This window comes from Pseudomonas sp. AC083, from assembly GCF_979253165.1.
The window spans coordinates 1-114337 of the sequence record NZ_CEEDDH010000013.1; the positions used below are offsets into that span (position 1 = coordinate 1).

Annotated in this window: 99 protein-coding genes and 10 tRNA genes (1 of these 109 cut by a window edge); 77 read left to right on the top strand and 32 right to left on the bottom strand. The window is 60.1% G+C overall.

Annotated elements, in window-relative coordinates:
- Positions 1-171: 171 nt before the first annotated feature.
- The 5 genes from AC0IXA_RS18390 to pvdM all read right to left on the bottom strand — a co-directional run bounded on the left by AC0IXA_RS18390 (position 172) and on the right by pvdM (position 8101).
- Complete coding sequence (locus AC0IXA_RS18390) at positions 172-2655, bottom strand: TonB-dependent siderophore receptor (protein WP_471814251.1); 2484 nt, start codon at positions 2653-2655, stop codon at positions 172-174.
- A 115-nt stretch (positions 2656-2770) separates the two neighbouring features.
- Entirely contained in the window at positions 2771-4420 is a 1650-nt protein-coding gene (locus tag AC0IXA_RS18395) for a cyclic peptide export ABC transporter (protein ID WP_024012358.1), read from the bottom strand.
- A 109-nt stretch (positions 4421-4529) separates the two neighbouring features.
- A complete protein-coding gene (gene pvdO, locus AC0IXA_RS18400) occupies positions 4530-5417 on the bottom strand; it encodes a dihydropyoverdine dehydrogenase (protein ID WP_076567034.1) in 888 nt (295 codons plus the stop codon).
- 36 nt (positions 5418-5453) lie between these two features.
- Positions 5454-6740: a pyoverdine-tailoring periplasmic protein PvdN gene (pvdN, locus tag AC0IXA_RS18405; protein WP_471814253.1), complete on the bottom strand. Its 1287-nt coding sequence runs from the start codon at positions 6738-6740 to the stop codon at positions 5454-5456.
- Positions 6737-8101: a pyoverdine-tailoring dipeptidase-like protein PvdM gene (gene pvdM, locus AC0IXA_RS18410; RefSeq protein WP_460154254.1), complete on the bottom strand. Its 1365-nt coding sequence runs from the start codon at positions 8099-8101 to the stop codon at positions 6737-6739. Before pvdM ends, pvdN begins: the two co-directional genes overlap by 4 nt.
- A 207-nt stretch (positions 8102-8308) precedes the next feature.
- Here pvdM and pvdP point away from each other — a divergent pair, with 207 nt between their 5' ends.
- Complete coding sequence (pvdP, locus tag AC0IXA_RS18415; protein ID WP_471814256.1) at positions 8309-9934, top strand: pyoverdine maturation tyrosinase PvdP; 1626 nt, start codon at positions 8309-8311, stop codon at positions 9932-9934.
- A gap of 231 nt (positions 9935-10165) precedes the next feature.
- Here the strand turns inward: pvdP and AC0IXA_RS18420 are convergent, their stop codons facing one another.
- The 3 genes from AC0IXA_RS18420 to AC0IXA_RS18430 are packed head-to-tail and all read right to left on the bottom strand — an operon-like array spanning position 10166 to position 14702.
- Positions 10166-11560, bottom strand: a complete 1395-nt coding sequence (locus AC0IXA_RS18420; RefSeq protein ID WP_471814258.1) for an efflux transporter outer membrane subunit — start codon at positions 11558-11560, stop codon at positions 10166-10168.
- Positions 11561-11567: 7 nt separating this feature from the next.
- Positions 11568-13538: a MacB family efflux pump subunit gene (locus tag AC0IXA_RS18425; RefSeq protein ID WP_471814260.1), complete on the bottom strand. Its 1971-nt coding sequence runs from the start codon at positions 13536-13538 to the stop codon at positions 11568-11570.
- The gene (locus tag AC0IXA_RS18430; RefSeq protein ID WP_471814262.1) at positions 13539-14702 is read right to left on the bottom strand and encodes an efflux RND transporter periplasmic adaptor subunit; all 1164 of its coding nucleotides are present in this window, start codon (positions 14700-14702) and stop codon (positions 13539-13541) included.
- Positions 14703-14982: 280 nt separating this feature from the next.
- Between AC0IXA_RS18430 and AC0IXA_RS18435 the strand changes: the two genes are divergently transcribed.
- From AC0IXA_RS18435 to AC0IXA_RS18480, 10 genes are all read left to right on the top strand, one after another.
- Complete coding sequence (locus AC0IXA_RS18435; RefSeq protein ID WP_016773904.1) at positions 14983-15465, top strand: sigma-70 family RNA polymerase sigma factor; 483 nt, start codon at positions 14983-14985, stop codon at positions 15463-15465.
- A 132-nt stretch (positions 15466-15597) separates the two neighbouring features.
- Positions 15598-16935 carry a lysine N(6)-hydroxylase/L-ornithine N(5)-oxygenase family protein gene (locus AC0IXA_RS18440; RefSeq protein WP_016773905.1) on the top strand — a complete coding sequence of 446 codons (1338 nt, stop codon included), beginning with the start codon at positions 15598-15600 and terminating at the stop codon, positions 16933-16935.
- A gap of 559 nt (positions 16936-17494) precedes the next feature.
- A complete protein-coding gene (gene mgtA / locus AC0IXA_RS18445; RefSeq protein WP_471814265.1) occupies positions 17495-20194 on the top strand; it encodes a magnesium-translocating P-type ATPase in 2700 nt (899 codons plus the stop codon).
- A gap of 230 nt (positions 20195-20424) precedes the next feature.
- Complete coding sequence (locus AC0IXA_RS18450) at positions 20425-20859, top strand: ANTAR domain-containing protein (protein WP_024012368.1); 435 nt, start codon at positions 20425-20427, stop codon at positions 20857-20859.
- A 125-nt stretch (positions 20860-20984) separates the two neighbouring features.
- Positions 20985-21617 (top strand): response regulator transcription factor, encoded by a 633-nt coding sequence (locus AC0IXA_RS18455; protein ID WP_024012369.1) that lies wholly within the window; start codon positions 20985-20987, stop codon positions 21615-21617.
- 10 nt (positions 21618-21627) lie between these two features.
- The gene (locus AC0IXA_RS18460) at positions 21628-24834 is read left to right on the top strand and encodes a transporter substrate-binding domain-containing protein (protein WP_471814267.1); all 3207 of its coding nucleotides are present in this window, start codon (positions 21628-21630) and stop codon (positions 24832-24834) included.
- A 158-nt stretch (positions 24835-24992) separates the two neighbouring features.
- Positions 24993-25859, top strand: coding sequence for a pirin family protein (locus AC0IXA_RS18465; protein ID WP_313872762.1), 867 nt, complete (start codon positions 24993-24995; stop codon positions 25857-25859).
- Between the two features lie 330 nt (positions 25860-26189).
- Complete coding sequence (locus tag AC0IXA_RS18470; RefSeq protein WP_024012372.1) at positions 26190-27632, top strand: mechanosensitive ion channel family protein; 1443 nt, start codon at positions 26190-26192, stop codon at positions 27630-27632.
- A gap of 83 nt (positions 27633-27715) precedes the next feature.
- Positions 27716-28510, top strand: a complete 795-nt coding sequence (gene xth / locus AC0IXA_RS18475) for an exodeoxyribonuclease III (protein WP_263469576.1) — start codon at positions 27716-27718, stop codon at positions 28508-28510.
- Between the two features lie 100 nt (positions 28511-28610).
- Positions 28611-29444, top strand: coding sequence for an arylamine N-acetyltransferase family protein (locus AC0IXA_RS18480; protein ID WP_471814270.1), 834 nt, complete (start codon positions 28611-28613; stop codon positions 29442-29444).
- Here the strand turns inward: AC0IXA_RS18480 and AC0IXA_RS18485 are convergent.
- Positions 29441-29776 (bottom strand): BrnA antitoxin family protein, encoded by a 336-nt coding sequence (locus AC0IXA_RS18485; RefSeq protein ID WP_016773914.1) that lies wholly within the window; start codon positions 29774-29776, stop codon positions 29441-29443. The two genes, AC0IXA_RS18480 and AC0IXA_RS18485, sit on opposite strands and share 4 nt — an antisense overlap.
- Before the next feature lie 3 nt (positions 29777-29779).
- On the bottom strand, positions 29780-30064 hold the full coding sequence (locus tag AC0IXA_RS18490; RefSeq protein ID WP_341637941.1) for a BrnT family toxin: 285 nt from the start codon (positions 30062-30064) through the stop codon (positions 29780-29782).
- A 253-nt stretch (positions 30065-30317) separates the two neighbouring features.
- Between AC0IXA_RS18490 and AC0IXA_RS18495 the strand changes: the two genes are divergently transcribed.
- Positions 30318-31841: a nucleobase:cation symporter-2 family protein gene (locus tag AC0IXA_RS18495; protein ID WP_024012376.1), complete on the top strand. Its 1524-nt coding sequence runs from the start codon at positions 30318-30320 to the stop codon at positions 31839-31841.
- Between the two features lie 114 nt (positions 31842-31955).
- Here AC0IXA_RS18495 and AC0IXA_RS18500 read toward each other — a convergent pair.
- Positions 31956-32031: transfer RNA gene (locus AC0IXA_RS18500), tRNA-Asn, on the bottom strand.
- Positions 32032-32250: 219 nt separating this feature from the next.
- On the opposite strand from AC0IXA_RS18500, the gene AC0IXA_RS18505 reads away from it, so the two are divergent.
- Positions 32251-32481, top strand: coding sequence for a hypothetical protein (locus AC0IXA_RS18505; RefSeq protein ID WP_122700510.1), 231 nt, complete (start codon positions 32251-32253; stop codon positions 32479-32481).
- Here the strand turns inward: AC0IXA_RS18505 and AC0IXA_RS18510 are convergent.
- A complete protein-coding gene (locus tag AC0IXA_RS18510) occupies positions 32478-32678 on the bottom strand; it encodes a hypothetical protein (RefSeq protein ID WP_016773917.1) in 201 nt (66 codons plus the stop codon). The genes AC0IXA_RS18505 and AC0IXA_RS18510 overlap by 4 nt on opposite strands.
- A gap of 228 nt (positions 32679-32906) precedes the next feature.
- Positions 32907-34103, bottom strand: a complete 1197-nt coding sequence (locus tag AC0IXA_RS18515) for an amino acid aminotransferase (RefSeq protein ID WP_471814272.1) — start codon at positions 34101-34103, stop codon at positions 32907-32909.
- 337 nt (positions 34104-34440) lie between these two features.
- On the opposite strand from AC0IXA_RS18515, the gene uvrB reads away from it, so the two are divergent.
- The 11 genes from uvrB (at position 34441) to AC0IXA_RS18570 (ending at position 42630) form a co-directional block, all read left to right on the top strand.
- Entirely contained in the window at positions 34441-36456 is a 2016-nt protein-coding gene (gene uvrB / locus AC0IXA_RS18520; RefSeq protein WP_024012378.1) for an excinuclease ABC subunit UvrB, read from the top strand.
- Positions 36457-36672: 216 nt separating this feature from the next.
- On the top strand, positions 36673-38154 hold the full coding sequence (gene gltX, locus AC0IXA_RS18525) for a glutamate--tRNA ligase (protein WP_016773920.1): 1482 nt from the start codon (positions 36673-36675) through the stop codon (positions 38152-38154).
- 188 nt (positions 38155-38342) lie between these two features.
- Positions 38343-38418: transfer RNA gene (locus AC0IXA_RS18530), tRNA-Ala, on the top strand.
- Between the two features lie 79 nt (positions 38419-38497).
- A tRNA-Glu gene (locus tag AC0IXA_RS18535) sits at positions 38498-38573 on the top strand.
- A gap of 53 nt (positions 38574-38626) precedes the next feature.
- Positions 38627-38702 (top strand) — tRNA-Ala (locus AC0IXA_RS18540).
- An 80-nt stretch (positions 38703-38782) separates the two neighbouring features.
- Positions 38783-38858, top strand: a tRNA-Glu gene (locus AC0IXA_RS18545).
- A 182-nt stretch (positions 38859-39040) separates the two neighbouring features.
- Entirely contained in the window at positions 39041-39580 is a 540-nt protein-coding gene (locus tag AC0IXA_RS18550) for a TetR/AcrR family transcriptional regulator (protein ID WP_016773921.1), read from the top strand.
- 30 nt (positions 39581-39610) lie between these two features.
- On the top strand, positions 39611-40444 hold the full coding sequence (locus AC0IXA_RS18555) for an alpha/beta fold hydrolase (protein ID WP_016773922.1): 834 nt from the start codon (positions 39611-39613) through the stop codon (positions 40442-40444).
- 46 nt (positions 40445-40490) lie between these two features.
- Entirely contained in the window at positions 40491-40934 is a 444-nt protein-coding gene (locus AC0IXA_RS18560; RefSeq protein WP_471814273.1) for an acyl-CoA thioesterase, read from the top strand.
- A gap of 174 nt (positions 40935-41108) precedes the next feature.
- Positions 41109-42068, top strand: a complete 960-nt coding sequence (locus AC0IXA_RS18565) for a tRNA dihydrouridine synthase (RefSeq protein ID WP_471814275.1) — start codon at positions 41109-41111, stop codon at positions 42066-42068.
- A gap of 118 nt (positions 42069-42186) precedes the next feature.
- A complete protein-coding gene (locus tag AC0IXA_RS18570) occupies positions 42187-42630 on the top strand; it encodes an Hsp20 family protein (protein WP_039762036.1) in 444 nt (147 codons plus the stop codon).
- A 52-nt stretch (positions 42631-42682) separates the two neighbouring features.
- On the opposite strand, the gene AC0IXA_RS18575 is transcribed toward AC0IXA_RS18570, so the two are convergent.
- Both AC0IXA_RS18575 and AC0IXA_RS18580 read right to left on the bottom strand, forming a co-directional pair.
- Complete coding sequence (locus AC0IXA_RS18575) at positions 42683-45961, bottom strand: PAS domain S-box protein (RefSeq protein ID WP_471814277.1); 3279 nt, start codon at positions 45959-45961, stop codon at positions 42683-42685.
- Between the two features lie 63 nt (positions 45962-46024).
- Positions 46025-46915 (bottom strand): LysR family transcriptional regulator, encoded by an 891-nt coding sequence (locus AC0IXA_RS18580; protein WP_024012384.1) that lies wholly within the window; start codon positions 46913-46915, stop codon positions 46025-46027.
- A 139-nt stretch (positions 46916-47054) separates the two neighbouring features.
- Here AC0IXA_RS18580 and leuC point away from each other — a divergent pair, with 139 nt between their 5' ends.
- From leuC to AC0IXA_RS18695, 23 genes are all read left to right on the top strand, one after another.
- Positions 47055-48473, top strand: coding sequence for a 3-isopropylmalate dehydratase large subunit (leuC, locus tag AC0IXA_RS18585; protein WP_016773930.1), 1419 nt, complete (start codon positions 47055-47057; stop codon positions 48471-48473).
- An 11-nt stretch (positions 48474-48484) separates the two neighbouring features.
- A complete protein-coding gene (leuD, locus tag AC0IXA_RS18590; RefSeq protein WP_024012386.1) occupies positions 48485-49129 on the top strand; it encodes a 3-isopropylmalate dehydratase small subunit in 645 nt (214 codons plus the stop codon).
- Positions 49130-49224: 95 nt separating this feature from the next.
- Entirely contained in the window at positions 49225-49992 is a 768-nt protein-coding gene (locus tag AC0IXA_RS18595; RefSeq protein WP_471814279.1) for a class I SAM-dependent methyltransferase, read from the top strand.
- A 55-nt stretch (positions 49993-50047) separates the two neighbouring features.
- A complete protein-coding gene (gene leuB, locus AC0IXA_RS18600; RefSeq protein ID WP_016773933.1) occupies positions 50048-51130 on the top strand; it encodes a 3-isopropylmalate dehydrogenase in 1083 nt (360 codons plus the stop codon).
- Positions 51131-51196: 66 nt separating this feature from the next.
- A complete protein-coding gene (gene asd / locus AC0IXA_RS18605) occupies positions 51197-52309 on the top strand; it encodes an aspartate-semialdehyde dehydrogenase (protein ID WP_186532610.1) in 1113 nt (370 codons plus the stop codon).
- 247 nt (positions 52310-52556) lie between these two features.
- Positions 52557-53567 (top strand): aspartate-semialdehyde dehydrogenase, encoded by a 1011-nt coding sequence (locus AC0IXA_RS18610; RefSeq protein ID WP_471814281.1) that lies wholly within the window; start codon positions 52557-52559, stop codon positions 53565-53567.
- Positions 53568-53776: 209 nt separating this feature from the next.
- The gene (locus tag AC0IXA_RS18615) at positions 53777-56443 is read left to right on the top strand and encodes a motility hub landmark protein FimV (RefSeq protein WP_471814283.1); all 2667 of its coding nucleotides are present in this window, start codon (positions 53777-53779) and stop codon (positions 56441-56443) included.
- Positions 56444-56709: 266 nt separating this feature from the next.
- The gene (truA, locus tag AC0IXA_RS18620) at positions 56710-57534 is read left to right on the top strand and encodes a tRNA pseudouridine(38-40) synthase TruA (RefSeq protein WP_016773937.1); all 825 of its coding nucleotides are present in this window, start codon (positions 56710-56712) and stop codon (positions 57532-57534) included.
- A 64-nt stretch (positions 57535-57598) separates the two neighbouring features.
- Positions 57599-58231, top strand: a complete 633-nt coding sequence (locus AC0IXA_RS18625) for a phosphoribosylanthranilate isomerase (RefSeq protein ID WP_471814284.1) — start codon at positions 57599-57601, stop codon at positions 58229-58231.
- 199 nt (positions 58232-58430) lie between these two features.
- On the top strand, positions 58431-59351 hold the full coding sequence (gene accD, locus AC0IXA_RS18630) for an acetyl-CoA carboxylase, carboxyltransferase subunit beta (RefSeq protein ID WP_016773939.1): 921 nt from the start codon (positions 58431-58433) through the stop codon (positions 59349-59351).
- A complete protein-coding gene (folC, locus tag AC0IXA_RS18635; protein ID WP_471814286.1) occupies positions 59348-60655 on the top strand; it encodes a bifunctional tetrahydrofolate synthase/dihydrofolate synthase in 1308 nt (435 codons plus the stop codon). The genes accD and folC overlap by 4 nt, the downstream gene beginning before the upstream one ends.
- Positions 60639-61301, top strand: a complete 663-nt coding sequence (locus AC0IXA_RS18640) for an SPOR domain-containing protein (protein WP_024012393.1) — start codon at positions 60639-60641, stop codon at positions 61299-61301. The genes folC and AC0IXA_RS18640 overlap by 17 nt, the downstream gene beginning before the upstream one ends.
- 98 nt (positions 61302-61399) lie before the next feature.
- Positions 61400-61960 carry a CvpA family protein gene (locus AC0IXA_RS18645; RefSeq protein ID WP_016773942.1) on the top strand — a complete coding sequence of 187 codons (561 nt, stop codon included), beginning with the start codon at positions 61400-61402 and terminating at the stop codon, positions 61958-61960.
- Between the two features lie 41 nt (positions 61961-62001).
- The gene (gene purF, locus AC0IXA_RS18650; protein WP_016773943.1) at positions 62002-63507 is read left to right on the top strand and encodes an amidophosphoribosyltransferase; all 1506 of its coding nucleotides are present in this window, start codon (positions 62002-62004) and stop codon (positions 63505-63507) included.
- A 69-nt stretch (positions 63508-63576) separates the two neighbouring features.
- Positions 63577-64788 (top strand): O-succinylhomoserine sulfhydrylase, encoded by a 1212-nt coding sequence (locus tag AC0IXA_RS18655; protein WP_471814288.1) that lies wholly within the window; start codon positions 63577-63579, stop codon positions 64786-64788.
- On the top strand, positions 64785-65561 hold the full coding sequence (locus AC0IXA_RS18660; RefSeq protein ID WP_071171659.1) for an SDR family oxidoreductase: 777 nt from the start codon (positions 64785-64787) through the stop codon (positions 65559-65561). The genes AC0IXA_RS18655 and AC0IXA_RS18660 overlap by 4 nt, the downstream gene beginning before the upstream one ends.
- 183 nt (positions 65562-65744) lie before the next feature.
- Positions 65745-65820: transfer RNA gene (locus tag AC0IXA_RS18665), tRNA-Val, on the top strand.
- A 55-nt stretch (positions 65821-65875) separates the two neighbouring features.
- Positions 65876-65952: transfer RNA gene (locus AC0IXA_RS18670), tRNA-Asp, on the top strand.
- A gap of 93 nt (positions 65953-66045) precedes the next feature.
- Positions 66046-66122 (top strand) — tRNA-Asp (locus AC0IXA_RS18675).
- A gap of 477 nt (positions 66123-66599) precedes the next feature.
- Positions 66600-69431, top strand: a complete 2832-nt coding sequence (locus AC0IXA_RS18680) for a xanthine dehydrogenase family protein molybdopterin-binding subunit (RefSeq protein WP_471814291.1) — start codon at positions 66600-66602, stop codon at positions 69429-69431.
- Positions 69424-69963, top strand: coding sequence for a (2Fe-2S)-binding protein (locus AC0IXA_RS18685; RefSeq protein ID WP_016773947.1), 540 nt, complete (start codon positions 69424-69426; stop codon positions 69961-69963). Before AC0IXA_RS18680 ends, AC0IXA_RS18685 begins: the two co-directional genes overlap by 8 nt.
- A gap of 2 nt (positions 69964-69965) precedes the next feature.
- Positions 69966-71201 carry a c-type cytochrome gene (locus AC0IXA_RS18690; RefSeq protein ID WP_471814292.1) on the top strand — a complete coding sequence of 412 codons (1236 nt, stop codon included), beginning with the start codon at positions 69966-69968 and terminating at the stop codon, positions 71199-71201.
- A gap of 1 nt (position 71202) precedes the next feature.
- On the top strand, positions 71203-72174 hold the full coding sequence (locus AC0IXA_RS18695; RefSeq protein ID WP_471814294.1) for an XdhC family protein: 972 nt from the start codon (positions 71203-71205) through the stop codon (positions 72172-72174).
- Between the two features lie 132 nt (positions 72175-72306).
- Here the strand turns inward: AC0IXA_RS18695 and AC0IXA_RS18700 are convergent, their stop codons facing one another.
- Positions 72307-73590 (bottom strand): NAD(P)/FAD-dependent oxidoreductase, encoded by a 1284-nt coding sequence (locus AC0IXA_RS18700; protein WP_125926745.1) that lies wholly within the window; start codon positions 73588-73590, stop codon positions 72307-72309.
- Between the two features lie 183 nt (positions 73591-73773).
- Between AC0IXA_RS18700 and AC0IXA_RS18705 the strand changes: the two genes are divergently transcribed.
- Both AC0IXA_RS18705 and AC0IXA_RS18710 read left to right on the top strand, forming a co-directional pair.
- Positions 73774-73850 (top strand) — tRNA-Val (locus AC0IXA_RS18705).
- Positions 73851-74314: 464 nt separating this feature from the next.
- Positions 74315-74770: a DUF2214 family protein gene (locus AC0IXA_RS18710; RefSeq protein WP_471814296.1), complete on the top strand. Its 456-nt coding sequence runs from the start codon at positions 74315-74317 to the stop codon at positions 74768-74770.
- Between the two features lie 216 nt (positions 74771-74986).
- On the opposite strand, the gene csrA is transcribed toward AC0IXA_RS18710, so the two are convergent.
- A complete protein-coding gene (gene csrA / locus AC0IXA_RS18715) occupies positions 74987-75181 on the bottom strand; it encodes a carbon storage regulator CsrA (RefSeq protein ID WP_003179932.1) in 195 nt (64 codons plus the stop codon).
- 250 nt (positions 75182-75431) lie between these two features.
- Between csrA and AC0IXA_RS18720 the strand changes: the two genes are divergently transcribed.
- Positions 75432-75797 carry an SPOR domain-containing protein gene (locus AC0IXA_RS18720; protein WP_024012401.1) on the top strand — a complete coding sequence of 122 codons (366 nt, stop codon included), beginning with the start codon at positions 75432-75434 and terminating at the stop codon, positions 75795-75797.
- 82 nt (positions 75798-75879) lie between these two features.
- On the opposite strand, the gene AC0IXA_RS18725 is transcribed toward AC0IXA_RS18720, so the two are convergent.
- The 3 genes from AC0IXA_RS18725 to AC0IXA_RS18735 all read right to left on the bottom strand — a co-directional run bounded on the left by AC0IXA_RS18725 (position 75880) and on the right by AC0IXA_RS18735 (position 78129).
- Positions 75880-76569 (bottom strand): endonuclease, encoded by a 690-nt coding sequence (locus tag AC0IXA_RS18725; RefSeq protein ID WP_024012402.1) that lies wholly within the window; start codon positions 76567-76569, stop codon positions 75880-75882.
- 4 nt (positions 76570-76573) lie between these two features.
- On the bottom strand, positions 76574-76843 hold the full coding sequence (locus AC0IXA_RS18730; RefSeq protein ID WP_122610297.1) for a DUF1654 domain-containing protein: 270 nt from the start codon (positions 76841-76843) through the stop codon (positions 76574-76576).
- Positions 76844-77040: 197 nt separating this feature from the next.
- Positions 77041-78129: an asparaginase gene (locus AC0IXA_RS18735; protein ID WP_122747214.1), complete on the bottom strand. Its 1089-nt coding sequence runs from the start codon at positions 78127-78129 to the stop codon at positions 77041-77043.
- 336 nt (positions 78130-78465) lie between these two features.
- Between AC0IXA_RS18735 and AC0IXA_RS18740 the strand changes: the two genes are divergently transcribed.
- The 8 genes from AC0IXA_RS18740 to AC0IXA_RS18775 all read left to right on the top strand — a co-directional run bounded on the left by AC0IXA_RS18740 (position 78466) and on the right by AC0IXA_RS18775 (position 86079).
- Positions 78466-78915: a hypothetical protein gene (locus tag AC0IXA_RS18740; protein ID WP_016774037.1), complete on the top strand. Its 450-nt coding sequence runs from the start codon at positions 78466-78468 to the stop codon at positions 78913-78915.
- A gap of 198 nt (positions 78916-79113) precedes the next feature.
- On the top strand, positions 79114-80070 hold the full coding sequence (locus AC0IXA_RS18745; protein WP_471814300.1) for a substrate-binding domain-containing protein: 957 nt from the start codon (positions 79114-79116) through the stop codon (positions 80068-80070).
- A 55-nt stretch (positions 80071-80125) separates the two neighbouring features.
- Positions 80126-81679: a sugar ABC transporter ATP-binding protein gene (locus AC0IXA_RS18750; RefSeq protein ID WP_471814302.1), complete on the top strand. Its 1554-nt coding sequence runs from the start codon at positions 80126-80128 to the stop codon at positions 81677-81679.
- Entirely contained in the window at positions 81676-82653 is a 978-nt protein-coding gene (locus AC0IXA_RS18755; RefSeq protein ID WP_016774040.1) for an ABC transporter permease, read from the top strand. Before AC0IXA_RS18750 ends, AC0IXA_RS18755 begins: the two co-directional genes overlap by 4 nt.
- Before the next feature lie 3 nt (positions 82654-82656).
- Positions 82657-83676: a LacI family DNA-binding transcriptional regulator gene (locus AC0IXA_RS18760; RefSeq protein ID WP_471814303.1), complete on the top strand. Its 1020-nt coding sequence runs from the start codon at positions 82657-82659 to the stop codon at positions 83674-83676.
- Positions 83677-83700: 24 nt separating this feature from the next.
- On the top strand, positions 83701-84618 hold the full coding sequence (rbsK, locus tag AC0IXA_RS18765; RefSeq protein WP_471814304.1) for a ribokinase: 918 nt from the start codon (positions 83701-83703) through the stop codon (positions 84616-84618).
- On the top strand, positions 84615-85019 hold the full coding sequence (rbsD, locus tag AC0IXA_RS18770; RefSeq protein WP_471814305.1) for a D-ribose pyranase: 405 nt from the start codon (positions 84615-84617) through the stop codon (positions 85017-85019). Before rbsK ends, rbsD begins: the two co-directional genes overlap by 4 nt.
- A gap of 31 nt (positions 85020-85050) precedes the next feature.
- Positions 85051-86079: a nucleoside hydrolase gene (locus AC0IXA_RS18775; RefSeq protein WP_016774044.1), complete on the top strand. Its 1029-nt coding sequence runs from the start codon at positions 85051-85053 to the stop codon at positions 86077-86079.
- 34 nt (positions 86080-86113) lie between these two features.
- Here the strand turns inward: AC0IXA_RS18775 and AC0IXA_RS18780 are convergent, their stop codons facing one another.
- Positions 86114-86314, bottom strand: coding sequence for a hypothetical protein (locus tag AC0IXA_RS18780; protein ID WP_016774045.1), 201 nt, complete (start codon positions 86312-86314; stop codon positions 86114-86116).
- 130 nt (positions 86315-86444) lie between these two features.
- Between AC0IXA_RS18780 and AC0IXA_RS18785 the strand changes: the two genes are divergently transcribed.
- Complete coding sequence (locus AC0IXA_RS18785; protein WP_016774046.1) at positions 86445-86747, top strand: hypothetical protein; 303 nt, start codon at positions 86445-86447, stop codon at positions 86745-86747.
- A gap of 166 nt (positions 86748-86913) precedes the next feature.
- A complete protein-coding gene (locus AC0IXA_RS18790) occupies positions 86914-87231 on the top strand; it encodes an I78 family peptidase inhibitor (RefSeq protein WP_471814306.1) in 318 nt (105 codons plus the stop codon).
- A gap of 65 nt (positions 87232-87296) precedes the next feature.
- On the opposite strand, the gene AC0IXA_RS18795 is transcribed toward AC0IXA_RS18790, so the two are convergent.
- Together AC0IXA_RS18795 and AC0IXA_RS18800 are read right to left on the bottom strand one after the other, a co-directional pair.
- Complete coding sequence (locus AC0IXA_RS18795; RefSeq protein WP_003179963.1) at positions 87297-87509, bottom strand: cold-shock protein; 213 nt, start codon at positions 87507-87509, stop codon at positions 87297-87299.
- A 290-nt stretch (positions 87510-87799) separates the two neighbouring features.
- Positions 87800-88102, bottom strand: a complete 303-nt coding sequence (locus tag AC0IXA_RS18800) for a hypothetical protein (protein ID WP_016774048.1) — start codon at positions 88100-88102, stop codon at positions 87800-87802.
- A 370-nt stretch (positions 88103-88472) separates the two neighbouring features.
- Between AC0IXA_RS18800 and thrS the strand changes: the two genes are divergently transcribed.
- The 9 genes from thrS to AC0IXA_RS18845 all read left to right on the top strand — a co-directional run bounded on the left by thrS (position 88473) and on the right by AC0IXA_RS18845 (position 95925).
- Positions 88473-90395 carry a threonine--tRNA ligase gene (gene thrS, locus AC0IXA_RS18805; protein WP_024012407.1) on the top strand — a complete coding sequence of 641 codons (1923 nt, stop codon included), beginning with the start codon at positions 88473-88475 and terminating at the stop codon, positions 90393-90395.
- The gene (gene infC / locus AC0IXA_RS18810) at positions 90395-90946 is read left to right on the top strand and encodes a translation initiation factor IF-3 (protein WP_169432615.1); all 552 of its coding nucleotides are present in this window, start codon (positions 90395-90397) and stop codon (positions 90944-90946) included. The genes thrS and infC overlap by 1 nt, the downstream gene beginning before the upstream one ends.
- A gap of 60 nt (positions 90947-91006) precedes the next feature.
- A complete protein-coding gene (gene rpmI / locus AC0IXA_RS18815) occupies positions 91007-91201 on the top strand; it encodes a 50S ribosomal protein L35 (RefSeq protein ID WP_002553160.1) in 195 nt (64 codons plus the stop codon).
- Between the two features lie 27 nt (positions 91202-91228).
- The gene (rplT, locus tag AC0IXA_RS18820; protein ID WP_002553161.1) at positions 91229-91585 is read left to right on the top strand and encodes a 50S ribosomal protein L20; all 357 of its coding nucleotides are present in this window, start codon (positions 91229-91231) and stop codon (positions 91583-91585) included.
- Between the two features lie 109 nt (positions 91586-91694).
- Positions 91695-92711 (top strand): phenylalanine--tRNA ligase subunit alpha, encoded by a 1017-nt coding sequence (pheS, locus tag AC0IXA_RS18825; protein ID WP_003226365.1) that lies wholly within the window; start codon positions 91695-91697, stop codon positions 92709-92711.
- Between the two features lie 26 nt (positions 92712-92737).
- A complete protein-coding gene (gene pheT, locus AC0IXA_RS18830) occupies positions 92738-95116 on the top strand; it encodes a phenylalanine--tRNA ligase subunit beta (protein WP_471814307.1) in 2379 nt (792 codons plus the stop codon).
- Positions 95117-95119: 3 nt separating this feature from the next.
- Entirely contained in the window at positions 95120-95422 is a 303-nt protein-coding gene (gene ihfA / locus AC0IXA_RS18835) for an integration host factor subunit alpha (RefSeq protein WP_002553164.1), read from the top strand.
- Positions 95403-95759 carry a MerR family transcriptional regulator gene (locus AC0IXA_RS18840; protein WP_003179985.1) on the top strand — a complete coding sequence of 119 codons (357 nt, stop codon included), beginning with the start codon at positions 95403-95405 and terminating at the stop codon, positions 95757-95759. The genes ihfA and AC0IXA_RS18840 overlap by 20 nt, the downstream gene beginning before the upstream one ends.
- A gap of 89 nt (positions 95760-95848) precedes the next feature.
- Positions 95849-95925: transfer RNA gene (locus AC0IXA_RS18845), tRNA-Pro, on the top strand.
- Positions 95926-96773: 848 nt separating this feature from the next.
- Here the strand turns inward: AC0IXA_RS18845 and rtcR are convergent.
- On the bottom strand, positions 96774-98378 hold the full coding sequence (rtcR, locus tag AC0IXA_RS18850) for an RNA repair transcriptional activator RtcR (protein ID WP_471814308.1): 1605 nt from the start codon (positions 98376-98378) through the stop codon (positions 96774-96776).
- Positions 98379-98572: 194 nt separating this feature from the next.
- Between rtcR and AC0IXA_RS18855 the strand changes: the two genes are divergently transcribed.
- From AC0IXA_RS18855 to AC0IXA_RS18865, 3 genes are all read left to right on the top strand, one after another.
- Positions 98573-99799: an RtcB family protein gene (locus AC0IXA_RS18855; protein WP_471814309.1), complete on the top strand. Its 1227-nt coding sequence runs from the start codon at positions 98573-98575 to the stop codon at positions 99797-99799.
- A gap of 161 nt (positions 99800-99960) precedes the next feature.
- A complete protein-coding gene (rtcA, locus tag AC0IXA_RS18860) occupies positions 99961-100986 on the top strand; it encodes an RNA 3'-terminal phosphate cyclase (protein ID WP_471814310.1) in 1026 nt (341 codons plus the stop codon).
- Between the two features lie 173 nt (positions 100987-101159).
- Complete coding sequence (locus tag AC0IXA_RS18865; protein ID WP_130902651.1) at positions 101160-101447, top strand: hypothetical protein; 288 nt, start codon at positions 101160-101162, stop codon at positions 101445-101447.
- An 80-nt stretch (positions 101448-101527) separates the two neighbouring features.
- Here AC0IXA_RS18865 and AC0IXA_RS18870 read toward each other — a convergent pair whose 3' ends face one another.
- Together AC0IXA_RS18870 and AC0IXA_RS18875 are read right to left on the bottom strand one after the other, a co-directional pair.
- A complete protein-coding gene (locus tag AC0IXA_RS18870; RefSeq protein WP_016774063.1) occupies positions 101528-101743 on the bottom strand; it encodes a hypothetical protein in 216 nt (71 codons plus the stop codon).
- A 127-nt stretch (positions 101744-101870) separates the two neighbouring features.
- Positions 101871-102146 (bottom strand): hypothetical protein, encoded by a 276-nt coding sequence (locus tag AC0IXA_RS18875; RefSeq protein WP_024012416.1) that lies wholly within the window; start codon positions 102144-102146, stop codon positions 101871-101873.
- A 186-nt stretch (positions 102147-102332) separates the two neighbouring features.
- Here AC0IXA_RS18875 and AC0IXA_RS18880 point away from each other — a divergent pair, with 186 nt between their 5' ends.
- Positions 102333-102662 carry a hypothetical protein gene (locus AC0IXA_RS18880; protein WP_041478568.1) on the top strand — a complete coding sequence of 110 codons (330 nt, stop codon included), beginning with the start codon at positions 102333-102335 and terminating at the stop codon, positions 102660-102662.
- A gap of 30 nt (positions 102663-102692) precedes the next feature.
- Here the strand turns inward: AC0IXA_RS18880 and AC0IXA_RS18885 are convergent, their stop codons facing one another.
- From AC0IXA_RS18885 to AC0IXA_RS18895, 3 genes are all read right to left on the bottom strand, one after another.
- A complete protein-coding gene (locus AC0IXA_RS18885) occupies positions 102693-103637 on the bottom strand; it encodes an alpha/beta hydrolase (RefSeq protein ID WP_471814311.1) in 945 nt (314 codons plus the stop codon).
- Between the two features lie 114 nt (positions 103638-103751).
- The gene (locus tag AC0IXA_RS18890) at positions 103752-104750 is read right to left on the bottom strand and encodes an NAD(P)H-quinone oxidoreductase (RefSeq protein WP_471814312.1); all 999 of its coding nucleotides are present in this window, start codon (positions 104748-104750) and stop codon (positions 103752-103754) included.
- Between the two features lie 61 nt (positions 104751-104811).
- Complete coding sequence (locus AC0IXA_RS18895) at positions 104812-106011, bottom strand: YbfB/YjiJ family MFS transporter (RefSeq protein WP_471814313.1); 1200 nt, start codon at positions 106009-106011, stop codon at positions 104812-104814.
- Positions 106012-106122: 111 nt separating this feature from the next.
- On the opposite strand from AC0IXA_RS18895, the gene AC0IXA_RS18900 reads away from it, so the two are divergent.
- Both AC0IXA_RS18900 and AC0IXA_RS18905 read left to right on the top strand, forming a co-directional pair.
- Positions 106123-106998 (top strand): LysR family transcriptional regulator, encoded by an 876-nt coding sequence (locus AC0IXA_RS18900; RefSeq protein WP_471814314.1) that lies wholly within the window; start codon positions 106123-106125, stop codon positions 106996-106998.
- Positions 106999-107179: 181 nt separating this feature from the next.
- Positions 107180-107686, top strand: coding sequence for a hypothetical protein (locus AC0IXA_RS18905; protein WP_241664185.1), 507 nt, complete (start codon positions 107180-107182; stop codon positions 107684-107686).
- A 41-nt stretch (positions 107687-107727) separates the two neighbouring features.
- Here the strand turns inward: AC0IXA_RS18905 and AC0IXA_RS18910 are convergent, their stop codons facing one another.
- Complete coding sequence (locus tag AC0IXA_RS18910) at positions 107728-108450, bottom strand: pirin family protein (protein WP_341637910.1); 723 nt, start codon at positions 108448-108450, stop codon at positions 107728-107730.
- Between the two features lie 220 nt (positions 108451-108670).
- Between AC0IXA_RS18910 and AC0IXA_RS18915 the strand changes: the two genes are divergently transcribed.
- Together AC0IXA_RS18915 and AC0IXA_RS18920 are read left to right on the top strand one after the other, a co-directional pair.
- Positions 108671-109621 carry a GlxA family transcriptional regulator gene (locus tag AC0IXA_RS18915; protein WP_471814315.1) on the top strand — a complete coding sequence of 317 codons (951 nt, stop codon included), beginning with the start codon at positions 108671-108673 and terminating at the stop codon, positions 109619-109621.
- A 90-nt stretch (positions 109622-109711) separates the two neighbouring features.
- Positions 109712-111184, top strand: a complete 1473-nt coding sequence (locus tag AC0IXA_RS18920) for an ATP-binding protein (protein ID WP_471814316.1) — start codon at positions 109712-109714, stop codon at positions 111182-111184.
- Here AC0IXA_RS18920 and AC0IXA_RS18925 read toward each other — a convergent pair.
- A complete protein-coding gene (locus AC0IXA_RS18925; protein WP_471814317.1) occupies positions 111149-114073 on the bottom strand; it encodes an ATP-binding protein in 2925 nt (974 codons plus the stop codon). The two genes, AC0IXA_RS18920 and AC0IXA_RS18925, sit on opposite strands and share 36 nt — an antisense overlap.
- 134 nt (positions 114074-114207) lie before the next feature.
- Positions 114208-114337: the final stretch of a helix-turn-helix domain-containing protein gene (locus AC0IXA_RS18930; RefSeq protein WP_471814318.1), read on the bottom strand. The gene runs 302 nt beyond the window's last position; the window shows 130 of its 432 coding nt (coding positions 303-432); the start codon falls outside the window, past its right edge — the gene reads right to left on this strand; it ends in the stop codon at positions 114208-114210.

Here is a 114337-nt window from a genome sequence, read left to right on the forward strand (position 1 = left end):
GGCAAAGCCTTTTGGTTCCTTTTTGCTGGGCCGGCACTCCGGCGTTTGAAAAAGGGACTCGCTGTAAGAGCGAAACCGCCAGCGGCAGCACCCGCAACAACGGATATGCCCCCAATTCCAATAACAAAAAAGCCCCGCCAAAGCGGGGCTTCCAAACAAACATCAGACCAATCAGAAATCAGCCTTCACCGACATCACAAAATTGCGCGGATCCCCGTAGAAGTTACCGAACCCCTCGGTACCAATGGTCGCGTAATAACGCTTGTCGAACAGGTTGTTGCCGTTCAACGCCACCGACCAGGTGTCATCGATCCGATAACCAATGCGACCGTTCCAGACGGCATAACCCGCGCCATCGACATTGTCCCCGCCCAGAGGCGAAACGCGGTAGGTGCCCGTCTGTGCATTGACACCCGCACCAATCGTCACACGATCCAGCGGCCCGCTCAGGGCGTAATCACCCCAGACGCGCAACAGGTGACGCGGCACGTAGGAGTTGTAGACCGCGCCATCCTGAGTAGCATCGGCGTCTTCCAGCACTTTGGTCTGGGTGTAGGTATAACCGGCCAGCAATTGCAGGCGGTCGATCACTTCACCGCTGACTTCAGCTTCAAAGCCCTGGGCGCGGACCTTGCCCGAGTTGATCTGGCAGGAGCTGTCTTCGCACCGCAGGTCATCCTGGGCCGCGTCTTTCTGGATGGTGCGGAACAGGTTGAACGTGGTGTTCAAGCGACCGTCGTACCACTCACCCTTGATCCCCAATTCGTAGCTCTGGCCAATCAGCGGCTTGAGCGTGCTGCCGTCGATGGTTTTGTACGAGCCTTGCGGGGTGAAGATGTCGGTGTAGCTGGCATAGGCGGTCAGGTTGTCGTTGAGGTCGTAGAGCAGGCCGGCGAATGGCGTGACCTGGCCGGTTTCGGTGGACTGGGTGTTGACCTCGGTGCCTTCGCCACGGAAGTACTGCACCGAGTCGGTGTCGGATTTGTACCAGCTGACCCGGCTGCCGAGTACCAGGGTCATCGGGTCGGCGAGTTTCAGGCGGGCGATCGAGTAAGTGCCGTATTGCTTGATGTGCATGTCCACCGGGCCGCCACGGGAGGCGTTGGCCAGGTAGTAGCTTTCATCCGGCTGCGGGATGTTGTGGTTCGGGTTGAACACGTTCTGGCGCTGTGGCAATGCCGCCACCGCGTAGAAGTCGTCCTTGTGCGAACGGCTGGCGTTGGCGCCGACGATCAGTTCGTGCTGCTGGCCGAAGGCGTCGAATTTGCCGTCGACGTAAGCATCGAAACCGTAGTCGCGCTGATCGTAGTCATAGGTACTGCCGAGCATCAGCGTATTGGTGGCTGTGGCGCCCAACGGCACTGTGCCGCTCGGGAAGGAATATTCCATGTCCTGAGTGTTGCGCGAGTAGACACCGGCGACTTTCAGCGACCAGTCATCGTTGAACTGGTGTTTGACGTCGGCGAAGTAGGTGGCGCGTTTGCTGCGCTGGTTGTTCCACGAGGTGTTCAGGCAGGTGGAGCGTTTCAAGTGCAGGTCGGAGCCGTCGGCGTAGCGCGGCAGGCCGCCCCAGCACGGGGTGGCGTCGACATCTTCATAGGCCATGCCCAGACCGAGGGTGGTGTCGGGGCTGAGGTCGAAGTCCAGGGCGCCGTAGTAGATCTGGTCGCGGCGTTCAGCCACATCGTAGAAATACTGACGGGTCTGCTGGGTCACCACGGCGCGGCCACGCACGGTGCCGGCGTCGTTCAGCGGGCCGCCGGTGTCGACCTGGCCGCGATAGTTGTCCCAGGTGCCGGCCGACAGCGACAGCTGTGTGTGCGGGGTGTCCTGGCCGCGCTTGCGCACGAAGTTGACGCCGCCGGCGGTGCCGCCCGCGCCCTTCATCATGCCGGCCGCGCCGCGAAGGATTTCCACGCGGTCATAGATGGCCATGTCGCTGTTGAAGCTGTCCGCCTGCACGTAGCTGCTGCCGATGTCCAGCGGCACGCCGTCGTACTGGTACTGGCCGGTCATGCGGAAACCGCGCGAGTAGAAATATTTGCCGCCCATTGGCGAGTCGTAGACGGTGATGCCCGGGGTCTTCTCCATCACCTGTTCGATGGTGTTGAGGTTCTGGTCGTCGAGCATCTTGCGGGTCATCACCGTGACCGACTGCGGCGTTTCCTTCAGCGAGTGCACGCCTTTGCCGATGGTCACGCCGCCGGTGGTGTAGGAGTTGCTGCCTTCGGTGGTGGCGCCGAGGCGGTTGGCGTTGACGTTGGTCGGCGCCAGTTCCATCGCACTGCCGCCGGTGGCCGGGCCGAGCACGGTGACGGTGTTGCCGTCACGCTGATAGCGAATGCCGGTGCCGCTGAGCATGGCTTTCAGCGACTCGTCATCCTGGTAGCGGCCGTTGAGGGCGCTGGAGCGCAGGCCTTGCAGGCTTTCCGGGCTGTAGACGATTTGCAGGCTGGTCTGCTGACCGAGGGTTTGCAGGGCCTGGGCCAGCGGTTGGGCCGGGATGTTCAGGGTCCATTCCTGGGCCTGGACATACGGCGCTGCCGCGAGGGTCAGTGCCAGACCCAGGCCGCTACCGGCCAGGCGTGTGCGGGTCGCGCCGTGCATCAGCAGGGCTCGAGTCAGAGGGCGAAGCATGAAACGGGATGCGGACATGAGGTTAAGACCTTGGCAGGTATAGTTGTTAATGGTTCTTATTCATCTCATTAAGACGAGGAAGCCGCGGCAAACCGGAAAAGTTTTTTCTCCGGCCCGGTCGCGGCTGCCTCGATCAAGCGGTTTGCAGTTCGCTTCTGACCTTGCCGGCCTCCATGCGCACCAGTTGATCGGCGACGTCGAAGTAACGGTCGTCGTGGGAAATCACGATGATGGTTTTGCCCAGACGCTTGAGGTCGGGCAGCAGCTCGGTATAGAAGATCCGCCGGAAGGTCGGGTCCTGATCCGCCGCCCATTCATCGAACACCAGCACCGGACGCTCTTCGAGCCAGGCGTTGACCAGTGCCAGGCGTTTGCGCTGGCCTGTGGACAGGTCGGTGGTGCTGAACGCGCCGTCGCGCACGCTGACCTTGTGCGCGATCTCCAGACGCTCGAGGTAGCGGGTGGCATCCTGCGGCACTTCACGATCGCCCTGGATCAGGTCATCGAACAGATAGTAGTCGGCGAAGATCGTCGTGAAGTTCTGCCGGTAATCGTCGCGGTTGACCGCAGTGATCGGCTTGTCGTTAACGCGAATTTCGCCCTCGGTCGGCGCGTACAGGCCCAGGAGCAATTTGATCAGCGTGGTTTTGCCGCAGCCGTTCTCACCGACGATAAACACAATGTCGCCCTGTTCGATGCGCAGGTTCACCGGGCCGAGGCGGAACGGTTCGCTGCCTTCCACGGGAGGGAAGGCGTAGCGCACGTTGCGCAGTTCCAGGCTGTTGACGGCGGCTGGCTTGCTGCCCTGATCCTGCAGCAACAGGTGCGGCTCCGGGGAGGAGAACTGTTCGCTGAGTTCTGCAATGCGGCGGAAGGCAATCTGCGCGCGGCTGATGATCGGCAGGGTGCTGATCAGGTGTTCCAGCGGCCCCTTCATGTACAGCAGCACCAGAACGAAACCGCTCATCACCGCTTTGTCGGCACTCGGCCACAACGATTGCAGGGCCAGGGCCATGCCGATGACCACGAAAAACAGCATCGAGCCAAACGACTTGGCGATGACGAAGGTGTTGATCGATCTGATCTGGGTGTCGCAGATTTTCTCGGCGGTTTTCTGAATGCCGGCGACGAACATGCGCTGGCGGCGCGGGCGGTGAATACGCAGTTCCTTGGCACCTTCGGCAATCGCGTTGTAATGCTTTTGCAGTTCGTCTTCGGAGTCGCGGGCGGCGTAGAAGCCGCGCATGCCTTTGGCCCGGGCGATGGCCTGGATGGTGGTGCCGATGGCGATGGCCACCAGCATCATCAGAAACATCGGCCACGACAGCATGGCCAGGTAGCCGAGGCAGCCAAGGGTCACGGTCATCGAAATCGCCAGCGGCGCGAAAGCGAAGGCGAAGTCGCTGATGGTGTCGACGTCGTGGGTCAGCACCGGAATCAGGCGATGGCTGCGATAGCGTTCGATCTGGTCGATCGGCGCCGACAGGACTTTCTCCCCCAGCTCTTTGCGCAGTTTGGCGATGATGTGCTGGCCGACGTAGTTGGTGCCGATGTCCGACAGGATCGTGGTCAGCAGGGCCAGGGCACAGAGGCCGGCGAAGATCATCACCACGGTGCGGGTCAGGCCGTCATCGGAATGCAGGGCGTTGTTGATGGTCGCCAGCAGCACGGTGACGCTCAGGCCGCCGAGCATGCCGAGCACGATGGACGCCGAGACGATCAGGCGGAAGGGCTTGAGCAGGGCGAACAATTCGTTGATCGCCCCACGCGTAGGCTTGGTCATGGAGGATTCCTGCTTCGATGCGGAGGGAGTGCCGGTACTTAAGGAAAACGAATGGTCGCGGAGTTTCTTTAACCGAGCGCAGGCGTGGCTGCGCTCTTCGAGGGCGGGATCAGAGGTCGCGTACTACGCGAAAGCCCAGCCAGTCGCCCTTGCTGGTCGGCCAGCTGCTGTTGCGGTTGCCCGAGCGCGAGAAGATCGGCGCTTCGCCCCAATCGTTGCCGCGCATGACCTGGCGTTCGCAGTTTTCCTGGGTCCATGGGCGACCGTCGGCGGGCACGCCGGAGTAGTCCGGGTGGTAGCAATCGGCGGTCCATTCGTAGACGTTGCCGTGGGCGTCGAACACGCCAAACGCATTGGCCGGGAAGGTGCCGGCCGGCGAGGTGAAGTTGTAGCCATCGGCCGCGCCGTAAGTGTTGGCGTGCCTGGAAATCTGGTAATCCTTGCCCTCATCGAACGGGAACGGGAAAGGCCCGGTGCTGCCGCCACGGGCGGCGTATTCGCGGATCGATTCGCTTTGCAGGCGATAGGCGTGGCCGGTCTTTTTCGACAGCCAGTCGATGTAGCCCTGGGCTTCGGCGACGTTCATGCACACGGCCGGATCGCGGGGCGTCTGTTTGAATTCCGGCTTGCCGGCGGTGCAACGACGGCCCGGGCGATCATCGAAGTCGTAGGGCTTGTTGCCGGTCTCGCGCACGTAGGCGTCCCATTCGCCCACCAGCACCTGCGAGCGGCTGATAGCGAATGGTTTGCTGAACGTCACCGTGTGCAGCGGGCCTTCGTCGGGCTGCCGGCCGACTTCATCATCCGGCGTGCCCATGGTGTAGCTGCCGGTTGGCAACACGACCATTTCCGGGCAGTCCTTGCAGTCCTTGAACACTTTGCCCGCAGCAGGCGCGGTCGCCGCCAGCGCGCTGCCGGGCAACAGCGCAGCGCAGAGGGCGCTTAGCGCCAGTGCGGGCAGGGCTTTGGAGAGGAGTGACGCGTGAGGCTTTTTCATGGGTCGTCTCTTTAAAAGGAAAACGGCAGTCGAGGGTCAGGCACGCAGCTTTTTGCCGAGGATGTCCATGAAGCGATCCACTTCGGCTTCGCTGTTGAGCAAGCCCGGGGCGGTGCGAATCACCGGCCCGACGTCGCGGCTGACCGCGTCGCAGATCACCCGGTTTTGCATCAGCCAGGCCGCCACTTCATCGCTGTCCTGGCCCTTGATCCGGAAGAAGGTGAAACCGGCGGAGAACTGCGAGTCGAGCGGGGTCACCAACTCGATGTTGCGGTGCTCCTGCAAACGTTGCTTGAGGTAACTGTTGAGCTGATGAATGCGCGTCTGCACCTCGGCTTTGCCCAGCTGCAGGTGCAACTTGAACGCTTCGTCCAGTGCCCAGCGATGCTCGAAGGCGTGGTAGCCGCCCGGGGTCATGATGGTCGAGAACGCGGTGGCCTCGGAGAAGGTCGGCACGCTGGGGCTGACGTATGTCAGTTCTTCCGTGCGGCTGCAGACGATGCCGGTGCCGCGCGGGCCGAACATCCACTTGTGCGTGCCGGCGATGAAAAAGTCGCAGTTCATCTGCGGAAAACTCAGGTCGTCGACGCCAAAACCGTGCACGCCATCAACCACGTAGATCAGTCGATCCTGGTCCTCGCGCTGACGGTTGTGCTCATCGACCAGCCGCGAGATCTCTCTGATCGGCAGCTTCACGCCGCTGCCCGAATGCACCCAGGTCATGCCCAGCACGCGGGTCTCGGGGCGGATATTGCGATTGATCGTGTCGAGCACCTGATCCAGAGAAATGCTCTGCGGGTTTTCGAACAGCTTGAGTTTGCGCACGCGCGTGCCGTCACGCCGGCTGCGGAAATCGAGGATGTTGCGCGTCGAATAATGCTCGTGAACCGTGGTGAGAATTTCCTGATCCGCGCGCACCTGCACGCTGCCGTAGATCATCGCCAGGCCTTCGGTGGTGCTGCCGGTCAGGGCGATTTGCGCCGGTTTGGCTTGCAGATACTGGCCTGCCCAATAGCGCACGTTTTCTTCGCGCTTCTCGGTGACGCCCAGATCCCAATCCATCGCCAGACCCGGATTCAAATCCAGCGCCGCGCGGTGGCGTTCGATCGCTTCGCGCACCGGTTTGGGATGCGAGGTGACGAGGAAATTGGCGAAGTGAATCGCCTGAGGATCCTGATCGAACATTTGACGCAACTGCGCCCATTTGTCCCGCGAGGCATTCGGCACGGCCGCGACGGCCGCCGGTGCAGTCAGGCTGGCGCCCAGGGGCAGGGCGGCGGCGAGCAGGCCGGCCTGTTTCAGAAACGTGCGACGGTCGGTCATGGTCGCGCCACCTCCTGGCGCGACGCCAGCGCCGGTTTCGCGGCTTTTTGTACCTGATCCCAGACGCGCATGAAGTTGCCGCCCCAGAGCTTGGCGATGTCCGCTTCGGAGTAGCCGCGCTGCAGCAGTTCGGCGGTGACGTTGCGGATCTCGCCGACGTTTTCCCAGCCCTTGATGCCGCCACCATCGTTGAAATCCGAAGCAATGCCGACGTGGTCGATACCGATCTTGCGCACCGTGTAATCGATGGCGTCGCCGAAGTCCTTGAGAGTGGCTTTCGGTTCCTCTTCAAGGATCGCGTAGAGGCCGCTGGCGTACTGGCCGAGCTTCTGTTCCGACCAGGCGGTGATGATCGGATCGCCCGGCATCAGCGCCATGGCGAGGTTGGGCAGTGGCAGCAGATCGAAGCGCGCACGCAGCGCATTGAGTTTGTCCTGCGTACCCTGGGTCAGCGGTTTCAGGTATTGCGAGAAGGCGACGACCTGCACCACGCCGCCACTGTTCTTGATCAGTTGCAGCTCTTTGTCGCTGAGGTTGCGCGGGATATCCACCGCCGCCCGGGGCGCCGAGTGCGAGGCCACCAGCGGTGTGCGGCTCAGTTCGGCGACTTGCTCGAGGGCCTTGGTCGACATTTGCGACACGTCGATGATCACGCCCAGATCGTTCAAGCGCTGCACCGCTTGTTTGCCGATATCCGACAGACCATTGAGGGCATCGGGCGAATCATTGAAAAACGGTAGCGGCCGCGACGAGTCGGCCCAGCTGTTGTTGCCGATGTAACTGAAACCGAACATGCGCATACCGCGCCCGGCCCACAGGTCGAGTTTGCTCAGGTCATTGCCCAGCGGGTAGGCGTTGAGCATGCTGATGAAAATCGCAAACTTGCCTTCGCCGTGCAGGCGGCGGAAATCATCCGGTGTGTAGGCGATGCCGGCCTGATTGGGGAAGTCGCGGACGATCCCGGAAATGATCTTGTAGCGCACCTCCTGCTGATTGCGCGCTTCTTCGACAAAACCCTCGGTGGGACGGTGCGGGGCGTTCGGGCCGTTCCACATTTCCGGCCAGCCGAATACCGTCAGCGCCGCACCGGACAAGCGTCCGCGATTGGCCTTGATGAGGTCGAACTGGCCCGAGCCATCCTTGTCGGCTTCGTGGTCGTGGCTGCCGAAACTCAGCGGCACGGTGATGTGGCTGTCGAACGACAGCAGGCGATCCTGCAACTCCGTCGCCTGTTTCATCACCTTCACCGGGTAGCCGGGGTTGTTCAGGTAATCCCAGGCCAGAAATCCTGCGCCGGCACTGATCGCCAGGGCCAGCGGCAGGCCGATGAATAGAGCCTTTTTCCAACGAGGTTTTGTCATTGCCATCTCATTCAGGTTCGCCGTCGAGGTACAGGCGCAGGGGCCTTTTCTATCTGGGAAGAACGAGTGGCTGCACGGCTAATTTAGGTGTGCGTTACAAATGCCCGGCAGCGGCGCGGGTGATGTTTGCCGGCGGCGTAAATTTCCCCGCCGAGCAAACGTTCTAGCTTGGATAAAGCCTGCTTCATGGCTGACACAGGTAGGGCAATGACGATCTCTCGACGCTGGTTCATGGCGGGCATGGCACTCACGGGCGCCGCGCTGCCTGCCGCTTTTTATGCACATCGTGAACTGACTCGCGAGGAGTTTCCGATCACCCCGGGCGAGGCCACGGTCGATCTGGCGGACACCGCCGGGCAACAGCTGGCGGACAATTTGCGTGGGGTCTGGGACATTCGCTTTACCGGTGCGGCGGCGGGGCTTGATGGTCTGCCTGTGCAAGGTCTGGAACTGTTTCTCGACATCGCTCATCGTGGGCGCGGCCTGCGTGGTTATCTCGACACCGGCACCAATTTGCGTGCCGAAGGGCCTGTGCGCTATCAAGTGGTTGGCGATCTGGCACCGGGCAACGGCGCCGAGATGTATTGGCGCCTGCTGCGCACCGATGCGCCACTTGCGCCGCCGGTGTATGAGTTCAAAGTCAAACTGGATGAAGTCTGGGCTGCGTTCGGCAATGCCGGCAGCGCCACGTTCACCGGACAAGTGCTGCGTCTGGATCGGCCGTTGGCGTTGCCCGAGCTGGACAATCAGTTCATCGCTATCAAGCGGCGTTTTCCCGAGGCCCGTGAACGCACCGGGCTCAATCCGCAACTGTTGGCCTGGCTGGTGGCGCCCGAGCATCGGTTGTTCCATCAGCTCTGGCACGCTACCCGCGACAAGTGGCACAAGCTCTCGGAGAAAAAACGCGAAGCGCTGCGCGGTATCGGCTGGCAGCCCGGGCCACGTGGCAAGGAACGCGACGCCCGTGGGCCAAGCAAGGATCGCAATGGTTCGGGCGTGGATTTTTTCTTTATGCATCGGCACATGCTAGGCATCGCCCGCTCGATGCAGGATTTGCCTTCCTGGCCGGCGTTCCCGCAGCCGCAGCCTGAGCTGGAGCGTGACCGCCAGGGCTTCGCGCGTTATTTCGACAATCATGACGGCAATTCACTGCCGCCGACCTGGCTGGCCGAGGGCGATGACGCGTACACCAAATGGGTCAGCGACATCAAAGCGGCGGAGACTTTCCAGAGCAATTTTCTGGTCTGGGAATCGCAGTACCGCGACCCGCGTTACCTGGCGAAATTGACCCTCGGCCAGTTCGGTTCGGAAGTCGAACTGGGCCTGCACGACTGGCTGCACATGCGCTGGGCTTCGGTGGCTCGTGATCCGTCCAACGACATTCCGGTGCCGATGGCGCGCGATCAGGCGGACTTCGCCGCGCGCTGGTATGCGCCGGAAAACGACTTTCTCGGTGATCCGTTTTCCTCCCATGTGAACCCGGTGTTCTGGCGTTTCCACGGCTGGATCGATGATCGTCTGGAAGACTGGTTCCGCGCCCACGAGCGTTTTCACCCGGGCGAAGTGAGCCGTCTGGAAGTCAACGGCGTGCCATGGTTTGCACCGGGGCGCTGGGTGGAAGTCGCCGACCCCTGGCTCGGCCCCGACACCCACGGCTGCAGCACCGTGCCCGGCCTGCAAGCTGGGCGATCCGTGGAGATGGACCCGGAAACCATGAAACTGGCGCTGCGTATCACTTTTGGCGACGAAGACAACATGACCGAACTGTTCCGCAAAGTGCCACAGCGCCCGTGGTATGCGCGGCACCTGAAGGTCAAGGGCCGACAGCTCTAGATTGGTTCAAACACACACACTCTCTGAATAGTTCGCAATCCCCTTGTGGGAGTGAGCCTGCTCGCGAATGCGGTGTGTCATTCAGATGCATCAGTGCCTGACAGGACCCCTTCGCGAGCAGGCTCGCTCCCACATGGGCCTTGGTCGTGGCGGAGATTTCCGTCCAAACCGAATTCCATTTGTGGGAGCGAGCCTGCTGGCGAAGACGTCAGTTCAGTCGACGCTTTGCCCTCAGATCACCTCCCAGCCACCTCCCAACGCTTTGTACAAGGCAATGCTCGCCTGCAACCGCGACAGGCGCAGTTGCACGTTGAGGTCTTGCGCCGCATACAGCGTGCGCTGGGTTTGCAGGACGGTGAGCAGGTCTTCGGCGCCGGCCTGGTAGCGGCTTTGGGCAATGTCGAAGGCGGTCTGTGCCTGGTTCAGTTCTTCGCTTTGCCATTGCCGTTGTTCGTCGAGGCCGCGAATGCTGCTGAGGGCTTTTTCGACGTCGGCGAAGCTGTTGATGATTGCCCCGCGATAGGTCTCCAGCAGCTCATCCTGCCGCGCCTTGGCCTTGTCGCGTTCGGCGCTGAGGCGGCCGTTGTTGAAGATCGGCGCGGTCAGCCCCGAGGACAGGTTGTAGAACGTCGTGCGCAGCAAATCGGCGGCCAGATCGGCGCCGCTGCCGAGGCTGGCGGTCAGGGTGATTTTCGGCAGCATCGCGGCGCGGGCGACGGTGACATCAGCTTGGGCTGCGGCGAGCTTGGCCTCGGCGCTGGCAATGTCCGGACGCCGACTGAGCAATTCGCTCGGCACGCCGCTGGCAATGTCCGGCCAGTGCAATTGGCCGAAGGATTGCGTAGGCAACGGTAACGTTTGCACTGGTTGGCCGAGCAGGGCGGCGAGGCTGATTAGTGCTTCGCGCGCCTGTTGTTGCACCAGCGGCAGACGACGCTGTTGTTCGGCCACCAGGCTTTTCTGCTGGGCAAGTTCCAGCGCGGTGGCGCTGCCGGCGTCGAAGCGGGTCTGCACCAGACGCAGCACGTTTTGCGCATTGGCCAGATTGAGTGCGGCAATGCGCGCCTGCTCACGCAAGGCCAGGGTTTGGGTGTAACTGTTGGCGACGCCGCTGAGCAAGGTCAGCTCGACGGTGGCGCGGTCGAACTCGCTGGCCTGCACGCCGAACACCGCACTGTCGCGGGCGGCACGCTTGCCGCCCCAGAAATCGATCTCGTAACTGGCGCTGAGCTCGGCATCGTAGTAGTCCAGCGAGCGATTCTCCGGGCTGACATCCAATTGGCTGTAGCCCTTGCCGTGGATCAGTTTCTGCCGGTTGGCATTCAGCCCGGCCTTGAGTTCCGGCAGCAACGGGGCGCCGGCGATGGTTGCGCTGGCCTCGGCCTGTCTGACTCGCGCCACGGCGGCGGCGAGGTCATAGCTGCCCAGCCGCGCCTGTTCCACCAGCCGCTCCAGTTCAGGGCTGCCGAATTGCGTCCACCATTGCCGATTGCTCTGCAGCGCGCCGGGGGTGTCGGCGGACTGCCACGCGCTCGGTGGCTGCACGCCGCTGTCCAGGCGCGGCGCCGGGCTGCTGCAGGCCGCCAGCAACAGGCTGGCGGCGAGGAAGGTCAGTCGCACATTCATAGGTCGATCATTCACTGGTAAGGGCCGTGACCGGGTCAAGCCGGGCAGCTTTGCGGGCCGGCATAAAGCCGAAGATGACGCCGGTGACCAGCGCACAGGCGAACGCACCGATCACCGCCAGCCCTTGAAAGGCGATCGCCACGCCGCTGAGCAACAACACGCCGCCGACCAGCAGCGCCAGGCCGATCCCGGCGATTCCGCCGACCACCGAGAGCATCAGCGCTTCAGTGAGAAACTGACGGAGGATGTCGCGCTGACGGGCGCCGGTGGCCATGCGGATACCGATCTCGCGGGTACGTTCGCGTACGGTCATGAGCATGATGTTCATCACGCCGATACCGCCGACCAGCAGGGAAATCGCCGCAATCGCCCCCAGCATCAGCGACAGCGTGCCTTGCGTGCGCGCTTCGGCCTGGATCATCGCGGCATTGTTGGTCAGCTCGAAATCCTTCTTGCCGTGGTGCCGACGCAACATCGCCTGTTCGATGGCCTGTTCGGCGTCCTTGACCTTGCGCGCGTCCTTGGCGGCAATCACCACGTATTGCGGATTGCGGCTGCCGAACAGTCGCGTGCTCGCCGCCGAATAGGGCACGGCAATGCGGTTGTCGCTATCAGAGTCGCCGGAGCTGGCGCCTTTTTCGGCGAGCACGCCGAGGATCTGGAACGGCACGTTTTCGATGAGGATGTATTGGCCGATGGGGTCGGCGACATCCTTGAGCAATTTGTCGCGGACCTTGGTGCCGATCACCGCGACGGCGGCGGCGCTGTCCTCGTCGGCCTGGGTGAAGTAACTGCCCTGGATCACCGGCCAGTTGAAAATCTGCGGAAAGTTGGTGTCATTGCCGCCGACGTAACTGCTGTGGTCGGCATTGCCAAAGCGCACCCCGGCGGTCGAGCCGTTGACCGGCATGATGCGCTCCACCTGGGGCAGGGCGGACAGTTCGGCAACATCGTCGAGGGTGATGATGCCCTCCGGCGTGCGCGGGTTCGGCGCCGAGCCGCTGAGGTAAATGATGTTCGAGCCGAACGCACCCATTTGCGCCATGACCTGACGTTTGCTGCCTTCGCCGACGGCGAGCATGACCACCACCGAGGCCACGCCAATGACGATGCCCAGCAGGGTCAGCGCCGTGCGAAAGCGGTTGATCCACATCACCCGCCACGCCGCTTGTACAGCGTCGAGCAGTTCACCTTTCCAGGCGCCGGTCTGGCTGCTGCCGTTGCTCAGGCGCTGGCGCAGGTCGACCGCTTGCAACGCCCCGGGATTGGGCGCAGGCGGCGCGCACGCGTGCTCGGCGCTGTCGCTGATGATCAGGCCGTCACGGATTTCGATGATGCGTTTGGCCCGTTGCGCCACTTCGCGGTCGTGGGTGATGAGGATCACCACATGGCCTTGATCGGCGAGTTCGTCGAGCAGGCTCATGACCTCGGCGCCGCTGTGGCTGTCGAGGGCGCCAGTCGGCTCGTCGGCGAGGATGATATGGCCGCCGTTCATCAGCGCACGGGCAATCGACACCCGCTGTTGCTGGCCGCCGGAAAGCTGATGCGGACGATTGCCAGTGCGAGTGCCGAGGCCGAGACGTTCCAGCAGTGCGTGAGCTCGGGCATGCCGCTCGGCGGCCGGGGTGCCGGCATAGATCGCTGGCATCTCGACGTTTTCCTGGGCCGAACCGGACGGGATCAGGTGGTAGCCCTGAAAGACAAAACCGAAGGCTTCGCGGCGCAGCCAGGCCAGTTCATCGCTGTCCAGCTGCGCGACATTTTCCCCGGCGAACAGATACTCGCCGCTGGTGGGGCGGTCGAGGCAACCGAGAATGTTCATCAGCGTCGATTTGCCCGAACCGGAGGCGCCGACGATGGCGACGAATTCGCCGGCGTGGATCGACAGATCGATCCCGCGCAGCACTTCCACCAGCGGGCTGTCATCACCGCCATAGGCTTTGCGGATCTGCCGCAGGTCGATCAGGGGCGTGTGCATTCAGCCTCCATGAGCAGTGGCCGGCGCGCTGAGAACATGCTCGCCCTCGGCCAGACCTTCGAGCACCTGGGTGCGCAGGCGATCGCTGATGCCGGTGCGTACTTCACGCGCCTGAATATCACCGTTGGCGGCGACGATCTGCGCCCGCTGCCACTGCGGACGCGAGCCCGGTTGCAGGGCGGCAGTCGGCACGGTCAGGGTGTCTTGCGCCTGTTCGGCGACGAAAAATACCTGGGCGGTCATGTCGGTCATCAGGCTGTGATCGGCGTTGTCGACGTCGAGCAGCACGGTATAAAGAACCACGCGTTCGCTGCCGCTGCGGCCGCTGGTAGGACTGCCGCCCTGATTCTGTTCAAGCGGACGTGGTGGCACCGGCAGGATCTGTCGCACCGTGCTGCTCCAGCGTCGAGTGCCGCCGCTGAGCGTGGTGAAGTAGGCGGTCATGCCCGGTTTGACGTGGCCAATGTCGGCCTCCGAAACTTCGGCCCATACCGTCATCGGCGACAGTCGGGCGATGCGCAGGATCAGCGGGGTCTGTTGCTGCGCGTTGAGGGTCTGGCCTTCGCGCGCACCGACGGCGACCACGGTGCCGCTCATCGGCGCGTAGATGCGCGTGTAACCGAGCTCCGCTTCGTCGCTGCGCAGGCTGGCCTGGGCCTGGCGGATCTGCGCCTGGAACATGTCGATGCGCGCCTGCGTTGCGCGTACCTCGGCGCGCGCGGTCTGCACGTCTTCTTCGCGGGTGGCGCCACCTGCGGCGAGTTTCTGCTGGCGCTGGTATTTCTGCTGCGCCAGATCGTGCTGGGCGCGTTGCTCCTGCAACTGCGCCTTGAGGTTTTCGATGGAAAAACGCCCGGCATCGAGCTTGGCTTTCTGTGTCGACGGGTCGATTTCCACCAGCAACTGGCCTTCCTTGACGGTATCGCCGGCCTCGACGTGAATCTTCTGAATCTGCCCCGAAGCCTGTGCGCCGACATCCACATAGCGGCGCGGCTGCAAGGTGCCGAGCGCTGTCACGCTGTTTTCGATATCGCCGCGGCTGACCTGCACAGTGGCAACGGCGTCGCGACCGGGTGGCAAGACTTGCCAGGCAGCGACGGCGATCACGGGAATCAGACAGAGGGCGGCAAATAGCGCGCGACGGGCGGGGCGGGGACGATTCATGCAGGGTTCCGGCCAGTGGTTGCGGCCCGTCGCAAGGCACGACAGACACAGGGGCTGTCCTGTAAACGAGGCATGGGCGACGGAATTTAGCCGCAGACACATCGAGTTACCGCACGCCGGGCCACGACTATTTGTCCGGGATATGGAATCAACTCTTTAAATCTATATGAGAATTACTATAAATTACGCACCTCAAGTTGCCACTATCTTGCTACTGCGTGATTCGCAGGTCTGATCAGTGCGCTCAAGGACAGAAACGGCATCGATGCGGTCGGGAGTCATGTTGGAAAACTACTATCGTGAGCTGGTGTGTTTCCTCAACGCCAGACTGGGCAACCGTCAGGTCGCCGAGGATGTGGTGCATGACGCCTATGTACGCGTGCTGGAGCGCTCCAGCGAGGTGCCGATCGAACAACCCCGGGCCTTCCTTTATCGCACCGCGCTGAACCTGGTTATCGATGATCACCGCCGCAACGCGCTGCGCCAGGTCGAATCGCTGGACGTGCTGGATAACGAAGAGCGCTATTTCACTCCCTCGCCTCACGGCACCCTTGATCACGGACAGCGCCTGGAAATGCTTCAGCGCGCACTGGCCGAGCTGCCGCCGCTGTGCCGCGACAGTTTTCTGCTGCGCAAGATCGAAGGAATGTCCCATCCGGAAATCGCCCAGACCCTCGGCATCTCCCGGGCACTGGTGGAAAAACACATCGTCAACGCCATGAAGCATTGCCGCCTGCGCATCCAGCAATGGGATGGCCAGTGATCCGCGCCGGTTAAATTTCCTTTCATCGTCCTCGTTCCTACTCAACAGACGACCTGCTGACCTGATTCAGGCCGGTCAGGCCACCCAGGCTTTTTTCCCCGCGTTGAGGGGTTCATCCAGAGGACACTGGAAATGACACAGGCAATTGCATCGCCCATCGTTCACGACCTGATCGGCGTCGGTTTCGGCCCTTCGAACCTGGCACTGGCCATCGCTCTGCAGGAGCGCGGCCGGATCCAGGGCGAACTGGATGTGCTGTTCCTCGACAAGCAGGCCACTTACAGCTGGCACGGCAACACCTTGTCGACGCAGAGCGAGTTGCAGATTTCCTTCCTCAAGGACCTGGTGACCCTGCGCAATCCGACCAGCCCTTACTCGTTCGTCAACTACCTCAAGCACCACGGGCGTCTGGTCGACTTCATCAACCTCGGCACCTTTTATCCATGCCGCATGGAGTACAACGATTACCTGCGCTGGGTGGCCGGGCAGTTCACCGCGCAGAGCCGTTATGGCGAAGAAGTGCAGTTCATCGAACCGGTGTTGCACAACCAGCAGGTTGAGGCCTTGCGGGTGATTTCCCGGGGCAGCGACGGCCAGCAATTCGTGCGTACCACGCGTTCGGTGGTGGTCAGCGCTGGCGGCACACCGCGCATTCCGGAGGCGTTCAAAGCACTGAAGGGCGATCACCGGGTATTCCACCATTCGCAATATCTGTCGCAAATGGCCAGGCAGCCGTGCGTGAACAACCAACCGATGAGCATCGCCATCATCGGTGGCGGGCAGAGCGCGGCGGAAGCCTTTATCGACCTGAATGATTCATTCCCGTCGGTGCAGGTCGACATGATCCTGCGTGGTTCGGCGTTGAAGCCTGCGGATGACAGCCCGTTCGTCAACGAGGTGTTCTCGCCGGAGTTCACCGATCTGGTGTTTCAGCAGAACAGCGTCGAGCGCGAGCGTCTGGTCAACGAGTACCACAACACCAACTATTCGGTGGTTGACATCGACCTGATCGAACGCATCTACGGCATCTTCTACCGGCAGAAGGTTTCCGGGATTGCCCGCCATGCGTTCCGCACCCTGACCACCGTCGAGAGCGCCACTGCCACGGCAAACGGTATAGAACTGGCAGTGCGCAACAATGCCACCGGCGAAGTCACGGTGCGAATCTATGACGCCGTGGTGCTGGCCACCGGTTACGAGCGGCAGATGCACCGCAAGTTGCTCGCGCCGCTGGAGGAATACCTCGGTGAGTTCGAGGTCGATCGCAACTACAAACTGATCACCGACGAGCGCTGCAAGGCCGGCATTTATATGCAGGGCTTCTGCCAGGCCAGCCATGGCCTGAGCGATACGCTGCTGTCGGTGCTGCCGATTCGCGCCGATGAAATCGCTGGCTCGTTGTACGAGCATGGCAAACAGCGCGGGCACAGTCGCTCGGTGGCGGAGTTGTTGTTGGCCACTGCCAGCTGAATCTGCATTGCCTGACATATCGCCTTCGCGAGCAGGCTCGCTCCCACAATGGTTCTGTGAACGCAGGCCAGAATGTGGGAGCGAGCCTGCTCGCGAAGGGGCCATGGAAAGCCCCACAGATCCTGAATCTGAACCCTTCCTGAACACCCCCCACATTCGCCGAAAACACCTCTTCCCGCCGTTTCGCTGCGGGCGTAAGCTGCGCGCGTTTTCATCAATTGCGGAGACCCACAGTGGGTACTTGTTCGAGTGACAGTTGTCGGCCGGTCTCGATCACCGGCAGATTCTCGGCAAGATAACGCGCAGCCTTTCCCTGCCGTTGTCTCGCCGTAACAGCGAGCAGCGGCATCCCGTGCACGACCCGTTTTGGGTCGTGTCTCGACGTCCTCCTCATCGACGCTGAACCAGGCGTGATGGCGACCTCAGTCGTCATCGCAGCCTATCGACACGCCTGTCATACCCGACCGGCGCGCCACGCCTTGCCGTGCCGGTTGTCCCGGTGCCAGGGCGCGGCGGTACCTGCTCGACGGTTTCCCGGCTGACCACAGGGGACACAGCCATGAAACTCACGCTCAAGGAATTTTTCGCAGGCTTTCTGCGCAGCCGTCACATCGCCCGGCACTTCCGTCGCCTCGCGTTGCTGGATTCGATCAACGACACCAAGGTCAACCGTGAAGTGCCGCCGACGCTGGCCAGTACGCTGGTGGCTGCCGCCCATGCCGACAGCGCCGCGTTGCTGTCGTCGTTGGGCACGCACGGCGAGGGGCTCACCGAGGTCGAGGCCGATGCACTGCGTGCGCAACACGGCCTCAACGAAGTCGAACACGAGCAGCCGCTGCCATGGTGGACCCATCTGTGGCACTGCTACAAAAATCCGTTCAACCTGCTGCTGACCTTGCTCGCGGTGATCTCCTGGCTGACCGAAGACCTCAAGGCGGCCGTGGTGATTTTCTCCATGGTGGTGCTGTCGACGCTGCTGCGCTTCTGGCAAGAGAGCAAATCCAATCAGGCCGCCGATGCGCTCAAAGCCATGGTCAGCAACACCGCCACGGTGCTGCGCCGCGATGGCCCACGCCGGGAGCTGCCGATCAAGCAACTGGTACCCGGCGATCTCATCGTGCTCTCGGCCGGCGACATGATTCCCGCCGATTGCCGCGTGCTCAGCGCCAAGGACCTGTTCGTCAGCCAGGCAGCGATGACCGGTGAATCGATGCCGGTGGAGAAATTCACCCGGCACACCGATCGCGACACGCGTAACCCGCTCGAGCTGGACAACATTCTGTTCATGGGCACCAACGTCGTGTCCGGCAGCGCGATTGCGCTGATTCTCACCACCGGCAACAGCACCTACTTCGGTGCGTTGGCGCAACGGGTCGGCGCGACGGACCGGGCGGTGACCTCGTTTCAGCAGGGCGTCAACAAGGTCAGCTGGCTGCTGATCCGCTTCATGTTCGTCATGGCGCCGCTGGTGCTGTTCATCAACGGTTTCACCAAGGGCGACTGGAGCGAAGCGCTGCTCTTCGCGCTGTCGATTGCCGTCGGCCTGACTCCGGAAATGCTGCCGATGATCGTCACTTCGACCCTGGCCAAAGGCGCCGTGTTTCTATCGCGCAAAAAGGTCATCGTCAAACGCCTCGACGCGATCCAGAACTTCGGCGCCATGGATGTGCTGTGCACCGACAAGACCGGCACCCTGACTCAGGACAAGATCTTTCTCGCGCGGAATGTCGACGTCTGGGGTGAGGATTCTGACGCTGTGCTGGAACTGGCCTACCTCAACAGCTACTACCAGACCGGCCTGAAAAACCTGCTGGATGTCGCCGTGCTCGAACACGTGGAAGTCCATCGCGAACTGAAAGTCGGCAGCGTGTTTCGCAAGGTCGATGAGATCCCGTTCGACTTCAATCGCCGGCGCATGTCGGTGGTGGTGGAGAGCCGCGGTCAGCCCCATCAATTGATCTGCAAAGGCGCGGTGGAAGAAGTGCTGGCGGTGTGCAGCCGGGTGCGTCACGGCGAAGTTGATGAGGCATTGAGCGATGAATTGCTGGCGCGGATTCGCCAGGTCACCGGCGCTTTCAACGCCGAAGGTCTGCGCGTGGTGGCGGTCGCGGCTCGCTCAATGCCAGCAGGTCGTGAAATTTACAGCCTGGCCGATGAGCAGGAACTGACGCTGATCGGTTACGTGGCGTTCCTCGATCCGCCGAAGGAAAGCACCGCGCCAGCGCTCAAGGCTTTGGCCGAGCATGGCGTAGCGGTCAAGGTGCTGACCGGTGACAACGAACTGGTGACGGCGAAAATCTGCCGTGAGGTAGGCCTCGCGCAGCAGGGTTTGCTGCTGGGCAATGACATTGAGCGCATGAGCGATGCCGAACTGGCCGTGGCGGTTGAGACGACCAACGTCTTCGCCAGACTCACGCCGTCGCACAAAGAGCGTATCGTCGGCATTCTCAAGGGCAACGGCCATGTGGTCGGGTTCATGGGCGACGGTATCAACGACGCGCCGGCGCTGCGCAGCGCCGACATCGGCATTTCCGTGGACAGCGCGGTGGACATCGCCAAGGAAGCGGCGGATATCATCCTGTTGGAAAAAAGCCTGATGGTGCTGGAGGAGGGCGTGCTCGAAGGGCGGCGCACCTTCGCCAACATGCTCAAGTACATCAAGATGACTGCCAGCTCCAACTTCGGCAATGTGTTCTCGGTGCTGGTTGCCAGCGCGTTCATCCCGTTCCTGCCGATGCTGCCGATGCACCTGCTGGTGCAGAACCTGCTCTACGATATTTCGCAGATCGCCATTCCGTTCGATAACGTCGACGACGAGATGCTGAAACAGCCGCAGCGCTGGCAGCCGGCTGACGTCGGGCGCTTCATGCTGTTCTTCGGCCCGATCAGTTCGATCTTCGATATCACGACGTTCGCCTTGATGTGGTACGTGTTCGACGCCAACACCCCGGATCACCAGACGCTGTTCCAGTCCGGCTGGTTTGTGGTCGGGTTGCTGACCCAGACGCTGATCGTGCACATGATCCGCACGCCGAAGATCCCGTTCCTGCAAAGCCGCGCCGCCATGCCGCTGCTGGTGATGACCGGGGTCATCATGGCGGTCGGCATCTTCCTGCCAATGGGGCCGCTGGCGCATTACTTCAAATTGCAGGCGCTGCCGTCACTGTATTTCGTGTTTCTACCGGTGATTCTGCTGGCGTACATGGCGCTGACCCAAGCCGTTAAAGGCTTCTACATCCGCCGGTTCGGCTGGCAATAACCGCCATGGAATGCTTTCCCCTGTGGGAGCGAGCCTGCTCGCGAAGGCGTCGTGTCAGTCAGTACATCTCTGACTGGTATAGCCCCTTCGTGAGCAGGCTCGCTCCCGCAGGGGATATTGGTGCGTCAGGGCCGCCGGATGAATGACCGAATTTTTAGGAAAAGTCCTACAGAGCTATCGCCGACGCTTGCGTAGTCTTGCCCTCCCCAAACCTCACCGGGAGAATGACCATGAGCAACAAAGCGTTGCGCATCCTGATCGCCGACCCGCAGCATTTTCATCGCATGAAAATCGAGCGCCTGTTCAACGCGCTCGGCTACTACCGCGTCGCCCCGGTGCAGACTCTCGGCGAACTGTTGACCCTGGTCGACTATGGCTGCGAGCCGTTCGATGTGCTGGTGATCAATGCCGAATTGGCGGCAGGCTCTCTCGATCTGCTGGGCTTTCTGCTCGATAACCCACAGGTTCGCCATGCTCTGATCTACAACGAACAATCAGCACCGTTGCAAGCGCTTGCAGGGTTTGCAGAAGAAAACGCGCTGATCAGCCCGACGCCGTTGCCCAATTTACAGCTCATCGGGCAGGTGATGGCGAGAGTCGAAACTTGCGACGAACGCCAGGCAGCGCCTGACGCCCACGCATCGTTGCGCCATGCCAATGCATAAAAAAACACTCTGCACAACTGTCAGACCTGACAGGTGATTCTCTTGCCCATCCATGTAACAGTGCCGGCGCAGCCACCGACTCCGGGACAGACTGTTGCGGTGTCTTCGATTTTGCAGGAGTTCCAATGAAGTCAGCGCTGATCGTCGATGATCATCCAGTCGTGCGCGCGGCCATTCGGATCGTTCTGCAGGCTCAAGGCTTCACCCGGATTCATGAAGCGTCCAATGGCAATGAAGTCGTGCCGTTGATCTGCGCGCATGATCCGCACCTGGTTGTGCTCGATCTGGGGCTGGGATCGATGGACGGTCTGGAAGTGCTGACGCGAATCCAGATCAAGGCGCCAACGGCGCGTTGCCGGGTGCTGGTGTTCAGCATGCATGAGCCCACGCATTACCAGGAGCGCTGTCTACGCGCCGGCGCACGGGGCTACGTGACCAAGAGCAATCAACTGACTCTGCTGCACGAAGCCATCAAGGCATTGATGTCCGGCCACACTTATTTCTCCGCATTGCCCAATACCAGCGGTCTGTACAACGCCGTGCAACGCACGGAAAAGGAGCTGATCGCGCAGCTGTCCGATCGAGAGTTATGCATTTTCGTGAATCTGGCGCTGGGCAAACCGAACAAGGCCATCGCTTTGGAAATGCACCTGAGTCACAAAACCGTCAGCACCTACAAGACCCGCATGATGGCGAAACTTGGCCTGGGTTCGCTGGTGCTTTTGCGTGAGTTCGCCAAGCGCAATCACTTGATCTGAGTACCCCGACATGACGCAGGGACTGCGGGTTTTATTGCTGTGGCTGGGGCTTGTTGCCTCGGTCGGGGCGAATGACCAGCCGCAGACGCTGGAGGTGCTGGCGCGCCTCGAACCGGGAAGTATCCAGGTGCGCCTCGATGATCGGGAGCGCCAGTGGCTGCGTGAGCATCCAGTCTTGCGCATGGGCATCTCCGGCCCGGATTACCCGCCCTTCGAAATCACCCGCAATCAGCATGAGCTGGAAGGGCTGACCGCCGATTACGCCGATCTGCTGGCGCAACTGCTCGGCATCAGGATCGAAGTGCGGCGTTTCGCCGATCGTCCCGCACTGATGGCCGCACTCAAGCGCGCTGACGTCGAACTCCTGGGCACCTCGAACAGTTTCGAAGCGGCGGATCCGGCCTTTGTTCTGTCGCGGCCGTATGCTGAAGATCAGCCGATGCTGGTCACGCGTCACGACGAGAAACTGCCTGCTGACCTTGCAGGCAAACGCATCGCCATGGTCGAGGATTACCTGCCGCTGACCCATGTTCAGGCGTTCTACCCCGGCGCCCACGTACAGCTTTATGCTTCGGCCATGGATGCACTCGGCGCGGTCGCCTTCGGTGCCGACGATGTGTACCTGGGCGACTTCATCAGCGCCAACTATCTGATCAACACCAATTATCGCAACGACCTGCAATTGGCCGGGCCGTCGGGCCTTGATGCCAATCCGTTCGCCTTTGCGTTGTTGCGCAGCGATGTGGTGCTCAAACGCATCGTCGACAAGGCCTTGCTGGCCGTGCCCATGGAGCGTCGCCTTCTGATCGAACAGCGCTGGAGCGTCGGCCTCGCCGAGATGGCCGAACAGTCGCGGGTACAGCTCAGCGCCGCCGAGCAGCAGTGGCTGGATCAGCACCCGGTGGTGCGGGTCGGCGCTGTCGAAGACTTCGCGCCGTTGGCGTTTTTCGATGCTGACGGACGCTTCAACGGCCTGGCAGCGCAGTTGCTGAGCCTGATTGCACAGCGCAGCGGGCTGAATTTCGAGATCGTGCGTGGCACCTCGCTGAACGACCAGTTCGAACAACTTCAGGCCGGCGCACTCGATATTTTGCCCGTGGTGACGCCGAGCACCGAGCGGGAAGCGCAGCTGCAATTCACCCGCGCCTATCTGAACAATCCGTTCGTGCTGGTCAGCGCAGCGAACGGCCAACATCCATTGCCACTCGACGACCTGGCCGGCAAACGCCTGGCCATCTATCGCGGCCACCCGTTGCGCGAATACCTCCTGCAACGCGTGCCCGGACTGCGTCTGGTCGAAGTCAAAAGCCCCGCCGAAGGCATGGCGCTGATTGCCCGTGGACAGGTCGACGTGACGGTAAGCTCGTTGCTGGTGGCGCGTTTTTTGATAGCCCGCCAATACCGCGACCGCCTGCGTATTACCGGCACCGTAGGCGATCAGCCGGCGCGCATCGCTTTGGCCACGGCGCCGCAGTCGGCGCTGCTGCACTCGATCCTGAACAAGGCGTTGCTGAGCATCGCGCCGCAGCAAATGGATGAACTGGTCGAGCGCTGGAGCCACGATGTGGTGGTGGAGGACAGCTATTGGTCGCGCCATCGCCGCGAGATTCTGCTTGGTTTTGCCGGCGCCGCAGGCTTGCTGCTGCTGGCCCTGATCTGGATCGGCTGGCAGCGTCGGCAGATCCATCAGCGCCAGCAATGGTTGTTGCAACTGCAACAGGCCAAGGACGCAGCGGATGAGGCCAATCGGGCCAAAAGCACTTTCCTGGCGACCATGAGCCACGAGATTCGCACACCGATGAACGCCTTGATCGGCATGCTCGAACTGGCGCTCAAGCGCGCAGAGGAGGGCGTGACTGATCGACTGGCAATTCAGGTGGCGTCGAATGCCGGCCAGCAATTATTGGCGTTGATTGGCGACATTCTCGACATCGCCCGTATCGAGTCGGGGCATTTGTCCCTCTCGCCCGAGCGGGCCAACCTGCGCGAGACGGTGTTATCGGTGTGTCGGGTTTTCGAAGGGCTGGCGCGGCAGAAACGGCTCTTGTGGCGCATCGAACTTGATCCGCGCGCCGACGTGGATGTGCTGATTGATCCGACGCGCTTCAAACAGGTGCTGTCGAACCTGTTGAGCAATGCGATCAAATTCACCCAGTCAGGTGACGTCTGCCTGCGACTGCAGATCGTTGCGATATCGCACGAGCAAGTGAGTGTGCAAGTGCTGATCGAAGACAGCGGCATCGGTATAAGTGCTGAAGATCAAAAGCGCCTGTTCAGCCCGTTCGTTCAAGCGAGCAATAGCCTTCAAGCGGTGCGCAGCGGTTCCGGCCTGGGGCTGGTGATCAGCCGTAACCTCTGCGAAATGATGGGCGGCACGCTGGGTCTCGATAGTGATCTCGGGCAAGGCACGCGAGTAAAAATCAATATCCAGTTGCCGCTGTTGACGTTGGTGACGACCACACTGGCAACGCCCGAGGCGGCAGCCGCGACCTGTGTATTAAGCGTGTTGGTGGTCGACGATCACCCGGTCAATCGCTTGCTGATGTGCTGGCAACTGAGTGAATTGGGGCATCGCACGGTAGACGTGGGCGACGGAGAACAGGGGCTGGACCGCTGGCGAACCCAGGCCTTCGATGTGGTGATCACCGACTGCAACATGCCGCGCCGCAATGGCTATGAGCTGGCGCAGGCGATTCGCAACGAAGAAGCCGCCAGCGGCCGCAGGCCCTGTCTGATCCTCGGTTTTACGGCCAACGCGCAGATCGAAGAGCGCCTGCGTTGTCTGGATGCCGGCATGGACGGCTGCCTGTTCAAACCGATTCGCTTGCATGATCTGGCTGAAGCCCTGAAAGGCGCTCATCGTTGCGAGCGCCACGAAGATGAACCGCCAAGTGCCGAGCCCGTCGAGATTGATCTGAGTGCCCTGGAGCAGATGGCCGGTGCCGATCACTCGTTGATCGAGCGTTTGCGCAAGGAAGTCGGCAATAGCTTGCGCGACGATCTGCAGGCTTTGGATCAGACCCGCGTCGGCGACCGCAACGGCCTGCGTGAGCTGGCCCATCGCATCAGGGGCGGTGCGCAAATGGTTGGGGCAGCGCGGGTTGTTGCGGCGTGTGCAGATCTGGACACGGCATGCCGAGACGGTGAAAACGCGTTTATCGAGCGTGCCATCGACAGGTTGCGCGAAGCCATGCACGGCCTCGCACGGTGCCTCTGAACCATTGCAGACTCCTGTGGAAGCGAGCCTGCTCGCGAAATGCGCGCCGCTGACTCAATTGTTCTGCATATGGAACACTCAAGCCGATTTCCACCCTCTAGTCGAATATTCGATATGCCCTTACGCTTAATCCAATGCATTTACCCATTGGAGACCCCATGAAAAACATCATCGGCATTTACACCAGCCCGCGCGGCCATTGGGTCGGCGATGGTTTCCCGGTGCGCACGCTGTTTTCCTACGACCACCTGGGCAAGCACATCAGCCCGTTTCTGCTGCTCGATCACGCCGGTCCTGCCGAATTCACCCCGACCACTGAACAGCGTGGCGTCGGCCAGCACCCGCACCGTGGTTTCGAAACCGTGACCATCGTTTACGACGGCGAAGTGCAACACCGCGACTCCACCGGCAGCGGCGGCACCATCGGCCCGGGCGACGTGCAGTGGATGACCGCAGCGTCCGGCATCCTCCATGAAGAGTTTCATTCGGAGAATTTCGCCAGAACCGGCGGCAAGCTGGAAATGGTCCAGCTGTGGGTCAACCTGCCGGCCAAGGACAAAATGGCCGCGCCGGGTTACCAGACCATTCTCGACCGCGACATTCCAAGCATCGCGCTCAAGGACAACGCCGGCAGCCTGCGTCTGATCGCCGGCGAATTCGATGGGCACACCGGACCGTCACGGACTTTTACGCCAATCGACGTGTGGGATCTGCGCCTCAATGCCGGCAAGTTGCTGACGCTTGATCTGCACGAAGGACGTAATACCGCGCTGGTGGTGTTGAAGGGTTCGGTGCAGGTCAACGGCGCGGAATCGGTTGGGGTAGGGCAGTTGGCGCTGTTCGAACGCGACGGTGATCGACTCACCCTCCAGGCCAGCGAAGACGCGGTGGTATTGCTGCTCAGTGGCGAGCCGATCGACGAACCGATCGTCGGCCATGGCCCGTTCGTGATGAACACCGAGCAGGAAATCCACCAGGCCTTCGCCGACTTCCAGTCCGGGCGTTTTGGCCAGATGCACGCCTGACCCCGAGCTTTACTGGCAACTGAAACTCCACTGTGGGAGCGAGCCTGTTCGCGAATGCTCTGATTCAGTCGAAGAGGTAGTGACTGACAGGACGCCTTCGCGAGCAGGCTCGCTCCCACAGGTTGTTCAGCGTCTGATCGTTCCCACGCTCTGCGTGGGAATGCAGCCGGGGACGCTCCGCGTCCCACAGCCTCAAGATCGCAGCCTTCGTCAGCTCCTTCAGGGTTTTGCAGTGTTTGTAAGCCGGTGCTCATCCACCGAAATCAATTGCTCCTACACTGTGCCAATCTGTGCGATCTTCTCGCGATTGGCCTTTGTCGGAGTTGTTTGATGCTGTCTCTGCTGACCGAACACCCGTTGTTTAGCGCGTTGATCCTGATCCTGCTCGATCTTGGCCTGTGGCGGCTGATCAGCTCTCGCGGCAGCGAATGGAAGCTGCTGGTGCGGGTGCTGATTTTTGCCCTGTTCAGCATTGTGCTGTTCAACGAAGGCCTCAACCCGATGGAGCCGGCGCCGTGGGCCGACAACGTGCCGCTGCATCTGGCGGCGACCGGGTTGCAGATCGGTTGGTGGCTGTTTGGTGCGCGGACCCTGACGGTGCTGATCGGCGCGGTGATGATGCAGCGGGTCGGCCATACCGGCCGGCTGTTGCAGGACTTGCTCGGCGCGGTGATTTTCCTCATCGCGATCATTGCGGCGCTGGCGTACGTGCTCGATCTGCCAGTCAAAGGCGTGCTGGCGACGTCCGGCGCGTTGGCGATCATTGTCGGCCTGGCCTTGCAGAGCACCTTGAGCGACGTGTTCTCCGGCATCGTCCTCAATACCACCAAGCCCTATCAACTCGATGACTGGATCTCCATCGACGGTACCGAGGGCCGCGTCACCGACATCGACTGGCGCGCCACGCGTCTGCAAACCAGTCAGGGCAGCATGGCCGTGATTCCCAACTCGCTGGCGGCGAAAGCCAAAATCATCAACTTCAGCCGACCGAGCAATATGTTCGGCGTTTCCGTCAGCGTGCCCGTCAGCCCCCATGCCCGGCCCAGCTCAGTGATCGAGGCGTTGGAGCGGGCAATGCAAGGCTGCCGGCAATTGCTCGACACACCGGCGCCGAGCGTGTCGTTGAAGAGTTCTGCCAGCGGCGGCGCGGAATACGAAATCAGCGGGTTTGTCGCCTCGATGGGCGAGAAGCGCGTGGTGCGCAATCAGTTGTTCGACCTCGCTTACCGGCATTTGCAGGCGTCCGGGGTCAACCTGCTGTCCAGCAACGAGACCAGCGCCGCACCGCAGTTGTCGCGGCCACGGGCGCTGCTGGAAAGCTCACCGATCTTCTCGACTCTGCGTGAAGAAGAGAAAGACACCTTCAGCCAGAACATGACCCTGCAAACCTTCCGCGCCGGCGAAACGATTCTCGCGGGCGGGGAGGTCAGCGATCATTTGTTCATTATTGAGTCCGGCGTGGTATCGGTGACGCTCAAGCGCCATGGTGCGCCACTGGAATCCGGGCGCATGGGGCCGGGCGAGGTGATCGGTGAGGCCGGGATTCTTTCTGACACCGCGCTGCCGGCGGATTTTTCCGCGAAGACTTTCTGCGCCCTGTATCGCATCGAGAAGTCCTACCTGAAACCGTGCCTGGACGCGCGTCATGACATCCACGATGCGATGCAGGCATTGCTCGATTTCCGTCTGCACAAGGCGCAGTCGCTGACCGAGGAAACGCCCGTGGTCGCGCCGAAAAGGGGCTTTCTGCAATGGCTGCGCAATCGGGTCTGAACTAGCCCACCGTTATTGGATGCAACCTGCGCGGCGTTCTCAGGGTCACAATTTGCAATCCCACCGGGCAGGAGTTGCAGACGATGAAAAACCTGCGAATCGCCACCTTCAACGTCAACGGCATGCGCGCGCGGCTGCCGAATCTGCTGGAATGGCTCAAGCGCGAGCAGCCGGACATCGCCTGCCTGCAAGAGCTCAAATCAGTCGACAGCGCATTTCCCGCCGCCGAACTGGAAGCCGCCGGTTACGGCGCGATCTGGCAGGGCCAGGCGTCATGGAATGGCGTGGCGATTCTGGCGCGTGATGCGCAGCCATTGGAGAGTCGACGCGGTTTGCCCGGCGATGCCGATGACACCCACAGCCGCTATATCGAAGCGGCGGTGCACGGTGTGCTGGTCGGTTGCCTGTATCTGCCCAACGGCAACCCGCAGCCGGGGCCGAAATTCGATTACAAACTGGCCTGGTTCGAGCGTCTGATCAATTACGCCAAAGACCTGCAAAGCAGCGATCACCCGGTGGTCCTGGCCGGTGACTTCAATGTCGTGCCCACCGACATGGATATCTACAACACCCGCTCTTGGCTCAAGGATGCCTTGCTGCAACCCGAAAGCCGCGAGTGCTACCAGCGGCTGCTGGATCAGGGCTGGACCGATTCCCTGCGCCACGTGTATCCCGAAGAGCGCCTCTACACCTTCTGGGATTATTTCCGTAACCATTGGCAAACCAATTCCGGCCTGCGCATCGACCACCTGCTGCTCAACCCGGCATTGAGCCCGTATCTGCACGACGCCGGTGTTGACGCCTGGGTGCGCAACGAACCGCACGCCAGCGACCATGCGCCGACATGGATTCGCATCGGCTCGCGGAAAAAGCGCTGAACGGGCGATTGGCGAAATCAATTGTCGAAAGCCGTGCCTGATCCCGTATACAGGGCAACATCAACGCAGTGTTCTGCGGCCCATGCATAAGGATCGAGCAATGAGTGTGGCACGGCTGACCAATACCAATCTGTACCTGCAACGTCTGGGTTTCGATGCGCCGCCGCCACCGACGCTGGAAGCCTTGCGTCAGTTGCAACTGCACCATACCGCTCAGTTTGTTTTCGAAAATCTGGCAACGATCAGTGCTGAGCCGGTGTTGATCGACTTGGTCTCCATCGAAGACAAGGTGTTGCAGCAGGGGCGGGGCGGCTACTGCTATGAGCTCAATCATCTGTTTTATGCGCTGCTGCTTGAATTGGGCTTCGACGCGCGGGCGATCAGCGGGCGCGTGGTGATGAATCAACCGGAAGGCAGCTGGACGCCGCGAACCCATCGTTTGAGTCTGGTGACCATCGACGCAGTGCGTTACATCACCGATGTCGGCTTCGGCGGCATGGTGCCCACCGCGCCGCTGTTGCTCGACAGCGAAGATGAGCAACCCACCCCGCACGAACCTTACCGCATCGACAAGCAAGCAGATGGCTACCTGCTGCGCGCCAAAGTCGCAGGCGAATGGCGGCCGATGTACCTGTTCGATTTGCAACGCCAGGAAGACATCGATTACACCGTCGGCAACTGGTACGTCTCCACCCATCCCGAGTCACCCTTTGCCCAGCGCCTGATGGTCGCGCGCACCGGCGCTGGCTGGCGCAAAACCCTGAACAACGGCAGTTTTGCCATTCATCACATGGGCGCGGACAGTGAGCGGCGCGAAGTCGCGGACGTCGACGAGCTGATGGAGTTGCTGCGGCGCGAGTTCGACCTTCTGGTGCCTGACTCACCGCGTGTACGGCAAGCGCTGACTCGGGTCATCGCGCCAGCCTCCATCTAAGGCTTTACATCAGGCTCCAATACGCGACGGATTTCGCCGATGGCCGCTGACAGCTTTCGCTCGAGACTCTTGAGATCGGTGGCGGTGATGCCTTTCTTGAATTGCCCCGTCAGACCTGAATCGTCAGCGCTTCCCTGCTGGCGTGGGCCATCAAGCAGAGCATGGCGCAGGGTGTTGTTGATCACAGTCTGGTAGCCAAAGCCCTCGGTTTCCGCGGCGGTACGCGCCGCTTCGATCACCGCGTCATCAAGCATGATAGTGATGCGGGTCTTGCCCTTGCTCGGCGCTACTGCGCCGCGTTTACCTGCGGAAAAGTCATATTCGTCTTTCATCGTTCAAGGCTCCTGAAAATACGCGCGCCGTTCGCTGGGTGTGGCGAGACGTGCGGAAATGATTCGAACAACATTGGCTTCGCGGTAGCTGTAAGCAACGGCAAGCACACGACCTTTGGCATCGAGGCCGAGGGTGATCCAGCGTTGTTCGTCATGGTCGTTGTCCTCAAGTGTCAGTGCGCGTTCGTCATGGAAAACCGGTTCGGCTTCGGCGAGGCTGATGCCTTTGTGCTTGAGTTTGTTGGCTGCGTTTTTGCTTTTGTCGTACTGAATCTTGAATGACTTCATTATGCATACTTTATATGTATAAAAAAGAGCGCGACCACACCGTCGGTCGCCATGAACACTTCAGCCTAGTGGGGCACGAGCGCAGACGCAGCGGGGATGTGTTGCCGGATTTGTTGGGGCAAGAAGCGCAGGCTAGAAGGTTGGATGGCTACCTAACCATTATGTGACTGACAAGTTGTATACAACTCTATGGACATTTGTCCTGAGTATTGAATACAGTGTGCGCATAACAAAAACCAGGGAACCCCCCACCATGAAAACGCCCCATGTTTCACACCAACGGCCCGAGGACGAAAACCTCGGGGTCGGCGCGAATATGGCTTACGGCCTGCAACATGTTCTGACCATGTACGGCGGTATCGTTGCGGTGCCACTGATCATTGGCCAGGCGGCGGGTCTGTCGCCGGCGGACATTGGTCTGTTGATTGCTGCTTCATTGTTTGCGGGGGGGCTGGCGACGTTGCTGCAAACCCTGGGTCTGCCGTTTTTTGGCTGTCAGCTGCCGCTGGTCCAGGGCGTATCGTTCTCCGGCGTGGCGACCATGGTCGCGATCGTCAGCAGTGGCGGGGAGGGCGGTTTCCAGTCGGTGCTGGGCGCGGTGATTGCCGCCTCGTTGATCGGCTTGCTGATCACGCCGGTGTTCTCACGCATCACCAAGTTCTTTCCGCCGTTGGTCACCGGCATTGTGATCACCACTATCGGCCTGACGCTGATGCCGGTGGCCGCACGCTGGGCGATGGGCGGCAACAGCCACGCGCCGGACTTCGGCAGCATGCAGAACATCGGTCTGGCAGCGGTGACGCTGGTGCTGGTGTTGCTGTTGAGCAAGGTTGGCAGCGCGACCATTTCTCGGCTGTCGATTCTGCTGGCCATGGTCATCGGCACGGTGCTGGCGGTGTTCCTCGGCATGGCGGATTTCTCCAGTGTCACCACCGGTCCCATGTTCGGCTTCCCGACACCGTTCCACTTCGGTATGCCGACCTTCCACTTCGCTGCGATCCTGTCGATGTGCATTGTGGTCATGGTGACGCTGGTGGAAACCTCGGCAGACATCCTTGCCGTGGGCGAAATCATTGACACCAAGGTAGATTCCAAACGCTTGGGCAACGGCCTGCGCGCCGACATGCTGTCGAGCATGTTTGCGCCGATCTTCGGTTCGTTTACGCAAAGTGCTTTCGCGCAAAACGTCGGCCTGGTGGCGGTGACCGGGATCAAGAGCCGATTCGTGGTGGCCACCGGCGGTCTGTTTCTCGTCGTCCTCGGGCTGCTGCCGTTCATGGGGCGGGTGATTGCCGCCGTGCCGACTTCTGTCCTCGGCGGCGCCGGGATCGTGCTGTTCGGCACCGTGGCGGCGAGTGGCATTCGCACTTTGTCGAAGGTGGACTACCGCAACAACGTCAACCTGATCATCGTTGCCACTTCGATCGGTTTCGGCATGATTCCGATCGCCGCGCCGAACTTTTACGATCACTTCCCGAGCTGGTTCGCGACGATTTTCCATTCGGGCATCAGTTCGTCGGCAATCATGGCGATCCTGCTCAACCTGGCGTTCAACCACTTCACGACCGGCAATTCGGATCAACAATCGGTGTTCGCCGCCGCGGAAGAGCGCACCCTGCGTTATCGCGATCTCGCCGCGCTGCGTGAAGGCGATTACTTCAGCGACGGCAAGCTGCATGACTGCGATGGCAAGGAAGTGCCGGTGATCGAGCCGGATGACCACGACCATGGCCATGGCGCGCCAAAGGTGCAGGTGAAAAGCAGCGAACATGTCTGACCGCTGCGTCTGAAACAGAAAAGGCCGATCTGCCCAAGCAGATCGGCCTTTTGGCATTTTCCGAGCGTCCACAAAAAAAGCCCCTGAATCTTGCGATTCAGGGGCTTTGCTATTTGGCTCCACAACCTGGACTCGAACCAGGGACCCAGTGATTAACAGTCACTTGCTCTACCAACTGAGCTATTGCGGAATTGGTGCGTATGTTACTGATTCAAAAAGAGAAGTCAAGCATCGCCTGGCAACTTTTGCGATTCGTCGGGACGGACGGCATTTTGTCAGCGATTGGCGGTTACCAGAAAGGCCTCAGAGGTCTACCATGGCAGCCCGGAAGTGGTCACACGCGCTGCCGGCCATTCGCCGCAAAGGTACGCGCCATGATTCAAATCACTCGCAACACCGAGGTGCCTGCATGAGCACCGCACAGATCAGCCTGCCCAAAGGTATCGGCCCGCACGCCGAAAAACTCTTCGATGCAATCGCCGGCGCCAGTACCGCCGAAGAATTGAACCGCGCTGGCGGCAAGGCTGAAGGTTTCGTCCTTGGTCTAGAAAGCAGCAAGGCCATCAAGAGCCAGGTCGCCGAATCGCTGTATGTGATTTACGACGATGCTGCCACTCAACGCTCGGCCGAGCTGGCTTAACTGCCGAAGGTAATCGTGCCGAGCATCAGCTTGGCATAGGCCGCCGTCGCCGCCAGTTGCACCAGCCACAGGGCCAGGCCACCGAGGAATACCCCGGTGGCGACTTGCAGCACCAGGCTCTTTTCACGCTTGGCCGGAGCGCGCGGGATGAAATCATCCAGGTCGTCACGGTCAGCGCGCAGGTTGTCGTTTTTCATGTGGGTTCTCTTCAAAAATCTCGGGTGTACACAAAACCGGTAGGAGCTGCGGAACGCTGCGATCTTTTGATCTTGATCTTAGAAACAAGATCAGAAGATCGCAGCCTCGTTGCACTCGTCAGCTCCTACACTTTGAATTGTGTGCAGTCTAGAGGTTGCAAGGCGTTTCCAGAGACAAATAAAAACGGGAAGTCCAAAAGGCTTCCCGTTTTTCATCACTGGCCGAAATCAGATGACCTGAACGATCGCGTCCGTCACAGCCTTGATGTTGCTCTGGTTCAGCGCGGCCACGCAGATGCGGCCGGTGTCCAGGGCGTAGATGCCGAACTCGTTGCGCAGGCGATGCACTTGTTCAGTGGTCAGGCCGGAGTAGGAGAACATGCCGCGCTGACGACCAACGAAGCTGAAATCGCGGCCCGGGGCTTTTTCCGCCAGCAGGGCAACCATCTGCTCGCGCATGCCGCGAATACGCAGGCGCATCTCGGCCAGCTCGGCTTCCCACTGCGCGCGCAGTTCCGGGCTGTTCAGCACCGCAGCTACGATGCTGGCGCCGTGGGTCGGCGGGTTGGAGTAGTTGGTGCGGATCACGCGCTTGACCTGCGACAGCACGCGCGCGCTTTCTTCTTTCGATTCGCTGATGATCGACAGTGCGCCAACGCGTTCGCCGTACAGCGAGAACGACTTGGAGAACGAGCTCGAGACGAAGAAGGTCAGGCCGGATTCGGCGAACAGGCGCACAGCGGCGGCGTCTTCATCGATGCCGTCGCCGAAACCCTGGTACGCCATGTCGAGGAACGGCACGTGACCTTTGGCCTTGACTACTTCCAGCACCTTGTTCCAGTCCGCTGGGGTCAGGTCGACGCCGGTCGGGTTGTGGCAGCAAGCGTGCAGGACAACGATCGAGCCGTTCGGCAGGGCGTTGAGGTCGTCGAGCATGCCGGCACGGTTCACGTCATGGGTGCCAGCGTCGTAGTAACGGTAGTTCTGCACCGGGAAACCAGCGGTTTCGAACAGCGCGCGGTGGTTTTCCCAGCTCGGATCGCTGATCGCCACGACGGCGTTCGGCAGCAGTTGCTTGAGGAAGTCGGCACCGATTTTCAGTGCGCCGGTTCCGCCGACGGCCTGAGTGGTGATGACGCGACCGGCGCTGATCAGCGGCGAGTCGTTGCCGAACAGCAGTTTCTGCACGGCCTGGTCGTAGGCAGCGATGCCATCGATCGGCAGGTAACCGCGCGAAGCGTGTTGCGCGACGCGAATCGTCTCGGCTTCGATCACCGCGCGCAGCAGTGGAATTCGCCCCTCTTCGTTGCAGTACACGCCCACGCCCAGGTTGACCTTGGTGGTCCGGGTATCGGCGTTGAATGCTTCGTTGAGGCCCAGGATTGGATCGCGGGGTGCCATTTCGACAGCGGAGAACAGGCTCATTATTACGGCGGCTCTGAATGGAGGGTGGAGGGACGTGTCGCGCTCCAGCCGAATGCACTAGAGCGGTGCACAAACGGGGAGCTAGTATAGAGGCCATCACCGCGCAATGGCGACAGGCGAATCGGCTTTTAGGGTAAGTTTTTCCGATTATTTCTTGACCGTTAGTCGATTGACTTTGTCAGACTCTTTACCGGATGTAGGACGTTTGCCTTGAAAGGTCAGGCAATCGCCACCACATTCAGCACAATCCAGGTTTTTTCTTGCGCGACATCGGTCGTTTGCGGTCGTCCTCGTGGTGCTCCGTCTGACGCGGAACGCCGCGATTCCAGAGGTGTGTATGTCGGAATTCCAGCTAGTCACCCGCTTCGAGCCTGCCGGCGATCAGCCGGAAGCCATTCGCCAGTTGGTTGAGGGCATTGACGCCGGGCTGGCGCACCAGACATTGCTCGGTGTGACCGGTTCGGGCAAGACCTTCAGCATCGCCAACGTCATCTCCCAGGTCCAGCGACCGACGCTCGTACTGGCGCCGAACAAGACCCTGGCCGCGCAGTTGTACGGGGAGTTCAAGGCGTTCTTCCCCAACAACGCCGTTGAATACTTCGTTTCCTATTACGACTACTACCAGCCCGAAGCCTATGTGCCGTCGTCCGACACCTTCATCGAGAAGGATGCCTCGATCAACGACCACATCGAGCAGATGCGGCTATCTGCGACCAAGGCGTTGCTCGAGCGCAAGGACGCGATCATCGTCACCACGGTGTCGTGCATCTATGGTCTGGGCAGTCCGGAAACCTATTTGAAAATGGTCTTGCACGTTGATCGCGGTGACAAGCTGGATCAGCGCGCGCTGTTACGGCGCCTGGCCGACTTGCAATACACCCGCAACGACATGGATTTCGCCCGGGCGACGTTCCGCGTGCGCGGTGACGTGATCGATATCTTCCCGGCGGAATCCGACCTCGAAGCGATCCGCATTGAGCTGTTCGATGACGAGGTCGAGAGCATTTCCGCCTTCGACCCACTGACCGGCGAAGTCATCCGGAAGATGCCGCGCTTCACTTTCTACCCGAAGAGTCACTACGTGACGCCTCGGGAAACCCTGCTCGATGCTATCGAAGGCATCAAGGTCGAATTGCAGGAACGCCTTGAATACCTGCGCAGCAACAACAAACTGGTGGAAGCCCAGCGTCTTGAACAGCGCACCCGTTTCGACCTGGAAATGATCCTCGAACTGGGCTATTGCAACGGCATCGAAAACTACTCGCGCTACCTGTCCGGGCGTCCGGCCGGCGCGGCGCCGCCCACCCTTTACGACTATCTGCCTGCCGACGCCTTGCTGGTGATCGACGAATCCCACGTCAGCGTGCCGCAGGTCGGCGCGATGTATAAGGGCGACCGCTCGCGCAAGGAAACCCTCGTTGAGTACGGCTTCCGCCTGCCTTCGGCGCTGGACAACCGCCCCATGCGTTTCGACGAGTGGGAAGGGGTCAGCCCGCAGACCATTTTCGTTTCGGCAACGCCCGGCAATTACGAAGCCGAGCACGCCGGGCGGGTGGTTGAACAGGTGGTGCGGCCGACCGGCCTGGTCGACCCGCAGGTTGAAGTGCGGCCGGCGCTGACTCAGGTCGATGACTTGCTCTCGGAAATCACCAAGCGTGTGGCGATCGAAGAACGTGTGCTGGTCACCACGCTGACCAAGCGCATGGCCGAAGACCTGACCGATTACCTCGCCGACCACGGCGTGCGCGTGCGTTATCTGCACTCGGACATCGACACCGTCGAGCGCGTCGAGATCATCCGCGATTTGCGCCTCGGCGTGTTCGATGTGCTGGTCGGGATCAACCTGCTGCGTGAAGGCCTCGACATGCCGGAAGTGTCGCTGGTGGCGATTCTCGATGCTGACAAGGAAGGTTTTCTGCGTTCCGAGCGCTCGCTGATCCAGACCATCGGTCGCGCGGCGCGTAACCTCAATGGCCGGGCGATTCTCTACGCCGATCGCATGACCGGTTCGATGGAGCGCGCGATTGGTGAGACCGAGCGCCGTCGCGAGAAGCAGATTGCTTTCAACCTTGAGAACGGCATCACCCCGAAAGGTGTGATCAAGGACGTCGCCGACATCATGGAAGGCGCCACCGTGCCCGGTTCGCGCAGCAAGAAGCGCAAAGGCATGGCCAAGGCCGCCGAAGAGAACGCCAAGTACGAAGCCGAGTTGCGCTCGCCAAGCGAAATCACCAAACGCATCCGCGCGCTGGAAGAGAAGATGTACCAATTGGCGCGGGATCTGGAGTTTGAAGCGGCGGCGCAGATGCGTGACGAGATTGCCAAACTGCGCGAACGGCTTCTCACCGTTTGATCTTCATCGCCTTGCCGGGCCTCTTCGCGAGCAGCCACGCTCCCACAAAGCAATTGCAAACCCCTGTGGGAGCGAGCCTGCTCGCGAATGGCCTTCACACCATCTGAAGGGCTTAGGGCATCTGGCTTAAATACCCTGCCCGCTGGAGCGGGGCGGGTGTCGCCTGTTACCATTCGCCGCTTGATTGTTCTGCTCTTCATTTTTTCGAGACAAGCCATGACCACCGTCCGCACTCGCATCGCGCCATCGCCTACCGGGGACCCCCACGTAGGTACCGCTTACATCGCATTGTTCAACTACTGCTTTGCCAAGCAGCATGGCGGTGAGTTCATCCTGCGCATCGAAGACACCGATCAGTTGCGTTCGACCCGCGAGTCCGAACAGCAGATCTTCGACGCCCTGCGCTGGCTCGGTATCGACTGGAGCGAAGGCCCGGACGTTGGCGGCCCGCACGGCCCATATCGGCAGAGCGAGCGCGGCGATATCTACCAGAAGTACTGCCAGCAACTGGTCGACATGGGCCATGCGTTCCCGTGCTTCTGCACTGCTGAAGAACTCGATCAGATGCGCGCCGAGCAAATGGCTCGCGGCGAAACTCCACGTTACGACGGCCGCGCACTGCTGCTGTCGAAGGAAGAAGTCGCGGCGCGCCTGGCTGCTGGCGAACCGCACGTGATTCGCATGAAGGTGCCGAGCGAAGGCGTCTGCGTGGTGCCGGACATGCTCCGTGGCGACGTCGAGATCCCGTGGGATCGTATGGACATGCAGGTGCTGATGAAGACCGATGGCCTGCCGACGTACTTCCTCGCCAACGTCGTCGACGATCACCTGATGGGCATCACCCACGTGCTGCGTGGCGAAGAATGGCTGCCATCGGCACCGAAACTGATTTTGCTGTACGAATACTTCGGCTGGGAACAACCAGAGCTGTGCTACATGCCGCTGCTGCGTAACCCGGACAAGAGCAAGCTGTCCAAGCGCAAGAACCCGACCTCGGTGACCTTCTACGAGCGCATGGGCTTCATGCCGGAAGCGATGCTCAACTACCTCGGGCGCATGGGCTGGTCGATGCCGGACGAGCGCGAGAAGTTCTCGCTGCAGGAAATGGTCGACAACTTCGACCTCAAGCGTGTCTCCCTCGGCGGGCCGATTTTCGACATCGAGAAGCTGTCGTGGCTCAACGGCCAGTGGCTGCGCGATCTGCCGGTCGAAGAGTTTGCCGCCCGCGTGCAGAAGTGGGCGTTCAATTCCGAGTACATGATGAAGATCGCGCCGCACGTTCAGGGCCGGGTTGAAACGTTCAGCCAGGTTGCACCGCTGGCGGGGTTCTTCTTCGCTGGCGGCGTTAACCCGGATGCCAAACTGTTCGAGTCGAAAAAGCTTTCCGGCGACCAGGTTCGCCAGTTGATGCAACTGATCCTGTGGAAACTGGAAAGCCTGCGTCAGTGGGAGAAGGACAGCATCACCGCGACGATTCAGGCGGTGGTCGAATCCCTCGAGCTGAAACTGCGCGACGCGATGCCGCTGATGTTTGCTGCGATCACCGGGCAGGCGAGTTCGGTGTCGGTGCTCGATGCGATGGAAATCCTCGGCCCGGATCTCACCCGATTCCGCTTGCGCCAGGCGATTGACCTGTTGGGCGGCGTGTCGAAGAAAGAAAACAAGGAATGGGAAAAGCTCTTGGGCGCCATCGCCTGATTGCTTTTGCTTCTCTGCAGGACTGCCGAAGGCTGCGATCTTTTGATCCTGCCTTCGGCGTTTCTCCCGAATTTACGGGGGAGGGCGGTAAGTGATTGTTATCCCGGCAAAAAATTTTGAAATTTTTCAAAAATAAGTTTGACAGGCTTTCGATACGCCCTTAAGATTCGCCCCGTCCTCAGCGATGAGGGGCTATAGCTCAGCTGGGAGAGCGCTTGCATGGCATGCAAGAGGTCGACGGTTCGATCCCGTCTAGCTCCACCAATTTACACTTCGAGGTCTGGCCACACCGGCCTTGAAGCGATCAACACTCAGCGTTGATCAGTTGTATAGAAGGGTTTGCGTCCCCTTCGTCTAGTGGCCTAGGACACCGCCCTTTCACGGCGGTAACAGGGGTTCGAGTCCCCTAGGGGACGCCAGTTTTACAGAAGTGATGTTGCAAGAGATCACTCCGCCGCGAGGCGAAAAATCCGGGGCTATAGCTCAGCTGGGAGAGCGCCTGCATGGCATGCAGGAGGTCAGCGGTTCGATCCCGCTTAGCTCCACCAATTTTACAGTTCAAGGTCTGGCCACACCGGCCTTGAATCGATCAGCTCTCAGCACTGATCAGTTGTATAGAAGGGTTTGTGTCCCCTTCGTCTAGTGGCCTAGGACACCGCCCTTTCACGGCGGTAACAGGGGTTCGAGTCCCCTAGGGGACGCCACGATTACCCGCTCTGCGGGATTTTATAAGGGTCATTCAATTATTGAATGGCCCTTTTGTTTGTCTGGCGTTTGGCCAACTCTCCTTTTTCCTTACACTGTGCTTCAGACCAGCGGTCATATACATGACTTGCGGAATATTATTATGCGAATAATATTCTAGTCGTAATATTCGGAGGCGACGATGAACGATAAAAAAGCTCAAACCCGCGAACGCATCCTCAAGGCTGCCAGCGCCGCACTGATTCAACGCGGCCCGGCTGACCCGAGCGTGGGTGAAGTGATGGGCGCAGCCGGCCTGACCGTCGGCGGCTTCTACGCACACTTCGAAAGCAAGGACGCGATGATGCTCGAAGCGTTCAAGCAACTGCTGGGCCGGCGTCGCGACCTGATTGCCGACATGGACGCCGATCTGACCGGCGAAGAGCGTCGCGCTTTGGTGGCTGCGTTCTACCTGTCACGCAAACACCGGGATTCCAGCGAAGCCGCATGCCCGATTCCGGCCTCGATTGGCGAATTGGGTCGTTTGCCGGAGTCGTTCCGCATCGCGCTGAACGAGCATCTGGAGCTGATGGTCGCGCAACTGGCCGCCAGCCCTGAAGACACCGACAAGGCTTTGGCCGATGTCGCGTTGATGGTCGGTGGTCTGGCCTTGGCCAGAGCGCTGGGTCCGGGAGAGTTATCCGATCGATTGCTGCGCGCCGCCAAGTCGGCGGTCCGTTGACCTGAAGGCAACAAGCCTGAGGAGAGTGCGATGAACGCGTTGAAGTGGGTTCGTGGCGTTAACGGTACCTTGGGCTGGTTTGCACCGAAACTGGTGGCAAGCAAAATGCGTCTGGCGTTCATGACGCCCCGCGCGCTACCGCTGCGCGATTGGGAGCTGCCGCTGTTGGCCAGCTCCGAACGCATCACGTTGCGCTTCGGCCTGTCGGCGCTGCGCTGGGGCCAAGGCCCTACGGTGCTGCTGATGCATGGTTGGGAAGGGCGGCCAACGCAATTCGCCTCGCTGATCAATGCGCTGGTCGATGCCGGCTATACCGTCGTCGCGCTCGACGGTCCGGCCCACGGTCGCTCCCCTGGGCGCGAAGCCAATGTAGTGCTGTTCGCCCGCGCCATGCTCGAAGCGGCTGCCGAATTGCCGCCGCTGCAAGCGGTTATCGGCCATTCCATGGGCGGCGCCAGCGCGATGCTCGCCGTGCAATTGGGCCTGCGCACCGAAACCCTGGTCAGCATCGCCGCACCGTCGCGGATTCTCGGCGTTCTGCGCGGTTTTGCGCGCATGGTCGGCATGCCGCCGCGCGCGCGTTCTGCGTTCATCCGTCAAGTCGAGCAGGACGTCGGCATGCGCGCCGCGACGCTCGACGTGGCTCACTATCAACTGGATATGCCCGGTTTGATCGTGCATGCCGAGGACGACAATTTTGTATCGGTCAAAGAATCGCAATTGATTCACGAAGCCTGGTTCGACAGCCGCCTGCTGCGCCTGGAAAGCGGCGGCCATCAGCGGGTGCTGGCCGACCCTCGAGTGATTGATGGTGTGTTATCACTGCTTGCCGGTCGCAGCCTTCAGGCGCGCCAATCGGCCTGAGCTCCGTTACACTGCCCCGGTTGAATACTTTGACCGGGAGTGGGGCATGGGCTGGGATCGGGCAACGCCGTTTACCATTGATCTGCAAGTAGGCGCCGAGGACATCGACGGGCTCGGGCACGCCAATAACGCTGTGTACGTGACCTGGCTCGAGCGCTGCGCCTGGCGCCATTCGCAGCGCCTCGGCCTGGACCTGGTCGAATACCGGCGGCTGGATCGGGCGATGGCCGTTGTCCGCCACGAAATCGATTACCTGGCCGCCGCCTATGAAGGCGATGAACTGCAACTGGCGACATGGATCGTCGATTGGGATCAGCGCCTGAAAATGACCCGGCATTTTCAGCTCAAACGCCCCAGTGACAACGCCACCCTGCTGCGCGCGCAGACCACGTTTGTCTGCATCGAGCTGTCGACCGGCAAGCCGAAGCGCATGCCGGTCGAGTTTATTGAAGGCTATGGCCCGGCGATCCAGATCGCAGAGGCAATATAAATCTCACCCTGTGGGAGCGAGCCTGCTCGCGAAAGCGTCAGGTCAGTCACGCATGCATGAGCTGACAGACCGTCTTCGCGAGCAGGCTCGCTCCCACAGAGATATGTGTAGTTCTGCGGATTTGTGCGATATCCAGTAAACTGCCGCACGTTTTTCTTCAAGTAGTGTTTCCCCATGCAAATTGCTCTGGCGCCCATGGAAGGGTTGGTCGACGACATCCTGCGCGACGTGTTGACCCGCGTTGGCGGCATCGACTGGTGCGTGACCGAATTCATTCGGGTCAACGACCAGTTGCTCACGCCGGCGTACTTCCACAAGTTCGGCCCCGAGCTGCTCAACGGTGCTCGCACCGCGTCCGGTGTGCCGCTACGCGTGCAGTTGCTCGGTTCCGATCCGGTGTGCCTGGCGGAAAACGCCGCGTTGGCCTGCGAGCTCGGTTCTGAAGTGATCGACCTCAACTTCGGCTGCCCGGCCAAGACCGTCAACAAATCCCGCGGCGGCGCCGTGCTGCTCAAGGAGCCGGAGCTGCTCAACCAGATCGTCGAGCATGTCCGTCGCGCCGTACCGGCGCACATCTCGGTCACCGCGAAAATGCGCCTGGGTTTCGACAGCCCGGACGGTTCGCTGGTCTGCGCCACGGCGCTGGCCGAAGGCGGGGCAGAGCACATCGTCGTACATGCGCGGACGAAAATGGACGGCTACAAACCGCCGGCTCATTGGGAGTGGATCCCGCGCGTGCAGGACGTGGTCAAGGTGCCGGTGTTCGCCAACGGCGACATCTGGAGCGTCGAAGACTGGCGCCGTTGTCGCGAAATCAGTGGTGTCGAAGACATCATGCTCGGTCGGGGTCTGGTCTCCCGCCCCGATCTTGCCCGGCAGATCGCCGCCGCTCGCGCTGGCGAAGAGGTCGTCGAGATGACCTGGGCCGAGCTGATGCCGCTGATTCAGGACTTCTGGCTGCAGGCCAAAGCGCAAATGACCGCCCGGCAATCGCCCGGTCGCCTCAAGCAATGGCTGGCCATGCTGACACGCAACTACTCGGAAGCCGCCGAGCTTTTCACCGTTCTGCGCCGTGAAACCGAGCCGGATCAAGTCTCGCGCTTGCTCGGATTGCCGCTCGTCGAGGCCGCATAAAAATCTCAAAATAATCTCTTGAAATCAAAACAGCGGTCCCTATCTAAGGGTCACGCGATGCCGAATTCGGGTCGCGGAGACACAAAACCTTGCTGATTGTTTTCAGGAGATTTGAATCATGAGTACTGCATTTTCTCTCGCGCCACTGTTCCGTTCCTCGGTAGGTTTCGACCGTTTCAACGACCTGTTCGAAACCGCCCTGCGCAACGAGCCAGGCAGCAGCTATCCACCCTACAACGTCGAAAAGCACGGTGATGACCAATACCGTATCGTCGTTGCGGCCGCCGGTTTCCAGGAAGAAGACCTGGACCTGCAAGTCGAGAAGGGTGTGCTGACCATCAGTGGCGGCAAGCGTGACACTGACGAAAGCGTCACGTTCTTGCATCAAGGCATCGCTCAGCGAGCCTTCAAGCTGTCGTTCCGTCTGGCCGATCACATCGAGATCAAGGACGCTGCGCTGCGCAACGGCCTGCTGAGCATCGACCTGCTCCGTGTGATCCCGGAAGAAGCGAAAGCCAAGCGCATCCCGATCAATGGAGCGCAGCAGCCTGTCCTGCAATAACCCCAGGGCAACAAAAAAGGGCGCCAGCGATGGCGCCCTTTTTTTGCGTCCGCTATTCGAGCAGGATTTTCAGATCCTCCAACCCCACCGGCCGGCTGTGCAGATAGCCCTGATACAAATGGCATTCCAGGCCCTGTAAAAACGCCAGTTGGGCTGGCGTCTCCACGCCTTCGGCAATCACTTCCAATTCCAGGCTGCGGGCCATCGCGACAATTGCGCGAATGATCTCCGCGACATTGGAATCGGTGGTCGCATCGCGGATGAACGACTGGTCGATTTTCAGCGTGTCTACAGGCAGGCGTTTGAGATAGGTCAGCGATGAATAACCAGTACCGAAATCATCCATGGCGAAGCTCACGCCGAGCTTTTTCAGGCGGCGCATTTTGCTGATGGTGTCTTCCAGGTTCTGGATGACGATGCCTTCGGTGATTTCCAGTTTCAGCAGCGAGCAGGGCAGGCCGTGGCTGGTCATGCTGTGTTCGATGCGTTCGACGAAATCGTTCTGGCGGAACTGTCTCGGGCTGATGTTCACGCACAGGCTGAAATTCAGCGGGTCGACCAGTTTCAACGCGATCAGTTGTTTGAAGGCGTTGCAGGCTTCATCGAGGATCCACGTGCCGACTTCGAGAATCAGGCCGCTGTCTTCCAGTACCTTGATGAACTCGGTGGGCGATTGCGCGCCGAGTTCGGGATGGTTCCAGCGCACCAGGGCTTCGGCGCCGATGATGCGGTTGTCGCGGGCATCGACCTGTGGCTGAAAGTGCACGTTGAACTCGCCGCGCGATAGCGCAAGACGCAGGTCGGTCTCCATGCGCAGGCGTTCGCTGGCCGCTTTCTGCATGGTGTTGTGATACATCTGCGTGGTGTTGCGCCCGGAATCCTTGGCCCGGTACAGGGCGATGTCGGCGCGTTTGAGCAGGTCGGTCGGGGTCGAGCCGTGATCGGGAATCAGCGCGACGCCAATGCTCGGCGTCACTTGCAGGCGCTGGCCATCGAGGAACATCGGCTCCGAAAGCAATTCGCGAATGGTGTCGGCCAGCGCGCGCACTTGCCCGCTGACTTCACTGCGCGAACCTTCGAGGCCGCTGAGCAACACCACGAACTCATCGCCACCGAGGCGCGCCACCGTGTCTTCCATGCGCACGCTGGCTTCGAGCCGCGCGGTGATGATTTTCAGCACGGTGTCGCCGACCGGGTGACCGAGGGAATCGTTGATGTGCTTGAAGTGATCAAGGTCGAGAAACAGCAAGGCGCCGCGCAGATTGTGGCGCTTGAGCAGGGCGATCTGCTGACTCAGGCGATCCATCAGCAGGGCGCGGTTGGGCAGGTTGGTCAGCGGGTCGTGATAGGCCAGGTGACGAATCTGCGCTTCGGCGTTCTTCAACAGGCTGACGTCGCGTGCGGTCAGCAGCAGGCACGCGGTTTCATTGAGCGTGATCGGCTCGACCGAGACTTCCACCGTGAGCAATTCGCCGCGCTTGTTGCGCCCGAGCATTTCCTGATGATGCACGCGGCCCTTGATCTGCAACTCGGCGAGTAGGGTCGAGCGCTGTTTCTCTTCGGCCCAGATCCCCACCTGATAAACGGTTTTGCCCACCACTTCGTCAGCGCGGTAGCCAGTAAGGCGACAGAAACCGTCGTTGACCTCCAGATAACGCCCGGTGTCGCGCTCGGTGATGGTGATGGCGTCGGGGCTGGAGTGAAACGCCTTGGCGAATTTTTCTTCGCTGGCCTTCAGCGCCGCTTCCGAGCGTTGTTGCTGGGTGATGTCGCGCAGGGTGGTGACGATGCACGGTTGGTCGCCGACGCTGATCTGCCGGCTGGAAATCACGCAGGTCAGCGACTGGCCGTCCTTGTGCTGGACGAGAATGGCCACGTTGCTCAGGCCTTGTTCGCGAATCACCCGTTCGATGCGTTGCAGGCTTTTCGCCGAGGCGTCCCACAGGCCGATTTCTTCGGCGGTGTGGCCAATCACATCGGCGGCGCTCCAGCCAAAGGTCTGGCTGAAGCTGGAATTGATCTCGATGAACTCCCCGGTTTCCTGGCGCGTGACGCAGATCGGATCGGGGCTGACCTGAAACAGCGTGGCGAATTTCTCTTCCGAGGCCACCAGACGCTGCTCGCGCTCGACCTGATCGGTGATGTCCAGCAACGTGCCGGCCATGCGCAGCGGTGCGCCGTTGTCGTCGCGATAGAGACGCGCGCGGCTTTCCAGATAGCGCGAGCTGCCGTCGGGCAGTTGCACGCGATAGGTCAGTTGATAATTGCCGGCCGGACCTTCGCGCAGGCTGCGGTAGGCGTCGCGCATGCTGTCGCGTTCCTCGCCCGGCACGCCTTCGAAAAACTCCTCGAATGATTCATGGAATGGAATCGGCTCCAGCCCATGCAATTGCGCAGCGCGCGCCGAGCCGTAAAGCATGCCGCTGGGGATGTGCCAGTCCCAGGTGCCGAGTTGCGCTGAATCCAGCGCCAGGTCGAGGCGTTCCTGGCTGTCCTTCAAGGCCAGTTCGGCGGCTTTGCGTTCGGTGGTGTCGAGGAAGGTGCTGAGCAGATAGGGCTGGCCTTCGAGCTCGACCTTCTGCGCGCTGAGGATGCCGTCGTGCACCTGGCCATTGCTGGCGCGAAACTGCACTTCCATGCTGATCAGCTCGCCCTTGGCTTTGGTTTTCTTCACCAGTTCGGCGCGTTGCTCGGGATGCACCCACAAGCCCAGTTCCAGGGTGGTGCGGCCGATTGCGCTTTGCACCGGCCAGCCGAACAGGCTTTCGAAATACTGGTTGGCCTCGCTGATCAGGCCGTCCTCCTGTCGGGTCAGCAAAACCATGTTCGGGCATAGGTGGAAAAGTGTAGCGAAACGTTTCTCCGAGCTGCTCAGGGCCTGCTCGCGCTGGCGCTGGTGGGTGATTTCGCGAATCACCCCGATCATTCGGGGCCGGCCGTTCTTGTCTGGCAGCAGGCTGCCGCTGATCTCCAGCCAGTGCAGGCTGCCGTCGGGCCAGCGGATGCGGTGATGCATCGCCTGCTCCAGCGGCGCGCCGGCGATCACCGCGTGGAAAGCACGCACGGTTTTCGCGCGGTCTTCCGGCGGCAACAGGTCGAGGTATTCCAAATCGGCGGGCAACGGCTGCCGTGGATCGAAACCGAACAACGCCTGGGTGCCCCGCGACCAGCTGATCTGCCCACGCTCGATGTCCCAATACCAGGCACCGAGCCGCGCGCCGTTGAGCGCGGCGAGCAATTGCGGCGCGCTTTCCCAGCTCTGCTCGGAATGGCGCGGATCAACAGCCTGGATTCGCGGCATCGGCGGAATTCGGTCAACAGATTTCGGCATTGTCAGCGGGCCTTGAGCTGAGTGGCGTTAGGCACAGGAGCGGCTCTATAGGAGTAGCACAAGTCAGGCCGGGATCCCTGGCCGATCGATTTGTGCATCCAGCAGGGCCATGAAGGCGCGTGCTGCATTCGATAGCGTCCGTTCGGTGTGCAAGATATAGCCTAGCTGGCGAGTGAGCTGTATGCCCGGCAATGCGATGCTTGCCACTTGTTCGTCGAGCATGGTGCGCGGCAGCACGCTCCAGGCCAGGCCAATGGAGACCATCATCTTGATGGTTTCCAGGTAGTTGGTGCTCATGGCGATGTTCGGCGTCAGGCCCTGGGCTTCGAACAAACGCTGGACGATGTGGTGGGTAAAGGTGTTGCCGCCGGGGAAAACCGCGGGGTGGCCGGCGATGTCCGCCAGACTGACGGCACCGTTGTTGATCAGCGAATGCTCCGGGGCGACGACGAAATCCAGCGGGTCGTCCCACACCGGCGTGGCTTTGACCAAGGTATGCGGCTCTGGCGCGAGGGTGATGACCGCCAATTCTGCGCGGCCGTGGAGAATTTCCTCGTAGGCCACTTCCGAATCAAGAAACTGAATATCCAGCGCAACCTGTGGGTAGCGGCGGGTGAACTCCCTTAATAGAGGCGGCAAGCGATGCAGGCCGATGTGGTGACTGGTGGCCAGCGTCAGGCGACCGCTGACCTCGCCGGTCAGGTTGGTCAGGGCGCGGCGGGTGTCGTCGAGCACGTTGAGAATCTGATAAGCCCGTGGCAGCAGGGCGCGACCGGCCTCGGTCAGGCCGACTTCGCGGCCCAAGCGGTCGAACAGGCGTACCTTCAATTGCTGCTCAAGACCGGCGATGCGCTTGCTGATCGCCGGTTGTGTCAGATGAAGGCGTTCGCCGGCGCCGGAGAAGCTGCCGGTCTCGGCGATGGCAATAAAAGCGTTGAGGTTAGCCAAGTCCATGTCGCATTCCAGTTGGTTATCCAAAGCATAAAAAATATGAATTTGAGTTATTTAATCTAACCCCATAGGATCGGCCTCACAAGCCAAAGGGTTATTGATAAGCCCAGGGCATAGAAACAAGCTGATGAGGAACCGTCTGATGGCCGGCAAAACGCTCTACGACAAGCTCTGGGATTCGCATTTGGTCAAGCAGCGCGACGATGGCTCGGCGCTGATCTACATCGATCGTCACATCATCCACGAAGTGACTTCGCCGCAAGCTTTCGAAGGCCTGCGTCTGGCCGGGCGCAAGCCTTGGCGCATCGATGCCAACATTGCGACCCCGGATCACAACGTACCGACCACCCCTGAGCGTAAGGGCGGCATCGAAGCCATTGCCGATCAGGTTTCGCGTTTGCAGGTGCAGACCCTCGACGACAACTGCGATGAATACGGCATCGTCGAGTTCAAGATGAACGACGTGCGTCAGGGCATCGTTCACGTGATCAGTCCGGAGCAGGGCGCGACCTTGCCGGGCATGACCGTGGTCTGCGGTGACTCGCACACCTCGACCCACGGCGCATTCGGTGCGTTGGCCCACGGCATCGGCACCTCCGAGGTCGAGCACGTCCTCGCCACGCAGTGCCTGGTGGCCAAGAAAATGAAAAACATGCTGGTGCGCGTCGAAGGCCAATTGCCGTTCGGCGTGACCGCCAAGGACATCGTCCTTGCGGTGATCGGCAAGATCGGCACCGCCGGCGGTAACGGCCACGCCATCGAATTTGCCGGCAGCGCGATCCGCGATCTGTCCGTTGAAGGCCGCATGACCATCTGCAACATGTCCATCGAAGCCGGCGCCCGCGTCGGCCTGGTGGCGGCGGATCAGAAGACCATCGACTACGTCAAAGGTCGTCCATTCGCGCCGAAAGGCGAGCAGTGGGACATGGCCGTCGAAGCCTGGAAAGACCTGGTTTCCGATGCCGATGCCAAATTCGATACCGTGGTCGAGCTGGACGCCGCGCAGATCAAGCCGCAAGTCAGCTGGGGCACTTCGCCTGAAATGGTCTTGGCCGTGGATCAGAACGTCCCGGACCCGGCAAAGGAAATGGATCTGGTTAAGCGCGACTCGATCGTCCGCGCCTTGAAATACATGGGTTTGACCGCCAATCAGGCGATCACCGACATTCAGCTTGATCGCGTATTCATCGGTTCCTGCACCAACTCGCGCATCGAAGACTTGCGCGCCGCTGCGGTAATCGCCAAGGGCCGCAAGGTGGCCTCGACCATCAAGCAGGCGATCGTCGTGCCGGGCTCGGGTCTGGTCAAGGCGCAGGCCGAAGCCGAAGGCCTCGACAAGATTTTCCTCGAGGCCGGTTTCGAATGGCGTGAGCCGGGTTGCTCGATGTGCCTGGCGATGAACCCGGACCGTTTGGAGTCCGGCGAGCATTGCGCCTCGACGTCCAACCGTAATTTCGAAGGCCGTCAGGGCGCCGGTGGCCGTACCCACCTGGTCAGCCCGGCCATGGCAGCGGCGGCAGCGGTGAACGGCCGTTTCATCGACGTTCGTGAATTGATTTAAAGGAGCGCAGCATGAAAGCTTTTACCCAGCACACTGGTCTTGTCGCGCCTTTGGATCGTGCCAACGTCGACACCGATCAGATCATTCCCAAGCAGTTCTTGAAGTCGATCAAGCGCACCGGTTTCGGTCCGAACCTGTTCGACGAGTGGCGCTACCTCGATGTCGGCCAGCCGTATCAGGACAATTCCAAGCGCCCGCTGAACAAGGACTTCGTGCTTAACGCCGAGCGTTATCAAGGCGCCAGCGTTTTGCTCGCCCGCGAGAACTTCGGCTGCGGCTCGAGCCGTGAACACGCGCCGTGGGCGCTGGAAGAGTACGGTTTCCGCAGCATCATCGCGCCGAGTTACGCCGACATCTTCTTCAACAACAGTTTCAAGAACGGCCTGCTGCCGATCATCCTCAGCGATGCAGAAGTTGATGAACTGTTTAAGCAAGTTGAAGCCGAGCCGGGTTATCAATTGCAGATCGACTTGCAAGCGCAGACCGTGACCCGCCCGGATGGCAAGGTGTATAGCTTCGAGATCGACGCGTTTCGCAAGCACTGCCTGCTCAATGGTCTGGACGATATCGGTCTGACCTTGCAGGACGGCGATGCGATTGCGACGTTCGAGGCCAAGCATCGAGTTAGCCAGCCGTGGTTGTTTCGCGACGCGTGATTCGAGATTGATGTAGTCAGGGCGGGCCTCTTCGCGAGCAGGCTCGCTCCCACAGGGAATGTATTTCAAATAACACTGCTTACAGGATGTGATCCATGACCAGCACCGCCCAGCACACCCAGGTCGTCCAGAAGCAATTCGGCGAACAGGCCGCCGCTTACCTGAGCAGCGCGGTTCACGCCCAAGGCAGCGAATTCGCGCTGCTACAGGCTGAACTGGCCGGGCAGGGTGGTGCGCGGGTGCTGGATCTGGGGTGTGGCGCCGGTCATGTCAGCTTTCATGTGGCGCCGCTGGTCAGGGAGGTGGTGGCTTACGACCTGTCGCAGCAAATGCTTGATGTGGTTGCCGGCGCTGCCGTCGATCGCGGCTTGAGCAACATCATTACCGTCAACGGCGCTGCCGAGCGCTTGCCGTTCGCCGATGGCGAGTTCGATTTTGTGTTTAGCCGGTATTCGGCGCATCACTGGAGCGACCTCGGCCTGGCTTTGCGCGAAGTGCGCCGGGTGCTGAAGCCGGGCGGGGTGGCGGCTTTCGTTGACGTGTTGTCACCGGGCAGTCCGTTGTTCGACACTTACCTGCAAAGCGTCGAAGTGCTGCGCGATACCAGCCATGTCCGCGACTACTCCGCCGCAGAGTGGCTGCGCCAGGTCAGCGAGGCCGGTCTGCATATGCGCAGTACCACGCGTCAGCGCCTGCGTCTGGAGTACAGCAGTTGGGTCGAGCGCATGCGCACACCTGAAGTGATGCGCGCGGCGATCCGCCAGTTGCAGCAGTCGATGGGCAACGAAGTGGGTGAATATTTCGAAATTGATGCCGACGGCTCGTTCAGTACCGATGTGATCGTACTGATGGCCGAGCGATAAGAATTTTTCCCGGCGCGCCGTTCACTGGCGCACCGCTTGAAGACACGAGGAAAGCATGAGCAAGCAGATTCTGATTCTCCCGGGTGACGGTATTGGTCCGGAAATCATGGCCGAAGCGGTCAAGGTGCTGGAATTGGCCAATGACAAGTACAGCCTGGGCTTCGAGCTGAGCCACGACGTGATCGGTGGCGCGGCCATCGACAAGCATGGCGTGCCGCTGGCCGACGAAACCCTTGATCGCGCCCGCGCTGCCGACGCCGTGCTGCTGGGCGCTGTCGGTGGGCCGAAATGGGACACCATCGAGCGTGATATCCGCCCTGAACGCGGTCTGCTGAAAATCCGTGCGCAACTGGGCCTGTTCGGCAACCTGCGCCCGGCGATCCTCTATCCGCAACTGGCCGACGCGTCGAGCCTGAAACCGGAAATCGTTGCCGGTCTGGACATCCTCATCGTCCGTGAGCTGACCGGCGGCATTTACTTCGGCGCGCCGCGTGGTACCCGTACGCTGGACAATGGCGAGCGTCAGTCCTACGACACCCTGCCGTACAGCGAAAGCGAAATCCGCCGCATCGCCCGTGTCGGTTTCGACATGGCCATGGTTCGTGGCAAGAAGCTCTGCTCGGTGGACAAGGCCAACGTCCTGGCATCCAGCCAGTTGTGGCGTGAAGTGGTCGAGCAGGTGGCCAAGGATTACCCGGAAGTCGAACTGAGCCACATGTACGTCGACAACGCCGCCATGCAACTGGTGCGCGCACCCAAGCAGTTCGACGTGATCGTCACCGACAACATGTTCGGCGACATCCTCTCCGACGAAGCGTCGATGCTCACCGGTTCGATCGGCATGCTGCCGTCGGCCTCGCTGGACTCCAACAACAAGGGCATGTACGAGCCGTGCCACGGTTCGGCGCCGGACATCGCTGGCAAAGGCATTGCAAACCCGCTGGCGACGATCCTGTCGGTATCGATGATGCTGCGTTACAGCTTCAATCTGCACGACGCCGCTGATGCCATCGAAAAAGCCGTCAGCGTCGTGCTCGATCAGGGCTTGCGCACCGGTGACATCCACTCGGCCGGTTGTACCAAAGTCGGTACGCAGGAAATGGGCGACGCAGTAGTCGCCGCGCTGCGGAATCTGTAATCTCTCGGGCCCGCTGCAAAATTCAATACAAAGCAGCGGCCCACTTTTCAAGAAGGTGTAGTTGCGATGAAACGTGTAGGTCTGATCGGTTGGCGCGGGATGGTCGGTTCCGTGCTCATGCAGCGGATGCTGGAAGAGCAGGATTTCGATCTTATCGAGCCGGTGTTTTTCACCACGTCCAATGTCGGTGGCCAAGGCCCGTCCGTGGGCAAGGACATTGCTCCGCTCAAGGACGCTTACAGCATTGACGAGCTGAAGACCCTCGACGTGATCCTGACCTGCCAGGGCGGCGACTACACCAGCGAAGTATTCCCCAAGCTGCGCGAAGCCGGCTGGCAGGGTTACTGGATCGACGCGGCGTCGAGCCTGCGCATGAACGATGACGCGGTGATCATTCTCGACCCGGTCAACCGCAAGGTCATCGACCAGCAGCTGGACGCGGGCACCAAGAACTACATCGGCGGCAACTGCACCGTCAGCCTTATGCTGATGGGCCTGGGCGGTCTGTTCGAGGCCGGTCTGGTCGAGTGGATGAGCGCCATGACCTATCAGGCGGCCTCCGGCGCCGGCGCGCAGAACATGCGTGAACTGATCAAGCAGATGGGCGCGACCCACGCCGCTGTCGCCGATCAACTGGCCGACCCGGCGAGCGCGATCCTCGACATCGACCGTCGCGTGGCCGAGGCCATGCGCAGCGAAGCGTACCCGACCGAAAACTTCGGTGTACCACTGGCCGGCAGTCTGATCCCGTGGATCGACAAGGAACTGCCGAACGGCCAGAGCCGCGAAGAGTGGAAGGCCCAGGCCGAGACCAACAAGATCCTCGGTCGCTTCAAGAGCCCGATCCCGGTCGACGGCATCTGCGTGCGCATCGGCGCCATGCGCTGCCACAGCCAGGCGCTGACCATCAAGCTGAACAAAGACGTACCGATCGCCGATATCGAAGGGCTGATCAGCCAGCACAACCCTTGGGTCAAACTGGTGCCGAACAACCGCGACATCAGCATGCAGGAGCTGAGCCCGACCAAGGTCACCGGCACCCTGAATGTACCGGTCGGTCGTCTGCGCAAGCTGAACATGGGTTCGCAATTCGTCGGCGCCTTCACCGTCGGCGACCAGCTGCTGTGGGGTGCGGCCGAACCGCTGCGCCGCATGCTGCGGATCCTGCTGGAGCGTTGATCGCTTGAAGCAATGAAGAAGCCCGTGCCTTGTGAGAGGTGCGGGTTTTTTTATGCGCAATGATCGTTCCCATGCTCCGCGTGGGAATGCATCCCGGGACGCTCTGCGTCCCTTCCAAAGCAGAACGCGGAGCGTCCGTTGAGACATTCCCACGCAGAGCGTGGGAACGATCGGTACGGGCAGAAATTGCCTGTGCGCCACCCACCCGGTAAAGTGCCGCTCCCCCCGTTTTGCCAGAGGTAGCTCCATGACCCAGACTTTCGATATCGCCGTTATCGGCGCCACCGGTACTGTCGGCGAAACCCTCGTACAGATTCTCGAAGAACGCGACTTCCCGGTCGGCAATCTGCACCTGCTGGCCAGCAGTGAGTCGGCCGGCAGCTCGGTGCTGTTCCGCAACAAAAACGTCCGCGTGCGCGAGGTCGACGAGTTCGATTTCAGCAAGGTCAGACTGGTGTTCTTCGCCGCCGGCGCTGCGGTGTCGCTGAGCTACGCCGCTCGCGCCCACGCTGCCGGTTGCTCTCTGATCGATTTATCCGGCGCGTTGCCTGCGGAGCAGGCGCCACAAGTGGTGCCCGAGGCCAATGCCGATATTCTCGCCAGTCTGAAAAGCCCGTTCCAGGTCAGCAGCCCAAGCCCGTCGGCCACTACGCTTGCCGTGGTGCTGGCGCCGTTGCTTGATCTGCTCGATCTGCAATACGTCAACGTCACCGCCAACCTGGCCGTTTCTGCGCAAGGTCGCGAAGCGGTCACCGAGCTCGCGCGGCAGACCGCCGAGCTGCTCAACATGCGTCCGCTGGAACCGACGTTCTTCGACCGGCAGATGGCGTTCAACCTGCTGGCACAAGTTGGTACGCCTGATGCTCAGGGTCACACGCTGCTGGAAAAACGTCTGGTACGCGAGCTGCGCCAGGTGCTGGCAAAACCTTTATTGAAGATTTCTGCCACTTGCGTTCAAGCCCCGGTGTTTTTTGGCGATAGCTTTAGCGTGACCTTGCAGTCAGGCAGCGCTGTTGACCTGAAAAAGGTCAACGCCGCGCTCGAGGCTGCACCGGGCATCGAGCTGGTCGAGGCCGGCGATTATCCGACCGCGGTCGGCGATGCGGTGGGGCAGGACGTGGTCTATGTCGGCCGCGTGCGCAGTGGTGTCGACGACCCGGCGGAACTAAATCTTTGGCTGACGTCAGATAACGTACGCAAAGGCGCGGCGCTCAATGCCGTGCAACTGGCTGAGTTGTTGATAAAAGACCTGCTGTAAAAGATACTTGGCAACAATTTGTCGACTGATTCTAGGTGAGCGCTATGCTTGCCCGAAGCGCGTCGATGACGAGTCACCCTCCGGGACTTTCCGGGGCAGCACCGAAATGATCGCGCGCGGCGACCCCCGTCGTCGCGTGCAATGCCTTACGGCAGCGGTATTCAAAAGCTTCTCGCTGGCCGAGGAACGTTCAAACAAAGGATGAGGCTATGGTTCAAGTTCGCAAACTGGTGTTAGCAATAGCGGCCGCCTCGGCGCTGTCCTCCGGTATGGCGCATGCCCTCGGGCTCGGGGAGCTGACCCTGAAGTCGACCCTGAACCAGCCGTTGGTGGCTGAAATCGAGCTGCTCGACGTCAAGGATCTCACCGCCGCCGAGGTGGTGCCGAGCCTGGCTTCCCCTGAAGACTTCGCCAAGGCTGGCGTCGATCGGCAGGCCTTTCTCAATGATCTGACGTTCACCCCGGTACTCAACGCCAGCGGCAAAAGCGTGTTGCGCGTGACCTCGAGCCAACCGCTGTCGGAACCGATGGTGAAGTTCCTCGTGCAGGTGATGTGGCCCAATGGCCGCCTGCTGCGTGATTACAGCGTGCTGCTCGATCCGTCGAAGTTCTCGCCGCAGACCGCAGACGCCGCCGCGCAGCCGGCGCCGTCGCAGACCATCACCGCGCCAACCACTGGCGCCACCCATCGCAATCAATACACCACCACGCCGCGCGACACCCTGTGGGAAATCGCCGCGAAGGCGCGCAACGGTGGCTCGGTGCAGCAGACCATGCTGGCGATTCAGGCGCTCAATCCGAATGCCTTTATCGACGGCAACATCAACCGTCTGAAAACCGGCCAGGTGCTGCGTCTGCCCGATCCGGTACAAAGCACGGCGCTGCCGCAGTCGGCAGCCATCGCTGAAGTGGCGGCGCAGAACGAAGCGTGGCGTCAGGGCCGTCGTTACGTGGCCAAGCCTGGCACCGGTCAGCAGCAGTTGGATGCAACCAATCGCGGTCGTGGCAATACCGGTACAGCGGCCAACGCTCAGGACAACCTGAGCCTGGTCTCGGCGGAAAGCGCCAAGCCCGGTGCGAAAGGCCCGGCCGGCGACGCCAAGGCGCTGAGCAACAAACTGGCTATCACTCAGGAAAACCTCGACACGACCCGTCGTGACAATGAGGAACTGAAAAGCCGCATGGCGGATCTGCAGAGCCAGTTGGACAAGCTGCAAAAGCTGATCGAGCTGAAGAACAATCAACTGGCGAAGATGCAGGCCGACGGCGCTGGTGCCGGCGCTGCGCCTGGCGCCACTGCTGCTGTACCGCCGGTGCCGGCGATCACTGCCGAACTGGCGGCGACCCCGCCAGCCACCCCGGCCGACGCCGCAGCGGCTTCACCGACTCCAGAGTCGGCCATCGCGCCGCCAGCGGAATCCCCGGTTGAGCCGGTCGTCGAGCCAGTGGTTGAAACCACGCCGCCTGCTGCCGCCGATGACGACAAAGCCTTCAATGAACTGCTGACCAATCCGATCCTGCTCGGCCTGATCGGCGGCGGTGCGGTGGTTCTCCTGCTTCTATTGTTGCTGCTGGCGCGCCGTCGCAAAGCCCAGCAGGAGGCCGAAAAGCACCTGCGCATGGCCCGCGCTCTGGCTGAAGAGCAAGAGTTCTCCGCTGAGCAGGATCTGCCGGAAAGCAGCTTCTCTGGCCTCGAAACCCCAGCGGCCAGCGTCAAACTCAACACGCCAGCTCCGGCACCTGCGCCAGCCCCTGCACCGGTCGTCACTCCGGTGGTAATGGCTGCGCCGATTGCCGCACCTCTGGTGGCACCGGCCGGCGAGCGCTCCGATGACGTGCTCGACAAAGCGCAATCGCACATCAATGCCGGTCGCCTCAATCAAGCCGCCGCGCTGCTGGAAGAGGGCGTCAGTCTTGAGCCGGAACGCAGCGATCTGCGCCTGAAGCTGATGGAAGTCTACGGCCAGCAGGGCGATCGCGATGCGTTCGTAGCGCAAGAGCGTCAGCTGGTAGCCAATGGCGATAACTTCGCCAAGGTCGAAGCGCTGAAAAGCCGCTTCCCGGCCATGGCTGTGGTCGCTGCCGGTGGGCTGGCAGCTGCCGCCGTCGCTGCCGAACTGGACGCGCAGTACGTCAAGGAATTGCTGCAAGACGAGCCGCAAGCGCCCGAGGCTGCCGCTGACGACCTCGACACTGCGTTCGATTTGAGCCTGGATGATCTCGACAACATCACCCCGGTCGATCCTGCGCCAGTGGCCGAGCCAGAAGCGCCTGTCGAGCTCGACGCGTTTCCGGCCGAAGACGACCTGAGCTTCGCTTCAGTGCTGCAAGAACAAACCGAGATGAAAGACAATCTCGACGATCTGTCGGACTTCGATCTGGATATGGATCTGGGCGCCGAACCATCGCCGGCCACGTTGGCTGAAGATGACTTCCTGCTGGATCTGGACGACGGGGGGAAGGACTTGCCGCCGGTCGAGACACCGGTAGTTGCTGACGTGCCGCAGGACGATCTGGAGCTGCCAGCCGATTTCGACCTGTCGCTGGCGGACGAAATGGACAGCAACCCGGCTGCTGAGCCGGATGCCTTCGCGGCCGAGCTGGACGACGTCAATGCCGAGCTGGATCGCCTGTCGCAGAGCATGGCCGAACCGAGCTTCACCGAAGCGGACGCCGCGATGGGTGACGATCTGGGCGAAGACGATTTCGACTTCCTCGCCGGCACCGACGAAGCGGCGACCAAACTCGATCTGGCCCAGGCCTACATCGACATGGGCGACGCCGACGGTGCCCGTGACATCCTCAACGAAGTGTTGACCGAGGGTGACGAGAAGCAGCGGGGCGAAGCCAAGGAAATGCTTTCCAACCTGGTGTAAGTTCAGCGGAAAACAACGAGCGGCAGCCCGGTGGGGCTGCCGTTTTTGTTGGTGCCGGATTCGGCGGTGTCTGAGCGATTGCTTTCGCGAGCAGGCTCGCTCCCACAGGGGGGCGCATTGCAAATGTGGGAGCGAGCCTGCTCGCGAAGAGGGCGGTACTGCCGATAGAGAACTCTGGCATCCCCGGCCCACCGCCTTATAATGCCCGCCTTTGCAAATCAGCAGGCTGTCCCACCTTGGCAAACATAGATAACCCGGTCGCTGAAATGGCGCCCGACGGCTTTTACCGCGTCGCCCTGGGCGTTGAGTACAAAGGCTCGCGCTACAGCGGCTGGCAGCGTCAGTTGACCGGTGTGGCGACGGTGCAGGAAGAGCTTGAAAAGGCCCTGTCGAAAGTCGCCAATTCGCCGGTTTCCCTGCAATGCGCCGGACGTACCGACGCAGGCGTGCATGCCTGCGGCCAAGTGGTGCACTTTGACACTCAAGTTGATCGCTCGCTGAAAGCCTGGGTCATGGGCGCCAACATCAATCTGCCCCACGACATCAGTGTCAGTTGGGCCAGGGTCATGCCGGCACATTTTCACGCGCGCTTCAAAGCCATCGCCCGGCGTTATCGCTATGTGATCTACAACGATCAGATTCGCCCGGCGCACCTCAATGAAGAGATCACCTGGAATCACCGCCCGCTCGACGCCGAGCGCATGGCCGAGGCCGCGCAGTACCTGATCGGTACTCACGATTTCAGCGCGTTCCGGGCCGGTCAGTGCCAGGCCAAGTCGCCGATCAAGAAGATGCATCACCTGCGCGTGACTCGTCACGGCAAGATGATCGTGCTCGACATTCGGGCCAATGCCTTCCTGCATCACATGGTGCGCAATATTGCCGGTGTGCTGATGACCATCGGTGCCGGGGAGCGCCCGGTGGAGTGGATGAAAGAAGTGCTGGAGAGTCGCGAGCGTCGCTCCGGCGGGGTGACGGCGCATCCATATGGGCTCTATCTGGTGCAGGTCGAGTATCACGACGAATTCCCGTTGCCCGAGCGCTTTATCGGGCCACATTTCCTTACGGGTTTCTCCGAACTTGACGGCTGACGCCCTCGGACGCTTTTGTTACCATCCGGGACGTTTTCGGATTTTGCCTTGAGGTTTTCCTGACATGTCAGCTGTTCGCAGCAAGATCTGTGGCATTACCCGCATCGAAGATGCACTGGCCGCCGTCGAAGCCGGTGCCGATGCGATCGGTCTGGTGTTTTACGCCAAGAGCCCGCGTGCAGTGAATGTGCAGCAGGCAAGGGCGATCATCAAGGCGTTGCCGCCGTTCGTCACCACCGTGGGGCTGTTCGTCAACGCCAGTCGTTGCGAGCTGGGAGAAATCCTCGATGCGGTGCCGCTTGATCTGCTGCAATTCCATGGCGACGAAAGCGCGCAGGAGTGCGAAGGCTGGCATCGTCCGTACATCAAAGCGCTGCGGGTCAAGGCCGGCGATGACATTGCCGCTGCGTGCGATGCCTTTCCCGGCGCCAGTGGCATACTGCTCGACACGTATGTCGAAGGGGTGCCTGGCGGAACCGGCGAGGCGTTTGACTGGTCACTGATTCCGCAACATTTGAGCAAACCGCTGATTCTGGCCGGCGGCCTGACGCCGGAGAACGTTGCCGACGCGGTAGCGCGGGTCAAGCCCTACGCGGTGGATGTCAGCGGCGGAGTAGAGGCGAGCAAAGGCATCAAGGATCACCACAAGATTCGCGCATTCATCAACGCGGTGCGCGGCAATACATCGTCGATGTGACGGCTGGCAGTCTGCCGCCGTCCATCAATGCACTTGCACAAAGCAGGCGCGGCTGAGGGTTGCTGAATCGTACGCAGGTCATGTTCCGCGCTGACCGCGACTCTTCACCAACCATCGCCACACACATGAATTTAGCTCAAGGGCATACGCGGGGCTGCGAACCAGAGCGTTCGGGCCGCCGGTACTGGAGAAAGAAAGCATGAGCAACTGGTTAGTAGACAAACTGATCCCTTCGATCATGCGCTCGGAGGTCAAGAAGAGCTCGGTGCCTGAAGGTCTGTGGCACAAATGCCCGTCCTGCGAGGCGGTGTTGTACCGTCCGGAGCTGGAAAAGACCCTGGATGTTTGCCCCAAGTGCAACCACCACATGCGCATCGGCGCACGTGCGCGCATCGACATCTTCCTCGACCCGGAAGGCCGCAATGAACTGGGTGCTGACCTGGAGCCGGTTGACCGTCTGAAATTCCGCGACGGCAAGAAGTACAAGGACCGCCTGGTCGCTGCGCAGAAGCAGACCGGCGAGAAAGATGCGCTGATCTCGGTCAGCGGTACCTTGCTGGGCATGCCGGTAGTGGTTTCCGCATTCGAATTCAACTTCATGGGCGGTTCCATGGGCGCCATCGTCGGTGAGCGCTTCGTTCGCGCTGCCAACTACGCACTGGAAAACCGCTGCCCGATGATCTGCTTCGCCGCCTCCGGTGGTGCACGCATGCAGGAAGCGCTGATCTCGCTGATGCAGATGGCCAAGACCTCGGCCGTGCTGGCGCGCCTGCGTGAAGAAGGCATTCCGTTCATCTCCGTACTGACCGACCCGGTTTACGGCGGCGTTTCCGCCAGTCTGGCGATGCTCGGTGACGTCATCGTTGGCGAACCGAAGGCCCTGATCGGCTTCGCCGGTCCGCGGGTAATCGAGCAGACCGTGCGCGAAAAACTGCCGGAAGGCTTCCAGCGCAGCGAGTTCCTGCTGGAACACGGCGCCATCGACATGATCATCCACCGTCAGGAGCTGCGTCCGCGTCTGGGTAACCTGCTGGCACAGATGACTGGCAAGCCGACGCCGAAGTTCGTCGCCGCGCCGATCGAGCCAATCGTGGTGCCGCCGGTGCCTGCCAACGTATGACCCAGCGCACCCTTGGTGAATGGCTCGCCTACCTCGAGCAGTTGCATCCGTCGGCCATCGACATGGGCCTGGAGCGTTCGCAACAGGTAGCGTCCCGCATGGGGCTGGGCCAGCCGGCGCCTCGGGTGATCACGGTCACCGGCACAAACGGCAAGGGTTCGACCTGCGCGTTCGTGGCTTCTTTGCTGCGTGCGCAGGGCCTGAACGTTGGCGTCTACAATTCTCCGCACCTGCTGCGTTATAACGAGCGGGTGCAACTCAATGGCGTCGAAGCCACTGACGCCCAGCTGTGCGAAGCCTTTGCTGCGGTTGAGGCGGGCCGCGGCGAGACTTCCCTGACTTACTTCGAAATGGGCACCCTGGCGGCGTTCTGGCTGTTCCAACAGTCCGCGCTTGATGCTGTGGTGCTAGAAGTGGGATTGGGCGGGCGTCTGGATACCGTCAATGTGGTGGATGCCGACATCGCGCTGGTCACCAGCATCGGTGTCGATCACGCCGATTATCTGGGCGATACCCGCGAATCCGTAGCCTACGAGAAGGCTGGAATTTTCCGCCAGGGCAAGCCTGCTCTGTGTGGCGACCTGAATCCTCCGCAACCACTGCTCGACAAGGCGCACGAACTGGCTTGCCCGTTCTTCCTGCGTGGACGCGATTTCGATCTTGGCATCACCGAGCAGCATTGGCAGTGGCGCGGCACCGATGCCCTACGCCAAGTGGTCGAGTTGCGCGACTTGCCGCTGCTCGATCTGCCAATGGAAAACGCCGCGCTGGCGCTGCAAGCCTATCTGCTGACAGGTTTGCCGTGGAATGCCGAACAGATTGTCGCAGCGTTGCAGGCGACGCGCGTGGTCGGGCGCCTCGATCGTCGTTCGTTCGAATGGAACGGCAAGCGCCTGAACCTGTTGCTGGATGTCGGTCACAATCCGCATGCCGCTGAATATCTCGCGCGACGTCTGGCTGCGCGGCCGCCGGTTGGCAAGCGTCTGGCGGTGTTCGGGTTGCTGGCGGACAAGGATCTCGATGGTGTTGCTGGCGAATTGAATGCTAGTGTCGCGCATTGGGCTGTCGCGCCGCTGGATTCGCGGCGTGCGCGTCCCGTAGCTGAGCTTGAGGCAGCGCTGCAGAACCTTGGTGCTTCGGTTACGTCCTATGCCAGCGTTGCGGCCGCTCTGGAAGGGCAGTGCGCTGAGGCAACCAGCGACGACGAGATTCTGTTGTTCGGATCATTTTATTGTGTCGCCGAGGCCCTTGAATGGCTGGCCCGGCGCTCCACGGAGGAAGCGGCAAATGGCTTTGCTGGATAAAGCGTACAAGCAGCGCATGGTTGGCGCGCTGGTGCTGGTGGCGCTGGCGGTGATCTTCCTGCCGATGCTGTTTTCCCGTCAGGATGAGCAGCGTCAGGTGACCGTCGAGGCCCCGGCTGCGCCTCAGCCTTCGGCCATGCCGCAGGTGCAAATGGACCCGGTCGCCGTGCCTGAGCCCCAGGCTTTGCCACAAGAGCCGGTGCCAACGGACGAAGAGGTCGCTGAAGAAGTGGTGCCTGCTGCTCCGGCTGCTGCTCCGGCCGCCCCGGCACCGACCATCCCGGCGCAGATTGCCCGCCCGGCAACGCCGCCACCGGTGGCCAAGCCGATTCCGGCGCCGGCTCAGCCAATCACCTCCGCAACCAGCAAGCCTGACACCACGCAGAGCCGCGTCGATGCCAACGGTCTGTCGGTGAGCTGGTCAGTGCAACTTGCCAGCCTGTCGAGCCGTGCCAGCGCCGAGAGCCTGCAGAAGAACCTGCGCAGCCAGGGTTATAACGCCTACATTCGTTCGGCCGATGGCAAGAATCGGGTGTTCGTCGGTCCGCTGATCGAGCGTGCCGAAGCCGACCGTCTGCGTGATCTGCTGAGTCGTCAGCAGAACCTCAAGGGCTTCGTTGTCCGTTTTCAGCCTGAACGTGGCTGAAATCTATCACCTCGATTGAAAAGCACTGACAATCGCAGCTTACCGACAGCCATGCGCTCTGCTAAAATGCGCCGCCTTATCCGTCTGTAGGCTGCACTGTGCCATTTACCTGGGTTGACTGGGCGATCGTTGCAATCATCGCCATCTCCGCATTGATCAGTCTGAGCCGCGGCTTCGTAAAGGAAGCGTTATCGCTGCTGACCTGGATCATCGCAGGAGCGGTTGCCTGGATGTTTGGTGGCTCACTGTCCGAGTACCTCGCCGGATACATCGAAACCCCATCGGCTCGCGTGATCGCGGGCTGTGCCATCATGTTTGTCGCCACACTGATCGTGGGCGCAATGATCAATTATCTTATCGGCGAGTTGGTTCGCGTTACCGGGTTGTCCGGGACCGATCGATTCCTCGGCATGGCCTTCGGCGCAGCGCGTGGCGTGTTACTGGTGGTCGTGGCGGTCGGGCTGTTGAGCCTGGGGCCGGTACAGCAGGACGGGTGGTGGAAAGAATCACAGCTCGTGCCCAAGTTTCTATTGGTCGCCGACTGGTCCAAAAACCTGATACTCGGGTGGAGCAGTCAGTGGCTTGCCAGCGGAATCAGCGTACCCGCTGAAATTCCGTTCAAGGAGCAGCTCTTGCCGACGGCGAAAACGCCTCAGTGAGTGCTGTTCAGTTCAGATCCATTAAGTAGGGGTTGCGTCGCATGTGTGGCATCGTCGGTATCGTCGGTAAGTCGAACGTCAATCAGGCGCTGTATGACGCGCTAACCGTGCTCCAGCACCGCGGCCAGGACGCTGCCGGTATCGTGACCAGCCATGATGGCCGGTTGTTCCTGCGCAAGGATAATGGCCTGGTGCGTGACGTGTTCCAGCAGCGTCACATGCAGCGTCTGGTCGGCCACATGGGGATCGGCCACGTCCGTTACCCGACTGCCGGCAGCTCGACGTCGGCCGAAGCCCAGCCGTTCTACGTCAACTCGCCGTACGGCATCACCCTGGCGCACAACGGTAACCTGACCAACGTTGAACAGTTGGCCAAAGAGATCTACGAATCCGATCTGCGTCACGTCAACACCAGTTCCGACTCGGAAGTGCTGCTTAACGTGTTCGCCCACGAGCTGGCCCAGCGCGGCAAGCTGCAGCCGACCGAAGAAGACGTGTTCGCCGCTGTGACCGATGTGCACAACCGCTGCGTGGGTGGTTACGCCGTTGTGGCGATGGTCACAGGCTACGGCATCGTTGGTTTCCGCGACCCGCACGGCATTCGCCCGATCGTGTTCGGCCAGCGTCACACTGACGAAGGCGTCGAGTACATGATCGCCTCGGAAAGCGTTTCTCTGGACGTGCTCGGTTTCACCCTGATTCGCGACCTCGCGCCGGGCGAAGCGGTTTACATCACTGAAGATGGCAAGCTGCACACTCGTCAGTGCGCAACCAACCCGTCGCTGACCCCGTGCATTTTCGAACACGTCTACCTGGCGCGTCCGGACTCGATCATCGACGGCGTGTCGGTGTACAAGGCACGTCTGCGAATGGGCGAGAAGCTTGCCGAGAAGATCCTGCGCGAGCGCCCTGAGCACGACATCGACGTGGTCATCCCGATTCCGGACACCAGCCGTACTGCCGCGCTGGAGCTGGCCAATCACTTGGGTGTGAAATTCCGCGAAGGTTTCGTCAAGAACCGTTACATCGGTCGCACCTTCATCATGCCGGGCCAGGCTGCGCGCAAGAAGTCGGTACGCCAGAAGCTCAACGCCATCGAGCTGGAATTCCGCGGCAAGAACGTGATGCTGGTCGATGACTCGATCGTGCGCGGCACCACTTGCAAGCAGATCATCCAGATGGCCCGCGAAGCCGGCGCGAAAAACGTCTACTTCTGCTCGGCGGCACCTGCGGTGCGCTTCCCGAACGTCTACGGTATCGACATGCCGAGCGCTCACGAACTGATCGCGCACAACCGTTCGACTCAGGACGTGGCCGACCTGATCGGTGCAGACTGGCTGATCTATCAGGACCTGCCTGACTTGATCGAAGCGGTCGGCGGCGGCAAGATCAAGATCGAGCACTTCGATTGCGCGGTGTTCGACGGCAAGTACGTGACTGGTGACGTCGACGAGGCTTACCTGAACAAGATCGAACAGGCGCGCAACGATGCCTCGAAGGTCAAGACCCAGGCAGTCAGTGCGATCATCGATCTGTACAACAACTGAGTTTCCACCGGCCCTGAGGGGCCGGTTTTGTATCTGACATTTTTCAAGAACACAGCAAGGAGAGACAGCATGAGTCAGGAATGGGATGCCGGTCGGCTGGACAGCGACCTCCAAGGCGTAGCGTTCGATACCCTGGCCGTCCGTGCCGGTCAGCACCGCACGCCGGAAGGCGAACACGGTGACCCGATGTTCTTCACCTCCAGTTACGTGTTCCGCACCGCTGCCGATGCGGCGGCGCGGTTTGCCGGCGAAGTGCCGGGCAACGTCTATTCGCGTTACACCAACCCGACCGTGCGCGCATTCGAAGAGCGCATCGCCGCGCTGGAAGGCGCCGAGCAGGCCGTCGCCACGGCCACCGGCATGGCCGCGATCATGGCGGTGGTAATGAGCCTGTGCAGTGCTGGCGATCACGTGCTGGTGTCGCGTAGCGTGTTCGGCTCGACCATCAGCCTCTTCGAGAAGTATTTCAAGCGCTTCGGTGTCGAAGTCGATTACGTCCCGCTGGCCGATCTGTCGGCCTGGGATGCGGCAATCAAATCCAACACCAAACTGCTTTTTGTCGAATCGCCGTCCAATCCGTTGGCCGAACTGGTGGATATCGCCGCCCTGGCTGAAATCGCTCATGCCAAGGGCGCGCAGCTGGTGGTCGACAACTGCTTCTGCACCCCGGCGTTGCAGCAGCCGCTGAAGCTCGGCGCGGACATTGTCGTGCACTCGGCGACCAAGTTCATCGACGGTCAGGGTCGCTGCATGGGCGGCGTTGTCGCCGGTCGCGGTGAACAGATGAAAGAAGTGGTGGGTTTCCTGCGGACCGCCGGGCCGACCCTCAGCCCGTTCAACGCGTGGATCTTCCTCAAAGGCCTCGAGACCCTCAACCTGCGCATGAAAGCGCATTGCGCGAACGCTCAGGCGCTGGCCGAATGGCTGGAGCAGCAGGACGGCATCGAGAAGGTCCATTACGCCGGTCTGAAGAGCCATCCGCAGCACGAGTTGGCCCAGCGCCAGCAGAAGGGTTTTGGTGCGGTGGTCAGCTTCGAGGTCAAGGGCGGCAAAGAAGGCGCCTGGCGCTTTATCGATGCCACGCGGTTGATTTCGATCACCGCCAACCTCGGCGACAGCAAAACCACGATCACCCATCCAAGCACCACCTCCCACGGCCGTCTGGCGCCCCAGGAGCGTGAAGCGGCAGGCATTCGTGACAGTCTGATCCGCATTGCGGTCGGTCTGGAAGACGTGGCTGACCTGCAAGCTGACCTGGCGCGCGGTCTGGCGGCATTGTGATCGAGTTGTCCACACCCGCGGCCAACACCCATGGCCGCGTGGCGCTGGTCACTGGGGCTGCGCGCGGTATTGGCCTCGGAATCGCCGCTTGGCTGATCAGCGAAGGCTGGCAGGTGGTGCTGACCGATCTTGATCGGGTGCGTGGTTCGAAAGTGGCGAAGGTGCTCGGCGAGAACGCCTGGTTCATCGCCATGGACGTCGCCGACGAAAATCAGGTCGCGCTGGGCGTGGCCGAGGTATTGGGGCAGTTTGGTCGCCTTGATGCATTGGTCTGCAACGCGGCGGTCGCCGATCCGCACAACATCACCTTGGAAAGCCTCGATCTGGCGTATTGGAATCGGGTGCTGGCGGTGAATCTGAGCGGGCCGATGTTGCTGGCCAAGCACTGTGCGCCTTATCTGCGTGCGCACAACGGTTCGATCGTCAATCTGGCCTCGACCCGCGCGCGACAGTCGGAGGCGGACTCCGAGGCGTATGCGGCGAGCAAGGGCGGGCTGTTGGCGCTGACCCATGCGCTGGCAATCAGCCTTGGACCGGAAATCCGCGTGAACGCAGTCAGTCCTGGCTGGATTGATGCCCGTGATCCCTCGGTGCGTCGCGCCGAACCTTTGGCCGATGCCGATCATGCTCAGCATCCGGCGGGCAGGGTAGGGACTGTCGAGGACGTGGCGGCGATGGTGGCGTGGTTGCTGTCGAGGAATGCCGGATTTGTCACCGGCCAGGAATTTGTCGTCGATGGCGGCATGACCAAGAAAATGATCTACGAGCAGTGAAAGGCAGCTGCAAGCTGCAAGCTAAAGCAAGACGCTGGTGTGCCTGCTTTAGGTGATCCTGCTTTTTCTTGCAGCTTGCAGCTTGCAGCTTGCAGCTAAAACCCGTTTTTGAAAAAAACTCCAATCCTGCTATTGACTTAGCTTCGCCACCTGCGTAAATTTCGCGGCCTCGGAGATGCAAACGGGTGATTAGCTCAGCTGGGAGAGCGTCTGCCTTACAAGCAGAATGTCGGCGGTTCGATCCCGTCATCACCCACCACTCCCGAGAAGCTTGCGCAAGCAAGAGAGTAGGCTGAAAGTGCCTGCACCGACGCGCAGCGGTAGTTCAGTCGGTTAGAATACCGGCCTGTCACGCCGGGGGTCGCGGGTTCGAGTCCCGTCCGCTGCGCCATATTTTACGAGTCAGATTGATCTGGTTCGCGATTGCCAGGCACCGAAGCCGGTAATCAACACGAGTTACTTGAGCGCAAGCTCAAAGCGATACGCAGCGGTAGTTCAGTCGGTTAGAATACCGGCCTGTCACGCCGGGGGTCGCGGGTTCGAGTCCCGTCCGCTGCGCCATATCTGTTTCAAGGACCACTGAACGCCTTGAAGCGCCGAAACCAGTCGTAGGCTGAATCGGATCGATAGCAAAGACCCTGGTCGAAAGACCGGGGTTTTTTGTGTCTGAAGTTTGGCTATTCCCCTCTCGAACTCCTGCGCAAATCCTCCTGTAGGAGCTGCGGCACGCTGCGATCTTTTGATCTTGCTCTTAAAAAATCCAGATCAAAAGATCGCAGCCTCGTTTCACTCGACAGCTCCTACAAGAATCTCTGCAAGCCTCCTGCGGTGCCACGTCGCATTGATTTTTTTGATTATTTAGTCAGGTTTTTGTAATTGGTTGTTTGCTGTGGGCGCAGAAACCTTTAAAGTTAACCTTTCGGTCAGCTTTGCACTGTCAACACAGCTCTTTGCTTCGCCAGAAAGAGCTTCTGCACGACTCGAGATCCCCAGTAGATAACCACAAGGGCGGACCTATAACCGCCCAGAGGATGATCCATGTCCAACCGTGAAATATCCCGGCGCTCGTTCCTCCAGGGCGGGCTGGTGGCGGGTGTGAGCGTTACGCTTACGCCGCTCAGCAGTCAGGCGCTGGCTGCCTTGATGGAAAACAGCGTCACCGTGCCGTCCGAGAAATGGCTCGGCAATAACGGCAAGGCGCGGCAACGTAACGATGCCTTGTCCAAGGTCTGCGGCAGCAAGGTGTTTGCCCGCGACATCCGCGCCAAGGACATGCCTGGCTGGCCTGAGCAACAGGGTCACGCCATGCTGCTGAAAACCATCAAGGCCGACCGTATCTACGCAGGTTACGACCTGTCGTGGCTCGGCGCTGATCTGCAGCCGGACCGCATCGTTACCGCTGCCGATCTGGACAAGGACGGTATCGTCTTCCCCGAAGAGCACGCGCCTGATCCATTGCTGCCGGAAGGCAAAGTGCCGATGTTCATCGGGCACCCGGTAGCGATTCTGATCTGGAACGATTTCGAGCGTTTCCGTCAGGCCAAGAATCAACTCAAATTCAATGACAAAGCGATTCGTTACGGCGCCAAAGTGCCGTTCTACGAAGGCGATCCCTACGGCAGCTTCCGCTACGTGCGCGTCGGTGGCGCGACCTCGGCGGACGAAGACGAGTTCGCCAGCCTCAAGGATTCGATCCTGTTCCCGATGCTGAAGAACCGCCGTCCAGTGTGGAATGCATCGCCGAACCTGCATGGCAACCTCACCGAGCGCGGCCTGTTCTACGCCGACCGCATGAAGCAGGAAATCGACACGCCGCCGGACAACTGGCTGGTGTTCGATGAGCGCTACAAGACGCCGTCGATCGAACCGGCCGCCCTCGAGCCAGACAACGGCAACGGCTGGTACGACCCGAAAACCAAAACTCTGCATTTCGTCGTGGCGACGCAATGCCCGCTGGAAGTCGCGACCGAGACCGCGAAGATGATCGGGCCGTCGCGTTTCGGCCTGGCCAATCTGAACATGCACCCGGGCTATACCGTCGGCTATGGCTCGAAAGACCACAACATTTTTGTCTACTACGCAGCCCTGGCTGCGCTGTACGGCGCCGGTATGCCGGTGCGTCTGGCCAACGACCGCTACGAGCAGTTCCAGAGCGGCATCAAGCGTCACCCGTTCGACATCCGCTACCAGTTGGCCGTGGACAAGAATGACTACACCTTCAAGATTTTCCGCGCGGAAATGAGCGTCGACGGCGGCGGTCGGGTCAACTACAGCCCATCGGTGGCGGCGGTTGGCGCCACCGCAGCGCAGTCGATCTACTACATGCCGCAGAACGATCTGCAGGTCACCGCGTATCACTCGCGCGCGGTCGAGGCGGGTTCGATGCGCGGTTACGGCACTCTGCAAAGCATGGCGGCGACCGAAATGATGGTCGACGAGATCGCCAATCGCCTGGGTGTCGACGCCATCGATTTGCGCCGCAGGAATGCCCTGCGCTCCGGCATGAAAAACACCCAGGGTGCAATCCCGGCCGGTGCACTGCGCCTGCACGAAATTCTCGACAAGGCCTCGGTGCACGAAGTCTGGAAAAATCGCGACACGATCAAGCAGCAACGTGAAGCGGCAGACCCGGATAACTGGTACGGCGTCGGTTTCGCCATCTGCCAGAAAGACTTCGGCACCGGCTCCGAAGCGCCGATGGCCAGCATCGAATTCACCGCTGACGGGCGCATCACCCTGCGCCACATCGGTATCGAAATCGGCACCGGCATGTCCACTTCGCAAGCCTTGGTCGTCGCCGATTTCCTCGGCAGCCCGGCGCATGATGTGAAGACCGGAGAAACCGAGTGGCAGGAAATGCAGCTGATCACCAGCGGCAACCCGTACATCATGAGTCAGGCCGAGCAGGACAATCTGCTGCGCAATCCGCGCTGGGTCGGCAAGTTGGCGTCGGCGTCTTCGGCGACCAACTCCGCCTATTACTTCAGCCACGCGACCCGTGAAGCGGCGCGGGTGCTGTTCAACCACGGCTTGTGGCCCGCGGCGCTGGAGATCTGGCGTCAGGGTCCGTACGGCGGCCAGGCCAACCCTTATGTGGTGCGTCGCGAAGATGCGCATTGGGTCGATGGCAAGCTGACCGCCAACGGCATGCAGCCGCTGAGTTTCGAAGAACTGGCCAAGCGCGCCCACGAACGCGGTCTGGTGACGGGTGCCACGGTGCACGGTTTCAACCGTTGGAGCTGGGCCGAAGCCGAATACAGCATCGACGGTGTGCGCGAGCGCTTGCCGCTCGACGGTCTGGCGGTGAAATACGGCGATGGCGCGCCGCAAGCAAAGAAAGCGCAGATGAACAGCGCCGGCTTCCACTTGCTTGATCGGCAGAACGTCAACTACCCGGTAGTGCAGTTGAACAACGCTGCCGTGACCTATTACAGCCCGGTCGCGACGCTGGTCGAGTTGAAGGTCAATAAAGGCTCGGCGGAAGTTCAGGTGCTCAACCACCATTCGTGGATCGAGTGTGGTCGGGTGCTGGTTGAAGAGTTGGTCAAGGGCCAGCTCGAAGGCGGTATCGCCATGGGTATTGGTCATGCGCTGATGGAAGAGATGCCGTTGTACGAAGGCGGGCCGGGGGAGGGTGACTGGAACTTCAACCGTTACCGCCTGCCGATGGCGCGTCACGTTGCGGTGTGGAAGCAGACCGCGGAGATCCTGCCGCCGCTGTCGCCGAGCGATCCGTCCAAGGGCATCGCCGAAGTGGTGATGATCCCGATTGTCGGTGCCATCGGTAACGCCGTGGCGCACGCCATCGGTAAACGTGTTCGTGACTTGCCTATCACCGCTGCGCGCATCAAGGAGGCCCTCAATGGCTAACCGTCCGCTTCAACTGACCCTCAATGGTCAATCCGTCGGCCCGGTGGACATCCCTGATGACCTGCCGATGATCGACTACCTGCACGAATACAAAAACCTCACCGGCTCGCGGCTGGGCTGCGGTCAGGGGATCTGCCACGCCTGTGTGGTGATCGTCGATAACCCCGACGGCACCAGCGAGGAAGTGCGCACCTGCATCACCGGTGCGCATTACTTCGAGGGCAAGAAAGTTCGCACCATCGAAGGCCATGCCACTCGCGACGAGCAGGGCCAGGTCACCGAGCTCAATCCGATCCAGCAGCGCTTTGTCGACGAGTTCGCCTTCCAGTGCAGCTACTGCGCGCCAGGCTTCGTCAACGCCGCCACCGTGTTGGTCGAGAAGCTGCAGCGCCAGCCGATCGTCAAAAGTCAGCTGGAACAGGTGATCGAGGACAGCCTCGGCCATCACGTCTGCCGCTGCACCGGCTACGTGCGTTATTACAACGCCACGCGCAACGTGCTGACCGATCTTGGTCTGGTCAAGGAGGGTTGAGCATGAAGCGTTTACTGACCCGCTTGGCCCTCGCGGTCGGACTGGCTGCGCCGCTTATGGCGGCCCACGCCGACGATCAGATCAAGCGCGGCGAATACCTCGCCCGCGCCGCTGACTGCATGGCCTGCCACACCGCACCGGGTGGCGCGCCCTATGCCGGCGGCCTGCCGATCGTCTCGCCATTTGGCACGATCTACGGCACCAACATCACCCCGAGCAAAGAGCACGGCATCGGTCTGTACAGCGATGATGAGTTCTTCGCTGCGTTGACCGAAGGCAAGCGGCGCGACGGTGCGAATCTGTATCCGGCGATGCCGTACACCTCGTATCACCTGATGCCGCGCGCCGATTCCGATGCGATTCACGCGTATCTGAAAACCATCGAGCCGATCGAACGCGCCGCGCCGGTGACCAGCCTGAGCTTTCCGTTCAACGTGCGTCTGGGCCTGACCGGCTGGAACATGGTCTACGGCAAAGACGTCAAGCTGGAGCCGGCCGAAGGCAAAAGTGAGGAGTGGAAGCGCGGCCAGTACATGGTCGACGTTCTCGGTCACTGCGGCGAATGCCATACGCCACGCGGCCTGCCCGGCGCGATGCAAATGGACAAGCGCATGACCGGCGGCATTCTCAATGGTTATCTGGCACCGAGCCTGCTGGCCACCGACCTGGCCGCGCGCGGCTGGAATCAGCAGGATCTGAGCACGTTTCTGAAGCATGGCATGAGCGCGCAAGGAACGATGTTCAACGAAATGTTCCCGGTGTTTCACAACAGCACTCAAGGTCTGAGCGATGCTGATCTGGCAGCAATGGCGACATTCCTTCTCGGCGAGCAACCGCCACCAGCCAAAGAGCTCGTCGAAGTACCGCTGGACAAGCTCAGCGCGAGTGCCCAGCGCGGCCGTCAGGAATATCTGAACGTCTGCGCCGGTTGTCACGCGGTTGGCGGTGAAGGCAAACCGCACATTGCAGTGGCCATGCGTGGCAACACGACGTTGCGTCTGGAAGATCCGCGCAATCTGTTGCGAGTGATCGAGGACGGCATCGGCGAACAGAAGTTCTCCGGGTTCGAGCACATGCAGCCGATGCCGGGTTTTGCTGAAAAGCTCAGTCCTGAGCAATTGACTGATCTGCTCAACTACCTGCGTCAGGGTTGGGGCGGGCAGGGCGCTGAGCTGGCGGTGAGCGAAGTGCAGAAGCTGCAAGCCGACGCGCCGAGCGTCGAGCACAAGGCCCACTGATATGCAGCATCTCGATCTGCAAGTGGTGCGTAGGGCGCTGAAATGGTCGGTGGCCGGGCAGCGAATCTGGCTGTGCACGGTGCTGACCACTTACGGCTCGGCACCGCGCGCGCCGGGTTCGCTGCTCGCGGTGAACGAAGGCGGGCAGTGGATCGGTTCGCTGTCGGGCGGTTGCGTCGAGGAGGATTTTCTTGAGCGCGTTGCCGAAGGTGCGTTTCTCGAAGCAGTAAGCGTCGTGCGTTACGGCGAAGGCGATGATCCGCGCTCGCGGGTCAGTCTGCCTTGCGGTGGCATTCTCGATGTGTTGGTGGAGAAACTTGACGCCGACTGCGCGGTGCAGGCGCATCTGCGTGAACTGGAATCAGCGCTGCTGGGTCAGCGTCGTCTGCTTCGCGAAGTCGATCTGGCCAGCGGTGCGCGCGCTCTGTTTGCTGATCGCGAGCAGGGTGCGCGGATCGAGCGTGAGATCGATCGGGTGCGCATCCGTATTGGTGCAGCACAGCGTTTGTTGCTCGCCGGCTACTCCAGTGTGGCGCAGGCCTGTGCCGAGTTCGCGGTAGGACTTGGCTTCGAAGTGATTCTCTGCGATCCGCGTGATGAAGTGCTTGAAGGCGTGGTGCTCAATAGCGTGGAAATCCGTCGACAGTTGCCTTCGGTGTTCATTGCCGACGGTGGTTGTCATCGCGATACGGCGGTAGTGGCGTTGACCCATGATCCGCGCATCGACGATCTGGCGATGATGGAAGCGGTGCGCACCGAGGCGTTTTACATCGGTGTGATGGGATCGCAGCAGACGTCGCAGAAACGGTTCGAGCGCTTACGCCGCATTGGTGGCTTGAGTGAGGCAGAGCTGGCGCGGATTCATGCGCCGATCGGCCTCAACCTTGGCAGCAAGACCCCGGCGGAAATTGCGCTGGCGGTGCTGGCGGATATCCTGCGGATTCGTAGCGGGATCGCTCGGGATCAGCTCTGATCCTAAGCCTTGCTGAATCTACTGTGGCGAGGGGATTTATCCCCGTTGGACTGCGCAGCAGTTCCCTCCTGCTCAAGAGGGGGCGCTGCGCACCCCCCCCAACGGGGATAAATCCCTTCGCCACAATGATGTTTATAGGCCGTACTTATCGCGCAGCCCGTAATACCAAGCACCCAGCGCGGCAAACGGTGTGCGCAGCAATTGCCCGCCGGGGAAGGGATAGTGCGGCAGGTCGGCAAAGGCATCGAAGCGCTCGGCCTGACCGCGCAACGCTTCGGCGAGGACCTTGCCCGCCAGGTGGGTGTAGGTGACGCCGTGACCGCTGCAGCCCTGCGAGTAATAGATGTTGTCGCCCAGGCGCCCGACCTGCGGCAAGCGCGACAGGGTCAGCAGGAAGTTGCCGGTCCAGGCGTAGTCGATCTTCACGTCCTTGAGTTGCGGGAAAGCCTTGAGCATCTTCGGGCGGATGATCGCTTCGATGTTCGCCGGATCGCGAGCGCCGTAAACGACGCCGCCACCGAAGATCAAGCGCTTGTCGGCGGTCAGGCGATAGTAGTCGAGCAGATAGTTGCAGTCCTCCACGCAGTAGTCCTGCGGCAATAGCGCATTCGCCAGCTCATCGCCCAGTGGCTCGGTGGTGATCACCTGAGTACCGCACGGCATCGATTTGGCCGCCAGTTCCGGCACCAGATTACCGAGGTAGGCGTTGCCGGCGACGATGATGAACCTGGCCCTGACCTTGCCCTGCGGTGTATGCACAACCGGATTGGCACCGCGCTCGATGCGCACGGCAGGAGATTGCTCATAGATGGTGCCGCCGAGAGATTCGACTGCCGCCGCTTCGCCGAGCGCCAGGTTCAGCGGATGGATGTGGCCGCCGCTCATATCGAGCATGCCACCGACGTACTGATCGCAACCCACCACTTCGCGAATGCGGCGTTGATCCATCAATTCCAGCTGGGTGTGGCCGAAGCGTTCCCACAGGCGCTTTTGCGATTCCAGGTGCCCCATTTGTTTGGCGGAAAGGGCGGCGAATACACCGCCGTCCTTCAGGTCGCACTGGATGTTGTATCTGGCCACGCGCTCGCGAATGATCCGGCCGCCTTCAAAGGCCATTTCGCCGAGCAGTTGCGCCTGCTTGGGGCCGACCGTGCGTTCAATGACGTCGATGTCGCGGCTATAGCTGTTGACGATCTGTCCGCCGTTGCGGCCCGAGGCGCCAAAACCGACTTTCGCCGCTTCCAGCACGGTTACGCGAAAACCGTTCTCCAACAGGAACAGGGCGGACGACAGCCCGGTATACCCGGCGCCGATCACACAGACGTCCGTCTCCACATCATCCTGCAGCACAGGGCGTGGTGGTACGGCATTGGCCGACGCAGCGTAATAAGACTCTGGGTATTGGGTGTTCGCCATCCTGCCGCCTCTGTTTAATATATTTTACGAGTGCGTCGATCCTACCCGAGTTGAAAAACCTCCGCCAGCCACCGGAAACTCTTCGTCGCTGAGGCGAAATTAAATATTTTGCATATTCATAGGGTTAGGTGAAAAAAAGGTGTTGACACCCCTTCGGAATTCCGTAGAATGCCGCCTCACAGCAGGCACGTAGCTCAGTTGGTTAGAGCACCACCTTGACATGGTGGGGGTCGTTGGTTCGAGTCCAATCGCGCCTACCAAACAAAATCCGCTCTGCTGGGCGGTCTGGAAGGGCTCACCGAAAGGTGGGCCCTTTTTTGTTGTCTGCGATTTGCGCAACGCTTGTCCCGGTCTTTTCCGCTTCGCTCTGATCAGCGCTCCATTCATTACTGTTTGCGCAAAATGATCAAGCGCCATTTTGGTGCGTTCTTCTTCCATTTCGTTGTGGAAAACACCTGAATATCCAAAGGCTTACAGCTCTTTTTCTCCAACCGGTTATCGAAAAAGCCTTGTTGTATGTTGGGAATTTAAGTAACATCCGTTCCGCGTTCACCACCACGGTTTATGCATTTTTAAATCCCAAGCTTCCATCAGCTGCTTGGGATTTTTTTTGCCTGCGATTTGGCGTTTGGGCGCCTGTCTCTCCATCACCTCCAAGCGAGGCGCGGTTTTTTCGTCTACTACTGACTGGCCGATTTTCAACTCTTTATAAAGGAGTGCGTCGATGCTGAGTCAGTGGGTCCTGGCCGCTATTCATCTATTCGCGTTTGCCTTGGCTTTCTGGGCGGCGCTGACGCGCGGCACAGCTTTGCGAAAGCTCTCGGCGGGCACGGGAGAGGTCAAGCGCGTTCTGCTCGCGGATAACCTTTGGGGGCTTTCAGCTTTGACGCTGCTTATCACCGGAGCGATGCGTGCGTTTGGTGGTTACGAGAAAGGCTCTGACTATTACCTGCATCAGCCGCTGTTTCATCTGAAGATGACGCTGTTCTTGCTGATACTACTGATGGAGCTTGCACCGATGATCACGCTGATCAAATGGCGCATCGCATCCTCGCGCGGTGTGGCGCTTGATAGCAGACGTGCGAAGTTGTACGCGCGAATCAGTCATGTTGAAGCGCTGCTGCTGATCCTGATGATGGTCGCGGCGACAGGCATGGCGCGTGGCGTGATATTCGCTTAGAAGGCGAAATTCTCCGTGCTCTATCGGAAACGTCCGACAGCCAGCTCCAGGAGTGAAAGGTAATATCGGCGCAAGAAAGGAGGGGGCAAGTGAAAGGAGTCAGCATGCTTCAGGCGCCGTGCCCAGCGGGGTGAAATGCGGATGGCTAAACGGCGCGTGAATCTTTAGCCAGTCTTGCGCGACGGCAATAGGACTGGCTCCGTAATGCTAAGTGGCTCAGGGCGTTTGCGGCTTGTCCGGAGCGGTCAGGCCGGCCTGGATGCGTTGGTAAATTTCTTCACGGTGCACTGCCACGTTTTTCGGAGCGTTGATACCGATGCGGACTTGTTGGCCGCTGACTCCGAGGATGGTGATCGTGATGTCATCACCAATGTTTATGCTTTCACCGACTTTGCGGGTGAGTATCAGCATGGTCTTCTCCTTGATTGCTTTGTAGGGCACCTGATTCAGACAGTGCAGAGGTCGGTGGTATCTATAGATTAGTGCGAAGTCTCACGGTTTGGGTGCCTCTTTCTGACGCGCAGAAGCGGCATTAATTCCCAGGGCGTAACTATACAGAGGCTGCAATCATCATTCTCGTTGTTTTGTGCCCATTTTGCGGGGCTCGCGAAGTATTTTTGAATGATAAGATCGCCGCTTTACGAATTCCGAGGGAAGCGTTGTGCGCAAATTGGTTTGGCTGGTAGCGGCACTGGCATTGGCAGGCTGCGGTGAAGGCAAGAATGTAGATGCGCCGAAGCCTGAGACGAAGGTCGCGGCAGCGCCGGCGGCGGCTGCGCCTCAGTGGGATCTGGAAGTGCGTGGCGAGACTCCTCAGGCCGTCAGTGACCTGAGCGGCTGGTTGATCGAGCACGCTTTCGTTCCGACGGTCGTCAAGGACGGCAGCGGTAAAACACGAATTCTGATCGGTCCGTTCAATTCCCAAGCTGACGCCGAGGCGCGCAAGGTGCAGGTCGATGCAGCGCTGGTAAAAGCCAAGAAACAAAATATCGAATCGGTGGTGATCGAGCATCCCCTAACGCCATAAGGGAAGCGCCTTCAAAACACGCTGAACAGACATTAAAAAGGCCTCGAGCATAACGCTCGAGGCCTTTCTATTTCCACTGCAATCAGCCGCAGGCTTTCAGATTTACCGAGCCGACAAACTCGTTGCCGCGCCCCATTACGCACGCCACGCTCTGGTTGCGCTGACGTTCCCAGTCCTGCACTGGATAGGTCTTGTCCCACGCTTCGTACAACTGCCGATCCTGCTTCGATAGGCGCAGTCCGTATTGTTTGCTCATATAAAAATACGTGCGGGCGATCATGCCGCGAATCGAAGGGCGGGGCATGACCTTCTTGGCCTTGAAGTCGACCTGCGTCAGGCAAGAGCCATACTGACCGGACTGCACCGGCAACCAGCCGTAGCTGAAGTTGCTGCGGTCACCGTTGACCTCTCCAATGCTCGGCACCAGATTGTGCAAATCAGCTTCGGCCTTTTGATAAACCGGATCGTAACGCGTGCAATTTTTGCGTCCGCCTTGCTGCCAGCACTGTCGCTGATGGCCGATCTGCCAGGCCGGCACGATGTGCTCCCATTCGATTCTCGATGCACGCTTGGCGTTCTTGCGCGGCACATAGCCGCAAGCCTTCAGGTCGACCTTGTTGCCGGTGTACTTGCAGCCGCAGTAAAACTCCGTGGACTGCGGTGCATAAAGTTTCCACGCGGCTTTCTTGGCTTCGGAAAATGTACGTGGGGCGCCAGCCTGGGCACCCATGGCGAAAAACAACAACAGCAAAGCAACACAGCGGACACTCATTGAGTCAATCTTCCTTCGGCACAACCCAAAAAATCTGCACGCCACCGTCATCGCGATAAGCGAGGGTAACGTTGTCGTTCTCGTCGATTTCCTCGAGCAAGCGCTCCCAGTCGTCCATCGGCTCATCCGGCAGACGGAATATCAGTGCGGCTTTGGCTTTTTGTGCGGTGGGGGAATTGATGATTTTCTGAACGCGCATACCCATGCGGTCGTAAGCGTCAGGAGCAGCAGGAGAGGTGGCCACGAGGTTATCCTTATTAAGCTGTACGTGCATACAGTATTTAACTGTAAGCGATTTCGCAACTGCTTAAAATTCAAGAAAATCCTCTGACAGCGGGTTTCCGATTTTGGTGTAGGGCTTGTCGAGATTTTTGTGGGAAAAGTATTGGAAGGGTGTAAGCGGGGCACCACCTGCCAAGCTGGCAGGTGGTGCGCAATTGCCCGATCGAGACGTGATCAGGCGAAGGACAATCAGTATTCCCAGAACATCCGTTGCAGCTCTTTGCTGTCGTTGGTCTTGGTCAGTGCGACCATCGCCAGAATGCGGGCTTTCTGCGGATTCAGATCGTGAGCGACAACCCAGTCGTATTTGTCGTCAGGCTGTTCGGCGTTACGCAGGACAAAGCCGCCGGCGTTGACGTGGGATGAACGAATGATCTGCACGCCATCCTTGCGCAGCGCTTGCAGGGATGGAACCACACGAGAGGATACCGAACCGTTGCCAGTGCCGGCGTGGATGATGGCTTTGGCGCCGGCTTGGGCCAGTGCCTTGTAGGCGGTATCGCTGACGTTGCCGTAGGAGTAGGCAATTTCCACGTCAGGCAGGCTCTTGATGTTTTTGATGTCGAATTCCGAATCCATGGTGTGACGCTTGGCCGGCAGGCGGAACCAGTAGGATTTGCCTTCGACCACCATGCCCAGCGGGCCCCAGGCACTTTTGAATGCTTCGGTCTTGATGTTGATCATTTTGCTGACGTCGCGACCGGACTGGATCTCGTCGTTCATGGTCACCAGCACGCCTTTGCCGCGCGCTTCTTTGCTGCTCGCCACGGCGACGGCGTTATACAGGTTGAGCATGCCGTCTGCCGACATGGCAGTGCCCGGACGCATCGAACCGACGACGATGATCGGCTTGTCGGTCTTCTCGACCAAGTTCAGGAAGTAAGCGGTTTCTTCGAGGGTGTCGGTACCGTGGGTGATAACGATGCCGTCGACGTCCTTGCTGTCAGCCAGTTCGGAAACGCGACGACCCAATTGCAGCAGGTTGTCGTTGGTGATGCTTTCCGAAGCGATCTGCATGACTTGTTCGCCACGCACGTTAGCCAGTTTGCTCAGCTCGGGAATGCCGGCAATCAGTTGCTCGATACCGACTTTCGCTGCTTGGTAAGTGGCACTGTTGGCGGCACTGGCGCCAGCGCCGGCGATGGTACCGCCGGTGGCGAGAACAACGACGTTGGCCAGTTTGGTCTGGGTTTCGACTTCTTTTGCCTGAAGGGCAGTAGGCAGGAGCAGCAGGAGGGCCAATGCGCCCGGAATCAAGGTATTGAAAGCAGATTTCATTATTTTTCTCTCTAGTCGTGAGACGGTGCTGATGCAGGTTCATCTAGATGCGCCCCAAGCCGATCTGAATGCTTGAGGTGCAAGGACGGGAGCAGGATTCATACCATGCGTAATGTGCTGGCGGAAAATGTTTAACCCAATGATTTACATCAACATTTGTCGGTGGCTGGAGCATCGTTGAGGACCCATCCATCCGGGATTCCGAACGACAGCGGGATTCTTGTTCGGCTCGCCGATAGGCAATCTCTGAAAAGCCAGGCGGGTGACAAATCCCTGCTAAAGAAATGTGCTCCCAGGCCGATGCGTCCTCAAGGAAACCAAATCTTAGGAGTTCACATGTCACTGACGGTCGGTTTTGCCAATCCCGCTGCAGTCACCATCGGCGGTAAAACTGCAGCCACGATCAACACCCTGAACGACGCGACCAATGAGGCTTCGGCGCAGGCGCTGGGTACCGAGAAGACTGAAAAGAATCAGGTCAGAACTGGTGGTGGTCCTGTGCAGGAAAACAGTGAAACCGAGGCTGACAGCAATCTCAGCATCACCGTCAAGACACTGCTCAAGCGGATGAAGGAATTGCAAAAGCAACTTCAGGAGCAGCAACAGCAACTGGCTGCGGCTCAGGCTGCAAGCTATCCGACTCCCGAAGCGAAATCCCAGGCTGTGATGTCGATTCAGGGCCAGATCGCGCAAACCAGCGCCGCACTGGCAGAAGTGGCGGGTGCGTTGGTCAAGGAGATGTCGAAAAGCGCTCCCAGCGGCGGCTTGGTCAATACGACTGCCTGAAGCGCCAAATTGCCAATTCGGCGATTCGACCTACAACAAAAGACGATTTCTGATTGTTGACAAATGTCGGCGGGATTCTCATAGTTCGGTCTACGCAAACGTTTGCGCGGCTTGGAAGGGCATTTTCTCCCGGTGCCGTGACGTAGCTTACGTCAGCGCAAACGTTGCTCACAATAATCATAAGATCGGAGTGAACCCATGAAGCTGCCATTCGCCGCACGTCTTCTTGCTGTCGCTATGCTGGCTGCCACAGCCGCCGCACTACCTGTCTCCTCGGCTTTCGCCGAATCCGCAGAAAAACCCAAAGTCGCGCTGGTCATGAAATCCTTGGCAAACGAATTCTTCCTGACCATGGAAGACGGCGCCAAAGCCTACCAGAAAGAACACTCCGCCGATTTGGATCTGATCTCCAACGGTATCAAAGACGAAACCGACACCGCTGGCCAGACTCGCATCGTCGAACAGATGATCCTGGCCAAGGTGAATGCACTGGTGATCGCGCCTTCTGACTCCAAAGCCATGGTGCCGGTTATCAAGAAGGCCGTAGACGCCGGTATCACGGTGATCAACATCGACAACCAGCTCGATCCCGCCGTAGTCAAAAGTAAAAACATCAACGTGCCTTTCGTAGGCCCGGACAACCGCAAAGGTGCACGTCTGGTTGGCGAATACCTGGCCAAGCAACTGAAGGCGGGCGACGAGGTCGGCATCATCGAAGGCGTGTCCACTACCACCAACGCACAGGCGCGCACGGCCGGTTTCAAGGACGCGATGGAAGCCGCGCAGATCAAAGTGGTCTCGCTGCAATCCGGTGATTGGGAAATCGACAAGGGCAACAAGGTTGCCGCTTCGATCCTCAGTGAATACCCGGATGTCAAAGCACTGCTGGCCGGTAACGACAGCATGGCGGTCGGCGCCGTTTCCGCAGTCCGTGCCGCTGGTAAGGCTGGGCAGGTGAAAGTCGTCGGTTACGACAACATCAATGCGATCAAGCCAATGCTCAAGGACGGCCGCGTGCTGGCCACTGCTGACCAGTTTGCAGCCAAGCAGGCCGTGTTCGGCATCGAAACCGCACTGAAGATCATCAAAGGCGAGAAAGTCGACAGCGGTGCCAACGGCGTGATCGAAACACCGGTCGAACTGGTCACCCAGTAAGTCATCTGGCGACACAACGGCGCTCGTCCGTCCGGGCGAGCGCATGGAGATTTCTATGTCAGTTTCCGCCCCGAACGCTGTCCTCTCGGTCAGCGGTATCGGCAAGACCTATGCGCAACCGGTGCTCACCGGCATCGATCTGACGCTGATGCGCGGTGAAGTACTGGCGCTGACCGGCGAAAACGGTGCCGGCAAAAGTACCCTGTCGAAGATCATTGGTGGTCTGGTCACGCCGACCACCGGCCAGATGCAATTCCACGGCAAGGACTATCGTCCGGGCAGCCGTACCCAGGCTGAAGAGCTTGGCGTGCGCATGGTCATGCAAGAACTCAATCTGTTGCCGACGCTGTCGGTGGCGGAAAACCTGTTTCTGGATAATCTGCCGAGCAGCGCGGGTTGGATCAGCCGCAAGCAGTTGCGCAAGGCGGCGATCGAAGCCATGGCGCAAGTCGGCCTCGATGCGATCGACCCGGACACACTGGTTGGGGAGTTGGGTATCGGTCATCAACAGATGGTCGAGATCGCGCGCAACCTGATCGGCGATTGCCACGTGCTGATCCTCGATGAGCCGACCGCGATGCTCACGGCGCGCGAAGTCGAAATGCTCTTCGAACAGATCACCCGATTGCAGGCTCGCGGCGTTTCCATCATCTATATCTCTCATCGTCTCGAAGAACTGGCGCGGGTGGCGCAGCGTATTGCTGTGCTGCGTGACGGCAATCTGGTCTGCGTCGAGCCGATGGCCAACTACAACAGCGAGCAACTGGTCACCTTGATGGTCGGTCGCGAACTGGGCGAACACATCGACATGGGGCCGCGCAAGATCGGTGCTCCGGCGCTGACGGTCAACGGCCTGACGCGTTCGGACAAAGTCCGCGACGTCTCCTTCGAAGTGCATGCCGGGGAGATTTTCGGCATTTCCGGATTGATCGGGGCAGGGCGCACGGAATTGCTGCGGCTGATCTTCGGTGCCGATGCTGCCGACAGCGGCACCATCGCGCTCGGCTCGCCGGCCAAAGTCGTGAGTGTCCGCTCGCCAGTCGATGCCGTACGCAATGGCATCGCGTTGATCACCGAGGATCGCAAGGGCGAAGGGCTGCTGCTCAGTCAGTCGATCAGCGCCAACATCGCCTTGGGCAACATGCCGGAAATCTCCAGTGGTGGTTTCGTCAACAACGGCGACGAAATTTCCCTGGCGCAGCGTCAGATCGAAGCCATGCGTATCCGCAGTTCTAGCCCGACGCAGTTGGTCTCGGAACTGTCCGGCGGCAATCAGCAGAAGGTCGTGATCGGCCGCTGGCTGGAGCGCGACTGTTCGGTACTGCTGTTCGACGAGCCCACTCGTGGGATCGATGTCGGTGCCAAGTTCGATATTTACGGTTTGCTCGGCGAGTTGACCCGCCAAGGCAAGGCGTTGGTCGTGGTGTCCAGTGACTTGCGCGAGTTGATGCTGATATGCGACCGGATCGGCGTGCTCTCGGCGGGACGTCTGATCGACACCTTCGAGCGCGACAGCTGGACCCAGGATGATTTGCTTGCCGCCGCTTTCGCCGGCTACCAGAAACGTGATGCGTTGCTCAATGAAGCAGCGCCTAGGGATCTCCCATGAAAACTGCATCTTCTGCCAGTAAACGTAGTGGCAATTTCTTCGGCCTGGGTACTTATCTGGGCCTGGCCGGTGCCTTGCTGGCGATGATTGCGCTGTTCTCGGTCCTGAGCAGCCATTTCCTCTCGTACAACACCTTCAGCACCCTGGCCAACCAGATTCCCGACCTGATGGTGCTGGCGGTGGGCATGACCTTTGTGCTGATCATCGGCGGCATCGATTTGTCCGTCGGCTCGGTCCTCGCGCTGGCCGCATCGACGGTCAGCGTTGCGATTCTCGGCTGGGGCTGGAGCGTTTTGCCAGCGGCGCTGCTCGGCATGGCGGTGGCGGCTTTGGCCGGTACCATCACTGGCTCGATCACCGTCGCCTGGCGGATTCCGTCGTTCATCGTCTCCCTCGGCGTGCTGGAAATGGCCCGCGGTGTGGCGTATCAGATGACCGGGTCGCGCACTGCCTACATTGGCGATGCGTTCGCCTGGCTGTCGAATCCGATCGCGTTCGGCATTTCCCCGTCGTTCATCATCGCTTTGTTGGTGATCTTCATCGCGCAGGCGGTTCTGACTCGCACTGTTTTCGGCCGCTACCTGATCGGCATCGGCACCAACGAAGAGGCCGTGCGTCTGGCCGGGATCAATCCCAAGCCCTACAAGATTCTGGTGTTCAGCCTGATGGGGTTGCTGGCGGGCATCGCTGCGTTGTTTCAGATTTCACGTCTGGAAGCGGCTGACCCGAACGCAGGTTCAGGCCTTGAGCTGCAAGTGATCGCAGCGGTGGTTATCGGCGGTACCAGCCTGATGGGTGGGCGCGGTTCGGTGATCAGCACATTCTTTGGGGTGTTGATCATCTCCGTGCTCGCGGCCGGTCTCGCGCAGATTGGTGCGACGGAACCAACCAAGCGCATCATCACCGGTGCGGTAATCGTTATCGCTGTGGTGCTCGACACCTATCGCAGTCAACGCGCCAGTCGCCGGGGCTGAACCATGGCAACGATCAAGGATGTAGCGGCGCTCGCGGGCATTTCCTACACGACCGTGTCGCACGTGGTGAACAACACCCGCCCGGTCAGTCAGGAAGTGCGGCGCAAAGTCGAGGCGGCGATCAAGAGCCTCGACTACGTGCCCAGTGCCGTGGCGCGCTCGCTGAAAGCCAAAACCACGGCGACCATCGGCCTGCTGGTGCCTAACAGCCTCAACCCGTACTTCGCTGAACTGGCGCGCGGAATCGAGGATTACTGCGAGCGCAACGGCTATTGCGTGATCCTCTGTAACTCCGACGACAACCCGGACAAGCAGCGCAGCTATTTGCGTGTGTTGCTGGAAAAGCGCATCGACGGTTTGATCGTCGCCTCCGCCGGCGGTGACAGTGGTCTGGCGCAAGGGCTGGCGGGCGTGAAGACGCCGATGGTCATCGTCGACCGGGGCCTGGAAGGTGTAAATGCCGATCTGGTGCGCATCGACCACGAATACGGCGCTTATCTGGCAACCCGTCACCTGCTCGAGTTGGGGCATCGCGACATCGCCACCATCGGCGGTCCGGCCAGTACCAGCGTGGCGCAAATGCGTCAGGCCGGTTATTGCCGAGCGCTGCAAGAGGCGGGAATCGAGGTGCGCGAAGAGCGCATGCTCGAAAGCGACTTCACCAGCACCGGCGGTTACAACGCCGCTGCCCGACTGCTCGAGAGCAATCCACCCAGCGCGATTTTTGCCGGCAACGACATGATTGGCATCGGTGTGCTGCGTGCGGCGGCTGAACGGAATATTCGGGTGCCGGCCGAGCTGTCGGTGATCGGCTTCGATGACATTCAGATGAGTCGTTATGTCTATCCGGCGTTGACCACGGTCGGCCAGTCGATCCTGCAACTGGGCGAGATGGCCGCCGAAGTGCTGTTGCGCAGAATTGCTGCGCCGGAATCGGGCACCGATCAACGCATCGTGACCCCGAGTATTGTCCTGCGCGAATCGACCGCGCCGCTGTCCGGCGTGTTCACCGAATATCGCTGAAACCGAATTGATGAGTAGTGATGTATGCCAGCAAATGTAGTGGTAATAGGCAGCCTGAACATGGACCTGGTCACCCGGGCGCCACGGCTGCCGCGCGGCGGTGAAACGCTGATCGGTCATTCCTTTGCCACTGTGTCGGGCGGCAAGGGCGCCAATCAAGCAGTTGCCGCTGCTCGTCTGGGCGCGCAGGTGGCGATGGTCGGTTGCGTCGGAAATGACGACTACGGTGTGCGATTGCGCGATGCCTTGCTCGCCGAGCACATCGACTGCCAGGCTGTCAGCGTCGTAGAAGATTCCAGTGGCGTGGCGCTGATTGTGGTGGATGACAACAGCCAGAACGCCATTGTGATTGTCGCCGGTGCCAACGGCGCAATGACGGAAGCAGTAATTGACCGTTTTGATGCGGTTTTGCAAGCCGCCGATGTGGTGATCTGTCAGCTCGAGATTCCCGATGCGACGGTCGGGCATGCGCTCAAGCGTGCACGTGAACTGGGCAAAACCGTCATCCTCAACCCGGCGCCGGCCAGCCGTCCTTTGCCGGCAGACTGGTTTGCCGCCATCGACTATCTGATTCCCAACGAAAGCGAGGCCGCCGCATTGAGCGGGCTCGCTGTCGACTCGCTGCAGTCGGCAGAAACGGCTGCCACTCAGTTGATTGCCATGGGCGCCGGTAAAGTCATTGTCACGTTGGGCGCGCAGGGTTCGTTGTTCGCCAATGGCCAGGGCTTCGAACACTTCCCCGCGCCGACCGTGAAGGCGGTCGATACCACGGCCGCAGGCGACACCTTTGTCGGCGGTTTCGCCGCAGCGCTGGCCAATGGCAAATCCGAGGACGAGGCGATCCGCTACGGTCAGATCGCCGCTGCACTGTCGGTTACCCGTGCCGGTGCACAACCGTCAATTCCAACCATGTCCGAAGTACAGGCGTTCAGACCCGCATGAAAAAGACTCCATTACTCAACGTCGCGCTGTCGCGACTGATCGCTTCGCTTGGCCACGGTGACATGGTCGTGATCGGCGACGCCGGTTTGCCCGTGCCGCCGGGTGTCGAGCTGATTGATCTGGCGCTGACCCATGGCATCCCTGATTTCGTCAGCACGCTGAAAGTCGTACTCAGCGAGATGCACGTAGAAAGCCATGTGCTGGCCAGAGAGATCTTCGATAAGCAGCCCTCGGCGCTGGCCGATCTGGACGCGTTGAACGAAGAGGGCGCGCTGGGCCGTAGGGATCTGCTCACCCATGAGCAGTTCAAGGTACTGAGCCGACAAGCCAGGGCGATCATTCGTACAGGAGAATGTCAGCCGTACTGCAACATCGTTCTGGTCGCCGGGGTTACATTCTGATTTCCGATCTCACCTGCACAAGGAATGCGCCATGCAACGCTATGCTGAAAAACTCCATCAACTGCTTCGGGGGCTGCTGCTTTTGTCCGTGATTACTGCGACCGGCGCTCAGGCGGCGGAAAAGATCGACCTGATCATCGACACCGATCCGGGCGCTGACGATGTGGTCGCCTTACTGTTCGCTCTGGCGTCGCCGGATGAATTGAATATTCGCGCTCTGACTACCGTGGCCGGCAACGTGCGCCTGGACAAGACTTCGCGTAACGCGCGGCTGGCTCGCGAATGGGCGGGGCGCGAAGATGTGCCGGTTTACGCTGGCGCACCGAAGCCGCTGATGCGCACGCCGATTTACGCCGAGAACATTCATGGCAAGGAAGGCTTGTCGGGCGTGACGGTTCACGAGCCAAAGAAAGGCCTGGCGAAAGGAAATGCGGTCAATTATCTGATCGACACTCTTAAATCGGCCAAACCGCACAGCATCACCATCGCCATGCTCGGCCCGCAGACCAACCTGGCTCTGGCGTTGATCCAGGAGCCGGAGATCGTTCAGGGCATCAAGGAAGTGGTGATCATGGGCGGGGCGCATTTCAACGGTGGCAACATCACCCCTGTGGCTGAATTCAACCTGTTCGCTGATCCGCAGGCTGCCGAGGTGGTGCTCAAGAGCGGGGTGAAACTCACCTATCTGCCGCTGGACGTGACCCACAAGATCCTGACCAGCGATGCACGCCTGAAGCAGATCGCCGCGCTGAACAACAATGCGAGCAAGATCGTCGGCGACATTCTCAACGAATACATCAAGGGCGATATGGAGCACTACGGCATTCCCGGCGGCCCGGTGCATGACGCCACCGTTGTGGCGTATCTGCTCAAGCCTGAGTTGTTTACCGGTCGGGCGGTCAACGTCGTGGTAGATAGCCGTGAAGGACCGACATTCGGCCAGACCATCGTTGACTGGTATGACGGCCTGAAAGCGCCGAAGAATGCATTCTGGGTCGAAAATGGCGACGCCCAGGGATTCTTTGATCTGCTGACCGAGCGCCTGAAACGCCTGAAATAAGTCGTCGACCCGCAGGCAGTTTGCCTGCGGGTTTTCACTGCGGCTGTTCGGCCTGGCCGATCGGATAGCGTTCGAATACCTGGTTGATAAAATGCTGCGCCGCTTCTATCCCCAACTCCTTGACCAGTAGATCGATGCCGATCAGCGCCAGTTCTTCCGTCGTGCCGGGGCTGTAAGAGCTGTGTCCTTCGGCCCATTTGGCGTTGATGGCGGCGTCGATGCTTACACTGGTCATGGGAGGCTCGAAAGGTCAGGATGTCTGTTTTTCGAGTTAACCATTTTGCGCGGCGTTTGGCACTGCGACTTAGGCATGAGCGGAGCGCTATGCGACACTTGGTCTTTTCCGGCTTACCAAGGACCCTGTTGTGCAGATCGATCTGAATAGCCCTGACGGCCTCACACTCGATGCAGTGCGCCAATTGCTCGCCTCAGCCAGTGACGACGTACACAACCAATTGCGCGTGACCAAAGACGGCATCGCCTATCTGTCCACCGTGACCGGTGGGCAGGATATCGACGGTCTGCTGTTTCGCCTGGAAACCTGGGCAAAGGGCTCCGGCTATGTGGGGAACGTCGCAGCCAGTGATGAAGTCTGGGTGATGCAGATTTTCAACGCGCTCAAGGACAACTGGCCGAATCCGCCGTATGACTACATCGACGTTTATTGAGGTCGTTAATATTCAGTCACGATTGTTTGCTGAGTCGCCGCGCGCAGCTCAGGCAAACTCGGCATTTTTCCGCTCGTGGGGCAGGGCATGGCTTGAGCCTTGAAACCAAACGCCGCATTGGCGGTCGCACGATCTCTGCTTAAACATTTGAAAACAAGGAGGCTTCATGCCTTTGAAGTTCGCGACACTGGGTGCACTGATGGCCGCTGCGCTGTTGGCTGGTTGCAGCACAACCTCCAGCGAGTCGGCAAAGGAACCCGTGGCTGCTGAATCGGGGAACAGCCGCTGCGAAGCATCGGCAGCGCAATTCGCCATCGGCAAGAAGGCATCCCCTGAATTGCTGGATCAGGCACGTGCCAAGGCTGGGGCGCAAAATGCGCGCTTCCTCAAGCCAAACGACATGATCACCCTGGAATACCGCTCCGATCGCCTGAACCTGAACACCGACAACAACCTGGTAGTTACTCGCGTCAGCTGCGGCTGAGTCCTTTTGTGTCAGGCATAAAAAACCCCGTCACCAGGACGGGGTTTTTTTAGTGCGCCGAGAAATTACTCTGGGCGAACCTGTGCAGCTTGCATACCCTTTTGGCCTTTCTCAGCCACGAAAGAGACGGTCTGGCCTTCTTTCAGGCTTTTGAAACCGTCGGATTCGATAGCTTTGAAGTGTACGAACAGGTCGTCACCGCCACCTTGAGGAGTGATGAAGCCGAAGCCTTTTTCATCGTTGAACCATTTAACGGTGCCGGTTTGGCGATTAGACATGGTGTATCTCCAAGAAACATATATTTTCAGTAGTACTGTGCTGCTCAGGCCAACTGGGCACACCCGGGTATCATAGTCGAAATGTTCGCTTTGGGAGCCCCCCGGACGTGCTGTTTGCCAATCAGTCGTGTTTTCTTTACCACCCGTTTCTGCTGAAAGCCCCGGTTTGAAAGGCTTTCAGCGAAACGTAAAGACGATAAAAAAACCTGTAAAACCTGCATAAATCGTCTGAAAAGGCTCATTTCCAGCACTTTTTTCCGCCTTTCAGCCGATGTTAATACCCGGTTTTCTTATTTTTTCGGGGCGGTATTTGCCTTGCATTTGGCGATCTGGCCAAGGGCTTTCTGTTGCAATTCAGGAGTCGCCTTGTTGTCCATCAGCGCCTGAATGTCGCTGGCCGGATAGGACTTGATGGCGTCAGCTCCGCAAGCGCAGTGGGATTTCGCCGCTGCAGCACCGATTTGCTGGGTCGCAGCCTGAGTGCACTGGGCCATGTACTTTTCGCGCTCGCCTTTCGGCCAGTCGGCATGGGCGCTCAGTGGCAGCAGCAGGACGACGGGGGCGACGACGGCGAATAAGCTTTTCAGACGCATGCGAGGATGCTCCTTGTGGGTCAATGTCTTGTTATCTGAGGGCGCAAGGGCCGATCAAGTTCAGCACTCTGGCATAAAATCGGACATTTCGCCTTCTGCCAAATCAGGGCGTGAGCGACCGCTCATCTGTGCTAGCATGCCGGGCTCAAGCGTTCTCAGGCTTCGGATGACCTTCAGTCCCGAAGCGGTCGGCGCGGGAATTTTTCCGATTTGAATCCCAGTCACTCTGGTTCGGTTTTCCGGTTGGCCGCAAGGCTCCTGCCGCTGTAAGGCAGGCGTTCGTCATTGAATGGCCTGGATCGGATCTTGTACTGGCTCATCCCAACCCACGTGACCTTTGGTAGGGGTCACCACTAGGAGAGGAGGCGCCATGCCAACTATTACTCTTCCCGACGGCAGTCAACGTTCATTCGATCACCCGGTTTCCGTAGCCGAGGTCGCCGCATCCATTGGTGCAGGTCTGGCCAAGGCCACGCTCGCCGGCAAGGTCAATGGCCAACTGGTCGACGCCAGCGACATCATCAGCAGCGACGCGACCCTGCAAATCATTACGCCAAAGGATGAAGAGGGGCTGGAGATCATTCGCCACTCTTGCGCGCACCTGGTTGGCCACGCGGTCAAACAGCTGTACCCGACCGCGAAGATGGTAATCGGCCCGGTCATCGATGAAGGCTTCTATTACGACATCGCCTACGAGCGTCCTTTCACGCCGGAAGACATGGCGGCCATCGAACAGCGCATGCAGCAGCTGATCGAGAAGGATTACGACGTCATCAAGAAAGTCACTCCGCGCGCCGAAGTGATCGAAGTGTTCAAGGCCCGTGGCGAAGACTACAAGCTGCGCCTGGTCGAAGACATGCCGAACGAGCAGGCCATGGGTCTGTACTATCACGAAGAATACGTCGACATGTGCCGCGGTCCGCACGTGCCGAACACGCGTTTCCTGAAATCCTTCAAGCTGACCAAGCTGTCGGGCGCCTACTGGCGTGGCGACGCCAAGAACGAGCAGTTGCAGCGCGTTTACGGCACTGCCTGGGCCGACAAGAAGCAACTGGCAGCATACATCCAGCGCATCGAAGAAGCCGAGAAGCGCGATCACCGCAAGATCGGCAAGCGCCTGGGCCTGTTCCACACTCAGGAAGAGTCGCCGGGCATGGTGTTCTGGCACCCGAATGGCTGGACTCTGTACCAGGTGCTCGAGCAGTACATGCGCAAGATCCAGCGCGACAATGGCTACCTTGAGATCAAGACTCCTCAAGTCGTCGACCGCAGCCTGTGGGAGAAATCCGGGCACTGGGCCAACTATGCCGACAACATGTTCACCACTCAGTCGGAGAACCGCGACTACGCCATCAAGCCGATGAACTGCCCGTGTCACGTGCAGGTGTTCAATCAGGGCCTGAAAAGCTACCGTGAGTTGCCGATGCGTCTTGCCGAGTTCGGTGCCTGCCACCGTAACGAGCCGTCGGGGGCGTTGCACGGCATCATGCGTGTGCGAGCGTTCACTCAGGACGACGCGCACATCTTCTGCACCGAAGAGCAGATGCAGGCCGAGTCCGCTGCGTTCATCAAGCTGACCATGGACGTTTACCGCGATTTCGGCTTCACCGAAGTCGAGATGAAACTGTCCACTCGTCCGGAAAAACGCGTCGGCTCCGATGAGCTGTGGGATCGCGCTGAAGCTGCATTGGCTGCAGCCCTTGATTCTGCTGGCCTGCCGTACGATCTGCAGCCAGGCGAGGGTGCTTTCTACGGGCCGAAGATCGAGTTCTCGCTGAAAGATTGTCTCGGTCGCGTCTGGCAGTGTGGTACCTTGCAGCTCGATTTTAACCTGCCTGTCCGTTTGGGCGCTGAATACGTCTCTGAAGACAACAGCCGCAAACACCCGGTGATGTTGCACCGCGCAATCCTCGGTTCGTTCGAGCGTTTCGTCGGGATTCTGATCGAGCACTACGAAGGTGCTTTCCCTGCGTGGCTCGCGCCGACCCAGGCGGTGATCATGAATATCACTGATAAACAGGCAGATTTTGTTGCAGAGGTTGAAAAAACTCTCAACGAAAGCGGATTTCGTGCCAAGTCCGACTTGAGAAATGAAAAGATCGGCTTTAAAATCCGCGAGCATACTTTGCTCAAGGTTCCCTATCTTTTGGTTATCGGAGATAAGGAAGTCGAGATGCAGACTGTCGCTGTGCGTACTCGTGAAGGTGCTGACCTGGGCTCGATGCCCGTCGCCCAGTTCGCTGAGTTTCTCGCGCAAGCGGTTTCCCGGCGTGGTCGCCCAGATTCGGAGTAATTATTATTAAGCGTGAAATGAGACAAGATAAACGAGCTGCACCGAAAGCCCCGATCAACGAGAATATCTCGGCACGCGAGGTTCGGTTAATTGGCGCTGATGGCGAGCAGATTGGCATCGTCTCGATTGATGAAGCGCTTCGTATCGCTGAAGAAGCAAAGCTTGATCTGGTGGAAATTTCCGCAGACGCAGTCCCGCCTGTTTGCCGGGTGATGGACTACGGCAAATCGATCTTCGAGAAGAAGAAGCAGATTGCCGCGGCGAAGAAAAACCAGAAGCAGATTCAGGTTAAAGAAATCAAGTTTCGTCCAGGGACGGAGGAAGGGGATTACCAGGTAAAACTGCGCAACCTGGTACGTTTCCTGAGTGACGGGGACAGGGCCAAGGTATCCTTGCGATTCCGCGGCCGTGAGATGGCCCACCAGGAGCTGGGGATGGAACTCCTCAAGCGGGTTGAACAAGACCTGCTCGAGTACGGTTCGGTCGAACAGCATCCTAAGATGGAAGGACGCCAGCTGATCATGGTCATCGCCCCGAAAAAGAAGAAGTAATCAACAGGGCACGGCAGGCCTTCTGATTATGTTTATCAACTGAATGCGGAGTATCCGAACATGCCAAAAATGAAAACCAAAAGTGGTGCTGCCAAGCGGTTTCTGAAAACTGCTAACGGCATCAAGCACAAGCACGCTTTCAAGAGCCACATCCTGACTAAAATGTCGACCAAGCGTAAGCGTCAACTGCGCGGTAGCAGCTTGCTGCATCCGTCTGACGTGGCAAAAGTCGAGCGCATGCTGCGCCTTCGTTAATTTAGTCAAGAATAGAGGAAGTAACTCATGGCTCGTGTAAAGCGTGGCGTCATTGCCCGTAAGCGTCACAAAAAAATTCTGAAACTTGCTAAAGGCTACTACGGCGCACGCTCCCGCGTATTCCGTGTTGCCAAGCAAGCGGTAATCAAGGCAGGCCAATACGCCTACCGTGACCGTCGTCAGAAAAAACGTCAGTTCCGCGCTCTGTGGATCGCTCGTATCAACGCTGGTGCTCGTGTTAACGGTCTGTCCTACAGCCGTTTCATCGCTGGCCTGAAAAAAGCGTCCATCGAGATCGACCGCAAGGTTCTGGCTGATCTGGCAGTGAACGAAAAAGCGGCGTTTGCTGCGATTGTCGAGAAAGCTAAAGCCACCTTGGCTTAAGTACCCCCGACAGTCACCCGGCCTCACCTCTGTGGGGCCAGGTGTTAAACGTCATAAATAGGGGAAGAGCCTTCAAGCTCTTCCCCTATTTTGTATCTGGAGTCTGTACATGGAAAACCTGGATGCGCTGGTCTCTCAAGCACTAGAGGCTGTGCAAAGCGCTGAAGATATCAATGCCCTGGAGCAAATCCGGGTTCAATACCTTGGCAAGAAGGGCGAATTGACTCAGGTGATGAAGACCCTGGGGAATCTGCCGGCCGAAGAGCGTCCGCAAGTCGGTGCGCTGATCAACGTTGCCAAGGAACGTGTTACAGGCGTTCTCAATGCGCGCATGGCATTGTTTGAAGAAGCCGAGCTGGCTGCCAAACTGTCTGCCGAATCCATCGACGTGACGTTGCCGGGCCGTGGCCAGACCTCTGGCGGTCTGCATCCGGTCACCCGGACTCTGGAGCGCGTTGAGCAGTTCTTCACCCGCATTGGCTACGGCATTGCCGAAGGCCCAGAGGTCGAAGACGACTACCACAACTTTGAAGCGCTCAACATCCCAGGCCATCACCCGGCCCGGTCGATGCATGACACCTTTTATTTCAATGCCAACATGTTGCTGCGCACCCATACCTCGCCGGTACAGGTCCGCACCATGGAGTCCAAGCAGCCGCCGATCCGCATCGTCTGCCCGGGCCGCGTGTATCGCAGCGACTCCGATATCACCCACTCGCCGATGTTCCACCAGGTCGAAGGCCTGCTGGTCGATCGCGATATCAATTTTGCCGATCTCAAAGGCACCATCGAAGAATTCCTGCGGGTGTTCTTCGAGAAAGAACTGGCCGTGCGTTTCCGTCCTTCGTACTTCCCGTTCACCGAGCCATCCGCTGAAGTCGATATGGAATGCGTGATGTGCAGTGGCAAAGGCTGCCGCGTCTGCAAGCAGACTGGCTGGCTGGAAGTGATGGGCTGCGGCATGGTTCACCCGAACGTGCTGCGCATGTCCGGCATCGACCCGGAAGAGTTCTCCGGCTTTGCCTTCGGCATGGGCGTCGAGCGTCTGGCCATGCTCCGTTACGGCGTGAACGACTTGCGTCTGTTCTTCGACAACGACTTGCGGTTCCTCGCGCAATTTCGCTAGTCGTAACGAATTCTTAGGAGAGCAGGATGAAATTCAGTGAACAATGGCTGCGTGGCTGGGTTAGCCCGCAGGTAGATCGCGATGAGCTGGTTGCTCGTCTGTCGATGGCCGGTCTTGAGGTCGATAGCGTTACGCCGGCCGCCGGTGTCTTCAGTGGTGTTGTGGTGGGCGAGGTGCTGAGCACCGAGCAGCATCCGGACGCCGACAAATTGCGCGTGTGCCAGGTCAGCAATGGCGCGGAAACCTTCCAGGTCGTGTGCGGAGCGCCAAACGTACGCCCGGGCCTGAAGATTCCGTTCGCCATGATCGGTGCCGAACTGCCGGGCGACTTCAAGATCAAGAAAGCCAAGCTGCGTGGCGTCGAGTCGAACGGCATGCTGTGCTCGCAAGCCGAATTGCAGGTTGGTGAGGGCAACGACGGTCTGATGGAGCTGCCGGCCGATGCGCCGGTGGGCGAAGATTTCCGTGTGTATCTGGAACTGGAAGACGCCAGCATCGAGGTCGACCTGACCCCGAACCGTGGCGACTGCCTGTCCCTGGCCGGTCTGGCCCGTGAAGTCGGCGCGCTGTACGCCGTGCCGGTAACCCGTCCTGTGGTGGCTGCGGTTGCAGCGGTACACGACGAAGTCCGTTCGGTCGAGGTGCTGGCCCCGGCGGCCTGCCCACGTTACTTGGGGCGGGTCATCCGTAACGTCGACCTGTCCAAGCCAACCCCGCTGTGGATGGTTGAGCGTCTGCGTCGCGCCGACGTGCGCAGCATCGACGCTGCCGTCGACATCACCAACTACGTGATGCTCGAGCTCGGCCAACCGCTGCACGCTTTCGATCTCGCCGAAATCAATGGCGGCATTCGTGTGCGCATGGCTGAAGAGGGCGAGAAGCTGGTTCTGCTTGATGGTCAGGAAGTCAGCCTGCGTAGCGATACGCTGGTCATCGCTGACCACACTCGTGCACTGGCGATCGCCGGTGTCATGGGTGGCGAGCACAGCGGTGTTTCCGCGACCACCCGTGATGTGTTCCTCGAATCTGCGTTCTTTGATCAGATTGCGGTTGCCGGCAAGGCACGTTCTTACGGCTTGCATACCGACGCTTCGCATCGCTACGAGCGTGGCGTTGACTGGCAGCTGGCCCGTGAAGCCATGGAGCGCGCCACTGGCCTGCTGCTGGAAATCACTGGCGGCGAAGCTGGTCCGATCATCGAGACCGTCAGCGAGCAACATCTGCCATCGATTGCACCGATCACTCTGCGCGCTCAGCGCATCACTCAGATGCTCGGCATGGAGATGGATTCGGCACAGGTCGAGCGTCTGCTCAGTGCCTTGGGCCTGAGCATTACCGCTGACGGCGAAGGTCAATGGCGCGTTGAAGTGCCAAGCCACCGCTTCGATATCAGCCTGGAAGTCGACCTGATCGAAGAGCTGGCTCGTCTGTACGGTTACAACCGTCTGCCGGTTCGCTACCCGCAGGCGCGTCTGGCGCCACAAGCCAAGGCGGAAGCGCGCAGTGATCTGCCTGAGCTGCGTCGTCTGCTGGTTGCTCGTGGTTATCAGGAAGCGATCACTTACAGCTTCATCGATCCGCGTCAGTTCGAACTGTTCAATCCAGGCGTCGAGCCGCTGTTGCTGGCCAATCCGATCTCCAACGATATGGCAGCCATGCGCTCGTCGTTGTGGCCAGGTCTGGTCAAGGCATTGCAGCACAACCTCAACCGTCAGCAGGATCGCGTGCGTCTGTTCGAGAGCGGCCTGCGCTTCGTTGGTCAGCTTGAAGGCTTGAAGCAAGAGCCGATGCTGTCCGGGGTTGTTTGCGGCAGCCGCTTGCCGGAAGGCTGGGCGCAGGGTCGCGACACCGTCGACTTCTTCGATGTCAAGGCTGACGTGGAAGCGGTATTGGGTTTTGCTGGTGCCCTGGATTCGTTCACGTTTGCTCCGGGCAAACACCCGGCGCTGCATCCGGGTCAGACTGCTCGCATCGAGCGTGAAGGTCGCGAGGTAGGCTATATCGGTGCAATTCACCCTGAGCTGTCAAAGGCGCTGGGGCTGGATCGTCCGGTGTTCGTCTTCGAGCTGGTTCTGGCGGAAGTGGCGCTCGGTAAAATGCCGAAATTCCACGAGTTGTCGCGCTTTCCTGAAGTGCGTCGTGACCTTGCACTGATCGCGCACAAAGACGTTGCGGCCTCGGCTGTACTGGACGTAATCCGTGAAAATGCAGGCGAATGGCTCACAGAGCTCAGGCTGTTTGACGTGTATCAGGGTAAAGGTATTGATCCTGATAGAAAAAGCCTTGCAGTTGGCTTGACCTGGCAGCATCCATCGCGCACTCTTAATGACGATGAGGTGAATTCGACGACGCAAAATATCCTCACCTCGCTCGAACAAAGGTTGAACGCCACGTTAAGGAAGTGACGTATGGGGGCTTTGACGAAAGCTGAGATGGCGGAACGTCTGTATGAAGAGCTGGGCCTGAACAAGCGGGAAGCCAAGGAATTGGTAGAACTGTTTTTCGAGGAAATCAGGCACGCTCTTGAAGACAACGAGCAGGTCAAATTGTCCGGTTTCGGCAATTTCGACCTTCGGGACAAACGCCAGCGGCCTGGCCGCAACCCGAAAACGGGGGAAGAAATCCCGATCACGGCTCGCCGTGTGGTCACCTTTCGTCCAGGGCAGAAGTTGAAGGCCCGAGTTGAGGCTTATGCTGGAACCAAGTCATAACGACGAGCTACCCGTCATCCCGGGCAAACGCTACTTCACCATTGGTGAAGTCAGCGAGCTGTGTGCCGTAAAGCCACACGTGCTGCGCTATTGGGAGCAGGAGTTTCCTCAGCTCAACCCCGTCAAACGCCGCGGGAACCGCCGGTATTATCAGCGCCAGGACGTGCTGATGATCCGGCAGATCCGCGCGCTCCTTTACGATCAGGGTTTCACCATCGGCGGCGCACGTCTGCGTCTGTCCGGCGACGAAGCCAAAGATGACACCACACAGTACAAACAGATGATTCGGCAGATGATTGCCGAATTGGAAGACGTTCTGGTGGTACTCAAGAAATAAAAAGCAGCGTTTGAATACTTCCAGTTTTCAAAAGCTTGCGATATATTCTTGAGCGTTCTTCGAGGTCAAGAACGGAAAGCAACATCAGTCGGGGCGTAGCGCAGTCCGGTAGCGCACTAGCATGGGGTGCTAGGGGTCGAGTGTTCGAATCACTCCGTCCCGACCATATTTTTCAATGAGTTAGGCCAATGTTCACAGCATTGGCCTTTTTCATGTGTGTGAGATTTTCGGGGCTACTCGATCACGCCTGCGACTCGCATCACCAAGTGTTTGGGTTGGTCAGAATGTCCGCTCGTCGAGCAAATAGCACTCTCTGTGCCCCGATCTCCTCTCACTTATTAAGCGCAGCCCCTGCGCCACTGATGGGAGAGAATGATGATCGACGACAACAATGGCCCTGAAGCGCCATATCCGGGACCAAGTGAGCAAAACCCTGACACTGGCGAGGGCCATGATTCCGGCCTGGAGCAAGCTGACTCTGAGCCAAAGCAAGGTACCGACAAACGACCAGAGGACTGGAATCCGCCACCCGGCAACCCTGGCTCTGATCAAGACGCCCAGACCGGTCGCGACAACGGCGGCGCGAAATAGGCGCATTGAATTCATATCGTGTACGAGAGACCCGGCCATCGCGCCGGGTTTTTTATTGCCACCGAATCCGCTATCAACGTAGCCGGGATGTATATGGAGACGGTCATCTGGGTTCCAGGGGCGAAGCCGAGCGGCGCCGGCGCCTGAATGATCGATCCAGACGCCGGCAACAAGCGTGTTTACTCGACTATGCAGATCCAGCGGTGGTTGTATCGGTACGGCGCGCGAGTGAAATGAACATCTGAAACCATCTTCATGCCTCGCTCTTGAAGCGCTTCGGTCAGTTGTACGAGTGTCTCTGCCTGGATAGTCATTGCTGTCACCTCGTCAGATTTACTGCGTTCATAATTCTTGACCGAGGGATCAGGCGGCTAATTCATTTTTTCTACAGCAGTCATTGGCGCCGTGAGCGTGAATGCCGTGTCACTTCATGCCCACTAATCCGCCCCATTCAAGTCCGAATCGTGCCAAGTACTTCCTCAAGCGATCGGCATCATTGGGTTGCGCCTTGGTCTGCCTGGAAACAGCGAACAGCTGTCGACCGGCATCCGACAGGCTGTCCGCCTGCTGGCACACCTCAATGACAGCCCTCAACTGCAAGCGATCGAACAAGTCCATGCTCTCGTCATCTCCTGGCAACTCAGTCGATAGCGCAGAGGGTTGCGCCAAGCTCCATGCATACCGCAACCGATCGATCTCATCATCAACCTGTGCTTCATCGATGCGCCCGCTGTCGGCCAAAGTTGCCATCCGTGTAATCGACGCGGACAGCTCGCGAAAGTTGCCCAGCCAGGCTGCTGCAGGTGAGCTGGCGAAGGCCAGGTAGCGTCGGCGTGCTTCGAGATTGAAGCGCACCCGTTCACCCTGTTCTCGAGCATGGCGTTCCAGTTCGAAGTCGATGTTCGGCTCGATGTCCTCGCGGCGGCCGGCGAGGCCGGGCAGGTCGAATGTCCAGAGGTTGATCCTTGCGTACAGGTCCTCGCGAAAAAGGCCTTCGGCGACCCGGCTGCGCAGGTCGCGGTGGGTGCCGGCGATTATCAGAAAATCACTCTCGACTTCTTTGTCCGAGCCCAGCGGGAAGAAGCGTTTCTCTTCTATTGCTTTTAACAGCATCGCTTGTTCGTCTGCGCCGAGCTCACCGATTTCATCGAGAAACAACATGCCACCATCGGCGGCGCGCAGCAGGCCATCGCGAGAGTTCTGCGCGCCGGTGAAGGCGCCTTTGACGTGGCCGAACAAGGCCGACATCGCGCCGTCGCCACGCAAAGTGGCGCAGTTGACTTCGACAAAGCGTCCCAGCATCTGATGGCGATTGCGTTTGAGTTCGTAGATGCGCCGCGCCAGGAAGGATTTGCCGGCGCCGGTCGGGCCGATCAGCAGCATGGGGGCTTTGGAGCGCAGCGCAACGCGCTCGATCTGTTCAATGGAGCGGTTGAAGGCCGGGTTGCGCGTGGCGATGCCGGACTTGAGAAATTCCAGGCCTTCGAGACGTTTGCTGGCGAAGCGTGAAGCAATCCGATCATAGCGCGACAGATCGAGATCGATCAGCGCATGAGTGCCGCAGGCGGGCTCGTTCTCGCTCTTGCGCTTGATGGGGGAGGTCTGGATCAGTCGGGCCGGCAGATAGCGCGCCTCGGTGAGCAGGAACCAGCAGATCTGTGCGACGTGGGTGCCGGTGGTGATGTGGACGAGGTAATCCTCGTGCTCAGTGTCAAAATTGTATGCAGTGGTGAAGTCGTGCAGGGCGCCATAGACCTCTTCGAAATCCCAAGGGTTGCGCAGCGACATTGGATGCAGGCGCACTTCGGTGCTCGGAGAAATCTGCTGGATGTCCGCTCGGACACGCTCGGCGAGGCTGACGTCGCGCGCGTCGAGGCCGTGAATCAATTCAAGCCGATGGATAGGGAGGTCTGTTTGTTGGCACAGGCCTACGCTTGGTCGCCAATAATTCCACCGGCTGGCACCTTTGCCGACGCGATCCAGGGTGGCTCCGATAAATCCGATGGCGACCGTGCGTTTATTGGGCATGCTTATCTCATAAGATAAATGACGATATGGAATGATAATTTTGCTGGTCGGATTTGTCTTCCATAGATTATCGAGACTCGTCGCGTCAGAGATAAAAGCTATTAAAATCAGAAACATAGAGGGAAAACCATAGCCGCATCCAAAGCTGGCACAGCGGCTGCAATGCTGATGGAAACGAACATGGACACCAAGATATGAAAGACCAAACCTATCAGCTTCTCGAAGTCGCCAACGGCAAACCCATCAAACTCTGGACCGAAGGTGTCCCGGTTGAAAACGAAGCCCGCGCACAGTTGATGAACACGGCAAAAATGCCGTTCATCTTCAAGCATCTGGCGGTGATGCCCGATGTGCACTTGGGCAAGGGCTCGACAATTGGCAGCGTGATTCCAACGGTCGGCGCGATCATTCCCGCAGCGGTGGGCGTCGACATCGGTTGCGGCATGATCGCTGCGCGTACGTCGCTGACGGCCGCAGATCTGCCAGACAACCTGCATGGATTGCGTACTGCAATCGAACAAGCGGTGCCGCACGGCCGCAGTTCGAATCGCTCGCGGCGAGACAAAGGCGCCTGGGACGAGGTTCCGCAGCAAGCCGATCAGGCCTGGGCGGGGTTGCAGCCGCGCTTCAAACTGATCACCGACAAGTATCCGAAACTGGCCAATACCAACAACCGGGCGCATTTGGGGACGCTCGGTAGTGGTAACCACTTCGTCGAAGTGTGCCTGGATGAAGCCAACCGTGTCTGGTTCATGTTGCATAGTGGTTCGCGCGGCGTCGGCAACGCTATCGGCAACCTGTTCATCCAGATGGCCCAAGCCGATATGCGTCAGCACATTGCCAACCTGCCGGACCGTGACCTGGCCTATTTCGTAGAAGGCAGCCAGCACTTTGATGATTACGTGGAAGCAGTGGGCTGGGCGCAGGACTTCGCCAGACAGAACCGTGAACTGATGATGCGCGCAGTGATTCAGGCCACGCGGCAGTTCATCCACAAGCCTTTCGAGGTCGCGCTCGAAGCGGTCAACTGCCATCACAACTACGTGCAGAAGGAACGGCATTACGGTGAAGACGTGCTGATTACCCGCAAAGGCGCGGTGTCAGCGAAGAAAGGCGAGCTGGGGATTATTCCGGGCTCGATGGGCGCCAAGAGCTTCATCGTTCGCGGTCTGGGCAATGAAGAGTCATTCAGTTCCTGCAGCCATGGCGCCGGCCGCACCATGAGCCGCACGAAGGCGAAGAATACCTTCACCGTCGCCGATCAGATTCGCGCCACCGCCCACGTGGAATGCCGCAAGGACGAAGCGGTGATTGACGAAATTCCGATGGCCTACAAGGACATCGACAAAGTCATGCACGCCCAGCGTGAGCTGGTGGAAGTGCTGCATACCCTGCGTCAAGTGGTGTGCGTCAAAGGATAAGGAACTGCGGCGCAGGAGAGAGCACTTCACCCGTCACTGCGCTGGTTCATCGCGGCTGAGCTGAAGCGCGGATGACCAACATTAATCAGAACTCAGGAAGACCCACGACGGCTAAACGGTACCTCAGAGACACCGTCGGGCTATGCGCGTAAGGATTTGCAATGAAAGAAATAATCGAGCTGGACGGCGCCATCGGCGGCGGCCAAGTGCTGCGCAGCGCTCTGAGCCTGTCGATGGTGACAGGCCGGGCGTTTCGTATTAAACAGATCCGCGCCAGACGCAGCCGTCCGGGATTGCTGCGTCAGCATCTGACAGCCGTGATGGCGGCGGCCGAGGTTTGTGGTGCAAAGATATCTGGTGCGCATCTGGGGTCGCAAGCCCTGAGCTTCGAACCGGGCGAGATTAGCGGAGGCAACTTTCAGTTCGCTATTGGCACGGCGGGCAGTTGCACGCTGGTGCTACAGACGTTGTTGCCAGCCTTGTTGCGGGCGCCGCAGGCCAGCCGAGTGACGATCTCCGGTGGCACCCACAATCCGCTGGCACCGCCGACGGATTTCCTCTCGCGCAGTTGGCTACCGCTGCTGCGACGCATGGGCGGTAATGTCGAGCTGGAGTTGCTGCGTCATGGTTTCGTACCGGCTGGCGGTGGCGAGATTGCCGTGACGGTGCAGCCGTCGCGCCTGACGCGACTGGATGTGTGTGAGCGCGGCGAGGCGATTTCACGGCAGGCTCTGGCGCTGACTGCCGGACTTGCGCCTATCGTCGCTCAGCGGGAACTGAGCCAAGTGGCCAAGCGGTTGAACTGGCTTGCGGAGGCGCTGCAAGCGGTGACGCTTGATCCGGCACGCGGCCCGGGCAATGTGTTATTGCTGGAGTACGTTTTCGAACACGTCACTGAAGTGTTCAGCGCATTTGGCCAAGTGTCGTTACGCGCTGAGAAAGTAGCGGATGCCGCGATCAATCAGGCTGCTGACTGGCTGCGTAGTGGTGCTGCGGTGGCTGAGCATCTGGCCGATCAGTTGCTGTTGCCGATGGCGCTGGCCGGCGGTGGATCGTTCACCACGCCGCGCATGACTGATCATTTGCGCAGCAACATTGAAGTCATCCAGCTGTTTTTGCCCGTCCGTATCGATTGCCAGGAGGAGGGCAGTGATCGCTTGCGGATAGCAGTTTCACAAACTCATTAGTAGCGACCTGCGGTCCCGAAGGCAGTCGCAAAACTTCACTGAGAGCGCCACTAGCCTTCAGCCATTAGCACATCCGACCTAATTGCCCCTGTTCCGGCTCGACCTTAAAGTCCTGTCGCTTGGCAGCTGACTGTCAAATTTTTCCGGTACAAAATCAAAAAGGTCGATCTGCAATGAACTCATCAAGGACTATTCCGGTTCTCGCTTTAATCGCAACACTGGTCCTCGCGGTCACTGGATGCCAGACCGTAAAGCCGGGGGAGAGTGATCTCAAGAATCGCGCACAGACCACCATCGGCAAACCCGTGATCAAGGTTTCCAACATCCGCAGTGACTTCAATACAACTTTCTATACCGCTCAAACCGAAAGCGGTGAGTATACGTGCGAGCTGCCGAGCGGCCCGATGGTAGCTCTGGGTTCCATGGGCATGGGACTGGGCGCTCAGTGCACCAAGCAATGAAGAACTAGTCTCTTCGCCGCTAAAAAAAGGCCAATGTCGATGACATTGGCCTTTTCTCTTTAACGAATACTCGGCGCAGATCAGTTGGTTTTCGAGTTCAACTTGCGCAGTTCTTCATAGGTTGCCGATTGCACGAACCAGAAGCCGGAGACGATGCACCAGCCCAGGGTGCCGCCTACGAACATACCGAGACCCGAGAGAAAGCTCTGGCTCATCATGAAGAGGGAAACGATCAGGATGACCGCCAATGCGATGTAGAGAACGATGTTGTTGACGCCGATGACGAAGTCTTTCATTTGCATTCCTTGGATGTATTTTCCTCTGGCCGCCCTCTATGGCGGCCAGTGCGCGCATCATATTGATATCACCCGGTGTTGCGCTAGTTTCGGTGTCGGATTTTCGTTACTAAAAGCGAATCCACTCTTACTGAGCGGGTTTTTTATCCAGGTCTTCGGAATCGCTCGACGTCGCCGCATCCTTCTCTGTCTCATGCGGCTCTGATCCCGCGTTGGCGCCTGAGGACTCTTCGCCTTTCTTGTTCGCCTTCTCGTCATGGTCGCGAGAGCTCTCTGCATGATTGACGCCGGGCAGGGCGGTGGCAGGGGTGGCGGCGCCCGCCGTGGATTCGGCTGCCGAAGCGTGAATCGGGCCGATCAGGCACAGGCTGAAAAACGACAAGGCGAAAATTTTCTTGTTCATCACGTGGGCCTTCTGCTCGGTGGGATGTACAGCGTTGGATAGGCCTGTCTGGCAAAGGTGCGCGGTACTGGACGAGCGGCGAATTTCACCCTGATTAGAAAAATCCTGAGAGCAGGCAAATTGCTGGCCCCCAGAGACATTTCGCCCCGGCAAAATCGCCTATTTTCAAAAGGTTAGGTTGGCTATATGCGCACGATTGTCATCACCGTTGTGACGCTTTCCCTGGCTTTGATCGCCTCGGGAGTGCAGGCAAAAGAGTTGAGCAAGGGCCATCGCTTTGCCTGCACCTGGGGCTCGGATATTGCTGCCGGTGCGCAGCGATCAAAACTGTCCGGGGTTTCGCTGTATGGCGCGCGCAAGCAATTGCAGGTTCGCCGATTCCAGCAACCCTGGATGCGCATGACAGCGATGGGGATTACCGAGCAGACCTACAACAGCAGTTCGAAGCTCAAACCGGCAGCGGTCAAGCAGACCTATTACGAACAATGCGTACGCCATGAGTTGGCTCGGCGCTGATGCCTCTTTATCCAGCACTGGTAACACAGCTTAGGAATCGCCAGAACCCTTGGCGACTGCCGGCCCGGCCACCCGCGGCAACGGCTTGCTCTGCATCAACGCATCCAGTGCCTTGCGATACCCCTGACCGCCAAGCGCCATGCTGTTGTTGTGCGTTGCTCCGGGCACCAGCAACAGGCGCTTGGGCTGCTCAGCGGCATTGAACAGCTGCTCGCTGAAGCGCGGCGGCACGAAGGCATCAGCCAGGCCATGCACCACCAGCAGTGGCATGTGAATGTCGGCGATCTTGTCGATGGAATCGAATTTTTGCGACAGGAGCCAACGCACAGGAAGCGAGGTGTTGGCCACGGCGGCAGCTACGTCGGCGAGGGAAGTGAAGGTTGATTCGATGACCAGACCACGTACCGGGAGCGGTGTGTGGTTGCGCGCCGCGTTCTGTCCCAGCTCGGCCGCCAGATCAATCGCCACCGCGCCACCGAGAGAGTGGCCGTAGATCAGGCGCTTGTTCGGGTCCGGTTGCAGCAGTTGGAAGCGCTCCCAGGCCACGCGGGCATCTTCATAAACGCTGCTTTCGGATGGTAGATCACCCTTGCTTTGGCCGAACCCTCGATAATCGATGGCCAGCACCGAATAGCCCGCCGCGCGTAGTTGCTCTATGCGGAACAACTGTCCGGTGAGGTTCCAGCGCACGCCATGCAAGTAAAGGATTGCCGGGGCATCGGCACGTTCCGCCGGCCACCACCAGGCATGGATGTTCTGCCCGGCCTTGAAACTCTTCGGTTGCAGATCGAGTTCCTGAACGCTGCCGGGCAGTCCGCGATACCAGCCGGCAGTGCCCGGCTCAATGCGAAAAAGCAGTTTGCGCTCGGTGTGTTCCAGCACCGCACAACTCGTCGGCACGCCAATGATCAGCGCGGCCATCATGGCGAATGCCAGGCGGCGGCGTCGCAGACGGGTCAGGAAGGACAGGAACATTAATCGTTTCACCACAGCGCAGACAAAGAACGCTTTTTACCAGAAGCCTCGGTCTGCGCGTGACTGTTTTTCGACCACCGTGCACGCCCAACGATTACAAGATGCTGCAATCGATCACGCCACCTGCAGCACAATCTTGCCGATATGATCGCCGCCCTCCATGCGGGCATGGGCCTGAGCCGCGTCAGCCAGCGGGTAAACCTTGTCGATGATCGGCAGGCAGCGCCCGGTGCTGAGGGCAGGCCAAACGTGTTCTTGCAGTTGATCGGCGATGGCGGCTTTCTCCGCAGCGGTACGCGCGCGCAGCAGCGAACCGGTGACCACCGCGCGTTTGCCGAGGATCGCCAGCAGATCGATGTCGTTGGCGCGGGCGCCGCCGAGGAAACCGAGCATCACCAGTCGGCCGTCCATCGCCAGTGCGCTGATGTTGCCGTTCAGATACGAGCCACCCATGATGTCGAGAATCACGTTCACGCCTTGATCTGCGGTTTTCTCGGCAATGACCTTGGCAAAATCTTCTTCCCGATAGTTGATCGGCTGCCCGCCAAGTTTGCTGATTGCGGCGCATTTTTCAGGACTGCCGGCGGTGGCGAACGCCTCAATACCGAATTCACGGCAGAGCATCAGCGCGGTGGTGCCGATGCCGCTTGTGCCACCGTGAATCAGCACGCGCTGGCCTGCCTTGGCGGCGCCGAGGCCGAACAGGTTGGCCCAGACGGTGAAAAAGGTTTCCGGAATCGCGGCGGCCTGGACCCAATCGACTCCATCCGGCACAGGCAAAGTCTGGCCGGCTGGTACCGCGCAATACTCGGCGTATCCGCCGCCATTGGTCAGTGCGCACACACGATCGCCCACAGCGAACCGCGTAACTCCGGGATCCAGTGCAACCACTTCGCCAGCCACTTCCAGGCCGGGAATCGGGTCCATCCCAGGCTTCATCGGATATTTTCCGGCGCGCTGCAAGGCATCCGGACGATTGATGCCGGCAGCGTGAACGCGGATAAGCACTTGGCCTTCGGCAACGGTTGGCAGCGGCACGCGCCTGGCTTGCAATACTTCAGGGCCGCCGGGTTCGGTGATTTCAATACGGGTCATTTCGTTGGGCAGTGACATTGTCGATTCCTGTGAAAAAGGTCGTGTAGATGGGAACGCTGGCAGCGCGCAATGATTCCCTTCAGTTCGCCGCGCAACGGGATTCAGTTGTAGAGGGCAGCCAGCGCATGGCTTGCTCCAGCAGTAGAGCGACGACGATCGCGCCAGCGGCGATCACAAACAGCAGCGTGTGCTGGCCGCCCGAGGCATTGAACAATGCCGAATAGGCAAACCCGGCCAGCGCCTGAAAGGTTGCGAATGACACAGTGGCACGGCTCCAGGCGATCTGCTGAGGGTGATGCGACGGCACCAGTTCATGCACCCGGGCCAAGGCCAGCGGCACGATGCCCGGCGGGAACGAGCCGAGAATCACCGCCAGTAAAGCCAGCGCCAGAAATGAATGGGAGACGGCGAGCAAACCGAGGGCGATGGCTTGCACTACCAACACCAGTCGAATACCAGTGCGGGCGCCAAGCTGGTCGGCCAAGAAGCCGTAAGTCACCGGCCCGACAATCGCTCCCAGGCCATACATCACCCAGACCATCGCGCCGATATGCGCCCCGGCACCCAATCCACGCGCTACGTAATCCACCAGAAACACCATGGCAGGCACCAGCCCGGCGGCCATGAACGCGTATTGAGCGAATAACAGGTAAACGCCCGACGGTGTTGGCTCATCAGTCGACGTTGCGTGCGCAGCCACGGCATGCGTGGTATCCGCAGGCCAGCCGAACCAGCTCACCGCGGTCAGCAACAAAGCCAGCGCGCCCAGCCCGAGCCATGTTGCCTGCAAGCCAAGAGTCAGCAGCGGCGGCACGATGGTTCCGGAACCGGCAATCCCCAGGCCGATGCCCAGGAAGATTGCGCCGCTGGCCAAGCCTCTGCGTGAAGCCGGAACATGAGGCAGCACGGTTGCCGCGACCAACACCATGATCGCGCCACCAGCAATCCCGGACAGCAAACGCCAGCCGAAGAACCAGCTCACCGACAGCGGATAAGCACAGGCAAAGAATGCCGCCGTGACTGCCAGCATCATCAGGCGCAAGGCGTTGCGGCTGCCTGTTCGGTGAGCCAGGGGCCGACCGAGCAGGGCGCCGATCAAGTAGCCGACCAGATTGGCCGCGCCGAGGTAGACGACATCATTGGCCGAAAACCACTGCGCCTGAATCAGCGAAGGGATCAATGGCGTGTAAGCGAAACGCGCCAGACCAATGCTGACCAGACTGGCGCAAAGTCCGGCGAAGATCGGCAGCCAGATGCCGGAAGAGTTTGCAGTACGCATGATAGCGATCTCACAAGAGGTGTATGGCGCTCAGCTTATCGGCTATCGTTGCTGCGCATACGCAGCGATTAAGCGGCAGAGTGATGCAAAAATGCTTTGAGGACGATCAGCATGAATTGGGATGATGCGCGAGTGTTTCTGGCGGTCTGTCGCGAGTCGACATTGCGCGGGGCTGCGCGTGTTCTGGGCGTCGACCAGGCCACGGTCGGACGTCGCATTACTGCGCTGGAGAAGGCATTGAGCGCGACGCTGTTCCTGCGTACCTCCGACGGTTATGCGCTGACTGCCGTTGGTGAAGCGGCACGTAAAAGTGTGGAAAAAATGGAGCATTCGGCGCTGGAACTGGAGCGGCACATCCATGGGCTGGATGACCGTCTGACCGGTAACGTACGGGTCAGCACCACCGACTCGATGGCCATTGACTTCATCATTCCGGCGATGGCGCGCCTGCATGATCAGCATCCGAACGTGCAGATCCAGCTGGATGCGTCGACGCAAATCCTCAGTCTGGCCAAGCGCGAGGCCGATATCGCGGTGCGCAATACCCGGCCGGATAACCCTGATCTCATCGCTCGACGGATCGCCCGTTGGCCTGTAGGACTTTTCGCAGCACAGGCCTATGTCGATCGCCATGGAGAACCGCAGCCCGGCAGCGCTTTCGAGGGCCATGATCTGGTGGTGTATCAGCCGTACTTACAGAGCAAAAAAGACCTTACGCTGGTCTCTGAACCGTTGACCCGCGGACGCATCGTCACCACGCTCAGCTCCAGCCTTCTGGTGCGCCGCTCTATTGCCGCTGGCCTCGGGGTAGGCGAGATACCTGTTTACATGGGCGAACGCGATGGTCTCGTCAGACTCTGGCCGGAGCGGACCCGGCCGCAGCCGTATGAAGTCTGGCTGGTCACCCACGCCGACTTGCGCCACACCGCGCGGGTACGGGCCGTGATCGAGCAGATCGTGGAGGCGTTTGCGCTGGAAAACGAATAAGTGGTTCAGGGTTTTGCCCGAGGCTACAACTGCTGACGAAACAGCCTACGTCCGAGACAGAATGGGCCGGCTTGTTGTAGTCCGTGATGAGTTCTATTGTCACTACAGCTCGATGCAGACCTCAGTGACGCATCGAAACGAAGAGCCAGGGAAGGCCGCGTAGCCATAGAAAGGTGCCGAATTGAAAATCAGGGAAGTGAATCAATATGCGGTCACGGACAGATCGAATGCAGGGCGGGACAGGCAAACCATGAGCAGCATAAGTCGAGAAGAATTCGATGCCAGGATAGAGACCATCGAGACGAGGATGGACGGCCGTGTGGCAGAAATGCGCGCCGACATTCGCGGGTTCCTCGCTGCTCAGGCGGAACGGGACAAGGTCTATCTTGAGCGGGACAAGGCCCTGCAGGAGCGGGACAAGCGTTATGACGTTATGTGGATGGGCGTGCAGAAAATTGCCGACGAATCGCGGGAAGCGATCAGGCAGGCATCGACGGTAAAGGCCAATTACTGGGCGGCCACCACTGTGCATTTTCTCGGCGTGGCTTCCTTGCTGGTTGGCGCACATTTCGCCAATCAGGCGGCGGTGTTGACCACGATCCAAACCACGCTGGCAGCGATTCAGATTGGCAAAGAGGTATCGTCACCCAAACCGGTCGTACAACCCTCAACAGTGCCGCCGCAATAAAAAACGGCCTTCATCGGAAGGCCGTTCTGCATCGCGCCAGATCATGGCATTTCTGGCAACTCTTGAGGCCGCAAGTCGAACACCAGCACCTCGGCATCGACACCGTTGCTCAAATTGAGCAGCTGTTCTTCACGAACCCGCACGCCGTCGCCTTCCTGCAAGGCTTGGCCATTGAGTTCGACGCTGCCACGCGCAACGTGGACGTAGGCGTAACGATTGGCTGGCAATTTCAGCGTGGCACTCTCGTCGCCGTCGAATAATCCGGCATAGACCCGCGCATCCTGACGGACTTTCAGAGAACCGTTGCTACCGTCCGGCGAGATGATCAGTTGCAGGCGACCACGTTTTTTCTGCGCGCTGAAGTGTTCCTGTTGATAGCGCGGCTTGGCGCCACTGACATCCGGCACGATCCAGATTTGCAGAAAGTGCACGGGCTTGGTGGCCGAGTGGTTGAACTCACTGTGCGCCACGCCGCTGCCGGCACTCATCAATTGCACGTCCCCGGGGCGGATCACCGAGCCGGTACCGAGGGTGTCCTTGTGTTCCAGCGCGCCTTCGAGCACATAGGAAAAGATCTCCATGTCGCGGTGCGGGTGCTGGCCGAAGCCTTTGCCGGCGGCGACCCGGTCATCGTTGATCACCAGCAGATCGGAGAAACCCTGTTCACGCGGGTTGCGGTAGCTGGCGAAAGAAAAGGTGTGAAACGACTTCAACCAGCCGTGATTGGCGAGGCCGCGATCGGAGGCTTTGCGAAGAGTCAGCATGATGAAATCTCCTGGCTGGACGTGAATTCGTCCGAGTGAGGAGAAGGTTACTGGTTACCTTGGGAGGCAATAAGTAGATGGAAATTGAAAGACTGTCCGGCTCAGGTTGACAGTTTTGCGTTATGGTTCACGTATTCGATTACGCTCATCACGACTCAGTTGGCCATAATGTCCCGGCTGTAACGTGCGTCTTGACCCTTGAATATGTGTGATGCCTCCCATGAAAACCGTGGCAATGGTGCTGTTCCCCGACTTTCTGATGCTCGACATGGCCGGGCCGCTGGAAGTGTTTTCAGTCGCCAACCGTTATCTGAAACCTGATTTGCACTATCAACTGACGACACTAGGGACGGAGCGCGGCTTGCTCAAGGCTTCCAATGGGGTACAGGTTCAGGCTGATCTGCACATCGACGAAGCGGCGGAGCGCTATGACCTGTTATTGGTGCCCGGCGGCCCCGGCGCCTATAACCAGAGATTTCCCGAGCTGTTTGGCTGGTTGAAAAAAGCCGTGCCGCGCGCGGAGCGTTACGGTTCGATTTGTACCGGCGCATTCATCCTCGGCCATGCCTGCCTGCTTGATGGTTATCGCGTCACCACGCACTGGAACTACACCGAGCGCCTGATCAAGGCTTTCCCGAAAACCACGGTGACCACCGACCAGATCTACGTTGAGGATCGCAATCTCATCACTTCGGGGGGCGTGACCGCTGGCATCGATCTGGCGCTGGCGGTGGTGGCCAGGGATCACGGCAAGAAAATCGCCCAGGACGTCGCCAAGGTCTTGTTGGTGGTCATGAAGCGCCAGGGCGGGCAAGCGCAGTTCAGCCCGTTGATGGCGGCCGTCTCACCGCAAGAAACGCCCATCACCCGCGCACAAAATTACGTCCTTGAACATCTGGATGAAGCGTTCACCGTCGAGCGCATGGCTGGATTGGCCAATATGAGCGCACGGCACTTTGCTCGCCTGTTCGCCCGTGACGTCAACATGACTCCCATGGAGTTTCTGCAGAATGCCCGCATTGACTGCGCGCGAAACCTGTTGGAAACCGGCGATCTGCCGCTCAAGACCATCGCCTACAAAAGCGGCTTCGGAAGTGTCCGGCACATGCGCTCGTTGTTCGCCGAAAAGCTCGGTCTTACGCCGTTACAATACCGCGAACAGTTCAGCTAGAGCGGTTCTGTCCGTCAGACGCAGCCGGATGTCCGTGCTGCGTCAGCTCCGGCGGTTGTATCGTCACGCAACAGTGCCAAGATGTTTGGCATGAATAATCACAACGACACAAGCCAAGGTTCGGTGCTGCGTTTTGGCCCCTACGCCTTTCATGTGCGCCAACGTCTGGTCCTTGCAGGGGAGCAGCCGCTACGCATGGGCGGGCGCGCCATGGACATTCTGCAGGTGCTGCTCGAACACGCGGGCGAGGTAGTCAGCAAAGAGCAGTTGATTGCTCGTGTGTGGCCGACATCGATCGTCGAAGAGATCAACCTGCGGGTGCACATCGCAGCGTTGCGCCGCGCACTGGGTGACGGCACCAACGGTCAGCGTTTCATCATTCACGTGGCGCAGTGCGGCTACAGCTTTGTCGCCCCGGTGGAGCAGGGCACCAGTGATGCGCTGACCATGCCCGCTGCCGCGCTCATGCCATTGCACAATCTTCCGGCACGACTGACGCCAGTCAGTGGGCGCGACGCCCTGATCGGTAGTCTGGTTCGACAAATGCCTGTATGTCGCTTGATGACGATTACCGGTGCGCCGGGTGTTGGCAAAACCACTGTGGCACTGCGCGTGGCGGAATTGCTGCTGCAATACTTTCGCGATGGCGCCTGGTGGGTCGACCTTGCCAGGCTCGAAGATGACAAGCTCTTGCTCGACCACCTGTTGCACACCCTGAACACAGACTTTTTCACACTGACCGGCCGCCACGCCTTGCTGGTACTGGACAACTGCGACCACCAGCGCGACAGCTGCGCGGCTCTGATCGAAACCCTATTGCACGCTGCGCCTCGTCTGTCGATTCTGGTCACCGGCCGCGAAGCCTTGCACATTCCACAGGAAGCCGTTCATTACGTGCCGCTGCTGGCGATTCCCAAGCGCTCTACATTGAACTCCGTCGAGGAAGCCATGGGCTATCCGGCGGTGCAGCTATTCGTCAATCGCGCGCGAGCGCGGCAACAGGGCTTCAGTTTGCGTCAACAGGATTTGTCAGGCGTGCGCGAGATCTGCCGTCAACTGGACGGTCTGCCGCTGGCGATCGAGCTCGCCGCTGCGCAGATCGATGCGCTGGGCTTGATCGGCTTACAGGCCCAGGTTGAAAACGGTCTGCAGTTGCTTGGCCAAGGACGGCGCACCGCGGAGCCGCGCCATCAGTCAATGGCCGCTGCGATCGATTGGAGCTTCCAGTACCTGACGGAAATGGAACAGCGGGTGCTGCTGCGGCTGTCGGTGTTCAGCACGGGCTTTACCCTGGAGGCGGCACTGAGCGTGATCAGCAGCGTGGATCTGGCGGGATCCAGGCTGACCGAAATTATCGAAGGGTTGGCGCGCAAGTCGTTGCTCATTCAAGAACCCAACCGAACAACGGCGCGCTATTGGATGCTCAACACCGTACGCCGCTATGCCCGTGATCGCTTTGAGCGCAGCGACGACAGGCTCGAACTGCAACAGCGTCATGCGCGCTATCTCAGCCGCACGCGCAATGCGTCAGGCCGGACACTGCTCGCGCAGGCTGTCGAGTAGCAGGCGGACCTTGCGCAAGTCCGGGGTGGCGTAGCCTTCGGTGAAGCGCCGGTAGAGGGGGCTGAGCAAATCCAAAGCTTCGCGATAGCGGGACTGGCGTTGCCATAATTGAGCAAGGTCCATGGCGCTGCGCAGTTCCCAAGCGAGGGCGCCCTGGCTTCTGGCGATGGCCAGAGCTTGTTGCAGGGTTTGTTCGGCTTCTCGGGTTTCAGCGGTGTCTGAGCGGGCCGATTCGCGAGCAGGCTCGCTCCCACAGGAAACAGCGCACAACTCGGAATTTGCGCCCGACACCGACCCCTTGTGGGAGCGAGCCTGCTCGCGAAGGGGCCACTCTGAACCCTTCACTAATGCCACCGCCCGCGCCCGCAGTATTTCCGCTGCACTCCAACCCGCATCCCCGGTGCGCGCCCGCTCCACCAGTGCATCATCGACAAAGCGCTCATCCAGCGTAACCATCACTTCCCGGATCAAACCGCTGCTCTGCGTCGATACCGGCGCGGCATTATCCGGATCGATCACCTGCGCATACTGCCGCCCCCAGTTATTGAACAGCAGCACCGAATGCTTCTGTGATTGTTCCAACAACAATTGCAACAAGGCGCGGGCGTTGTCGCGGTCACCGTTGTAATGAGCGATCAGACAACTGGCCAGCGCCAGGGTGTAGCAGATCGATGTGCCGTGATTGATCTGCACGGCGATGTCCAGCGCCTGCCTTGCCGCGCGCCAGGCTTGCTCGGGCAGACCCTGCAACCACAGCACCCGGGCCAGTACCGTCAGCGAAGCGACGCTCTGGTCGTACTGCACGCCAAAACCATGGGTGAAACGATTGAGATGGCCGCTGTGGGCCATGCGTTGCAGCACCTGCTCGGCATGTACGCGGGCCTGCGGTTGGTCGCCGGCATAATGCAGGGCCAGCACGCGCAAGCGATGCGTGCTCAGAGACAGCAATGGCTCGCCGTGCACGCCGATGCGATCAAATTGCTCACTTTGGGCCAGCGCCATGCGGTAATGCCCGCAACTTAGATTGACCGCCATATGCCCCGATATTGCACGCAATTGCCCGGCCAGATCGCCATGTTTTTCGGCCAATTGGCAGGCGTCGACGAAGGCCTGGATGGTTTGTGGCGTGCCGCCCCAGGTGTGATAGCTGGCGCTGCCGAGCGCCAGTTTCAAGGCGATTTGCAGGCTAGGGCAGGGCGGCGGGAGCGAGCCTGCTGGCGAAGCGTCCAGCAGACTCAGTGCCCGGCGCACGTAGCGGCTGTAATCGCGCAGCAACGACAGCTCCTGCCACAACGGTGCCGACGCGGCTGCCAGCTGCACGCCCAGCTCATCTGGTCCCGGCCCGTCGAGGCTCCAGTCCAGCGCCGCGCGCAAATCCTCCAGCCCCCTAGCATAGCGCTCCATCCACAATACAGTCGGAGTATTGTCCCAATCCGCCTGCGCCTGCTGCATCAGTGTCAGGCAGCGCTCGGCGTGGCGTTGGCGGGTTGCGCTGAGCTCGTTGGCCTGTTCGAGTTTTTCCAGTGCGTAGTGGCGCGTGGTGTCGAGCAACCGGTAGAAAACATCTTCGTCACCCACTTCGACGCTCAGCAGGGATTTGGCCACCAGTTGCGTGACAGCGGTGAACACCGCGCCGGGGTCGATCTGTTGGCCGATGACCACCGCTGCCGCCGAGGCGAGCGTGAAGCTGCCGCGGAAAATCCCCAGTCGCCGCAGACAGGTTTGTTCGCAGGCGTTGAGCAGGTTGAAGCTCCAGTCCATCGTTGCGCGCAGGGTCAGGTGGCGCTCGGCGCTGCTGTGGTGTCCGGCCGACAATGGCGGCAAACCCTCGCGCAATTGCTTGAGCAATCCGTCCATGCCCAATTCGCTGACCTGTGCGGCGGCCAGTTCCAGCGCCAGCGGAATGCCGTCCAGGCGCTGGCAGATTTCGATCGCCTGCGGTAGCTCGGCGCGACTCAGTTGAAAGCTTTCCCGCGCCGCGGTCGCGCGCTCGACAAACAGTTGCAGCGCAGCAAAGCCCAGCGCCTCGGCCGGCTCCATCGGCGTCGACATGGACGGGCATTCGAGCGATTCCAGACGCTGCACGAATTCGCCCTCCGCGCGCAGGCTCTCGCGGCTGGTGGCGAGAATATGCACTTTGGGCGCGCCGCGCAGAATCTGCTCGCTGAGCGACGCGACCGCATCGATCAAGTGCTCGCAGTTGTCGATCACCAACAACATTTGCCGTTCTCGCAGGCCGTCGACCAGACCAGCCTGCGCATCGCCTTCTGGCGCGGACAGATCAAGCAGCGTCGCCAGATGCGAGCCGATCAGCGCGGGATCGGCGATGGGCGCCAAGTCCACCAGGCGGATGCCGTCGCGATACTGGTCGAGCAATTGTTCGGCGACGCGCAGGGCGACGGTGGTCTTGCCGATGCCGCCGGGACCGACCAGAGTGATGCAGCGTCGGCGCGGCAGTTGCGTAATCAAGTGATCGATCAGGGATTGGCGACCAATCATCCGCGTACGACGCAGCGGCAGGTTGTGCCGGGGCGCGGCGACCGCAGGCGTTGCTTCGATGCTGTCGAGCACGAACGGTGCGACAAAGCTGTAGCCGCGCTGCGCCACGGTGACGATGTAGCGCTGGCCGTTCTGCCCGTCGCCAAGCGCTTTGCGCAGCGCCGCCATGTGCACGCGCAGGTTGATGTCTTCGACGACGCTGTCTGGCCAGACCCCGGCCATCAATTGCTGTTTGCTCACCACTTCACCGGCATGGGCCAGCAAAATCAGGAGGATGTCCATCGCCCGCCGTCCCAGGCGCAAAGGCTGTTGGCCTTCAAGTAGCAATCGTTGCCCGGGATGAATCCGATAGGGGCCAAACGCAATGGCCTGATTCGGGGAAAAGCTCAACAGCGCGCTCCTGCGGTGATGCGGTGGACAGGGCGAATCAGTGCCTGGCGCATGCGCAGGCCGTCTGATCCGGGGTGTCCGGGCATAATCCTCAGGTTTGAGCATCAGTGCAACGGGTGGCGTAACGGCAGCAGTCAAAACATCGCAGGCTGCGCTGCGGTGTTTTTCGGTCTGCCCATGACTCGACAGCGCCAGGCGAAGGGATTGATGCCCTCGCTGCGGGTGAACATGTGGCAGAAGTGCGCCTGATCGCAGAAGCCGCAT

Bases quoted from the DNA above. Each gene is read 5' to 3' on its own strand.
- AC0IXA_RS18390 (WP_471814251.1), bottom strand. From the start codon at position 2,655: ATGTCCGCATCCCGTTTCATGCTTCGCCCTCTGACTCGAGCCCTGCTG.
- AC0IXA_RS18395 (WP_024012358.1), bottom strand. From the start codon at position 4,420: ATGACCAAGCCTACGCGTGGGGCGATCAACGAATTGTTCGCCCTGCTC.
- pvdO (WP_076567034.1), bottom strand. From the start codon at position 5,417: ATGAAAAAGCCTCACGCGTCACTCCTCTCCAAAGCCCTGCCCGCACTG.
- pvdN (WP_471814253.1), bottom strand. From the start codon at position 6,740: ATGACCGACCGTCGCACGTTTCTGAAACAGGCCGGCCTGCTCGCCGCC.
- pvdM (WP_460154254.1), bottom strand. From the start codon at position 8,101: ATGACAAAACCTCGTTGGAAAAAGGCTCTATTCATCGGCCTGCCGCTG.
- pvdP (WP_471814256.1), top strand. From the start codon at position 8,309: ATGACGATCTCTCGACGCTGGTTCATGGCGGGCATGGCACTCACGGGC.
- AC0IXA_RS18420 (WP_471814258.1), bottom strand. From the start codon at position 11,560: ATGAATGTGCGACTGACCTTCCTCGCCGCCAGCCTGTTGCTGGCGGCC.
- AC0IXA_RS18425 (WP_471814260.1), bottom strand. From the start codon at position 13,538: ATGCACACGCCCCTGATCGACCTGCGGCAGATCCGCAAAGCCTATGGC.
- AC0IXA_RS18430 (WP_471814262.1), bottom strand. From the start codon at position 14,702: ATGAATCGTCCCCGCCCCGCCCGTCGCGCGCTATTTGCCGCCCTCTGT.
- AC0IXA_RS18435 (WP_016773904.1), top strand. From the start codon at position 14,983: ATGTTGGAAAACTACTATCGTGAGCTGGTGTGTTTCCTCAACGCCAGA.
- AC0IXA_RS18440 (WP_016773905.1), top strand. From the start codon at position 15,598: ATGACACAGGCAATTGCATCGCCCATCGTTCACGACCTGATCGGCGTC.
- mgtA (WP_471814265.1), top strand. From the start codon at position 17,495: ATGAAACTCACGCTCAAGGAATTTTTCGCAGGCTTTCTGCGCAGCCGT.
- AC0IXA_RS18450 (WP_024012368.1), top strand. From the start codon at position 20,425: ATGAGCAACAAAGCGTTGCGCATCCTGATCGCCGACCCGCAGCATTTT.
- AC0IXA_RS18455 (WP_024012369.1), top strand. From the start codon at position 20,985: ATGAAGTCAGCGCTGATCGTCGATGATCATCCAGTCGTGCGCGCGGCC.
- AC0IXA_RS18460 (WP_471814267.1), top strand. From the start codon at position 21,628: ATGACGCAGGGACTGCGGGTTTTATTGCTGTGGCTGGGGCTTGTTGCC.
- AC0IXA_RS18465 (WP_313872762.1), top strand. From the start codon at position 24,993: ATGAAAAACATCATCGGCATTTACACCAGCCCGCGCGGCCATTGGGTC.
- AC0IXA_RS18470 (WP_024012372.1), top strand. From the start codon at position 26,190: ATGCTGTCTCTGCTGACCGAACACCCGTTGTTTAGCGCGTTGATCCTG.
- xth (WP_263469576.1), top strand. From the start codon at position 27,716: ATGAAAAACCTGCGAATCGCCACCTTCAACGTCAACGGCATGCGCGCG.
- AC0IXA_RS18480 (WP_471814270.1), top strand. From the start codon at position 28,611: ATGAGTGTGGCACGGCTGACCAATACCAATCTGTACCTGCAACGTCTG.
- AC0IXA_RS18485 (WP_016773914.1), bottom strand. From the start codon at position 29,776: ATGAAAGACGAATATGACTTTTCCGCAGGTAAACGCGGCGCAGTAGCG.
- AC0IXA_RS18490 (WP_341637941.1), bottom strand. From the start codon at position 30,064: ATGAAGTCATTCAAGATTCAGTACGACAAAAGCAAAAACGCAGCCAAC.
- AC0IXA_RS18495 (WP_024012376.1), top strand. From the start codon at position 30,318: ATGAAAACGCCCCATGTTTCACACCAACGGCCCGAGGACGAAAACCTC.
- AC0IXA_RS18505 (WP_122700510.1), top strand. From the start codon at position 32,251: ATGAGCACCGCACAGATCAGCCTGCCCAAAGGTATCGGCCCGCACGCC.
- AC0IXA_RS18510 (WP_016773917.1), bottom strand. From the start codon at position 32,678: ATGAAAAACGACAACCTGCGCGCTGACCGTGACGACCTGGATGATTTC.
- AC0IXA_RS18515 (WP_471814272.1), bottom strand. From the start codon at position 34,103: ATGAGCCTGTTCTCCGCTGTCGAAATGGCACCCCGCGATCCAATCCTG.
- uvrB (WP_024012378.1), top strand. From the start codon at position 34,441: ATGTCGGAATTCCAGCTAGTCACCCGCTTCGAGCCTGCCGGCGATCAG.
- gltX (WP_016773920.1), top strand. From the start codon at position 36,673: ATGACCACCGTCCGCACTCGCATCGCGCCATCGCCTACCGGGGACCCC.
- AC0IXA_RS18550 (WP_016773921.1), top strand. From the start codon at position 39,041: ATGAACGATAAAAAAGCTCAAACCCGCGAACGCATCCTCAAGGCTGCC.
- AC0IXA_RS18555 (WP_016773922.1), top strand. From the start codon at position 39,611: ATGAACGCGTTGAAGTGGGTTCGTGGCGTTAACGGTACCTTGGGCTGG.
- AC0IXA_RS18560 (WP_471814273.1), top strand. From the start codon at position 40,491: ATGGGCTGGGATCGGGCAACGCCGTTTACCATTGATCTGCAAGTAGGC.
- AC0IXA_RS18565 (WP_471814275.1), top strand. From the start codon at position 41,109: ATGCAAATTGCTCTGGCGCCCATGGAAGGGTTGGTCGACGACATCCTG.
- AC0IXA_RS18570 (WP_039762036.1), top strand. From the start codon at position 42,187: ATGAGTACTGCATTTTCTCTCGCGCCACTGTTCCGTTCCTCGGTAGGT.
- AC0IXA_RS18575 (WP_471814277.1), bottom strand. From the start codon at position 45,961: ATGCCGAAATCTGTTGACCGAATTCCGCCGATGCCGCGAATCCAGGCT.
- AC0IXA_RS18580 (WP_024012384.1), bottom strand. From the start codon at position 46,915: ATGGACTTGGCTAACCTCAACGCTTTTATTGCCATCGCCGAGACCGGC.
- leuC (WP_016773930.1), top strand. From the start codon at position 47,055: ATGGCCGGCAAAACGCTCTACGACAAGCTCTGGGATTCGCATTTGGTC.
- leuD (WP_024012386.1), top strand. From the start codon at position 48,485: ATGAAAGCTTTTACCCAGCACACTGGTCTTGTCGCGCCTTTGGATCGT.
- AC0IXA_RS18595 (WP_471814279.1), top strand. From the start codon at position 49,225: ATGACCAGCACCGCCCAGCACACCCAGGTCGTCCAGAAGCAATTCGGC.
- leuB (WP_016773933.1), top strand. From the start codon at position 50,048: ATGAGCAAGCAGATTCTGATTCTCCCGGGTGACGGTATTGGTCCGGAA.
- asd (WP_186532610.1), top strand. From the start codon at position 51,197: ATGAAACGTGTAGGTCTGATCGGTTGGCGCGGGATGGTCGGTTCCGTG.
- AC0IXA_RS18610 (WP_471814281.1), top strand. From the start codon at position 52,557: ATGACCCAGACTTTCGATATCGCCGTTATCGGCGCCACCGGTACTGTC.
- AC0IXA_RS18615 (WP_471814283.1), top strand. From the start codon at position 53,777: ATGGTTCAAGTTCGCAAACTGGTGTTAGCAATAGCGGCCGCCTCGGCG.
- truA (WP_016773937.1), top strand. From the start codon at position 56,710: ATGGCGCCCGACGGCTTTTACCGCGTCGCCCTGGGCGTTGAGTACAAA.
- AC0IXA_RS18625 (WP_471814284.1), top strand. From the start codon at position 57,599: ATGTCAGCTGTTCGCAGCAAGATCTGTGGCATTACCCGCATCGAAGAT.
- accD (WP_016773939.1), top strand. From the start codon at position 58,431: ATGAGCAACTGGTTAGTAGACAAACTGATCCCTTCGATCATGCGCTCG.
- folC (WP_471814286.1), top strand. From the start codon at position 59,348: ATGACCCAGCGCACCCTTGGTGAATGGCTCGCCTACCTCGAGCAGTTG.
- AC0IXA_RS18640 (WP_024012393.1), top strand. From the start codon at position 60,639: ATGGCTTTGCTGGATAAAGCGTACAAGCAGCGCATGGTTGGCGCGCTG.
- purF (WP_016773943.1), top strand. From the start codon at position 62,002: ATGTGTGGCATCGTCGGTATCGTCGGTAAGTCGAACGTCAATCAGGCG.
- AC0IXA_RS18655 (WP_471814288.1), top strand. From the start codon at position 63,577: ATGAGTCAGGAATGGGATGCCGGTCGGCTGGACAGCGACCTCCAAGGC.
- AC0IXA_RS18680 (WP_471814291.1), top strand. From the start codon at position 66,600: ATGTCCAACCGTGAAATATCCCGGCGCTCGTTCCTCCAGGGCGGGCTG.
- AC0IXA_RS18685 (WP_016773947.1), top strand. From the start codon at position 69,424: ATGGCTAACCGTCCGCTTCAACTGACCCTCAATGGTCAATCCGTCGGC.
- AC0IXA_RS18690 (WP_471814292.1), top strand. From the start codon at position 69,966: ATGAAGCGTTTACTGACCCGCTTGGCCCTCGCGGTCGGACTGGCTGCG.
- AC0IXA_RS18695 (WP_471814294.1), top strand. From the start codon at position 71,203: ATGCAGCATCTCGATCTGCAAGTGGTGCGTAGGGCGCTGAAATGGTCG.
- AC0IXA_RS18700 (WP_125926745.1), bottom strand. From the start codon at position 73,590: ATGGCGAACACCCAATACCCAGAGTCTTATTACGCTGCGTCGGCCAAT.
- AC0IXA_RS18710 (WP_471814296.1), top strand. From the start codon at position 74,315: ATGCTGAGTCAGTGGGTCCTGGCCGCTATTCATCTATTCGCGTTTGCC.
- csrA (WP_003179932.1), bottom strand. From the start codon at position 75,181: ATGCTGATACTCACCCGCAAAGTCGGTGAAAGCATAAACATTGGTGAT.
- AC0IXA_RS18725 (WP_024012402.1), bottom strand. From the start codon at position 76,569: ATGAGTGTCCGCTGTGTTGCTTTGCTGTTGTTGTTTTTCGCCATGGGT.
- AC0IXA_RS18730 (WP_122610297.1), bottom strand. From the start codon at position 76,843: ATGCACGTACAGCTTAATAAGGATAACCTCGTGGCCACCTCTCCTGCT.
- AC0IXA_RS18735 (WP_122747214.1), bottom strand. From the start codon at position 78,129: ATGAAATCTGCTTTCAATACCTTGATTCCGGGCGCATTGGCCCTCCTG.
- AC0IXA_RS18740 (WP_016774037.1), top strand. From the start codon at position 78,466: ATGTCACTGACGGTCGGTTTTGCCAATCCCGCTGCAGTCACCATCGGC.
- AC0IXA_RS18745 (WP_471814300.1), top strand. From the start codon at position 79,114: ATGAAGCTGCCATTCGCCGCACGTCTTCTTGCTGTCGCTATGCTGGCT.
- AC0IXA_RS18750 (WP_471814302.1), top strand. From the start codon at position 80,126: ATGTCAGTTTCCGCCCCGAACGCTGTCCTCTCGGTCAGCGGTATCGGC.
- AC0IXA_RS18755 (WP_016774040.1), top strand. From the start codon at position 81,676: ATGAAAACTGCATCTTCTGCCAGTAAACGTAGTGGCAATTTCTTCGGC.
- AC0IXA_RS18760 (WP_471814303.1), top strand. From the start codon at position 82,657: ATGGCAACGATCAAGGATGTAGCGGCGCTCGCGGGCATTTCCTACACG.
- rbsK (WP_471814304.1), top strand. From the start codon at position 83,701: ATGCCAGCAAATGTAGTGGTAATAGGCAGCCTGAACATGGACCTGGTC.
- rbsD (WP_471814305.1), top strand. From the start codon at position 84,615: ATGAAAAAGACTCCATTACTCAACGTCGCGCTGTCGCGACTGATCGCT.
- AC0IXA_RS18775 (WP_016774044.1), top strand. From the start codon at position 85,051: ATGCAACGCTATGCTGAAAAACTCCATCAACTGCTTCGGGGGCTGCTG.
- AC0IXA_RS18780 (WP_016774045.1), bottom strand. From the start codon at position 86,314: ATGACCAGTGTAAGCATCGACGCCGCCATCAACGCCAAATGGGCCGAA.
- AC0IXA_RS18790 (WP_471814306.1), top strand. From the start codon at position 86,914: ATGCCTTTGAAGTTCGCGACACTGGGTGCACTGATGGCCGCTGCGCTG.
- AC0IXA_RS18795 (WP_003179963.1), bottom strand. From the start codon at position 87,509: ATGTCTAATCGCCAAACCGGCACCGTTAAATGGTTCAACGATGAAAAA.
- AC0IXA_RS18800 (WP_016774048.1), bottom strand. From the start codon at position 88,102: ATGCGTCTGAAAAGCTTATTCGCCGTCGTCGCCCCCGTCGTCCTGCTG.
- thrS (WP_024012407.1), top strand. From the start codon at position 88,473: ATGCCAACTATTACTCTTCCCGACGGCAGTCAACGTTCATTCGATCAC.
- rpmI (WP_002553160.1), top strand. From the start codon at position 91,007: ATGCCAAAAATGAAAACCAAAAGTGGTGCTGCCAAGCGGTTTCTGAAA.
- rplT (WP_002553161.1), top strand. From the start codon at position 91,229: ATGGCTCGTGTAAAGCGTGGCGTCATTGCCCGTAAGCGTCACAAAAAA.
- pheS (WP_003226365.1), top strand. From the start codon at position 91,695: ATGGAAAACCTGGATGCGCTGGTCTCTCAAGCACTAGAGGCTGTGCAA.
- pheT (WP_471814307.1), top strand. From the start codon at position 92,738: ATGAAATTCAGTGAACAATGGCTGCGTGGCTGGGTTAGCCCGCAGGTA.
- ihfA (WP_002553164.1), top strand. From the start codon at position 95,120: ATGGGGGCTTTGACGAAAGCTGAGATGGCGGAACGTCTGTATGAAGAG.
- AC0IXA_RS18840 (WP_003179985.1), top strand. From the start codon at position 95,403: ATGCTGGAACCAAGTCATAACGACGAGCTACCCGTCATCCCGGGCAAA.
- rtcR (WP_471814308.1), bottom strand. From the start codon at position 98,378: ATGCCCAATAAACGCACGGTCGCCATCGGATTTATCGGAGCCACCCTG.
- AC0IXA_RS18855 (WP_471814309.1), top strand. From the start codon at position 98,573: ATGAAAGACCAAACCTATCAGCTTCTCGAAGTCGCCAACGGCAAACCC.
- rtcA (WP_471814310.1), top strand. From the start codon at position 99,961: ATGAAAGAAATAATCGAGCTGGACGGCGCCATCGGCGGCGGCCAAGTG.
- AC0IXA_RS18865 (WP_130902651.1), top strand. From the start codon at position 101,160: ATGAACTCATCAAGGACTATTCCGGTTCTCGCTTTAATCGCAACACTG.
- AC0IXA_RS18870 (WP_016774063.1), bottom strand. From the start codon at position 101,743: ATGAAAGACTTCGTCATCGGCGTCAACAACATCGTTCTCTACATCGCA.
- AC0IXA_RS18875 (WP_024012416.1), bottom strand. From the start codon at position 102,146: ATGAACAAGAAAATTTTCGCCTTGTCGTTTTTCAGCCTGTGCCTGATC.
- AC0IXA_RS18880 (WP_041478568.1), top strand. From the start codon at position 102,333: ATGCGCACGATTGTCATCACCGTTGTGACGCTTTCCCTGGCTTTGATC.
- AC0IXA_RS18885 (WP_471814311.1), bottom strand. From the start codon at position 103,637: ATGTTCCTGTCCTTCCTGACCCGTCTGCGACGCCGCCGCCTGGCATTC.
- AC0IXA_RS18890 (WP_471814312.1), bottom strand. From the start codon at position 104,750: ATGTCACTGCCCAACGAAATGACCCGTATTGAAATCACCGAACCCGGC.
- AC0IXA_RS18895 (WP_471814313.1), bottom strand. From the start codon at position 106,011: ATGCGTACTGCAAACTCTTCCGGCATCTGGCTGCCGATCTTCGCCGGA.
- AC0IXA_RS18900 (WP_471814314.1), top strand. From the start codon at position 106,123: ATGAATTGGGATGATGCGCGAGTGTTTCTGGCGGTCTGTCGCGAGTCG.
- AC0IXA_RS18910 (WP_341637910.1), bottom strand. From the start codon at position 108,450: ATGCTGACTCTTCGCAAAGCCTCCGATCGCGGCCTCGCCAATCACGGC.
- AC0IXA_RS18915 (WP_471814315.1), top strand. From the start codon at position 108,671: ATGAAAACCGTGGCAATGGTGCTGTTCCCCGACTTTCTGATGCTCGAC.
- AC0IXA_RS18920 (WP_471814316.1), top strand. From the start codon at position 109,712: ATGAATAATCACAACGACACAAGCCAAGGTTCGGTGCTGCGTTTTGGC.